Source organism: Streptomyces sp. NPDC058257, from assembly GCF_042881845.1.
In the GTDB taxonomy this organism is placed as follows: Bacteria; Actinomycetota; Actinomycetes; order Streptomycetales; family Streptomycetaceae; genus Streptomyces.
The window spans coordinates 115344-204213 of the sequence record NZ_JBHVXJ010000015.1 but is presented as its reverse complement, the minus strand read 5'-3'; the positions used below and the strand labels follow the sequence as shown (position 1 = coordinate 204213).

The window sequence follows — 88870 nt, the reverse complement described above, 5'->3', positions numbered from 1 at the left end:
CACATCCGGGTCGCGGACGGTGCAGGGCCGTACCCCCCGGTGCCACCGCCGGGGGACGGGGTGTGCCACAGCGCTGTACCAGGAGCGCGAGTTCTCCCGTACGCGGATGTTCAGGTGCCGAGCAGCCGGTCGTACTCGGCCCGCGTCACCGGCAGGACCGTGCCGTGCCGGGCACCCGCGGGCAGACCCGCGCCCTTCGTCCCGGTCCACTTGCCCGAAGCGAGGTCCGTCGTCTCGAAGAGGACATAGCCGCGCCCGCCGGACTCGTCGATGAGCATGTACCACTTGTCCCCGGTGTTCGACCTGAACACCGCGGGCCCCTCACCCCGGTCGATCACACCCCTTCCGACGCGGTCGGCCACGAAGTCGTACGACGTGTCCGTCAGGGATCAGGGACCTCGACTTCTCCGCGGTGATGAACTTCGAGCAGGGAGTGCCGGAGGCGGGATCGCGCTCGTCCTTGGTGAAGCGGTAGTAGTCGCGGCCGTCCTTGACCACCGTGGAGTCGATCACCGAGTAACCCGGGTCGTTCCAGACCTTGGGCTCGCTGAAGGCGCGGAAGTCCTTCGTCGTCGCGTACACCGGGGCGCGGCTCAGCGCGCCGAGAAGCTGTGCACCGTGCTCGACCGGTGGGTCCGGCCGGGCCGCAGCACCGTCGAGGGGAACTTCGGCTGGTTCGGGGAGTCCGGGAAGTGCTGCGTCTCCAGGCACAGACCGTCGCCCTGCCGGTAGGTGTGCCCCGAAGGCCCGGTGAGGGTGCCGTCAAGGAAGTTCCCGGAGTAGAACTGCACACCCGGCTCGGTCGTGGCGATCTTCAAGGTGCGCCCCGACTCCGGGTCCCGCAGCGTCGCGAAGTGCTCGGGACGCTGCGTGATGCCCTTGTCCAGGACCCAGTTGTGGTCGAAGCCCTTGGCGGTCACCAACTGCGGATGGGAGACACGGATGTCCTCGCCGACCGTCTTCGCGCGCCGGAAGTCGAAGGGCGTGCCCGCCACCTTCGCAAGCTCACCCGTAGGGATGAGACCGGCGTCGGTGGGGGTGAAACGGGCAGCGGCCAGGGCCAGTTCATGGTCAAGGATGTCGCCGCTGCCCTCGCCCGCGAGGTTGTAGTACGTGTGATTCGTCAGGTTCACCACGGTGGCCCTGTCCGTGGTCGCCGCGTAGTCGATGCGCCAGTCGCCCCGCGAGGTGAGCGTGTACGTCACGGTCACCCGCAGCGTTCCCGGATACCCCATCTCGCCGTCCACGCTGGTGTGGTGCAGACGCAGACCCACACCGGAGGAGTCCTTGAACGGCTCCACGTCCCACACTCGCGTGTTGAACCCCTTGGCCCCGCCGTGCAGGCTGTTCTCGCCGTCGTTCACGGAGAGCTGGTGGGTCTTTCCGTCCAGGGTGAAGCGGCCCTTGGCGATGCGGTTGCCGTAGCGGCCGATCGTCGCGCCGAAGAACGTGGTTCCGGCCACGTACGCCTCGATGCTGTCGTAGCCGAGGGAGACGTTGGTGTACCGGCCGTGCCGGTCCGGGAGTTCGAGGGACTGCACGATGCCGCCGTACGAAAGGACCTTCATACGGGTCCCGCCGTTGGCGAGCGACCAGCGGTGCACCTTGGTGCCGTCGGCCAGCTCGCCGAAGAGTTCCTTCACGGGCTTCCCGCCCTCCGGGACGCGGGAGGACTCCGCCGCGGACGAGGTGCCGGCGACGGCGGCGGTGAGGCCGACGGCGGCGGCCGAGGCCAGGACGGTGCGTCTGCTCGTTTCCATGTGCGGCTCCTGACAGAGGAGTTGAGGGGAGGACTAACGGCCGACCTTGCGCTTGTTCCAGACGTCGAACCCGACGGCGGCGAGCAGCACAAGCCCCTTGATGACCTGCTGGTAGTCGGTGCCGATGTTGACCAGGGACATGCCGTTGTTGAGCACGCCGAGCACCAGGCCACCGATCACGGCGCCCATCACCGTGCCGACGCCGCCGCTCATCGACGCGCCGCCGATGAACGAGGCCGCGATTGCCTCGAGTTCGAAGTTCAGGCCCGCCTGCGGCGTGCCCGCGTTGAGACGGGCGGCGTACACACAGCCCGCGAGCGCGGCGAGCACACCCATGTTGACGAAGATCAGGAAGGTGACGCGCTTGTCCTTGACGCCGGAGAGCTTCGCCGCCGCCTTGTTGCCGCCGAGGGCGTAGATGTGGCGTCCCACGACCGCGTTGCGCATCACATAGCCGAGCGCGATGAGCAGGCCGCACATGATGAGCAGCACCACGGGCACCCCGTGGAAGCTCGCGAGAGTCAGCGTGAAGGCGATGACGGCGGCGGAGATCGCCACCAGCTTGGCCGCCCACAGGCCCGTCGGCATCACGTCGAGGTCGTAGGCGAGCTGCTGCTTGCGGCTGCGCCATTCACGGAAGACCAGGAACGCGACCGTCACGAAACCGAGCACGAGCGTCGGGTTGTGGTACTGCGTGTACGGGCCCATCTCCGGGATGAAGCCCTTGGCGATGTTCTGGAAGCCCTCGGGGAAGGGCGAGAGCGACTGGCCCTCCAGGACGATCTGCGTCAGACCGCGGAAGAGCAGCATGCCGGCAAGGGTCACGATGAACGACGGGATGCCCACGTAGGCGATGAAGAAGCCCTGCCACGCCCCCGCGACCGCGCCGATGAGGAGCGAGAGGACGAGTGCGAGCACCCAGGGCATGTCGTGTTTGACCATCATCACCGCCGACATGGCGCCGACGAAGGCGACCAACGAGCCGACGGACAAATCGATATGACCGGCGATGATCACAATCATCATGCCGATGGCCAGAATGAGGATGTAGCCGTTCTGCTGGATCAGGTTGGAGACGTTGTTCGGCAGGAGCAGCGTGCCGTCGGTCCAGATCTGGAACAGGATGACGATGAAGGCCAGGGCGACGAGCATGCCGTACTGGCGCATGTTGGAGCGCACGCTCTGCAGCAGCAGAGCTCCGGTGGACTCCTTGGCGGACGGCGTGGACGACTTGTCACTGGGTGGCGTGGTCGTGGTGGTCATGGCGGATGCCTCAGCTTCTGTTCTTGGTCATGTGGCGCATCAGGAGTTCCTGGGTGGCGTCCGCGCGGTCGACCTCGCCGGTCAGCCTGCCCTCGGCCATCGTGTAGATCCGGTCGCACATCCCGAGCAGCTCGGGCAGTTCGGAGGAGATGAAGAGCACCGCCTTGCCCGAAGCCGCGAGCTTGTCGATGACGGTGTAGATCTCGAACTTGGCGCCGATGTCGATGCCGCGCGTCGGCTCGTCGAGGATCAGGACCTCGGGATCGGCGTGGATCCACTTGCTCAGGACGACCTTCTGCTGATTGCCGCCGGAGAGCCTGCCCACCTGCTCGAAGACGGTGGGTGCCTTGATGTTCATCGACTTGCGGTAGCGCTCGGAGACGGAGCGTTCCTGGTGCTCGTCGACGAATCCGTCCTTGCGCCGCATGCCCGGGAGCGAGGGCAGGGAGATGTTGCGGTTGATGTTGTCGATGAGGTTCAGGCCGTACTGCTTGCGGTCCTCGGTGACGTACGCGATCCCGGCGTCGACCGCGGCGGGCACGGTCTTCGTCACGACCTCGCGTCCGCCGACGGCGACCGTGCCGGCGACGTACGAGCCGTACGAACGCCCGAAGACGGACATCGCGAGCTCTGTGCGGCCCGCGCCCATCAGGCCCGCGATACCGACGATCTCGCCGCGCCGCACGGTCACCGACACATCGTCGACGACCTTGCGCTGGTGGTCGACCGGATGCCGCACCGTCCAGCCCTGTACGGACAGGGCGAGTGATCCCGCGTCCTGGCCCTCGTAGGGCGTGCGGTCGGGGAAGCGGTTGTCGAGGTCGCGGCCGACCATGCCGCGGATGATGCGGTCCTCCGACAACTGCGGTTCCGCGTTCGCGGACTCACGGACCGTCAGGGTCTCGATGGTCCGGCCGTCGCGCAGGATCGTCACCGAGTCGGTGATGGCCCGGATCTCGTTCAGCTTGTGCGAGATGATGATGCAGGCGATGCCCTGATCGCGCAGCTCCAGGATGAGGTCGAGGAGCCCCGCGCTGTCCTCGTCGTTGAGCGCGGCCGTCGGCTCGTCCAGGATGAGCAGCTTCACCTCCTTCGACAGGGCCTTGGCGATCTCCACGAGCTGCTGCTTGCCCACGCCGATGTCGGCCACCGGAGTCTGCGGCTTCTCGCTCAGACCGACCCGCTTGAGCAGCGCGCTCGCCCTGCGCAGCGTGTCGTTCCAGTCGATGATGCCCCGCTTGCTCTGTTCGTTGCCCAGGAAGATGTTCTCGGCGATGGACAGATACGGGACGAGCGCCAGTTCCTGATGGATGATCACGATGCCGTGGCGTTCGCTGGCGCGGATGTCCTTGAAGGCCATCTGCTGGCCCTCGAAGTGGATCTCGCCGTCGTAACTGCCGTGCTCATGGACGCCGCTGAGGACCTTCATCAGCGTCGACTTGCCCGCGCCGTTCTCGCCGCAGATCGCGTGGATCTCCCCGGCGCCCACGGTCAGATTCACATCGGAGAGCGCCGTGACGCCGGGGAACGTCTTGGTGATGTTGCGCATCTCCAGCACGGGCGCGCTCACTTGAGCTGCCCAGCCTTGAAGTAACCCTCGTCCACCAGGAGGTGGGTGTTCGACTTGTCGATACTGACCGGGTCGAGCAGGAAGGACGGGACGATCTTCTTGCCGTTGTCGTAGTCCTTGGTGTTGTTGACCTTCGGCTTCTTGTCGTTCAGGACCGCGTCGCCCATGGACACCGTCTGCGCCGCCAGCTTGCGGGTGTCCTTGAACACCGTCTGCGTCTGCTCGCCGCGGATGATGGACTTCACCGACGCGAGCTCCGCGTCCTGGCCCGTGATCACTGGCAGCGGGTCGCTCTTGGAGCCGTACCCCGCGCTCTTCAGCGCGGAGATGATCCCGATCGAGATTCCGTCGTACGGCGAGAGGACCGCGTCGACCTTCGCGGAGCCGTAGTTCTTGCTGATGAGGTCGTCCATGCGCTTCTGCGCGGTGCCGCCGTCCCAGCGCAGTGTGGTGGCCTGGTTCATCTTCGTCTGCTTGCTGCGGACGGTGAGCTGGCCGCTCTTGAAGTACGGTTCGAGCACCTTCATGGCGCCGGTCCAGAAGTACTTGGTGTTGTTGTCGTCGGGCGACCCGGCGAACAGCTCGATGTTCTTCGTTTCGCCGCCCTTCTCCGGCTTGCCGAGCTTCAGCTTCTCGACGATGTACTGGGCTTCGAGGCGGCCGACGCGCTCGTTGTCGAACGACGCGTAGTAGTCGACGTTCTCCGTGCCGAGGATGAGGCGGTCGTACGAGATCACGGGGATGCCCGCGTCGCTGGCGCGCTGCAGGACCTCGGTGAGCGCGGAGCCGTCGATGGCCGCGACCACAAGGAGACTGCGCCCCTTGGTGATCATGTTCTCCAGCTGGGCGATCTGGTTCTCGACCTTGTCGTCGCCGTACTGCAGATCGGTCTTGTACCCGGCCTTCTGGAACTGTTTGGCCATGTTGTTGCCGTCGGCGATCCACCGCTCGGAGGACTTGGTCGGCATCGCGAGGCCGATGGTGCTGCCCCTGCCCTCGTCCGGCTTGTAGCGGCTGCCGCCCTTGGCCTCCTGGCCGCAGGCCGCCAGCGAGCCGATCATGACGACGGTGGCCACAGCGGCGGTGAGTCGCATGCGGGATATGCGGGTTCTCATGGATCAGTCCCCTTCCGGGACGGGGAAGCGCTGGAGCTCGCCGGGCAGGCGTGCGCCGAGCGGCGACATCCCGCCGTCAGCGCCGTGCCGGGCGAGCAGATCGAGGGTGAGGCGTCCGCGGCGGACCCGCTCGCGGGCGGTGGCCAGGGTGTGGTCGCGCAGATGGGCGCCGTAGGGATAGATGCCGGGGGACTTGCTCAGGCCGAACTTGAGGTAGAGCGGGGCGCCGCGCCGGATCAGCTCGGCCGCCTCGTACGTCCGGATGTAGCCGCCGAGGTCGTCGGGCGCCTCGACATACAGGTCCATCGGGGCGCGGCTGGCCCGGCGGATCTCCGTGAGGTGGGCCAGGGTGAGGTCGGAGGGAATGTTGAGGGAGTCCGCGCCGAGCCGCTCGTAGACCGCGTACGAGGCCGGGTTGACCGGGCCGATCAGCGCCGACACCTTGAACGTGGTGTCGGCGGGGAGCACACCGGCGACGCGCAGCCGGTGCAGCGTCCACAGCACGCCCTCGTCGGCCACGAGCAGGCAGCGCACCCCCAGCTCCGTCGCGCGCACGGCGTCCTCGACGCAGCCGGCGAGCGCGTCATGACCGCGCGAGCGGAGCCCGCCGCCGCCGGAGTCCGTGCGGGTGGCGGCGCCGATGTCCCAGGTGCCGCGCGGCCCTGTGAACAGGCAGAGTTCGATGTCCCGCTCGGCGCAGGCCTCCACCATCTCGGTGATCTCGATGTCGGAGAGCATCCAGATGCCGCTGCCCTGGCTGATCCGGTGGATCGGCACATCGAGGCGCGAGCTCTCCTTGAGGACGACGGCCAGCGCTTCGGGACCCTCCACGGAGGGGATCTCGGTGCGCCAGGTGCCGCCGTCGGGGAACGCGTGCGGCGACGCGTCGGCCGGATCGATGGCGGGTACGGGGTGCCCGATGCGGGCTAGGGCGTCGACGCCGGGGCGGCGGGGGGCTGACGGGCTGGTCACGGGACTCCCATACGCAGTGAATTCAGCTGTGTTCGCTATGTCGTACGTTGGCCGGTTCATGATGTGTGTACGGCGGTGTGCCACCTCCGCCGTACGTCTCAGGGGCGCAGGAGCACCTTCCCGGTCTTCGGGTCTCCGCCGCCGACCAGCGCGACGGCCTCGCCGAAGCGCTCCAGCGGGAACTCGTGCGTGATGAGCGGGGCGGGGTCGAGCAGTCCGAGCCCGAACGCCCTGACCGCGTCCGACCAGGCACTGGACGGCGCGCCGAAGACGCTGCGCACCTCCAGCTGGCTCAGCGAGAGATGCACCGGATCGATGCCGACGGCGCCGGGCGTGAACATGCCGGTAAGGACCACCCGGCCGCCCCTGCGCGCGAGCAGGCAGGAGGAGGCGGCCGTGCTCGGCGCGCCCGCGGTCTCCACGACCAGGTCGAAACGGCCGTGGTGGGCCTCCGCGTCGGCGGGCGTCAGGCTCTCGCTCACCCCGAACTCCAGGGCCTGCCTGCCGCGTTCGGCCCGCGGGTCGATCACCACGAGCTCGCCGGGCGACGAGGCGGCGAGCAGCTGCACGGCGAGCATCCCGAGGGTGCCCGCGCCGACCACCGCGATCCGCTCGCCGGGCCGGGGCCGTCCCGTCCGCACCGCGCCCGCGATCACCGCGGCGGGTTCCAGGAGAGCGGCGGCGGCGAGGTCCGCGTCCGGGTGCAGGAGATGCAGCAGACGGGCGGGGACGACCACGTGGTCGGCGAAGGCGCCGGGCTCGGTGAACCCCGTCTCCGCGTACCCGCCGCCGCACAGGCTCGTCTCCCCGCACCGGCACCGCTCGCAGGTGCCGCAGGCGCGGAACCCCTCGGCGACGGTCTTGTGCCCGACGAGCGCCGGGTCGACGCCCTCACCGGTGGCCTCGACGGTGCCGGACCACTCGTGCCCGGGGATCACGGGATAGCGCACATACGCGGCGTCCCGGTGACCGTCGTACACCTCGCGGTCGCTCATGCAGATCCCGGCGGCGGCCACCCGGACCAGGACCTCGCCGGGCCCTGGCTCGGGCCGCTCGCCGACCGTGAGCCGGTGCGCGCCAGGACGGTCGATGACGATGGAGCGTGAGTCGCCGCTCACTTGCCGGCCGCCTTGGGGGCGCGCTTTTCCCAGCCCTCGGCCCACAGGTCGAACCGGGCCTGCTGCTGCGGGAACTCGGCCGCCGCGTCCGTGTCGAGCTCGACGCCGAGGCCCGGCTCGTGCGACACCTCGAAGTAGCCGTCGACCACCTGGGGCGCGCCCTTGACCACCTTCTTGATCTCCGCGTCCGCGAAGTCGTTGAAGTGCTCCAGGATCTTGAAGTTCGGGGTGCAGGCGGCCAGTTGCAGCGAGGCCGCGGTGAGCACGGAGCCGCCGACGTTGTGCGGGGCGATCAGCGTGTAGTGCGTCTCCGCGGTCGCGGCGAGCTTGCGGGTCTCCAGGATGCCGCCGATGTGGCCGAGGTCGGGCTGGATGATGTCGGCGGCCTGCGACTCGAACAGCTCGCGGAACTCGATGCGGTCGTGGATGCGCTCACCGGTGGCGATCGGCATGTCCACCTTGGCGGCGACCTTCTCCAGGGCCTTGAGGTTCTCCGGCGGCACCGGCTCCTCCAGCCAGGCGGGCTTGAACGGCGCCATCTCCCGCGCCAGGCGCACCGCCGTGGACGGGCTGAACCGCCCGTGCATCTCCAGCATCAGCTCGGCGTCCGGGCCTATCGCGTCCCGCACCGCCTCGATCAGCGAGACCGCGTAGTTCGTGCCCGCCTGGTCGAGCTCGAAGTGCCCGGTCCCGAACGGGTCGATCTTCAGGGCGCGGTAGCCCCGCTCGACGACGGCCGTGGCGGCCTTGTGGTACGCCTCCGGAGTGCGCTCGGTGGTGTACCAGCCGTTCGCGTAGGCCTTGACCCTGTCGGTCACCTTCCCGCCGAGCAGCTGCCAGACCGGCACGCCCAGGGCCTTGCCCTTGATGTCCCAGCAGGCCATCTCCACGCAGGCGATGCCCGACATGACGATCTCGCCCGCCCGGCCGTAGTCGCCGTACTTCATCTTCCGCACGAGGTCCTCGACCGCGAACGGGTCGGATCCCACGATGTGGTTGGCCGCCGCCTCTTGGAGGTAGCCGACCAGGGCGTCGGTGCGGCCGAGCATGCGGGTCTCACCGACGCCGGTGAGGCCTTCGTCGGTGTGGACCTGGACGTAGGTGAGATTGCGCCACGGCGTTCCCACCACGTGCGTGCTGATTCCCGTAATACGCAAGGCAGTTGCCCCTTGGTTGTTCGGTATTTCGTCACACGTTCGAAATGTTGGCGTGACCGTATTCACGCAGGCGGCAGGGTGTCAATGGGTCGAGCAAAACGGTCTTGAGTCCACAGCGGACCCTCAGGCCGTTGCGCGCGGAACGTCGCAGCGCCTAGCCTGTGTTCGTCATATCGATCGTTGACCGAAGTTTCGGACACAGCTTCGGACGCACGGGGTGGGAGGCCGACCATGGGACGACTGGTTCCTGCGGTGACCAGAGCACTGGACATACTGGAGCTGTTCCTGGAGGGCGACGGGACGCTGTCCGCCCCCGAGGTGACCCGCAGACTCCAGCTGCCGCGCACCACGGTGCACGAGCTGCTCACCACCCTTGCCGCCCGCTCGTACCTTGTCCAGATCCCGGATCAGACGGGCCGCTACCGCCTCGGAGTACGCGCCTATCAGCTCGGCAGCCGGTACGCGGAGCAGCTCGACCTGGCCGCGGAGGGGCAGCAAGTGGCCCGCGAGGTCGCGGAGACCTGCGACGAGACCGTCCATGTGGCGGTCCTCGAGGACGCGGACGTCATCTACATCGCCAAGGTGGACTCCACGCACGCGGTGCGCATGGTCTCCGCCGCGGGCCGCAAACTGCCCGCGCACTGCACGTCGGTCGGCAAGATGCTCCTCGCCTCGCTGCCCCCGGCCGAGCTCGAGAGCCGCCTCGCGGGGCGGGATCTCGTGGCGATGACCGAGAACAGCATCACGGAGCAGGACGTGCTGCTCGCCGCGCTCTGCGACATCCGGGAGCGCGGGGTCGCGGCCGAACACCGCGAGTCCAATCCGGACGTGAGCTGCGTGGCCGCGCCGGTCCGCGACAGCGCGGGCCAAGTCGTCGCGGCGCTCTCCATCTCCGTGCCGATGATCCGCTGGAGCGAGCAGCGCGAGAACGAACTCGCCGAGCTTGCCGCGAAGGGCGCGGGCGATCTCTCGGAGCGCCTGGGCCACCGGGGCGGGCGCTAGGGCGCTAGTCCGTCGGCCGGCGCTCCGGCTGGTTCCCCGACTCCAGGTCCAGGAGCCGCCGCTTGGCCTCCAGGCCGCCCGCGTATCCGGTCAGCGAGCCGTCGGCGCCGATGATCCGGTGGCAGGGGCGCACGACCAGCAGGGGGTTGCGTCCGATCGCCGTGCCCAGGGCGCGGACCGCGGCCCGCGAGAGGCCGAGCTGCGCGGCGAGCTTCCCGTACGAGGTGGTCGTGCCGTACGGGAGGGTGTCGACACCGTGCCAGACCCGCTGCTGGAAGTCGGTCCCGACGCCGCTGACGTACTCGATGTCGAAGTGCTGACGCGTCCCCTCGAAGTACGCGCGCAGCTGCCCGGCGATCACGGCGAAGGCCTCGTCGTCGCGCACCCACCCGTCCTGGACGACGGCGCCGCCCTTCTGCCCCGGCACGGACAGCGAGGCCAGTGCCGTGCCGCCGTTCGCGGTGGCCGACCCCTCGCCGACCAGCAGCAGCTCGCCCAGCGGGCTTTCGACGGTCGTGTAGACGGCCTTGGCCATGTCCTTGGTCATCAGATGCTCCCTGTTCTCCGGTCACTGATCCCCGGTGACACCCTTGAGTCTGCGGGCTGCGGGGGCGCGCGGCTGGCGGGATTCGGACGTGGCGCTCATGAGGGCGTCAGGGTCAGGGGGGCGCCGCTCGTGCGGTCGGACGAGGGTCCGGTCTCCAGGAGCAGCTCGCCGGGCTCCACGACGTACTCCAGAGCGCGGTCCAGCGAGGCCAGGGTATCCGCCTCCACGACGAAGACGACCTCGGCGTGTTCACCGGGGGCCAGACCGAGGCGGGCGAAGCCACGCAGCTCACGGACGCGCGGCCAGGAGCTCGACCCCGAGACCCGGCGCACGTAGAGCTGCACGGTCTCAAGGACGGCGCGCGCGCCCGTGTTCGTCACGGCGACCGTGCAGGTGAGCGTCGGATCCGAGACCGGAGCCCGGGAGCGGGAGAGCCGGGGCTCCCCGTACTCGACGGTCGTGTACGACAGACCGTGGCCGAAGGCGTGCGGGGCGGTCGCCGGCTGGTCCACGTACCCCCGGTAGCCGTGATCCTTGGCGTTGTAGAACACCGGGAGCTGGGCGGCGGAGCGCGGCACGGAGACGGGCAGCCGCCCCACGGGATCCGCCCGCCCGAAGAGCACATCGGCGACGGCCCGGCCTCCCCACGGCCCCGGATACCAGGCCGAGAGCACCGCACGGGCCCGCCCCGCCGGCTCCGGTACGGCGTGCGGTCGCCCTTGGACGAGGACCACGACGACAGGGGTGCCGGTGGCGGCCACGGCGTCGAGGAGCGCCAACTGCGCCTGCGGCAGACTCAGGTCGGCGAGGTCGACGCCCTCGCCGCACGTCATGCCCGCCGGGGCGCCCGAGGCCACGACGGCGGCCCCGTTGCTGTCGAAGCGGGTATCGGCCTCCCGTGCGCTCGACCCACCGAGCACGAGTACGGCGGTATCGGCACCGGCCGCAAGAGCCACGGCCTCCGCGATCCCGCCGCGGTCGCCGCCGACCAGCTCGCAGCCCCGCGCGTACGTCACTTCGCCGCCCGGCGGCGCCACCGCCCTGATGCCGTCCAGCACGGTGAGCCCGGTGCCGGGGCGCTGCGGCGCGGTGTAGTCGCCGAGCTGCTGGGGGAGCGAGTCGGCGTTGGGTCCTATGACGGCGACGCGGGACGGGCCCGTCAAGGGGAGCGTGGCCCCGTCATGGCTGAGCAGAACGACGGACTCGCGGGCCAGGCGCTCGCTCAGCTCTTCCAGGGCGGGGGAGTGCGCGGGGTCCTTGTCGGCGTAGGGCCGCTCGAAGAGCCCGAGGCGGAACTTCAGGGCGAGAACGCGGCCCACCGCCGCGTCCAGGGTGTGCTCGGCGACCAGGCCCCGCTCCACCGCCTCCGCGAGCCGGGGGAAAGAGGCGTCCCACAAGCTCAGATCCGTCCCCGCGCCCAGGGCGAGCGCGCCCGCCGCCACCGGGTCGCCGGCAAGACGCACGAGACGATCCAGTGCGCACCCGTCGGCCATGACCAGGCCGGTGAACCCCCAGCGCTCGCGGAGGAGGCCGGTGAGCAGCTCACGGTTGGCCGCGCACGGCAGACCGTCGTACTCGTTGTACGCCGCCATGACGCCCGCCGCTCCGGCGCGGACCCCGGCCCGCGCCGCCACCAGATGGATCTCGTGGAGTTCGCGCGGGCCGAGCTCCGTGGCCGCGCTGTTGCGGCCACCGATCGTCGCGCCCTGTCCGGCGAAGTGCTTGAGCACGACCGCCGCGCGGTCGGGGGCGAAGGCGGCGGCGCCGCCCTGCATGCCGCGCACCAGCGCACGGGTGAAGCGCGCCGCCAGATACGGGTCCTCGCCGAAGCACTCCTCCGCCCGTCCCCAGCGCGGATCCCGCACCAGATCGAGCGCCGAGACGAGGGCGACATGGCCACCCCGGGCGCGCAGTTGTGCCGCCGCGCCCGCCGCGGCGGCCTCGTACAGCTCCGGATCCCAGCTCGCGCCCACCGCGAGATTCACCGGAAGGACCGTGCCGTCCAGGGACTGATGGCCGTGCGGAACCTCCTCGACGAGCAGGACCGGAATGCCGAGCCGGGTGCTCGAAATGACGTGCCGCTGAACCGAGTTGGCGACCCGCGCCGCGTCCGCGGCGGTGATGCCGTCCGCGAACGTGACACCCGACCACGGGTCGGCGCGCTGCAGTCCATACAGCGCGCCCATGCCGTCGAACGCGGCGACCTCGGCACGGAAGGCGTCCGTCAGGCGGTGGCCGTCGGGCGTGCGCTCGTACGCGTGCCAGCCGTACATCCGCTGGTTGACCTGGCCCACCCTCTCGGCGAGCGTCATCCGCGAGAGCAGGTCGCGCACGCGGTCGGCGACGGGAGCGCCCGCCTCCCTGTACAGCGGCACGCTCATCGCTGTTCGAGGACGCGCACGCCGAACGGGACGAGCCGCACCTCCTCCACCGCCTCTCCCGTCACCAGGTCGTGCAGCGAACCGTCCACCGCCGGACGGACCGTCAGCTCCTCGTCCGCCTGGCTCACCAGCCACACGAACCGCCGCCCGTCCTCGTGCACCAGGACGTCCGCCGAGACGTAGGGGCTGTCGACCGTCACCGGCCTCCGCACGCCCGCGAGTTGGGCCAGGGCCGCGTACAGCCGGTGCGTCTGCTCCGGGTTGACGCGGGCCGTGCGCGCGGCCATGTGCTCCAGCGGGTAGGTGGCCAGGACCGTGCGGCCGCGGCCCGTCTCGTTGACGAGGAGCGCCGGGCGGCCGTGCGCGTCCTTCGCCACGACGCGCGCTCCGGTGGGGACGACCGGCAGATAGGCGCGGCTGTCCTCGTTCCCCGCGACGGGGAAGCACAGTGTCTCGCCCGCCGGGATGCCGCCGAACTCCTCGGTGAAGGTCAGCTCCAGGACGTCGTCCTCGATGGGTTCGGCCACCCCGTAGCTGAGCTGGAGTTCGACGCCGAAGAGCCCGTCCAGGTCGTCGAACCACGGGCCGCGCGTGCCGGGGTGCTCCCCGGAGCAGAACGACAGGTACACGGTGGCACCCTCGTGCGCCCGCCGCTCGAGCTCGCGCCGCGTCCGGGTCGTGAACTGCCGGGTGGACGGCAGGAGATACAGCGCCGCGTCCCCGGGAAGACCGTCCGCCTCCCGCGTGAGGGCCACCGGGAGATCGGCCCCGCGCGCGGCGACGTACCCCTGATGGAGGGACGTGAAGATCAGTGGACGGTCGGCAGGACGGCTGTAGGGGTAGCCGCGCTCCAGGAACGCGGGCACGACGAGCGCCGCGTCCGCGTCCGAGCGGCGGCAGCGCGCGAAGTCGACCTGCCCCAGGATCTCGGCGAACGCGGCTATCTCGACGAGCGGGGTCTTCGGCGCGCCGGTGCGGTCCGTGATGCCGAAGTGCATCTCGAAGGGATGGTGGTCGTAGGGCGACTGGTCCCACAGGTCGTCGTAGTCGGTGTTGTTCCAGGCCATCCAGCCCGTCGCACCGCCGAGGAGGGAGTTGTGGAGCGTCTGGCGGTAGTAGACACCCGCGTTCTGGGCCGACACGGTGTCCGTCGAGAGCCCGAACTCCTCCAGAATCACCGGCTGTTCGGTGACGCCCGCCAGCTCGCACTCGAACGCGGCGCGGTAGTGCTGACGTACGCGGTCCGTGTCGGAGCGGTAGACGTGCGGGCCCACGAAGTCGACGTACTGCGCCGTGTCCCGCAGCGAGAAGCCGTTGTCGCGGCCCGTCACCTCGATGCCCCAGGCGCCGTCGCCGAGCGACACCGGCTGCGTGCCGCCCGCCGCGCGCACCGCGTCGCACATGAACTGCGCCCAGGCGGTGACGACATCGCTCGACGGCGGATCCACCTGGTAGATGCGGCCGTAGCCCGGCATCTCATTGGTGATGAGCCATCCCGTCACCGCCGCGTGGTCCTTGAAGCGGCGCGTCATCTGCGAGACGAACCACGCCTGGCGGCCGACGAGCCACACGTCCTCGTAGAGGTCGCGGCCCCCGCGCCACGCCGGATCCCAGTTCTCGCCGGACATGTGCCCGACGATGAAGGTGGGCACCGTGCCCATCCCCAGTTCGGTGTGCGCGTCGAGGAAGTCACGGAAGCGCTCGCACAGCTCCTCGTCGACGCGGTGCGGCTCGGGGTGGAAGTCCGGCCAGTAGAAGAACGAGCGGGTCATCGTCAGACCGTGCTCACGCAGCACGGAGAGCTCCTCGCGGACCGTCTTCGGGTCGTAGTTCCGCCACATCAGCGGACCGCCGGTGCGGGACCAGAAGTTGGCGCCGATCCAGGGCAGGACGGCGGAGTCATGGGTGAGCTGGGCGCTGTGGCGTCGCATGGTGGTACTCAGGTCTTTCCGTACGGAGGTGGAGGGACTCAAAAGTGCGGGGAGCTCAGTCGGTGGGGCCCGTCGACTCGCGGACGACGAGCCGTGGCCGGTCCTCCAGGGTCAGGAGCGGCACGTCCTCGCCGCACTGCGCGAGCAGCGCACGCGCGGCGGCCGCGCCGACCCGCTGCACCTGCTGGTCGACGGTCGTCAGACGCGGGTGCAGCCAGCGGCCGATCGGGAGATTGTCGTAGCCGACGACGGACAGCTGGTCGGGGACGCGAAGGCCCGCGCGCTGGGCCGCGCCGATGCCGCACACCGCCATGGAGTCATTGGCGTACATGACGGCGGTGGGCCGCCGCGCCATGCCGAGCAGCTCCTCGGTCGCGGCGACGGCCGCCGCCTCGGAGAAGTCGGTGCTCAGCACGGCGGCGGGTTCAAGCCCCTTGAGCAGCAAGGTCTCTTCGAAGACCGCGCGGCGCAACCCCGTGTGGAGCAGTTCGCCGGGCCCCGACACATAGGCGATGCGCCGGTGGCCGAGTGCCATGAGGTGGTCGACGGCCTCGTGTATGCCCGCGCCCTGGTTGCCAAGGCCCACGGTGGGCACGGGCGCGTCCGGGTGGGGCGCGCCGAGCAGTACGGCGGGCAGACCCAGGCCGCGCAGGAGCGGCGGGCGCGGGTCGTCGGCGCGGGCGTCGGTCAGGACGGCGCCGTCGACGCGGCCCTCGGCGGCGAGGCGTTCGTACAGCGCGCTCTCCTCGGCCACGTCCGTGACCAGGTGGAGCAGCAGGCCGTAGCCGCGCGGCGCCAGTTCGCCCTCCAGACCTGTGATCAGCTCGCTGAAGTGCGGGTCGGCGCCGAGCACGTCCGTGGGGCGGCGCACCACGAGGGCGAGCGTGCGGGTGCGCGCGCTGCGCAGCGCCGTCGCCGTCGCGCTCGGCGACCAGCCGAGCTCGGCGGCGGCGTCCAGGATGCGGCGCCGGGTGGCCTCGGAGATGCGGCCCTTGGCGTTGAAGGCCTGCGAGACGGCGGCCGTGGAGACCCCGGCCGCCGCGGCGACCGCCTTGATCGTCGGACGCGCGCCACTGTCCCTGCCGTTGTCCCTGCGCGATGTCTCCGACCCGCTCACATCTTCACCGCCCCACTGACGAGGGCCTGCTGCATCCGCTTCTGCAACACCGTGTAGACGGCCCATACCGGTACGAGGGTCAGTACCGTACCGGCGGTCAGCACCCCGTAATCCGTCCCCGTCAGGGACTTGAGGGTGGGCAGGGCGACCTGCACGGTGCGCTGGGACGGGTCGGGGCCGATGATGACGAGCGAGTACAGGTACTCGTTCCAGAACGTCAGGAAGTTCAGGAGCAGCACCGTCGCGATCCCGGGCATGCACATCGGCGTATAGACGTGCCGAAGGACCGCGAACGTCGACGCGCCGTCGATGCGCGCCGCCTCCTCCATCTCCTTGGGGATGGTCCGCATGAACTGCACCAGGATGACGACGGAGAGCGGCATCGCGGTGGCGGGCAGGAAGAGCACCATGAACAGGCGCGTGTGGAACAGGCCCGTCGCCGCCGCGAGCAGGAACGTGGGGAAGAGCGCCGCGAACGTCGGGATGAGGAAGCCCAGCGAGAAGACCTTCTCCACGAAGGCCCCGAGCGGGCCCGTCGCGCGGGCGATCGCGAACGCCGCCGGAATAGCGAGTGCAAGCGTCAGCGCGAGCGAGAAGACCGTCACCAGAGCCGAGTTGACGACCGCGAGCCCCAGATCGGCGCTCTCGAAGGCCGTACCGAAGTTCCCGAAGGACAGTGAGGTGGGAAGGGAGAAGGGGCTCGCGAAGATCTGTTCGTTCGTCTTGAAGGCGGAGGCGAGCAGGTAGTAGAGGGGGACGACGAGCAGTGCCGCGTACGCCCACGCCAGGATGTGCGCGGGCAGCCAGGACTTTCCGTGCTTCAAGGTGACCGGCTCCAATCGGGGGTCGGGTCGTGCGGCGTCAGTAGTTCTGGCGGAACGCGCGGCGGATGGTGAGCAGGCCGACGAGGCCGACCAGGAAGAGGATCACGCCGACGGTCTGGCTGTAGCCGAGGTCGGCCGCGATGAACGCCTTCTGGTAGACGAGGAACGACAGCGTCGTCGACGAACTGCCGGGGCCGCCCTGCGTGAGCAGCAGGACATGCTGGGCGGAGCCGAAGAACGTCCAGAGGAACTGGAGCATCGTCACCACGCCCACGTAGTCGCGGATGACCGGGAAGTGCACGCCCCACATGGTTCGCCAGTGCCCGGCGCCGTCGAGCTGCGCCGCCTCGCCGATCTCCTCGGGCACACTGCCGAGCCGCGCGGCGAACAGGACGGCCGTGAAGCCGATGCCGCCCCAGATGTCGAGCACGATCAGACAGGCGAGCGCCGTCGAGGGAGAGGCCAGCCAGGCGTCGGTCACCGAGCCGAGCCCCACCGACTCCAGCGCGCCGTTGACCAGGCCGTCGGGGGAGAGCGCCGCGTAGAAGACCATCGCCTTGGCCGGGGTGGAGATCAGGCCCGGGATGAAGAGGAGATAGCGCAGGACCTTGTGACCCGGCGGCTTCTGCGCCACGTAGTAGCCCAGCATGTACGCGCAGACGATCATGATCGGCAGCGCGACGGCGAGCTGGACCGCCGTATTGCGCACGGCGTCCCAGAACACCGGATCATCGAAGACCGTACGGACGTTGTCCCACCCGGCGAACGAGACGGGCTGCAGCATGCCCGGCCAGTGCAGGGCCGCGATCACGAAGATCGCGATCATCGGGCCGACCATGAAGACCAGGTACCAGGCCAGGGCGGGGACGGCGAGGATCGTGCCGCCCTCGCGGCGGCGCTTGCGGACAGGTGGCTCGGAGGGTGCGGGGCGGACCTCGGTCCCGCCCGGCGGCACGTTCGTCGACATCGTCGGCGTCGTCATCTCGGGTGACTCCCAGAAGGCTCGGGCGGCTCGGGCGGGCGGCTCATGCGGTGCGGTACGCGGCTTCGAGCACGGAGCGCACCTTGGCGGGGCTCGTGCCACGGGTGAACGCCGTACTGGTCGCGGTGATCAGGGGCTGTGTCGCGGCAGGCGGGACGTAGATGTCGGGCAGCAGGGCCTGGCTGACGTCGTTGCCGAGCTTCTGCGCCTCGGCGACCAGCGGGAAGTCGGTGCTGAGGGTGTCCGAGCGCAGGGCCATGTCGCGCCCGCTCTCTTTGATGAAGCGCGCGACGGTGTCCGGCCGGTACATGAAGCGCAGGAACTTCTCGACGGAGTCAAGCTTCTTCGTGCCGTTCGGACTGATCCAGAAGCCGATGAGGGTGTACGTCCGCAGAATCGTCGGCTTGTCGTGTGCGGCGTCCGGCGGGAGCGGCCAGCCGCCGACCTCGGTGTGCCGGGCGATCTTCTCCGGGACCTTGGCGAGCGCCGACGACATGGCGGACTCGATGGCGGCGGCGCCCGTGTTGAACTGCGTCGTCATCGTGTCGGACGTCAGGCCCTGCGCCTTGTCGGCGAAGACACCCGCGTCACGCAGGGCCGCGAAGTACTCGATGCCCTCGCGGGCGCCCCTGCTACCGCTGAAGTCTCCACTGGTGAACACCTTCCGCGCCTCGTCGGGGGTGAGGAAGGTCTGGATGATCTGGGCGAGCAGCTTCTGGCCCGTCCAGTCGTTGCCGCCGACGGTCACCGGCGCGATGCCCTTGGCGCGGAGCCTGCGGGCGGCGGAGATCAGCTGGTCACCGGTGGTCGGGATCGCGCTGACACCGGCCTTGTCAAGGAGTGCGGTGTTGTAGGCGACGGGCCAGTTGGTGGCGAAGTACGGGAAGGCTCGCAGCCGCCCCTTGCCGTCGGTCCAGGCGTCGAGGGCGACGGGCAGGACGCGCTTTCGCAGCCCCCAGTCGTCCATGTACCCCAAGACGTCGACGGTCGCTCCGACATCGGTCCAGGCCAGCGTCTTGTCGTAGAGGTTGACCATGACGACGTCCGGCTCCTTGCGGGCGAGCCGCGAGGTCTCGTAGACCTGCGCGAGGTCGTCGCCGTTGACAAGGTTCTTCACCTTCAGGCCGGGGTTCTCGTCCCGGAAGGTCTTGAGGGCGGACAGATAGGTGGGCGAACCCGGGGCGGTGGTGCCGAGCTGGCTGTGCACCACGAGCGTGTCGGGATCGGAATCCGCCGACGCCAGCGTGGAACAGCCGGCGAGGGCGGGCAGGGTGGTGGCGGCGGCCAGGCCTGAACCTGCGGCGAGGAAGCCGCGCCGACTCATCGTTGAGCGCACAGCGGGATGTCTCCAACCAGGGCGGTTAATCGATATACCTGCGGGGGTGCCAGGAGCGTAGAAGTGCTTCGTTGAATGGTCAATCCCCTGTTGCGCACCGTGAATCTTCTGGCAAATCCGACAAAGGGCCCCACGTCGGGGCGGTCGAGGCGGCCGGGGGGCTTCATCTTTATGCAACTAGTTGCACAACAGGCGACGCGTCGTCTAGAACTGTCCTGACGACACATCCCGCATGGAGGGCCCGCATGAGCCGCTACCCGAACCTGCTGAACCCGCTCGACCTGGGCTTCACCACCCTGCCCAACCGGGTCCTGATGGGATCCATGCACGTGGGTCTGGAAGAGGCGCCGAACGGTTTCGAGCGGATGGCGGAGTTCTACGCGACCCGTGCGCGCGGCGGTGTCGGCCTCATCGTCACCGGAGGCATCGCCCCGAACGAGCTCGGCCGCCCCTGGGAGGGCGGTGCCAAGCTGACGACCGAGGCGGAGGCGCACAAGCACGCGGGCGTCACGGCCGCCGTGCACGCCGTGGGCGGCAGGATCGCCATGCAGATCCTGCACTTCGGGCGGTACGCCTACCACGAGGGTCTGGTCGCACCGAGCGCGATCAAGGCGCCGATCAGCCCCTTCGCGCCGCGCGCCCTTGCCGACGACGAGGTCGAGCAGACAGTCGAGGACTTCGTGCGCGCCGCCGAGTTGGCCAAGCTCGCGGGCTATGACGGCGTCGAAGTCATGGGATCCGAGGGCTACTTGATCAACGAGTTCATCGCGGCTCCCACCAATCACCGCGAGGACCGCTGGGGCGGCGCCTACGAGAACCGCATCCGCTTCCCCGTCGAGATCGTCCGGCGCACACGGGAGCGCGTCGGCGCGGACTTCATCATCATCTACCGCCTCTCCATGCTGGACCTCGTCCCCGGCGGCTCGACCCTCGAAGAGGTCGTCCACCTCGCCAAGGAGATCGAGGCCGCGGGCGCCACGATCATCAACACCGGCATCGGCTGGCACGAGGCGCGCATCCCCACCATCGCGACATCGGTGCCGCGCGGCGCGTACGCCTTCGCCACGAAGAAGGTCATGGGCGAGGTCTCCGTGCCGCTCGTCACCACCAACCGCATCAACACCCCCGAGATCGCCGAGCAGTTGCTCGCCGACGGCGCCGCCGACATGGTGTCCCTGGCCCGGCCGCTGCTCGCCGACCCGGACTTCGTGGCCAAGGCGCAAGCCGAGCGGTCCGATGCCATCAACACCTGCATCGGCTGCAACCAGGCCTGCCTCGACCACACCTTCAACCTGCAGATCACCTCCTGCCTGGTGAACCCGCGCGCCTGCCACGAGACGGAGCTGGTCCTCACGCCGACCCGTCACAAGAAGCGCGTCGCGGTCGTCGGCGCGGGCCCGGCCGGGCTCGCCTTCGCGGTGTCGGCGGCCGAGCGCGGCCATGACGTCACACTCGTCGACGCGGCGTCCGAGATCGGCGGACAGCTCAACGTCGCCCGCAAGGTCCCCGGCAAGGAGGAGTTCGACGAGACGCTGCGCTACTACCGCACCCAGCTCGAACTGCACGGCGTGGCAATTCAGTTGAACACCCGGGCCACCGCGGCGGAGCTGGCGAAGGCTTCGTACGACGACGTGGTCGTCGCCACCGGGGTCACGCCCCGCACCCCCGAGATCCCCGGCATCGACCATCCCAGCGTGGTCGGCTACCTCGACGTGCTGCGCGACAGTGCGCCCGTGGGGGAGCGGGTCGCGATCATCGGTGCCGGCGGCATCGGCTTCGACGTCGCCGAGTACCTCACCGACAGCGGCGAGAAGGCGAGCCTGGACCCGGCGACGTACTTCCGTCACTGGGGCGTCGACATGGACTACAAGGACCGCGGCGGCCTGACCGCGCCCGACCGCCCCGCCCCGCCGCGCTCCGTGCACCTCCTGCAGCGCAAGACGTCCAAGGTCGGCCAGGGCCTCGGCAAGACCACGGGCTGGATCCACCGCACGGAGCTGCGCCACCGCGGCGTCACCATGGTCGCCGGTGCGAGCTACGACCTCATCGACGACGCGGGCCTGCACATCACGGTCGACGGGCGGTCCACGGTCATCCCCGTCGACACGGTCGTCCTCTGCTCCGGCCAGGACCCGCGCCGCGACCTGTACGAGGAGCTGCTCGCCGCCGGACACAGCGCGCACCTCATCGGGGGCGCGGACGTGGCGGCCGAGCTGGACGCCAAGCGCGCCATCAAGCAGGGCACGGAGCTGGCCGCGGCGCTGTGACACCGGGCCCCCTGCGACACCGGGCCCCCGGTGTCGCAGGGCGCCGTACCTAGGATGGCCGCCATGTCACTGCCGCACGCGATCCTCACCGCCCTCCTTGAGAAGCCTTCGTCGGGGCTTGAGCTGACCCGCAGGTTCGACAAGTCGATCGGCTACTTCTGGTCGGCCACGCACCAGCAGATCTACCGCGAGCTGGGGAAAATGGAGCGGGAGGGCGCCATCCGCGCGCTTGAGCGGCAGCACGCCACCCGTGGGCAGAAGAAGGAGTACGAGGTGCTGCCCGCGGGCCGCGCCGAACTGGCCCGCTGGACGGCGGCGAGCCAGGACCCCAAGCCGCTGCGGGACACGCTGCTGCTGCGCCTGCGCGCGGCCGCGGTCGTCGGCACGGATGGCATCGAGGCGGACCTGCACCGTCATCTCGCCCTGCACCGGGAGCAGTTGGCCGAGTACGAGGAGATCGAGAAGCGGGACTTCCCGCCGGGCAGTGACACGGTCGAGGACCGGCTGAGGCATGTGGTGCTGCGGGCCGGAATCGATCTGGAGACGTTCTGGACGCAGTGGCTCGAGCGGACGTTGGAGGAGCTCGGGGCGCCGGAGGCCTGAACGCTCGTGCACGAGACGGCTGCCGCCGACCCGATGTGAGTCGGGACCGACGGCAGCCGCACTTTCCTCGTGGCTCTGGCTCTGGGCCCGCTCTGACTCAGAGCCGGTGCGGCATGCCGCGGCGACGCAGATACCAGGCGCCCCCACCGCCGGCGGCCAGGACCACGAGGGCCCCGCCCGCGACGAGGGTGAGCGTGCCCCGGTCCTCGCTGCCGCCGCCGAGCCCGCCCTGGACGCCGCGCGCGGGCGCCGTCGTGGACGAGGTGGTCGGCGCGGTCCCGACGGTGACCGTCCGAGAACCGGCCGCGGTGCCGTCCTCGCAGACCACGGCCACCGTATGGATGCCGGTGGTGACGTTCTGCCAGGAGGCGCTGCCGCCCGTCAGTTCCACTTGCCTTCCTTGGGCGAAGCTGGCCTGGCCGTTGCTCATCAGCGCGGCCTTGCCTCCGTCGGTGCAGGCCGCCGTGGTGACCTTGACCGTCGATCCCGTGGCGCTCACCGTGATCCCTCCGGCGGCGGACGCCGACGGAGCGGTCAGTGCGAGCGGTAGCGCGGCCGCCGCGGCGATGGTCAGGCCGGAGCGGACGAATATCCGAGTGGTACGCATGAGTCTGCCCTCCGGCGGCACGGGAGGCGGTACATCCCATGCGCCGCCGGGGGTCGGGGAGCGCCCGTGCTACCTGACGACGAGCCAACGTGCCATCTGCCGGGGCCGCATGCGGACGGCCACCGGGCAGGTGACGGAATCCTTCGTACGGCCGACAGCTGATCCGCCGTCATGGGTGCGGGATCGGCATGGTCGTCAGGTCGGCATCGGCGCCAGGTCAGCCCGTGGTGACCGTCCGCTCGGCGGAGTAGCCGCCCCACGTGCCGTCGGGGAGCTTGGCCCGAAGTCTCACGCGGTGGCTGTCACCCGGCTCTTTGCCCACGTAGAAGCTGTGCGTCGCCTTCTCCAGGGGTGCTGTACCGCCGAACACCAGCGAGGTGGCGGTCTTGCCGTCGAGGTGGATCTGATACTCCGCCACCGCGCCGCCGGTGTGCGGCGGCGTCCACGCCAGGTCGATGTAGTACGCCCCGTCGGCGTGCCGGGTCTTCGCGCGGAAGTCCGTCGGCGCCGTGGCCCGCCCGTCGTCCTGACCCTTCGCGGTGGTGAGGCGGACGGAACGGCTGGCGGGCGACGCGTTGTCGGCCGCGTCGAGCGCTTTGACGGTGAAGCGGTAGGCCGTGCCGGGACGCAGCCCCGTGACGAGGGTCTCGCGCTCGCCGCCGTCCACACTGTGGATCTTCGACGTGCCCTGATAGATCTCGTACGAGGCGACGCCCTGGTCGTCCTTCGAAGCGCCCCAGGACAGCTTCACCGCCCGGCTCCCCTCGGCCGCGCCCCGCGGAGAGCCGGGCCGTGAGGGCGGCTCTCGGTCGGCGGCGGCCGCCGCGGGCGTGGTCACCGTCAGCTTTTTGCTGGCCGGGCCGGTGTTCCCCTCGGCGTCGCGGGCGCGGACGGTGAAAGTGTAGGCCGTGGAGGGCTTCAGGCCGACGACGTCCACCATGTGCTTGCCGCCCGGCACGCGCTTGACCCTGGTGGCGCCCCGGTACACGTCGTAGCCGGTGACCGCGGTGTTGTCCGTGGCCTGGTTCCACATGACGTGGGCGGTGGTGGCGCTGCCCGCCTGGACGGTGACGCCCCGGGGGACGGTCGGGGGCTGTACGTCCTTCGCGTCCTGGTCGCCGCCCCAGGCGCAGGCGGTGAGGGCGCAGGCGGTGACGGTCAGGAGGACAGCCAGGTGGGGGGTCCGTCGCACGGTTCGTGCCTTCCGTTCGGGCGGCATTGGTCCGGACCTATTTGACACAGGTGTCGGGTGCACATCAAGGGGTGTGCGTGCGCCGTCCGGGCCCTGAGCGGCGGCCGAGGTGTACGACCCGAGACAGATTGGGATGTCTGGTCAGGTGCCACGGGCTGTCGGCCTCCGTTCAACCGACCGGCTGTCAGTTTCCACCCAGGAAAGGACCTTTCACGTGCGTACCAAGAACGCGGTGCTCGCCGTCGTCGCCGGAGCCGCCCTGATCGCCCCTGCGTCGCTGCCCGCTTCGGCATATCCGCAGGAGAGCGAACCGAACCATAAGCCGGCGGAGGGGGAGGGGAGTTCGGCCGTCCAGGAGGGATCCGTACGCGCTGACGCGCTCCTCGCCAAGGCCGGCTCCTGTAAACAGGTCTCGCGCGGCAGGTACCGCGCGGACGACGGCGCCCGCGCGGACATCCCCGTCTGCGGCAAGCGGGGCGCGGTGTTCTGGAAGGCCGACATGGACATCGACTGCGACGGCCGGCGGACCAAGGCCTGCAACCGGCGCACGGACCCGCTGTTCCTGAACGCCACGGCGTTCCAGGAATCCAACGGCCGTCAGCTGAGCGCGGAGCACCTGCCGTACATCGTGGTGCCGGGCGCGAGCCGCCGCTGGAACCACTCCGAGCACGGCATCACGGGCGGCTCGGTGGCCGCCGTGATCCACGAGGGCAAGGTTCTGTACGCCGTCGTCGGCGACACGGGCCCCACCGAACTCATCGGCGAGGCGTCGTACGCGGCGGCGAAGTCGCTCGGCATCAGCCCCGACCCCAGATCGGGCGGCACCGATGCGGACGTCACGTACATCGTCTTCGACGGCCCCAAGGCGTCCCCGATCGAGAGCCACCGGGCCGCGGTCACCCGAGGTGACGCGCTGGCCCGGCAGTTCCTCCGTCAGAACTGACCGGCGGGGTCTTGTCAGACCTTCCGGTAGGAGTACGCCTCCGCAGCCGCGGCCTCCACCGCGTCGACGTCGGCGCCCGCCGAAGCGGCCACCATCGCCGCGACCGCGCCCTCCACGAATGGGGCGTCCACCAGGCGGGCGCCGTCCGGGAGCTCGTCGCCATCGGCGAGCAGCGTCTTCACGGTGAGGACCGCGCTGCCCAGGTCGGTGAGGATCGCGACGCCCGCACCCCGGTCCACCTTCGCGGCGGCCTGGGCGATGAGCTCCGAGCTGGTGCCCAGGCCGCCGTCCTCGGTGCCGCCGGCCGGGGCCACGGGCGCGGTCGCCCCGCCACCCGCGAGCCCCGTGGCCAGTGCGGCGACGGATTCGGCGACGGCTCCGCTGTGCGAGACCAGGACGATGCCGACCAGCTTGTCGTCACTCATCGCCGGCCTCCGCGGTCTGCGCGAGCGCGTCGAAGAGGAGCGCGGAGGAGGTCGCCCCGGGATCCTGGTGCCCGATGCTTCGCTCGCCCAGGTAGCTCGCCCGCCCCTTGCGTGCCTGTAGGGGCGTCGTGGCGAGCGCGCCTTCGTTGGCGGCGTCGCGCGCCGCGCCGAAGGACTCCGTGAGCGCGTCGACCGCGGGGACCAGGGCGTCCAGCATGGTCTTGTCGCCGGGCGCGGCGCCGCCGAGCGCGCTGACCGCGTCGACGCCGGCCCGCAGCGCGTCGGCGAACTCCTGCTCGCTGACCTCGGCGGCGTCACCGAGGGCCTTGCCGGTACGCCGGAGCAACGTCCCGTAGAGCGGCCCCGACGCACCCCCGACGGTGGAGATCAACTGCCGTCCTGCCAGTGTCAGTACGGCCCCGGGAGTCGCGGGCGCCTCCTTCTCCAGAGTGGCCGCCACGGCGGTGAACCCACGCTGCAGGTTGCTGCCGTGGTCGGCGTCGCCGATCGGCGAGTCCAGCTCGGTGAGCCGCTGCGCCTCCCGGTCGACTAGTGCGGCGGCCGAGGCCAGCCACCGGCGGAAGAATGCGGAGTCGAGCACGGGAACTCCTTGCGCGATAGACGCGATAGAACAGGTGGGTACGGCTGCCACGAGCCGTATCCGATGACTCGTACGTGATAAGGCGTACGTGATGACTCGTACGTGATGACGGCCGGGGGATCAACTGCCCCAGCGAAGTCCGGCCGTACGCACCGGAGCGTTCCAGAGCCGCAGCAGCTCCTCGTCGACCTGACACAGAGTGACGGAGGCCCCGGCCATATCGAGCGAGGTCACGTAGTTGCCGACGAGCGTGTGCGCCACGACGACGCCGCGCTCGGCGAGGACGCGCTGGACCTCGGCATTGAAGCCGTACAGCTCAAGCAGGGGAGTGGCCCCCATGCCGTTGACGAGGACGAGCACGGGATTACGCGGGTTGAGATCCTGGAGTACGGCGTCCACGGCGTAGTCCGCGATCTCGCTCGACGTCATCATCGGGCGTCGCTCGCGCCCGGGCTCACCGTGAATGCCGACGCCGAGCTCCAGCTCGCCGCTGGGCAGATCGAAGGTGGGGCTGCCCTTGGAAGGCGTGGAACAAGCACTCAGGGCGACCCCGAAACTCCGCGCGTTCTCGTTCACCTGCCGCGCGATCGCCTCGACCCGCTCAAGGGGCATGCCCTCTTCGGCCGCCGCGCCCGCGATCTTCTCGACATGGAGAGTCGCCCCGGTGCCGCGCCGTCCGGCCGTGAACAGACTGTCGGTGACGGCGACGTCGTCATTGACGAGCACCTTGGCGACCTGAATGCCCTCGTCCTCGGCGAGCTCGGCGGCCATGTCGAAGTTGAGGACGTCCCCCGTGTAGTTCTTCACGACGAACAGCACCCCCGCCCCGCTGTCCACCGCGGCGGCGGCCCGCACCATCTGATCCGGCACGGGCGAGGTGAACACCTCACCGGGACAGGCGGCCGACAGCATCCCCGGACCCACGAACCCGCCGTGCAGCGGCTCATGCCCCGACCCTCCGCCGGAGACGAGGGCCACCTTCCCATCGACCGGGGCGTCCCTGCGTACGATCACGCGATTCTCGACGTCGATCGTCAGGTCGGGATGCGCGGCCGCCATACCTCGCAGCGCGTCCGCCACGACGGTCTCCGCGACGTTGATCAGCATCCTCATGGCTACCTCCTAGTGAGATTGACAGTTAAGCCTCTGGGCTGTCTCTTTGCAGGTCAAGCCAAGCGTGTCCCATTCTCGATCGTGGCCGTTCTCGGCGGTCCGGGGCGGTCCGGGGCGGTCCGGGGCGGTCCGGGGCGGTCCGGGGCGGGAACCGGCGGGGCTGACGCTGACCTACTGCTGACTTTCCTGATGGTGTACCGGGCTCCCCGGTGGTCGGCCTGGCGTTGCCGAGGCTTGCAAACCTGAGGTCATTATCGGGGGAACGACACCAAGCGGCGCGGGCCGCGGTCGAACTGTTCGGCTCTGAAGTCTCTCCGCTGTCCGCTGTCCGCTGTCCGCTGTCCGCGGTTCGCTGAGGAGCGGTGGGGTCGCGTAGGGGCGGCTGCTGGGGAGCGTCGCCATGACGCCCCGGTGTCGGGAGGCGGTCACGCATGCCCAAGGCCCCGGCGGTGGTCGGAGCCGACGGAGGCGAGGGTGGTCACCGCGTCGAGCCGGTCGCTGCGCAACTGCTGGGATCGCAGAAGGGCGGGCGCCCCGCCATCGTGCTGCCTACCTCGGCCTGTCGGCCTCGGCGTCCGCCACCGGTGCGAGGACGAGCGGCGCGGGGATCGTCATGTGGAAGTGCTCCCCGGCGAATCCGAAACGGCTTGTGGCCTTGCGTAGCCGCGGCAGCCTGTCCGGCCATTGGGTGGCGTGCAGTGTCGCGGAGGCCAGACGTGCCGTGCAGGCTGCCGTGAAGACAGTGCGTGCTCCGTCGAGCGATCCGAAACCGGTCAAGGGCAGCGGCAGCCGAGGTGTACGTGGGGTGCGGCGCGACCGGATGGCCAGCGTGGCGATGAGTCCTTCGCGGTCGGTGACGTGTGCCTGTGAGTCGCTCCAGTGGAACTCGGCGAGTCGCTTGGGAGCGCCCCAGATGCGGCGTCCGCCCCAGAGGGAGCGTTCGTCGTCGACCCAGATCCGGTGGACGTACAGACCGGCCCTGACGCCTCGGCGTACGAGCGAGCCGATGATGAACTCGTCGTAGCTGAGGGTCCCTTCGCGGTAGCGGATGAGGAGGACGGCAAGTGAGCGGGGAGCCAGGTGGGACAGATCGGCGGGCAGTGCGGGTGCCGACGCCGCGGCGAAGAAGCCGCCCCACAGCTGTCCCCGCATGTGCCACGGAGCGGGGGGATACCGCACCGGGCTGTCGCCCGCCCTCGTCTCTGTCATGTGAGTTCAGTTCCATGGGTGTAGTCGCCCTGGGCCCTGCCGCCCAGTGCCGTCAGTTTGCGGACCGATCCTGGGGCCAGTGCGTAGAGCCGGTACATGAGCGGCAGATAGCGGGGGACATCCACCCGGGCCCGCCGGTCGGTGATGGCCCGTACCGTGGCGTCGGCCACTGCCTTCGGGGTGGTGGCGGGTAGAAGATCCGCGATGCGTGGCATCCGCGTGGAGGGGACGTGCCGGCGGAAGAAGTCCGTGCCACGTACGACGCCGGGGCGGACCAGGGTCACGGCGACGCCGCTGTCCGCCAGTTCCATGCGCAGGATCTCGGTATAGGCCTCGATCGCGGCCTTCGTCGCGGCGTACGCGGCGGACGGGCCGGCGACGAACAGCCGGCCGACGGACGATCCGACGGCGACGACATGTCCGTGCCCCTGGGCGCGCATCAGCGGGAGCGCGGTGCTCACGAGGTGGACCAACGCGTCGTACCCGGTGCGCATGTGCAGCTCGGCTTCTTGTACGGGCATGCGCTCGACATCGGTCCAGCGCACGAACGCCGCGTTGTGTACAAGGACATCGATCTGTCCTTCGCTTTCGTGGACGTCCCTCACCCACTTCTCCAGGCCGAGCCGGTCGGTGACGTCAAGCAGGCTGAACCGCACCGAACAGGCGGCCAGCTGTGTGGAGATGTCGTGGTCGCGGACCGGTGAGAGGTCGCAGACATGTACCCGGGCTCCGGATTCGGCGAGGCCGCGTACGAGTTGCAGACCGATCCCGGAGGCTCCGCCCGTGACCAGGCAGACGCGTCCCCTCAGGGTGCCTGCGGTGGTGAGTCCGCCGCGCATGTGGTCGCTCCCTTCTGGTTGTGAGTCTGGTTGTGGGTCTGGTTGCGGGTCTAGTTGTGGGTTGCTCCGGGTGCGAGGGAGGGGCCGAGCCGATGCCGGAGGTGGCCCAGCGCAAGGAGCGCGAAGATGTCCGCGAGTACCGGGACGGTGAAGACGAACGGTCGCGGTCCGATCGAGTCGGGTACTGAACGGATCTCGCCTCGCTTGCGCTGCTGGGTGAGCAGGTACGTCACACCGCGGACGGCGGGTGCCGGGTCCTGTTGCCGGCACAGCGCGATCAGGGCGTACGAGGTGCTGATGGCGTCGCTGGGCTCACCGGGCTGCCGACCCCAACCGCCGTCGTCGTTCTGGGTGTCGTGGATGGTGCCCAGAGCGCGGGCGGTCATGCGCCGTACAGGGGGAGGGGGGTCCTCGCCGAGGGAGCCGCCGGCAAGGACGGACCGGAAGAGCGTGTGATGGCGGCTGGCACTCCAGTCAGGGGCGAAGCTTCCGTCCGCGTGCTGCTGTTCGGCGAGGAAGCCGAGCCCCTGGGCAATGGTGTCCCGGTGCCGCACGGCGTCGGTCGACAGGGCGTTGACGGCCGCGGCCGTCATACAGGGCTCAGGCGGAGCCCCTGCCAGGTAGGTGGGGAAGCCTCCGCCAAAGTCGCGGACGCCGAGCAGGGAGTCCGTGCCCTGGGCGATCTCGTCGGCGTACTTCCGCGGGTCGAGGGCATGCAGAAACTCCACGGTGACGGCGATGTCATCCGCGTCCGTCTGCTGGGCCCGGTCGGTGAAGGCCCAACCGCCGTTGGGCCGTTGCTGGGTTGTGAGGTGGCGGGCCATCCGCTCCAGGTCGCTTCCGCGTGCCCCGGCGGCGCGCAGTGCGACCCCCGCGGTGGCGGTGCACCAGGTGTCCGTATCGACGATGAACGGAAGGCTGCCGTCGGCGCGTTGGTGGGTGAGCGCCTTGCCGATTCCGTCGTGGACCGTGTCATGCGACCCGGCGTACGGGAGCAGCGCATGCAGGACGAAGAGATGGATCAGGATATTGCCCTCCCACACCCAGGCGGTGCGCTGGGTGGAGAGCAGTAGTTCGATGTCTCCCTCGCGTACGAGGTCCCGTCGTCCGGTGTCGGCGGCGAGGATCAGCTTGAGGGCGGTGACCTGAACCGCCGCCCAGGAGTGCAGGCCGACCGTGGTGAAGTCGCCGGGCCGCAGAGACCTGTTGGCGGGAGCCTGTGCGCCGAAGACGGTGAGCAGCGCGTCGATCAGCAGGCGTTTGCGTGGTGCGGTGAACTCCGGTACCTGGGAGAGGAAATGACCGGTGAGCCTCGGATCCGCGGCCGCGTGGTGGTCGAGTGAGGTGTCGACCAGGAGCCGGTCCAAAGGATCGGCCGCCTCGCGCCGGGACTCCAGGTATGTGGTGAGCGGGGTCTTGGCGGGGGAGGTGTACGCGGTACGTTCCATCAGCCTCAGGAGCAGCGCGGATTCGAGAACGCGGCCGTGGCACGGGTCGCGCAGCGCGCCTTGATGATCGACCTGATCCTGGACGTGGGCGCACAGGAGGTCGGTGGCTGCCGGTAGTTCCTCGGGGAACATGTCCGGGGACCAGGGCTTCCAGTCGGGGGGTAGTTCACGGACCCTCATCGGTGCGATGTCCTTCCTGTTCGAAGAAGTTCACTGAGCTGAGCCGCGATGTGCTCGCCGGAGCTGAGACTGCTGTTGGTCGTCGACTGGGCGAGGTAGTCGCCTCCGGCGAATCTCACGCGGGAGCCGGACCGCAAGCTGCGGGCGAACCGCGAGATCGCCCGGTACTCGCCGGGCCGCCGCATGACGGTGCATGGACTGACCCGGAAGACCTCGGCCATGGTGGCGTGCTGCTCCAGCTCGGGCAGGATGCCAAGGCGCCGGGCGCCTCCCAGTGCGTGGCGCACCACGGTCTCGTCGTCGAGTTCCCAGTGCGCCGCGGACCAACTTCCCCTGAAGTGCGCCATGACCAGGCCGGTGCCTGCCGGGACGCGGTCGGGGTGCTGGTTGTGTTCCAGCACGAATGCCGACAGTTCCGGGTGTTCGATGCGGGGGACCTGGAGAAGCAGGGAGGCTTCGGCTGTGGGCCGGTCCATGCCGAACGCGATGTGGACGCTCCGGGAGTAGGCGATGTCCTGGAGGTACGCCCTCTGTGAGTCGTCGAGCTGGGGGAACAGGCCCGGCAGCCCGGGCGGTGGTACGGCGATCACGCAGGCCGCCGCCGTCTCGGTGTGCTCCGGCTCACCGGGCCTGTTCCAGGTGACCGTGACCTCGTCGGCGTGCTCTTCCACCGAGGTGGCCCGCGCCAGGTACTCGACGGGCAGTACGGCGGCCAGGCCGCGTGGCAGGAAGCCGACGCCCTGGGGTGAGGTGAAGGTGCCGCCACTGGCGATCAGCGTGTTGAAGAAGAAGAACGCGCTGATGACGGCGGCCTGTTCGGGTTCCGCGAGGGCGGGGCCCGCGACGAACGGGGCCAGCAGGTACTCGAAGGTGGCGGGGTGCAGCCCGCGCCGCACGGTGTAGTCACGCACGGACTCGAAGTCCGCGGGCGCGGCCCGGGACATGTCGTGCCAGTCGAAGAGCGCCCTGGCGCGGGCGAAGTCGGCTGCCACCTTCAGCAGGTCGCGGGCGGGAAGTCCGCGTAGGAGCGGGCTGAGCGGCATGCGCAGGCGGTTTCCGCTGCTGATCCGCTGAATGGCACCGTCTCTGACGATTCCGAAGATGTCTCCGGCAGGGCGGATCTGCGGGGCGAGGCCGGCGTCGGAGGCCAGCTTGATCATCTCATGGTAGGAGGACAGCAGGAGGGTCGAGCCCACGTCGATGTGGAAGCCTTCGCGTTCGACGGTGCTCATCCGGCCGCCGATCAGTTCGGGCTCCGAGCGCTCCAGCACGCGGACCTCGAACCCGGCCTCCTGCAGACGGAAGGCGGCCGTCAGACCGGCGATACCTCCGCCGACGACGATGACCTTCTGCCGCTCTCCGTTCGTACGGTTGGTCATGCCCCCTCCGCCGGAACGGTGTTGTCGGCGTGCCCGTAGCGCCCGGTCTCATGGCTCCAGCTGAGGCTTCCGGTCATCAGCGCTTCTATGCCGGACGCGTAGCGGGCCAGGGCGCCGGGGTCGGTGAAGCCGCCGAACTGGGACAGCAGATCCGCACGTGCTCGGAGATAGTCGTCCACGCGCGTCCGGAGCCAGCGGTGGGTGATCCCGACGGCGGCGGGCAGGTCGCACTTGTCCCGGTGGCCGATGGCCAGGACGAGGTTGTGCCGTTCACCCGCGGCGGCTTCCTTGCGCAGGGAGAGCAGGTCGTTGATGGTGCAGGCCACATCTCCCGCGGTGGCGACCAGAGCACGGTGTGTCGTGCTGGAGCGGAGCGAGTCGGGGAACGTCGCACCGGCGTGCAGTTCCGCGAAGGCGGTGAGGATGTGCCAGCCGGACGTGCGATGGCGGGCGGCCAGGTACTCTTCCGGCTCTGGGGTCCGGCCCTGCGACCGTATGGCCACCTCGTTCCGCATGGCATCGGCGAAGCCGTCCAATTCGCGGGACACGTAAGCCCAGCGGTCTGTCCCGATCAGTGGCAGCAGTCGGTGGCGCAGCCACCAGACGCAGGCGGTCAGAGGGTCGTCGGGCGGGGTCGCGCAGCGACCGTCGAGTATGCGCCGCACCTGCAGCAGGGCCTGCTCGGCGTAGTGGGTGTCGTCGCCGGGACAGCCGGGGTCCAGGTGGTCGTCGTAGAGGAAGAGCCACAGCACCGCCTCGCCGGTCAGGCCCAGTAACGGCGGCCGTGCCGTGGGATACATCCGGCCCACCAGCCGCTCGAATCGGGCGGCACGCCAGGCGGGCAGGGCGGACGGGGGGAGCGCGGCCCACTCGGTCGCCCACTGGTCCAAGTGACGGGCGAGGTCTCCCGTATGCGGATTGAGGCGGGAGGGGAACGGCAGGTTGAGAGGCGGTATGACGGGATCGGAACCCATGCTGTTCCTTTCTCTTGGGTGGGGGTGAGCTTGTGGGTAGGGGTGAGCTTGAGGCCTCGTCGATGAAACTCTCGATGATCTTGTTTTCGGGGACGGAGGCGATGACTTCACCGCGCACGGGGATCTGCCCGTTGCCGTTGCGTTTGCCGTTGCAGTTGCCGCTGAGATGCCGAGGTCGGCTCACGGGGCGTCGCCAGGGCCGTTGACGACGCGTTCCGGGGCCGCACCGGTTCAGCGGCGGCTCGACGACCTCGATGGCCCGCTCCGCTCCCGCGCGCAATGATCGCGGTGCGGCAAGCGCCGTCTGACGCAGGCGGCGGCGCCGTCCCCAGGCAGCGGCCTCGGGCCCTCCGGCTGGCGGCAGCGGTGGGAGCACTCCGGCCGTGAAGCACAGGAGATGCCCCCTCAATGGTCGCGTTGGGTGAGGACATGAGCCAGCGCTGTCAGATCGCGCCGTCCCGCCGGAGTGGCGGCGGCCTCGCCCAACACCTCGAAAGCCAGGCTCAGTTCCCGCCGAACCGTCCTGCGGGCCGCCTGTACACCGCCCGCTTCGGTCACCAGGCCGGCGGCGTGTCGCAGCTCGGCCCCGGTCAGGTGGGTGTCGCTTGCATAGACCCGCGCCAGTGCGCGGGCCTGAGGCGTTGAGGAGGCCAGGGCCGCCAGAACGGGCAGGGTCTTCTTCCGCGCGGCGATGTCGCCGCCGACCGGCTTGCCCGTGGCGTCGGCATCGCCCAGGATGCCGAGCAGGTCGTCGACGATCTGGAAGGCCACTCCCAGGTGTCGGCCGAAAGCCCGCAGCAGCTCCGCCTGTTCAATGTCCGCGCCACCGGCCAGCGCGCCCAGCGCGCATGAACATCCCATCAGCGCGCCGGTCTTGGCCGCTGCCATGGCGGTGTACTCGGCCACGGTGACATCGGTGCGCTGCTCGAAGGAGACATCCATGGCCTCGCCCTCGACCAGTTCGAGCACCGCGTCGCAGAGCACCGACACCGCGCGGCCGGGCGGATCACCTGTGGGTTCGCTGAGTACCCGGAGCGCGAGGGCCAGCAGGGCGTCGCCGCTCAGCAGGGCTGAAGGAAGCCCGAAGACCGCCCATAGGGCACGGCGATGGCGGCGTAGCTCGTCGCGGTCGATGACGTCGTCGTGCACCAAGGAGAAGTTGTGCACCAGCTCCACTGCCACGGCCGGCCCCAGCCCGTCGGAGGCGGAGCCGCCCGCTGCCCTGGTAGAGGCGAGCGCCAGAGCGGGCCGTGCCGCCTTGCCCATCGAGCCCTGCGCCGGGCCGCCTCGCTCGTCCAGCCATCCGAGGTGGTAGCCCGCCAGGCCGGCCATTCGCGACGGCATGCGCTCGCACTGTGCCCGCATCTTCGGCCCGGTCGCTGCCTGTGCGCTTTCGAGCAGGTGCAGTCCGAGGCTTTCTCCGGAAGGGGTGAGGGGCAGGGGCGCGACGGGTGTGGGCATGGTCAATCCTCGGAGCAGGCGACAGGATTCGGGTGTTCCCCGTTCGGTCACGCCGGCTGCTGGGAGCCGGCGCTTCCTTCACGGGCTCCTGTTCATCGAATGCCCTGCGATCGGTCCCTGGGAAGCTCGCCGCTCTGTTCTTGGTGTGAACGCGTTGAACGCTCGTGCCTTTGTGAAATCCGGGCTCGGGCCTGCGGGGGCGGGCCTGGGCGGACGGCCTGCCCAGGCCCTTGGACGCGGGCACGGTCCAGCTGTCGGGCACGCGGGTCCAGATGGCGGAAGCTGAATGCTTTCTGCAGGTGCGGGGAAGCCGGGAATGCTGCATTCAGCAAGGCTGACGGTAAAGGTAGGGGGCATGGACGATCCCTTTGCCTTTGAGTCGCTGGACGTGAATGCCGTCGAGGGGGACGGGGCGGCCGGGGAGTTGTGCCACCCGACCGCTGACGAGGGGCAGTCCGTGGAGGGGACGGCCGGTCGCTGCCACACATCGGCGCGGTCGGAGGCGGGCGAAGGAGCCGCGGGCCAGGAGTAGTCGGGCGTAGTCGCCGGTTTCCGTCTCCGGGTCAGCCGCAGTGCCGGGACTGGCGTTCCAGGGTGCGGGCCCGGTGGAGCAGGCTGACGGCCCGGGCTTGTCGGGGAAAAGCCCCGGCGTTCTGGCGCAGTCGCGTCAGGGCCTCGTCGACCTGGGTGGAGCGCAGGGAGGGGTAGTGGTCGAGGAAGGTGTGCCAGTGGTCGCAGGCGGCTTCCAGCTGCCCCAGGTTCACCCGGGCCTCGGCGAGGCGAGCATGGGTGAGGGCCCATGCTTTGCCCTGGGCCGGGGCGCGATGGCGTGCGGCCTGGGACAGAGAGGTCAGCGCGTGGCCGGGCTCGCCGAGTGCGTTGAAGGTGCGGGCCGTGTGGTAGTCGAGCCCGGCCCGGGGGTAGGAAGTGAAGGGCCCGGGGGGACTGGAGGCCCGCTCGTGCTGTTGGTCGGCGGCTCGCAGGTCCTCGCGGGCGCGGCGCGGCTGGCGCACCGCGGCGAAGGTGAGGGCGCGCTGGGCCAGCAGGAAGGAACGGGTTGCCCCGTCGGCGGTGGGGCTGAGCGTGTCCAGGGCGGTCTCGGCCAGCGTGTGTGCCTGAGGCGGGTGTCCCAGACGCAGGGCTTGCAGGCTCATGGCCCGCAGCGTGACGGCGTAGGTGGCGCGGTCGTCGGCCTGGTGGGCCAGGTCCAGGGCCGTGCGGTAGTAGCGCTGAGCGAGGCCCGCGTATCCCGTGTCCTCGGTCATCACTGCCAGTAGATGCGTCAACTGGGCGGCAGCTGTGCACAGTTGGCTGTGTATCGCGGAGGTGGCCGGAGCGATCAGCATGCGCTCGGCGTCGTCCGTGAGGTAGGCGGCCAGCGCGGAACGGGCATGCCCCCCGCCATGGGCCGAGCCAAGAGCGGCGAACACCTCTGTCATCTCCCGCAGGATGCGCACATCCGATGAGGAGCTGGAGGCCGCACGCTGCCCTGAGTCCGGGGCGGTGGATTTCGGCCGGTGAGCCCAGTCGGACAGGGTGAGAGCTGTCAGCGTGTAGGCGCTGGCGGTCAGCGAGGGCCGACGGGCTGGGTCCGTGTCCTGTCGGCACAGCGAGGTGAGCCTGCGCAGTGGGTCGCTCTCATCGAGTGGATCGGGCCTGCGGGCCGCGTGGCCGTGCGGTGGCTGGGGCAGTCCGGTGTCCTCGGGAGCGACTACGCGCCCGCTGCGGCGGCTCAGCGCCCTGGCGGCGAGATCGGGAACGGGAGCCTGGGGCCGCGAACCGGAGAGCCAATGTGCCACTGAGGTGCGGTCGTAGCTCAACGTCAACCCCACGGCTTTGCCTAAGGAGTTGACCGCTCTGGCCAGGTCCCCGGCGCTCCAGCCGACCTCAGCGAGCAAGGTGGACAATTGGCGGTTCGGGGCACGGCGTGACACTGGAATCTCCTGTCAGTCGAAATGATCTCGCTTCCCGGAGATTGTGTGAAGGGCGAAGGCGGTGCTGCTCTGCGCACAGCACCGACCGTGCCGCTCGCGTCTTCCCGCGGGGACAGTGCGTATGGATCCCAGTACCCACACCTCAAACAGACATGGGGGCGTGCAGGTGCACGCGAGGACTCCCGTGCGCCCCCTGGTAGCTGGTGCGCGGCGTGGAAAGGGCGCCGACGATCCGATCGTCTCCGTGTGCCCCCCCGCCGAGGGTCAACTCGAAGGATGATTACCGCCCTTCGGGCAAGGCCGTGAGATCGCCGCCAAGGTCCACGCGCTCACTGGGGCAGGGTGTTTCTGACCGTTGGGGGCGATGAACCCCTGTCCGCCACGGCCGTGCCCCCGGCAGAACGTACGACATGGCACCCAAGGCTCACCCGCCGGCGGGTCGTCCCGCTCAGCGGGCCGGGACTTCGGGCGTTCAACGCGTTCACGCCTGGACCACGGTGCTGGCGGGATACGACTGAACGCGAGGGTACTTGATGGATGCGTACCTTCTGGCGGATTGGCCGGCCAGGTGTGGCGTTCGACGTATCCCCGCTCCCTCCTGTGTTTTCGGCCAGCGGCTTCCGTGGTGTCGGCAGCGCCGTTCACGACGGACATCTCTGGTCGGGGGCCACTGCGTCGGGGCAGATGCCCGGACGGTCATACGGCACCGAACGCGCCAGGTGCCGCTCCTATGCGGCGCTGTTGACTTCGGCGGCCGGCCTGACGCCTGTTGCGTCTCGCATGTCAGAGGTGCCTCATGCCGCAACGTATCGGAGTGTCCAGTGGACGAGAAGCGGGAGTTTCAAGGGGCAACGGTCGCGGCTTCGGGCCGGTCGACGAGCGCCGGTTCCCGGATCGACGGACTGGGCGCGTACCGGCCCGTGACCGTGGTGGGCAACGAGGAGTCAGCCACGACGGCGGGCGTCAGCGCCGACTGGATCTCGAAGCGGATGGGGGTTGAGGAACGACGCCGTGCCACGGTGACGGAGACGGTCGTGACGATGGCCGTCGCAGCGGGCAAGGAGGCGCTGGCCGACTGCGGTGCCACCGCCGATGACGTCGACGTCGTGCTCCTTGCCACCTGTTCCATGCCGTCTCCCATGCCCAACGGGGCTGCGTCAGTGGCTGCCGCCATCGGCTGTACGGCATCGGCCGGGTTCGATCTCAATGCCGCGTGTTCGGGGTTCTGCCACGGCTTGGCGGTTGCTGATGCTCTGGTGCGGGCCGGAACCGCCCGGAGCGTGCTGGTGATCGGTTCGGAGCGGATGACGGACTGGGTGGCGCCCGAGGACCGCAATACTGGCCCGATCTTCGCAGATGGCGCGGCCGCGGCCTTTGTGGTGCCGTCGTCCGTGCCCACCATCTTTCCTGTCGCGTGGGGCAGTGACGGCGCGCAGTCGGACCTGATCAAGATCCCTGGCGAGACGGGCCGGATGGAGATGGCGGGTCCCAAGGTCTTTCGCTGGACCACTTCCGAGCTGGCCGCTGTCATGCAAGTCGCCTGCGAGCGGGCGGGCTTGGACCCTGCCGACCTGCGGGCGTTCGTGCCGCATCAGGCGAACTTGCGCATCATCGATGCCCTGAGGCAGAGCATGGATACGTCTGATCTGGTGACCGCCACTGACGTGATCAAAGCGGGCAACACCTCGGCCGCGTCCGTCCCGCTCGCTCTGCACGCGCTGCGCCGGAGGGGCGATGTCAGTCCAGGCGATCCCGTTCTCCTCCTCGGGTTCGGTGCGGGCCTTTCCTATGCGGCGCAAGTCGTGCTGTGCCCGTGACGACCTAGTCCATTTCAACGATCCGACCCTCTCGATCAAGGAGAAAACCGTGTCCGTCGATCAAGGCACTCTGGTTCAGGTGCAAAACATCGTTGCCTTCCTCAGCGAGCGGCCCGCGGATGACGTCAGGCCGGACCACAGGCTCCTTGAGGATCTCGGTCTTGACTCCCTCAAGATTACGGAGCTGGCGCAGAAGCTCGAGAACACGTTGGGCAAGCCCATCGACGACGACTTGCTCAACGCGGACGGCACCACCGTCGCCCACTGCGCCGAGATCGCCCAGAACGTCTGAGGCGCCGCCGCGGCAGGTATGGGTCTCGCGCGGCCTTCGCCCGCGGGGCCAGCGCGCGGTTCAGCCCCACTGGATCGGATTTCCTGCCTGCCTGCTGCGGTGACGTGCAGCAACCAGCCCTCGCGTTGCCGGAGCGACAGACCTGGCCCGGGCATGGCACTGGGTTGACGACAGAAAGGACGACGAGCATGAGCGCAACACCAACCGGCCGGGCAGACGCCAGCGGTATTGACAGCATTCTCACCTGCTCCGAGATCACTCTGAAGATTTTCCTGGCCACCAGGCCCGTTCGCCGTCGTGACGCAGCACTGACACGGCAGTGGCTGTCCAGCCGGCCGATGCACGGCCGGGATGGGAGGCGGTGAGCGGTCATGGCGCGGAACACGAGTAATGCCGGACAGAAGAGGAACTCGCCAGCACCGGTCCAGGCCGGCCGGGACGCCGGACCGCCCCGCACGGGCACCGGCGTAGCACACGGGAAAGTCATCCTGCTGGGTGAGCACGCCGCGGTCTACGGGGCACCCACCGTGGCGGTGCCGGTGCCGGGGCTGGGCTGTCGAGCCCGCGTGGTGCGCAGTGACCGGGGTGGGGATCGGCCGTCGGCGTTCCAACTGGTTCAGACGCCCCCGGGTGTGCCGCGCGGACCCGTACCAGCTGCGCTCCACACCACGGAGAGTCTCGTGCCGGAAGGGTTGCGGAAACTCACCGAGGCCATGCTGCGCCAGGTGCACCGACGGGGGACATCGGGCGTGGATGTGCTGGTGGAGAGCGGGGTGCCGCCTGCGCGTGGCCTTGGCGCCAGTGCGGCGTGCGCCCGCGCTGTGGCCCTGGCGCTGAACGCCCTTCTCGGGCTGCGTCTGAGCGCCGACGCCGTCTTTCACTATGTGCAGGTGTCCGAGAAGGCGGCGCATGGCAGGGCCAGCGGCATCGATGCCCTGGCCACCGGCAGCCACCGGCCGGTGCTGCTGGCCGACGGGCGGATCAGTAACCCGCCGGTGGGTGCGGACGGTTGGATCGTGGTGGCGGACAGCGGCAGCGGCGCCGCCACGAAGGAGGCCGTCACGATGTTGCGGGAGGGCTTCGCCAAGCATCCCGGCAGCCGTGAGGTGTTCCTCGGCCACTCGGCGGCACTGACCCGTGCCGGGCTGTGCGACCTGGAACGGGGCCATCTGGCGGCGCTGGGGCGGCGGCTCACTGACTGCCACGGCCTGCTCGCCGGACTCAAGCTGACCACCGACCGGACCAACCGCCTGGTGGAAGCCGCGCTCCAGGCCGGCGCACTGGGCGCGAAGATGAGTGGCGGGGGACTCGGCGGCTGCGTGGTAGCCCTGACGGCCACCGAGATCACGGCCGACGCGCTGGCAGCAGCGCTCGCGCGAGAGCCCGGTGTGCGCTGTTGGACGGCTCCGCTGACGAGGGGTGAGGGCCATGCCGGGATCTGACGGCTCCTTCGCGGTGGCCCATCCCAACATCGCGCTGGTCAAGTACTGGGGAAAGCGTGATGAAGACCTCGTCCTGCCGTGCGCCGACAGCCTCTCGATGACGCTGGATGTCTTTCCCACCACTACCCAGGTCCGACTCGCCGACTGCCTCGCACACGATGTCGTGATCGTGGACGGTGCCGTGGACCGGGGCGAGACGGCCCGGCGCGTCACCGGATTTCTGGATCTCGTCCGTGAACGGGCCGGAAGGACCGAACGCGCCATGGTGGTGACCCGCAACACCGTGCCGGTGGGCGCCGGTCTGGCCTCATCGGCCAGCGCGTTCGCCGCCCTCGCGCTCGCTGCGGCCTCCACCTACGGCCTGTCCGTCGAACCGGTGGAGTTGTCCCGACTGGCCCGCCACGGCTCCGGATCCGCTGCACGGTCCGTCTTCGGCGGCTTTGTCATCTGGCATGCCGGCGGGCCCGACCACCCGGACCCCGACCTTGCCTCCTACGCCGAGCCGCTGGTGAACGCACGTCTGGACCTCGCCCTGGTCGCCGTCCTGCTGGATACCGGACCCAAGCCGGTCTCCAGCCGTGAGGCCATGCGGCGCACGGTGAAGACCTCGCCACTCTTCCCCGGCTGGCTCGCCGCGGCCCGTGGCGACCTGACGGCTATGCGCGAGGCACTGACCCGGGGCGATATCGCCACCGTGGGTGAGATCGCGGAGCGCAACGCCCTCGGCATGCACCAGACCATGGAGAGCGCGGTGCCGCCCGTGCACTACCGCACGCCTGCCTCGTACCGGGTACTCGAGGAGGTGCGCCGCATGCGCGCATGCGGCGCACAGGCCTGGGCGACGATGGATGCCGGGCCCAACGTCAAAGTGCTGTGCGCCGGGGACAACGCGGAGCGTGTGGCCCGCGAACTGCGTCAGCTGTCCGGCTGCGTGGCGGTGGTGGCCCGCAGCGGGCCCGGCGCGACACTCGACAGGGCGGTGCGCTGATGCCGTCGACAGTCACGCGCAGCGCGCCGGGCAAGCTTCTCATCGCAGGGGAGTACGCCGTCCTGGAGCCCGGGCAGCCGTCGATCGTGGCGGCTGTGGACCGCTTCATCACCGTCGAGGCCTCGCCGCCGCACAGCGGCCAGGTGGTGCTTGCCACCGATCTGCTGCCACACGAAGTGAAGATGCTCCGCACACGGACAGGACTGTGGCCCACCGACCCGGCGGAAGCCCGTCATCTCGGCGGGTCCCTCGCACATCTGGTCTCCGTCGTCGAGGTCGTTGACCAGCTGCGATCCGAGCTCGGGTTGAGGCCGGTGCCGGTGCGACTGTCGGTCCGCAGCGCACTGCACGAGCGTGGCACCAAAATCGGATTGGGGTCGAGCGGCGCGGTGACGGTCGCGGCTGTCACCGCTCTGACGGCCTTCTGCGGTATGCCGATGTCACCGGAACTGCGCTTCCGCCTGGCCCTGCTGGCGAGCATCCGCGTGGATCCCGGCCCTTCCGGCGCGGATCTGGCCGCCAGCACGTGGGGCGGCTGGATCCACTATCGCGCACCGGACCGCGCCCGTCTGCTGCAACTCCTGAAGCGGGACGGTGTCGCGGAAACGCTGCAGGCCACCTGGCCCGGCCTGACAGCACGCGTTCTGCCATCGCCGGCCACACTGCACCTGTACGTCGGCTGGAGCGGCAGCCCGGCCTCCACCACCACGCATGTCAGCCAGCTGTCCCGCACTTCGTGGTGGCACAGCACGGGCCGCAGCCGGTTTCTGGCGCGCAGCGCGAACTGTGCGACGACAGCGGCGCACGCGCTCGAGCAGCAGGAGCCGGCGACGTTTCTCGCCGCCATCCGCAACGCGCGTCGCCTCTTGGCCGGCCTCGACCATGCGACGGCACTCGGCATCTTCACACCGAAGCTCACTGAGCTGTGCGCCATCGCCGAGGCGTGCGGCGGTGCGGGCAAGCCGTCCGGTGCCGGCGGTGGTGACTGCGGCATCGCACTGCTACCGAAGACCGCCGACGCGCTCGCTCTGCGCACGCGCTGGGCAGCAGCAGGGATCACCGCGCTGCCGCTGCGGGTCACAGACGCGCTGGCCGCTGCCGATGGCGGATCACGCGCGATGGGCCCGGACGTCATACAGGGGCCGATCCTCCAACCTCCCGTCATCTTCGACTGAGGACTATCTCCATGAGCGGATCACGCAAAGACGACCATGTGCGGCTCGCGGTCGCCCAGCACGAGACAGACGGCGAAACCCCAGCCGACCCAACGGCACACCCGCCCAGCCAGTTCGACGAAGTGCACTTCGTCCACCACGCTCTGGCCGGCACCGACCGGGACCGCGTCTCACTGCGCACCCGGTTCGGCGGACTGGACTGGCCCGTGCCCCTCTACATCAACGCCATGACCGGGGGCAGCTCGAAGACCGGGGAGATCAACCGCGACTTGGCAATCGCCGCCCACGAGACCGGGGTGCCCATCGCCGCCGGTTCCATGAGCCCCTATCTCAAAGACGCCTCCACAGCCGGCACCTTCACCCCACTGCGCGAACACAACCCGCAAGGCTTCGTGATGGCGAACGTCAACGCCACCGCCACGCCGGAACAGGCGCGCCGAGCCGTCGCCCTGTTGGACGCCGACGCCTTGCAGATCCACCTCAACACCGTCCAGGAAACCGTCATGCCCGAAGGAGACCGCTCCTTCGGCCACTGGCCCGCGGGCATCGAGAGCATCACCACGGCCGTCGACGTTCCGGTCGTTGTCAAGGAGGTCGGCTTCGGCCTCAGCGGCCAGACCGTCTCTCAACTGGTCGACCTGGGCGTCCACATCGCCGACGTGGCCGGACGCGGTGGCACCAACTTTGCCCGGATAGAGAACGGGCGCCGCCCTCAGGCCGACTACACCTACTTGGAAGCCTGGGGACTGAGCACGCCGGCCGCCCTGCTCGACGCGCGCGGCCACGGCCTGCCGCTGCTCGCTTCCGGTGGTGTCCGCCACCCCCTCGACGTCGCCCGGGCGCTTGCCCTGGGAGCCCACGCAGCGGGCGCCTCCGGAGGCTTTCTCACCACCCTCCTCTCCGGCGGGGTCAGCGCCCTCATCCAGCAGATCACCCACTGGCTCGAACAGCTCACGGCCCTCATGACGCTCCTGGGAGCCCACAGTCCAGCAGCTCTCACCGACTGCGACGTACTCGTGACCGGTTCCCTGCGTCACTTCTGCGACCAACGCCACATCGAAAGCCCCAGCCCCCACGGAGAGCGCCGATGAACAGCCAACCCACCCTGACCAAGCCTGCCGCAGCGCACATCCCTACGCGCTGGGTCGGCCCGCTGCGCGTGTCCGGAAACGTGGCCACCACTGAAATCGAGGTGCCCCTGGCCACCTATGAGTCGCCGCTGTGGCCGGCCGTCGGCCGCGGCGCGCAGGTTTCCAGGATGGTCGAGAGCGGCATCACCGCCACCCTCGTGGACGAGCGCATGACCCGCTCCGTCCTCGTCGAAGCGGACACCGCCGAAATCGCCCACACCGCTGCCCGCGCCGTACACGGTCGGCTCGATGAACTGCGCGTCATCACACGCGCCACCAGCCGGTTCGCCGAACTGCTGAGCGTGCGCGAGGAGATCGCCGGCTCCCTGCTCTTCCTACGCTTCGAGTTCAGCACGGGAGACGCCTCCGGTCACAACATGACCACCCTCGCCGCGGACGCCCTGCTTGGCCACCTCCTCGAGTATGTGCCCGGCATCCGCTACGGATCGATCTCCGCCAACTACTGCACCGACAAGAAGGCCACCGCCATCAACGGCATCCTGGGCCGCGGCAAGAACGTGATCACGGAAATCCTCATCCCCGAGCGGATCGTGACCGGGCGTCTGCACACCACGGCCGCCCGGATCGCCAAACTCAATACCGACAAGAACCTGGTGGGCACGCTTCTGGCCGGCGGCATCCGCTCCGCCAACGCCCACTACGCGAACATGCTCCTCGCCTTCTACCTCGCCACTGGCCAGGACGCCGCCAACATCGTGGAAGGCTCCCAGGGAGTCACCCTCGCCGAGGACCGCGACGGCGACCTCTACTTCTCCTGCACCCTGCCCAACCTGATCGTCGGCACCGTCGGCAACGGCAAAGGCCTCGACTTCATCGAGGAAACACTCACCGCCCTCGGTTGCCGAGAGGAGCGCACCGCAGGCGACAACGCACGCCGCCTCGCCGTACTGGCCGCGGCCACCGTGCTCTGCGGTGAGCTGTCACTGCTCGCCGCCCAGACCAATCCGGGCGAACTCATGAAGGCCCATACCCGTCTCGAACGCCTCGCTGGAGGGCACCATGCCCACTGACCGCGCCGTAGGCATCCACGACCTCTCCTTTCGCACCGGCAGCCTCGTCCTCACCCACGCCGAACTCAGCAAGCACACCGGCGCCAGCGTGGCCAAATACCACAAGGGCATCGGCCAGCAGGCCATGAGCCTGCCCGCCGCCGACGAAGACATCGTCACCATGGCCGCCGACGCGGCGGCGCCGGTCATCGAACGCCACGGCACCGACCGCATCCGCACGCTCCTCTTCGCCACCGAGACATCCATCGACCAGTCCAAAGCAGCCGGCGTGTACGTCCACTCGCTACTCGGCCTCCCCTCACACATCAGGGTCGTCGAGCTCAAGCAAGCTTGCTACGGAGCAACCGCGGCCCTCCAGTTCGCGGCAGCCCTGGTCCAACGCGAGCCCGAGCAGCAGGTCCTGGTCCTTGCCAGTGACGTCGCCCGCTACGACCTCGACAGCCCGGGAGAGGCCACCCAAGGAGCCGCCGCGGCAGCCATGCTGGTCTCAGCCGACCCTTCCCTCGTGGAGATCAACACCCCATCCGGCCTGTACACACACGACGTCATGGACTTCTGGCGCCCCAACTACCGCGACACCGCTCTCGTCGACGGGAAGAAGTCAATGGTCGCCTACCTGGCGGCAGTCGATGGCGCACGGCGCGACTACCAGGCACGCGAGGGTCTTCCGATCGAGAAGATCCGCACCGTCTGCTACCACCAGCCCTTCACCCGCATGGCGTTCAAAGCCCATCGGCACCTCCTGGACGGAGCCGGTGTCGAGGCCGACACCGCAGCGATCGATGACGCCATCGCACCCACCACCCGCTACAACGAAATCATCGGCAACAGCTACACCGCGTCCCTCTACCTCGCCCTCGCGGCCCTGCTGGACGGAGACGACGAACTCGACGCGGCGACACTCGGCTTCTTCAGCTACGGCTCCGGAAGCGTCGCCGAGTTCTTCACCGGCCGAGTCGTTCCCGGCTACCGCGCCCGGCTCCGCACCAGCGCGCACCTCAAGGCGATTTCACGACGCCGCCCCATCGACTACAACACCTACCGCCGCTTGCGCACTCACCCCCTGCCCGACGACGGAGCCCAGCACCGTCTGCCTCACCAGACCTCGGGATCATTCCGTCTCTCGGGAATCGAAGACCACCAGCGCGTCTACGAGACAGTCCACGCGTCCGCCGACATCGCGTAGCCCAAGGGCACGCTGCCCGGCTCCCACCGCTCAACAAGAACCCGCAGTCTCAACCCGGATGTCGGCCCGGCCGCGTGGGACAGCACCACGAGAACCCCACGCGCCAAAGCGGCGATCCGGCCGAGAGGAAACCATCGAAGCCGGCACAACCGGGACTCACCCAACCGGGTTGCGCCCACTAACGACCAACGAGGAGGAGTCTGCCATGCGCTCGAGCCAAGCGGCCCCAGGAGCTGGAACGATCCAGCCGCCGGAGGGGCCGGCCAACACCGGCATGACATCACAACACCCCAATGTCACCACCCTGCGCGCCGTCTACACCGATCTGCGCGCCATCGGACGCTACTGTGCCCCGACCATCGCTCTCCATCCGGCACATCACACCCGATGCGACACCGGAACCCTCCTGGGGCTCGACGCCGCGACCGCACACGAGCAAGCCCTGTTCAGCCTGACCCACGACACCGTGGTGATGGAACTGGAGTACGTCGCCGCCAACGACCACTACGGTGTGGCCATCGGCCTGATGCACGCGGAAGAACCCACCCCCGTCCAGGTCCCGTTCTGCGGGGTATGGCAGTTCGACGACCAGGGACGACTGGTCGAGCACTGGGAGCATGACACCGAACCCACCGCATTCACAGCCCTCACACCCGATATCTGATCCACCGGGTCCGCGAGTACGAAGAAGCGCGCGAAGCCTACTGCGCGAAGTTCGAGCAGGCCGCCAGGTCTGCCGCACCAATCAAGGCTTAGAGGAACGGTCGATACCAATCAAGGCTTAGAGGAACGGTCGATCGCTCGGCTCTTCGGCCGCCGCCGCCTCACCGTCCGATACGAACGGGAAGGCTCGCACTCCCTGGCCTTCCTGGGCCCGGCCGCCGCCCTGACCTGCTACAAGAAGCTCGCGAAACGGCCAGGTGGGTTTGTTCCGTACGATGCCTCGCGTCACGCGCTGTTGCGGCCCTGACGGCGCTGCTCGGCGACCGGGCCGGGGGACCACGAGCAGCGGCCGGGGCCCCGCGTGTCGCGGGACCCCGGCCGGTCTGACGGGAACGTCCGGCTCAGGCGCGGGCGGGTGCCTGCTCGGTCGGCGCCGTTTCCTCGGACGTGGCGTCGTCGCTGCCGCGCAGAGCGGGGATGAGGCTCGCGACGGCGGCCGATACGAGTGCCACACCGCAGCCGATCAGGAGGCCCGTGCGGAAACCGCCCTCGGAAGCGAGTGTGTGGCCGCCCAGGGTCATCGTCATCTGCGCGAGGACGACACCGATCACTGCCGACCCGATGGTGGTGCCGAGCGAACGCATCAGCGTGTTGAAGCCGTTGGCCGCGGCGGTCTCGGAGACGGGGACCGCGCTCATGATCAGAGCGGGCATGGAGCCGTAGGCGAGGGCGACGCCGCTGTTGATGACGATGCCGACGATCATCAGGCCCCAGGCGGTGCCCATGAGCGGCAGTGCGATGCCGTACCCGACCGCTATCACGAGGGCGCCGCAGATCAGGGCGAACTTGGGGCCGCGTGAATTGATGAGCTTGCCGCCGAGCGGGGAGATGAGCATCATCATCACGCCGCCGGGCGCCATCCACAGGCCTGCCGCCAGCATCGACTGGCCCAGGCCGTAACCGGTGGCCTCGGGGAACTGGAGCAGCTGTGGCGCGATCAGCATGAAGGCGTACATGCCGACACCGATGAGGATCGAGGCGGCGTTGGTGAACAGCACGCGGGGGCGGGCGGTGGTCCGCAGGTCGACCAGGGGTTCACGGGTACGCAGTTCGTAGAATCCCCACGCGATGAGCGAGACGACCGCGAGGGCCAGCAGGCCGAGCGTGCTGCCCGAGGCCCAGCCCCAGTCGCCGCCCTTGCTGATGCCGAGGAGCAGCGAGACCAGGCCGATGGCGAGGCCGATGGCGCCCGGCGCGTCGAAACGCTGGCCCTTGGCACCGGCGGGGACGTCAGGGACGACGAAGAAGATCAGGGCGCCGATCATCACGGCGAGACCGGCGGCACCCCAGAACAGCACCCTCCAGTCCGCGTACTGGGCCACGGCCGCGGCCAGGGGCAGGCCGATGGCGCCGCCGATGCCCATGGACGCACTGACCAGGGCGATGGAGCCGCTCAGCTTCTCCGCCGGGACGACGTCGCGCAGCAACGCGATGCCGAGGGGCACCATTCCCATTCCCATGCCCTGCAGACCGCGCCCGACGATCATCGGCACGACGGACGAGGCGAGCGCACAGACGACCGATCCGATGACGAGGGGAACGGCGCAGACGAGCAGCATGCGCCGCTTGCCGAACAGGTCGCCGAGGCGCCCGGAGACCGGCACGCACACACCGGCGACGAGCAGGGTGACGGTGACCACCCAGGCCGCGTTCGACGCGCTGGTGCCCAGGATCTGTGGCATCTCCGCGATCAACGGGGTCACCAGCGTCTGCATGACCGCGGCGACAGTGCCCGCCAGGGCGAGCGTGGCGACGACTGCGCCTGATCGAGCGGTCGGCTGGGGACCGTCCATGTTGGAGCTCCTCTACGAAACATCTCTGCGAAACATCGGCAAGGTCCATATGCGCCAAGAGGCGCGATGTGCATAGTACATACTACATGTCACAACCACATTAAGTGGTTGGTGCATATAGTGGGGCGGGGGGATGTGCGGGAGCCACGACGCGGAGGGATGACACGTGAGCAGGGCGGAGCAGGCGGCGGACCGGGTGGAGTTCGAGCAGATGCTGATGGGCCGCTACATGCATCTGCACAAGAGCAAAGGGCGCCGGGCCGGCGGTGTCCTTGACCGTAGCGCCTACATCCTGCTCAGCCGCATCCGCACGCAGGGCCCGATGTCGATCGGCCAGCTCGGCGACGCCTTCGGCCTCGACGTCTCCACGCTCAACCGGCAGACCGCGTCCGCCATGCGCGCGGGCCTCGTCGAGCGCATCCCCGACCCCGAGGGCGGCATGGCCCGCAAGTTCCGCATCACCGAGGAGGGCGAACACCGCCTCGACGAGGAGCGTGCGTACATCGTCGCGAGCCTGGGCCGCATCATGACCGACTGGCCGCAGGAGGACATCGCGGCGTTCGCCGACTACCTCCAGCGCTTCAACGCGGGCATCGAGCGGCTGTACGGCATGCCCTGGCCGCGTCCGCGGAAGGAGTCCTCGTCGGTGGACCACTGACGAGGACTCCTTCTGTGGACGCCTTGGCCTTAAGAACCCGTCACATCGGACGCCCTCCAGCGCTGGTTGGCGCCGGAGTTCGGTGTCCACGTCGTGACGGCGGCTCCGTCGTGCGTGGCCTGGCCGCCGACCTCCAGGAGTCGGCCCGTGGCCGCGTTGACGAGGGTCCAGGTGCCGTCACCGGTCGTGGACATGATCCACTGGGCGGCCTTGCCGCGCGGGCCGGTATCGGGCTCGACCACCGGGGCGCCCTCACGTACGGCGAGGCGCTTCCCCTCCGCCCGGTCGGTGAACACGTACCGGCGCTCGTTGCCGGGGTCACCGCTGATCTGCCGCAGCCGCCACTGCTGCCCTGCCGTGTCCGCGGCGGCCTTGACGACCAGGCCGGTGCCGTCGTCGGCGACGGTGAGCTCCTTGCCGCTCTGGGCTCCGGTCAGCCTGTACGTGTGGCCCTTCATCAACAGGGCGGCGTCCTTCGCGACCCCCGAGACACCCTCGACGAGGAACGAGGTCACCGACTGGGCGGGCACCTCGAAGGTGGCCTTCCTGCCGCTGACGGCGAGCGGAGCGCGCCGTTCGAGCTTGCCCTCCGAGCTGGTCACGACGGGCGTGACGGTGGCCGAGCCGCGCACGCGGTCGAACTTGGAGAGGTCGACCGTGACCGTACGCGCGGCGGTCGTGCTGTTGACGTGGACGACCGTCGCCGCGTCGCCCTTCCGGGACACGGCGGCGGCGCTGGAGGTGTCGTCGACCTTGACGAGACGGTCGCCGGGCTTGATGAAGTGGGTGAAGTTGCGGGCCGTGTCGAACTTGGTGTTGGTCCGGACGGGGCAGGTCTCCAGCGTGTCCTTGGAGGTGCAGCTGAACGGCAGCTGGATGCTGCCCCAGTTGCCGCCCTTGGCGGACTCGCCGCCCGGCTTCATGTTGTCGTAGTCCTCCACCGGCTGCCAGAACACCCAGGCCTTCGGCTCCAGTTCACGCAGGTCGTCGACCATCCGCTGGGCCATGCCGAGGCCCGGCCGCATGTCGTCGAAGTCCTGCCCGTCGCCCCAGTCGCCCTCGACCTCGCTCATCCACAGCGGCTTGTCCGCCGCCTTGGCCAGGTCGCGCACGCTGGTGCGGCCATCGGTGCCGTAGGTGTGGACGTTCATCTGGCCTACGGCGTCCCTCACCTCCTGCGGGTAGGTGTTCCAGTTCCGCGTGAAGGTGGTGGGGTTGGTCTCGTCCATCGCGGAGATCTCCGCACCGGTCCTGGATTTCGCGAGTGCCGGGTCGAGCGCCTTGATCACCTTCTGCTGGAGCCCGGGGCCGATGTGCGCCCCTTCCTGGCGGCCGCCGACCGGCTCGCCGTCCTCGCCGAGGCGAGTGCCCCAGTAGTCGGTGTTCGGTTCGTTGAACGGGTCGAGGGTGTCGACCTTGATGCCGTGGGCCTTTTCGAGCCGCTCGGTCGCGCCCACCAGGTAGGAGGCGAAAGCGTCGACGGAACCGGCCTTGAGCTGGTCGGTGCCCGCGTCGAAGTTGCCCGAGACATAACCGCTCTCGGTCATGAACCAGGGCGGCGAGTTGCTGAACGTCTCCCAGTGGTCGACGTCCTTCTTGATCCGGTCGACCCACCAGCGCTGGGTGGCGTCGGCCTTCGGGTTCCAGTCGGCCTTGTCCGCGGCGCTCCACCAGTCGGTGTCCTCGCGGGTGGTGCCCGCGGGGGCCTTCCACCAGCCCTCCACCGCGCCGCCTGGGCGCAGATAGTCCTTGACGTCGGGGGCGTTGCCGCCGCCTATGTTGTAGCGGGCGATGTTCAGGGCGAGGCCGTCGTCGCCGAAGAGGAGCCGGGCCAGCTTCTCGCGAATCTCCTCGGGGTAGCCGCCGGTGGCGTTGGCGAACCAGACCAGGCTCGTGCCCCAGCCCTCGAACTTCTCGTGCTGGTAGGAGGGGTCGGGCCGGACGGTGACGGCGGCGGAGGCCGCGGCGGCCGGCTGCGGCGGTGCGGTGAGCAGCGCCGCCCCGGTGGCCAGGGCGGTGATACCGACGATGCCCATGAGTCGTCTGTTGCGGGTACGAGGTGCCAACGTGTGCTCCCAGCGTAGGTGCGCTTCGAGGCCGTGCCGTCCCGCACGCGAGCAGGACGGCACGGCCCTTTGACGGGGCGGCGCTGTACAGGAGGGGGTGGTGTCGGGGGTTGGTGTCAGAGGCTGGTGTTCGGCTGTCGCAGGACGGCGACTTCCCTGGGCGGCAGGACGAGAGCGCCGTCGGCGGCGTCCCGGGCGCCGCCGATCAGGACGTCTCCGGTCAGTCCTGGCAGCGGCACGGTGTCGTCCGTCCGGTTGACCAGGAACAGGTAGCGGCTCTCGGCGTCGCGGCGTACGGTGAGCTCGACATGTCCGCGTGCGGGGGCGGGCAGTTCGCTGTCCACACCGGCCGGGGCGAGGAGCCGCGGCAGCAGAGTGGTCAGGCCGTCCCTGCCGAGCCGGGTGGAGACGTACGCCGCCGAACCCCGCCCCGCCACACGGCGGGTGACGGCGGGCCGCTCGGCGTAGGCACCGGTGCTGTACCGCGCGAGCACCTCCACCTCCGCTCCTGTGACGTCGATCCGGTCGGTCCACACCGTGCCCGTGGTGGCGTTGTCCAGTGCGACCGTGTCGTTGTCGAGCAGCGGGCCGAACTCCTCGACGCGGATGCCGAGCAGGTCGCGCAGCGCTCCGGGATAACCGCCGAGCCAGATGTGGTCGTTCTCGTCGACGATGCCCGAGAAGTAGGTGGTGACCAGATGGCCGCCGCCCTCGACGTACCGCGTGAGGTCCTTCGCGAGAGCCTCCGGGACCACGTGCAGCACGGGCGCGATCAGGACGTCGTACGGGGCCAGGTCGTTCCGCGTGGTCACGACGTCGGCGCGGATGCCGAGGGCCAGGAGCGCGGAGTACCAGTCGAGGGCCTCCTGGTGGTAGTCGAGGCGTGAGGTGGGATGCGAGTCCTGCTCGCTGGCCCACCACGAGTCCCAGTCGAACAGGACGGCCACCCGCGCCGCCTCGCGCCCGGCCCCCGCGACGGGCGCCAGTTCCTTCAGGGTCCGCCCCAGACCGGTCACCGCACGGAACAACTCGCTGTCGGCTCCGGCGTGCGGCACCATCGCCGAGTGGTACTTCTCGGCACCGGCCGCCGACTGACGCCACTGGAAGAAACACACGGCGTCGGCGCCGTGCGCGACGTGCAGCAACGAGTCACGGGCGAGGTCGCCCACGCGCTTGGCGAGGTTGACCGGCTGCCAGTTGACCGCGCTGGTGGAGTGCTCCATGAGGAACCACGGGCGGTGGCCCGCGAGGGAGCTGGTGAGGTTGGCGGAGAAGGACAGCTCGTCACGGGCCTGCGGCCCGGGCACGACGTAGTGGTCGTTCGAGACGAAGTCGACCTCGCCCGCCCAGTCCGCGTAGTCCATGCCCTTGGTGCCGCCCATCACCATGAAGTTCGTGGTGACGGGCACCTCCGGGGTGAGCTCGCGCAGCACGTCACGCTCCGCCCGCAGATACTCCTTCAGCGCGTTGGACGAGAACCGCTTGAAGTCCAGCTGCTGGGTGGGGTTGGGGTGCGACGCGGCGAGCCGCGGCGGCAGGATCTGCTCCCAGTCGCTGTAGCGCTGCGCCCAGAATGCCGTGCCCCAGGCGTGGTTGAGCCCGTCGAGGGTGGTGTAGCGGGTGCGCAGCCAGCCGCGGAAGGCACGGGCCGCGTCGTCGGAGTAGTCGTAGATGTTGTGGCAGCCGAGCTCGTTCGAGACGTGCCAGGCCACGAGCGCCGGGTGGTCGGCGTAGCGCAGGGCCATCTCGCGCACCAGGCGCAGCGCGTGCTCCCTGAAGACGGGGGAGGTGGGCCGCCAGTGCTGCCGCGCCCCCGGCCACACCGTCTCACCGGACGCGGTCACCGGAAGGATCTCCGGGTGCGCGGCGGTGAGCCAGGGCGGCGGGGACGCGGTGGCGGTGGCCAGGTCGACCCCGATGCCGCCCGCGTGCAGGAGGTCCATGACCTCGTCGAGCCATGCGAAGTCCCAGGCATCCGCGGCCGGTTGGATGCGGGCCCAGGAGAAGATCCCCACGGAGACGATGTTGACGCCGGCCTCGCGCATCAGCCGGACGTCCTCCTCCCAGACCGTGCGCGGCCACTGCTCGGGGTTGTAGTCGGCGCCGTACGCCAGCCTGGGCGCGACGTCACCGTCCGGTCCGCGAAGCAGCCGGGACGGGAGGGTGGGGGGCATGGTGGTCCTTCCGGTGTGCTGCTCGGATTACTGGGGATGCGCGGGGGCGCGGCCGGGAAGGCCTCGTCACTTCTGGACGCTGAAGCCCTGCTCGTTGCCGTACTTGACGGAGGCGTCCTGCCAGGACTTCAGGGCCTTCGACAGGGGAGTGCCGGAGACGTAGGCCTTGCCCGCGGTGTCGTTGAAGATCGAGTTGGCGTACACCTGGTAGGGCAGGTACTTCCAGTCGTCGGCGACGTTCGCCGCGGACCGGGCGAAGACCTTGTTGGCCTTCTGGCCGCCGAAGTACGGGAACTCGGTGTTCTGGAACGCCTTGGACCGAAGGTCCTTGGTGGTCGCCGGGAAGGCGCCCTCCGAGATGCGGGTCTGCACGCCCTTGCCGGAATTGGCGTACTCGACGAACGCGTAGGCGAGTTCTTTGTTCCTGCCGAGCTCGGGCAGGGCGAGCGAGCTGCCGCCGTTCTCGGCGCTCGCCTTGTCGCCCGCGGTCCACTGCGGCAGCGGCGCGGCGCGCCAGTCGCCGGAGGCCTCCTTCACGCCGGAGGCGAAGTTGGCGGGCATCCAGGCGCCGGAGGGCAGAGTCGCGATGGTGCCGTCACCGAAGGCCTTGTACCACTCGTCGGTCCACGGGTTGATCGGAGCGATCAGCTTCTCGTCGATGAGCTTCTGCCAGGTCTCGGTGTAGGCGCTGGCACCCTTGTCGGAGAAGTCGATGCCCACCTTGGTGCCGTCGACCTTGTACGGGCGCGCACCGGCCTGCCACAACAGGCTGGTCGTGAGGCCCGCCTCGCCCGTGTCGCTGGTGATGTACGCCTTCGGGTCGGCCTTGTGCAGCTTGCGGGCGGCCTGGAGGTACGCGTCCCAGGTCGTCGGCACCTTGATCTTGTGCTTGTCGAAGACCTTCTTGTTGTAGAAGAGGGCCATGGGGCCGGAGTCCATCGGCAGGGCGTAGACGCCCTCACCGGACTTCACCGCGTTCCAGGGACCCGGGGAGTACGAGTCCTTCAGCTTGTCCGCGCCGAAGGGGGCCAGGTCGGTGATGGACTTGGTCAGGGCGTACTGGCTCAGGGCGTAGTACTCGACCTGCGCGACGTCGGGGACGCCCTTCTTCGCCGAGATGGCGTTCTGCAGGGCCGTGTACTGATCCTTGTTGGTACCGGCGTTCACCAACTCGACGTCGACGGCGGGGTGCTCCTCCTCGAAGTCGGCGACGACCTTCTTGAGGGTGGGCTCCCACGCCCACACCTTGACCTTGCCGCCCTTCTTCAGGGCCGCCTCGATGTCCGCGGCCGAGACCTGCTTCTGGCCGGAGCTGTCGTCGTCGGAGCCGCCGCAGGCGGTCGCCCCCAGGGCGAGGGCGCAGACGAGTCCTGTGCCGCGCAGCAGGCGGCGGGTGTTCTGGGGCATGGAGATGCTTCCACTTCTTCGTGGGCCACGAGGGGATCTGCGGGACAAGAGGGGATCTGTGAGGGGCGGGGCCGACCGGCCGGCGGGCGCTACTCCTTGACGCTTCCGGCGGCGAGCCCGGACTGCCAGTACTTCTGGAGCAGCAGGAACGCGGCGATGAGCGGCAGGACGGTGATCAGCGAACCGGTGATCACCAGGTGGAAGACGGGATCGCCGCCCGCTGTCGCCGCTTGGGCGTTCCAGCTGTTCAGGCCCAGGGTCAGCGGATACCAGTCCGGGTCCTTGAGCATGATCAGCGGCAGGAAGTAGTTGTTCCAGGTCGCGACCATGGTGAACAGCAGGACGGTCACGGTGCCGGGCGCGAGCAAGGGCAGAGCGACCTGGAAGAAGGTGCGCAGCTCGCTCGCCCCGTCGATGCGGGCGGCCTCCATCAGCTCGGTGGGGATGGCCTCGGTGGCGAAGACCCACATCAGATAGAGGCCGAAGGGCGAGATGAGCGAGGGGATGATGACCGCCCAGGGGGTGTCCGTCAGGCCCATCTTGCTGAACATCAGGAAGGTGGGCACCGCCAGGGCCGTACCGGGCACGGCGACGGCGCCGATGACGACGGCGAACACGGCGCGCTTGCCGAGGAAGTCGAACTTCGCGAGGGCGTAGCCGCCCAGAACCGCGAGGAAGGTGGCGCCCCCGGCCCCGACGACCACGTACAGAAGGGTGTTGAGGAGCCAGCGGGTGAAGACGCCGTCGTGGTACGTGAAGGTCGTGCTGATGTTGTCCCACAGGGCGAAGTCCCCGCCGAACCACAGCCCGAACGAACCGGCGAGCCCCTCCTGGGTCTTGGTCGCGCTGATGACCAGCCACAGCAGCGGTACCAGGCTGTAGAGCAGGACGAGGCCGGTCAGCACGGTGAGCAGCACGCTGCGCCGGGGGCGGCCCGCGCCGTGCCGGCGGGACGCGCGGACACGGGGTGTCCGCAGCCGGGGTGCGGCGCCCGGAGCGCGGGCGGGCGCGGGAACGGTTCGGGAGGCGGTGGTGACGGGGCTGCTCGGTCCGGTCATCGGGTCACGCTCCCTTGCGCATGCCGCGCAGCTGGACGGCGTAGGCGATGACCATGGTGATCAGGCCCATGACGATGGCGACCGTCGCGGAGTAGTTCTGCTGCTGGCCCGCGAAGGACAGCGAGTACGTGTAGAGGTTCGGGGTGTAGTCGGTGGTGATGGAGTTGCGCGCCAGGTTCTGCAGGATGCTCGGCTCGTTGAAGAGCTGGAAGCTGCCGATGATCGAGAAGATCGTCGCGATGACCATGGCGCCGCGGATCGCGGGGAGTTTGATGGCCGTGATGACGCGGATCTGACCGGCGCCGTCGATCTCCGCCGCCTCGTACAGGGAGTGCGGGATGACGCGCAGCGCGGAGTAGAAGATCAGCATGTTGTAGCCCACGAACTCCCAGGTGACGATGTTGCCGATCGACGCGAGGACCAGCGAGGGCGAGAGCGGATCGGGCAGCGAGACGCCCAGGACGTCGTTGATGTCGCCCACGAGCCCGAAGCGTGTGCCGTACATGAAGCCCCACATCAGCGAGGCCACCACGGCGGGCACGGCATAGGGCAGGAAGACCGAGATCCGGAAGAAGTCCTTGCCGTACAGCCGGCCGCTGTCCAGGGCGAGTGCCACGAGCAGGGCGATGCCCAGCATGATCGGGACCTGGACGGCGAGGAACAGCGAGACCCGCCCGAGAGACGCCCAGAACTGGCTGTCGCTCAGCGCCTGTTGGTAGTTGTCGAGGCCCACGAACGTGGTGCCGCCGATGAGTTGGTCACGGAAGAGGCTGAGGTAGACCGAGTAGGCGAGGGGAGCCAGGAAGACCAGGGCGAAGACCGCCACGAAGGGGCCGATGAACCCCCAGCCCGTCCAGGAGCGACGGCTCCGTGATGCCGGTGGTCGGGAGGCACGCCGCTCCGCGGCTCCCTGCAGGTGAAGCGTCGTCATGTCGTTCCTCGCTCGTCCATCTCGGAACCGGCGTCACATGTCGCGATGTTTGCGTAAACACGCGTCAACACAGCGGTGTGACAAGGGCGTGTACCGAGCGCCGCAGGGTGTTATGTTTACGTAAACATTCAGTGGCGGAATGTCTACACTGCCTCGATGGCGACGGTCAAGGGTCGGCCGAGAAGCCGAGAAGGCTCCACACACACCCGGCGAGGGAGACAGTGCAAGCAGCAGACAGCACCCCGGCGAACGGCGCCCCCGGTGAACGGGCCGCGCGCCGCGGGCAGAGCACGTCCATGGCCGACGTGGCCGCCCTCGCGGGCGTCTCCTCGCAGACCGTCTCCCGTGTCTCCAACGGCTATTCGGGCGTCACCGAGGAAACCCGGCAGCAGGTGCTCGCCGCGATGAAGGAGCTCGGCTACCGGCCCAACAGCGCGGCCCGTGCCCTCAAACGCGGCGAGTTCCGCACCATCGGCCTGATCACCTTCACCCTCTCCACCACGGGCAACGTACGCACCATCGACGCCATCGCCACCTCCGCGGCACAGGAGGGGTACGCCGTCACGCTGCTCCCCGTCGCCGTCCCCACGCAGGACGAGGTGCGGGGCGCCTTCTCCCGCCTCGGGGAGCTCGCCGTCGACGCCGTCATCGTCATCATGGAAGTGCACCTGCTCGACGCGGCGGCCCTCTCCCTGCCCCCTCATGTCCAGGTCGTCGTGGCCGACTCGGACGCGGGGGACCGCTACACCGTGGTCGACACCGATCAGGCGGGAGGCACCCGCGACGCCGTACGGCACCTGCTGGACCTCGGACACCGGACCGTGTGGCACCTCGCGGGGCCCGAGGACTCCTATGCCGCGCAACGCCGCGCCGACGCCTGGCGGGCGACGCTCGTGGATGCCGGGTGCGACCCGCCGCCGCTCGTACGCGGCGACTGGTCGGCGCAGTCCGGATACCGGGCCGGGCTCGACATCGCGGACCAGGAGGAGTGCACGGCGGTGTTCGCCGCCAACGACCAGATGGCCCTCGGCCTGCTGCGCGCCCTGCACGAGCGCGGCCGCAGGGTGCCGGACGACGTCAGTGTCATCGGCTTCGACGACATCCCCGAGTCCGGCTCCTTCCTGCCGCCCCTGACGACCGTCCACCAGGACTTCGCCGAAGTGGGGCGCCGCTGCGTCGAGGGGGTCCTGCGGCAGATGCGGCAGAGCACGCCGGAGCGCGGCACCACGCTGGTGCCCACGCGGCTCGTACAGCGGCAGAGCACCGCACCGCCGCCTTCGCGCTGACCCTCTTTCGCCTCCGCTGATCGCGCGCTACGGACCACAACCGGGAGAAGGTGGGAAGGCGAGAACATCGTTCGAGGCCAAAGAGGTGCCCATGGACAGCGGCGAAGACGCGCAGGGGCTGCGCTGCCTGGTGACCGGGGCGACCGGTTACATCGGAGGGCGCCTCGTTCCCGAGCTGCTCGACGCGGGGCACCGGGTGCGCTGCCTAGCCCGCACGCCGAGCAAGCTGCGCGACTACCCGTGGGCCGGGCGGGCCGAGGTGGTGCGGGGCGACGCGTCCGACGCCGGTTCGGTCGGCGCGGCCATGCGGGACATCGACGTGGCGTACTACCTCATCCACGCGCTCGGCACCGGATCCGGCTTCGAGGAGACGGACCGCGAGACGGCCCGGATCTTCGCCGAGCAGGCCCGCGCCGCGGGCGTCCGGCGCATCGTGTACCTGGGCGGTCTCACCCCGCAGGGCGTCCCGGAACAGGAGCTCTCGCCGCATCTGCGCTCACGGGCCGAAGTGGGCCGGATCCTCCTGGAGTCCGGCGTGCCGACCACCATGCTCCGCGCCGCCGTGATCATCGGATCCGGCTCCGCGTCCTTCGAGATGCTGCGCTACCTCACCGAGCGCCTGCCGGTCATGGTCACGCCGAGCTGGGTGCGCACCCGGATCCAGCCGATCGCCGTGCGCGACGTCCTGCGCTACCTCGTGGGCGGCGCCACCATGCCCGACGAGGTCAACCGGGCCTTCGACATCGGCGGCCCCGACGTCGTCACGTACCGCGACATGATGACCCGGTACGCGACCGTGGCGAAGCTGCCCCACCGCCTCATCCTGCCGGTTCCCATGCTGAGTCCGGGCCTCTCCAGCCACTGGGTCGGCCTGATCACCCCCGTACCGGCCTCGATCGCCCGGCCGCTGGCGGAATCGCTGCGGTACGAGGTCGTCTGCCACGAGCGCGACATCGCTCGGTACGTTCCCGACGCACCCGGCGTCCCGATCAGCTTCGACAAGGCGCTCGCACTGGCCCTCGAACGCGTGAAGGACGCCCAGGTGAGCACCCGGTGGTCGTCCGCCTCGCTGCCCGGCGCCCCCAGCGACCCGCTGCCCACCGACCCGGACTGGGCCGGCGGCAGCCTCTACACCGACCGTCGGGAAGAGACCGTGGACGCCTCGCCTCAGGAGCTGTGGCGGGTGGTGGAAGGCGTGGGGGGCGACAACGGCTGGTACTCCTTCCCGCTCGCCTGGGCCGTGCGCGGCTGGCTGGACCGGCTCGTCGGCGGAGTCGGGCTCAGACGGGGCCGCCGGGACGCCCAGCGGCTGCGGGTGGGGGACTCGCTGGACTTCTGGCGGGTCGAGGAGATCGAACCGGGGCGGCTGCTGCGGCTGCGCGCCGAGATGCGCCTTCCGGGCCTCGCCTGGCTGGAGATGTACGCGGACCAGGACGAGAAGGGGCGCACCCGCTACCGGCAGCGGGCGCTCTTCCACCCGCGCGGCCTGCTCGGGCACGCGTACTGGTGGAGCGTCTCGCCGTTCCACGCGCTCGTCTTCGGCGGCATGGCGCGCAACATCACACGTACGGCCGAACAGCGCACCGCCAAATCCGCGCAGAAAACGTGACCCACCGGCAATCCGATGACGCACCGGCTCCGAATCACCTCTGAAGGCGGCCAGCGTCCAGGAGGATCACCGGGTGAACGAAGTGGTGCACATCAGCGGGGCCCCCTCGGCGGGCCCCGATCTGGCCGAGCTGTTGGGCCGGGTGGCCCGCGGCGACCAGCAGGCATTCGCCTCGCTGTACGACGGGGTGTGCTCTCCGGTCCTGGGTGTCGTGCGCACGGTGCTGCGCGATCCTGCCCAGTCCGAAGAGGTCGCCCAGGAGGTGTTGGTGGAGGTGTGGCGCTCCGCCGCGCGCTACCGGCCGGACCGGGGGAGTGTCATGAACTGGGTGCTTACGATGGCGCACCGCAGAGCGGTGGACCGCGTGCGTTCCGTCCAGGCGTCGGCCGAGCGCGACCACAAGGCGGCGCTGCTCGAACGCACACCGGCCTTCGACGAGGTGAGCGAGCAGGTGGAGTCCCGCCTGGAGCGCGAGCAGGTGCGCCGCTGTCTGCGCAATCTGACCGAACTGCAACGGCAGTCGGTGACCCTCGCCTACTACCGGGGGCTGACCTACCGGGAGGTCGGCGAGCTTCTCTCCGTACCCCTGGGGACGGTCAAGACCCGGCTGCGCGACGGCCTCATCCGCCTGCGCGACTGCCTGGGGGTGAACGCGTGAGCGCCGCCGATCTGCACACGATGACGGGCGCGTACGTCCTGCATGCGCTCGCGGACGAGGAGCGCACGGAGTTCGAGCGGCATCTGGAGGTCTGCGAGGCCTGCACCCAGGAGGTACGTGAATTGGCAGCCACAGCCGGGCGCCTTGCCCGTGCCGTGTCGGTCGCACCTCCGGCCCATATGAAGGCCGAGGTGCTGCGGCGGGCCGCCACGGTACGCCAACTGCCGCCGCACACGCCCGCGCCGGGGAAGAGCGCCGGTGGCAGCGCCCGTGGACGGCGGCTGTCCCGCTTCGCCCTCGCCGCGTGCCTGGCCGCCGCCGCGGGGTTCGGCGGGATCGCCGTGTGGCAGTACCAGCGGGCCGACGAGGCGGGGACGCGGGCGCAGGACGCTCAGCAGCGGTCCGAGAAGCTGGCCCGGGTGCTCGCGGCGCCGGACGCCAAGGCCTCCACCGGGCGGCTCTCCGACGGTGCGACCGGCACGGTCGTGGTGGCCAAGAGCCTCAACCAAGCCGCCTTCGTGGCGGCCAAGATGCCCGAGCCGCCGTCGGGCAAGGTCTACCAGCTGTGGTTCAACGACGACGGGACGATGCGGTCGGCCGGTCTCATGGATCCGGCCCGCAGCACCGAAGCCGTGCTCCTGGCAGGACCGGTGGACAAGGCCTCCGGCATCGGCATCACCGTGGAACCGGCGGGTGGCTCCGACAAGCCGACGTCCGACCCCCTGGCCCTGATGAACTTCCCCTCGGTGTGAGCAGTCGCAGCCGCAGCATGAGCAGTCGCGGCAACAGCATGAGGAGCCCCGGAAACAGCATGAGGACCCCCAGCAACAGCATGAGGAGCCGCAGAAAGTGACCGTATCGATCGTCCTGTTCACATCCGACCTGCGCCTGCACGACAATCCGGTCCTGCGTGCCGCGATGCGCGACGCGGAGCGCGTCGTCCCGCTGTTCGTGTACGACGACGGGGTGCGGGCCGCGGGGTTCGACGTGCCCAACCGGCGTGCCTTTCTCGCCGACTGCCTTCAGGACCTGGACTCGGGGTTGCGGGGGCGCGGCGGTCGGCTCGTGATCCGCAGCGGTGACGTCGTCGACCAGGTCTGCCGGGTGGTGCAGGAGATCGGGGCGCAGGGGGTGCACGTCGCGGGCGGGGTGAGCCGGTACGCGACGCGGCGCGAGGAGCGGCTGCGGACCGCGCTTGAGGACACCGGCTGCCGCCTCGTCGTGCACGACGCGGTCATCACCGCTGTCGCGCCGGGGGAGTTGCTCCCGGCGGGCAAGGACCACTACGCCGTGTTCACGCCGTACCACCGGCGCTGGTCGGCAGCGGGCGTACGGGACGTCGTGGCCCCTCCGCGCAAGGTGCGGGTGCCCGACGTGGCGTCGGAGAGCGTGTTGCCGCGTGCGGAGATCACCGGCGTCTCGCCGGGACTCGACGCAGGCGGCGAGAGCGCCGGACGCCGGCGGCTGCGAGCATGGCTGTCCGGTGACATCACGCAGTACGAGGACGGTCAGGACGACGTCGCGGGCGACGCCACCTCACGGCTCTCCCCCCACCTGCACTTCGGCACCCTGTCGGCGGCCGAAGTCATCCACCGGGCGTCCCGCGAGGGCTCGTCCGGGGCGCAGGCGTTCGTACGGCAGCTGGCCTGGCGGGACTTCCACCACCAGGTCCTCGCCGCCCGCCCGGACGCCGCGGCTCAGAACTACCGCCCGCGCGGTGACCGATGGCGTACGGACAAGAAGGAGATCGCGGCCTGGGCCGAGGGGCGCACGGGCTACCCCTTCGTGGACGCGGCGATGCGACAGCTGAGCCATGAGGGCTGGATGCACAACAGGGCGCGGTTGGTGGTGGCGAGCTTCCTCACCAAGACGCTCTACGTCGACTGGCGGGTGGGCGCCCAGCACTTCCTGAGCCTCCTGGTGGACGGCGACGTCGCCAACAACCAGATGAACTGGCAGTGGGCGGCGGGCACCGGGACCGACACCAGACCCAACCGTGTCCTCAACCCCGTGATCCAGGGCAAGCGTTTCGACCCGCGCGGCAGCTACGTACGCCGCTGGCTGCCCGAACTCGCCGATGTCCCGAACCGGTACATCCACGAGCCGTGGAAGCTCCAGGGCCAGGACCGGGCGGACGCGGACATCGACTATCCCGACCCGATCATCGACCTGGCCGAGGGCCGGGCCCGCTTCGAGCGGGCCCGCGACGTCTGAGAGCCGGGGACGCCCGTCAGCAGGAGGGGCGGGTGTGCCGGATCGGGTGAAGGTGGATCCGAGACCAACCCCGGTGCGCCCCGCGACGGATTCCCGTCCCGTGAACGAAGAGCGGGCGACGCGGGGACGGCGCGCACGGCAGGTGCGCCCGGGGGCTCGGGGCCGGGCCCCGGGCCGAGGCCGCTTTCGACGGCGCGGCTGTCGGGTGCTCGGCGGTGTCTCCACCACCTGCCGAAGAGCTGACGGACACCGCCGGATGCCTCCGCCGACCCGTCCAGAGGGACGCGGAGGCTTTCGGCGGTCACAGGGGTCAGTGCGCTCAGCGGGGTCAGTGCGCTCAGCGGGGTCAGGCCAAGGAGAGGAACAGCTTCTCCAGACGGGCCCGCATCAGGTCCCGGTCACCCGCCGCCCGCTCACCCTCGGCCATGCAGTGCTGGAGGCCCGTCGCGATGATCGCGAACCCGGCCCTGTCAAGGGCCCGGGAGACCGCGGCCAGCTGCGTGATCACGTCCTCGCAGTCCCTGCCATCCTCGATCATCTTGATGATGCCGGCGATCTGGCCCTGCGCCCGGCGCAGGCGGTTGAGCACCGACTTCAGCTCGTCGGCCGCCATCTCCAGCTCCACGCTGCCACCTCCATGAATACCCCTGGGGGTATTGTAGCCTGCGGGAGTGAGAGCCTTGTTTCAACGAAAGGAAAGCTCCACATGACTCCCCCCACCGATCTGACCCCCACGGACCTGGCCCCCGCCCAGGCAGCCGACCGCCTTGACCGCTACACCGTTATCGACGTCCGCACCCCGGGCGAGTACGCCTCGGGCCACCTCCCCGGAGCCCACAACATCCCCCTCGACCACCTGCACACGGCGCTGCCCGAGCTGAAGGCCGCCGCCGCCCGCGGTGAGCTCCTGATGGTCTGCTCCTCCGGAAACCGCTCCGCCACCGCGGGCGCCGAGCTGGCCGACGCCGACATCCCGGCCGCCACCCTCGCCGGCGGCACCACCGCCTGGGTCGCGCAGGGCCACCCGCTGCAACCCTCCGAAGGTGCGCCGAGGGCCTGGGCGATGGAGCGCCAGGTCCGTCTCGCCGCCGGTTCCCTGGTCGTCCTGGGTCTCGCCGCCGGAACCCGCTTCAGGCCCGCGCGCTGGCTCGCCGCCGGTATCGGCGCGGGCCTCGTCTTCTCCGCGGCCACCGACACCTGCGGCATGGCCGCCGTACTCGCCAGGCTTCCCCACAACCGTCCTCGCGCCACGGACCTGCGCGACACGCTGGACGCCCTGCAGTCCTGAGGGCGCCCGGCGGACACTCAGTGGATGCGGCGCGTGCGGTGCGGCCGGGTGGTGAGGCGCACGTCCGCCTCCAGGACGCGGGGCTCCGCCGCCGCCCGCGCCTCGGCGACGCTGCCCCGGGCGACCTCGCGCAGCACCCCTTCCGGTGAGGCGTCGGGGTCCAGGACCAGCGTGACGCGGGCCCGCAGCCGACGGGGACGCCCGAGGAGACGTACGTGCGCGCGGGCCACGCCGTCGACGGCCTGGGCCCGTTCGGCCATCGCCGCGGCCAGAGCCGTCGCCGAGAGCGTGACGCCCGCGTGCCCGAGCGGGAGTTCACGCAGCCGTCCGGTGCGGACCTGCGCGACGGTCCAGCAGAGGAACAGGACGACCCCGACGGCAAGGGCGGCGATCACGACGGGCGGCCACCACCCGTGATCACGCCAGCGGCCGAGCATCCCCTGGTCCAGCCACACCCGGTCGGCGCCGATACGGGGCAGGGCCGACGGCATCCGCGCGCGGACGGGAGCGGCCGCGGTGGCGAGGGCGGCTCCCGCGACCAGGAGAACTGCCGCCACACAGAACAGAGTCGAGCGGTTCGTGCTGCTACGGAGTCGGCTCATCAGGGGGTGCTCCTCTCCGCCGTCCCGGGCTCAGGGTCAGGTGCCGCCGGGGCGCGCCAGGTGGGGGTCGTTCTCATCCGAACGCGCAGCCGCAGCGGCCTGGCGAGGCCGAGCTCGGCGGCCGACGCCCCGGCCGCCTCGGTCACCGCCCGCCGCGCACCGTCCACGTCACCGAACTCGAGACCGGCGCGCACCCGTGCCGTACGGCGGCCGACCTCGACCCGGACCCGGCCGACGCCGGGCACGTCGGTCACGGCGTCCCGCAGGAACACCGCGACCGCCCGCCGTTCCAGGACCGCGCGCACGCCCGGCTCCGGCGGCTTCATCGGGAGACGACCGCGTCGGCCCGGCGTGACGGCGAGGACAAGGAGCCACACGCCGAGTGCGAACACGGCGATCGCCGCGAGGACGCCCGAGGCCGTGGCGCTGTCCGGACCATGCGTGGCAAGCCACTCCATCGCCTGGACCCGCCAGCGCGCGGGAGCGTTCCCGGCCGCGTGCACGGACTCCACGTCGTACAGCAGCACTCCGCAGGCCACGGCGGCGGCGAGCGCGAGCACCGCGACCGGCAGCCGGCGCCCGGACCACGGACGACGCGTACGCCCCCCGGCCGCCCCCGCGGCCTCGGTGGCCGCCACCGGTGGTGCGAGCTGCCCGGCGGACCGCGCCCGGGGGGACAGACCCCTCACGCGGATCCGCGCCGATGGCACGGTCAGGCCGGTGAGCCGGGCGGTGCGCTCGGCGACATGCGACCGTACGCGCTCGCCCGCCTCGTCGAGCACGGCGGGATAGGGCAGGGTCACGGTGACACCGACCCGGGCCCGGCGACCGCGTACGGCCGCCGACCCCCGGCTCACCTCGACCGCGCCGGGTGCCAGCGCTTCCGTCGCGGCGCGTTCCGCGATGCGGCGCACCACGCGGTCCGCGACGGTCGTCGTGCCGCGCTCCGCCGGGGGCGTGGTCATCGCCGCTCCCGGTCACGCCCGCCGAGGAAGGCGCGGATGTCCGTGCCTTCGTCGACGAGGCGGCCGACGACGAAGCCGACCGCGCCGAGCGCCGCGACCAGAAGGAACGCGCCGAACCCGCCGAACCACCCGGCGAATCCCAGGGCCATGCCCGCCATCAGACCGACCAGAGCTGTGCTCACCACTCACCTCACACCACAGACAGAAGAGGAGACGTCTTACGGAGACGTCTTACGGAGACGTCCTACGGGGATGTCCTACGAGGGGACGGCGCGCTACTCGACGCGCGTCTCGCCGCCGGCGTCCGCGGTGTCGTCCTCGGGCAGGTGGACGTCGTTGACGGCGACGTTCACCTCGACGACCTCGAGGCCGGTGATGCGCTCCACCGCCGAGATGACGTTCTCGCGCACGTCGTGGGCGACGTCCGTGATGGGCACGCCGTACTCGACGACGATGTCGAGGTCGATGGCCGTCTGCCGCTCGCCGACCTCGACCTTCACCCCGCGGCCGACGTTCGGGCGTCCGCCGGGGACACGGTCGCGTACGGCGCCGATGGTGCGGGACAGGCCGCCCCCCATGTCGAACACGCCGGGAATCTCGCGGGCCGCCATTCCGGCGATCTTCACGACCACGACATCGGCGATGGTCGTCTTGCCGCGCGTCGCCGCCGGCTCGCCCGCGCCCGTAGCGCCCGCGACGGTGGTGGCTCCGAGGGCGCTCTTGTGCGCCCCGCCGGTGAGGTCCTTCTCGGTGCCGCCGGATACGGCTGCGTTCGAAGTGAGGTCCTGCGTCGTCATGGTGGCATCTCCTGGTCGTCTGGTCGTCGTCTGGTCGTCGTCGGGGATTTCGCTCTTCTCCCGCTCTGACCCGGGTGCCGTAGGTCTGTTACGCGCCTCGCGAGAATTTCCGCCTCCGGCATGTAGCGTTCCCGGGCCGCGTAACGCGGCGGGCTTTTCGTGTGTCGTACGAGCACGACTGAAGTGAGAGGAGCCGCGTGTGCCGGGCGACCGGGGCGCAACACCCGAGGAAGCGGACGCGCCGTCGAGACGTGAGGACGGGCTGCTCGCGGTGCGGGCCGCTGAGGGCGACGAGGAGGCCTTCGAAGCTCTCGTGCACCGCCACGCGCCCATAGCGCTGCGCCTCGCCACCCGCCTGCTCGGGAGCCGTCCGGAGGCGGAGGACGCCGTGCAGGACTCCTTCGTCAGCGCCTGGCGCAAGCTGCCCGAGTTCCGCGGAGACGCGCAGTTCAGTACGTGGATCTACCGCATCGTCACCAACCGCTGCCTGAACGTGCTGCGTTCACGGCGGCCTGTCGTGCCGCTGGACGGCCTGCCCGAACCGCCCGCGCCGGAGCACGAGTTCTCGCCCGCGCGGGCGGCCGAGGCGCACGCCGCCGTGCAGGACCTGGCGCGGGCGATGGAAGGGCTCTCGCCGGAACAGCGGGTGTGCTGGGTGCTGCGTGAGCTGGACGGGGCGCCGTACGAATCCATCGCCGAGACGGTCGGTATCAGTCCGGAGGCGGTCCGCGGCCGGGTCTTTAGAGCGCGGCGCTATCTGACGGAGGCGATGGCCGCATGGCGATGAACGGGGAATCCGTACCGGGCAACGAGGTACCGGACAACGAGGCGCCGGACGACGAGGTACTGGACTACGAGGTACTGGACAACGAGCGGGAGGCGGGCTTCGGAGTGCCGTCGGAGGACGAACTGCTGCCCTGCGGCCGGGAGTTGTCGTACGTATGGGAACTGTGGGAAGCGGGCGTGCCCGATTCCCACGCCGAGAGCTGCCCGCACTGCGCGCAGGCCGTGGACGCCCTGCGTCGTCTTGAGGGGATCGTCACGGAGGCACGCGACACGGCGACTCGGGAGCCGGACACCTCCGCGCTCACCGGCCGCGTCATGGACGTGGTGCGGCTGGAACTGCGGCCGGGCCGGACGCTGCCGCTCGGCGACGAGGACGAGGACGCGTGGATCGTGGAGGCCGCTGCCGCCAGAACGGTCCGGGCGGCGGCCGAGTCGCTGCCCGGCGTGCGCGCGGGCAGCTGCCGTATCGATCCGCTGGAGGACGACCCCGCGTCCCCCGCGTCCCCCGCGTCCCCGGCGCCCGCGGGGCGCCTGGCGCGAGGACCGGTCACGATCCGCGTCGAGGTGCAGGTCCCGCTCACGTGGAACCTGCCGGAGGCCGCGGACCGGGTGCGAAGCAAGGTCCTTGCGGCGGCGGACGGCGATCTTGGCATGCGGATCGCGGCCGTGGACGTGACGATCACCGATGTCATCGACGACGCAGGCGACGACGGCGTGGAAGGGTGGCGGCAGTGAACGAATCGGATGTTTCCCGCGTGCTGGCGGAAGCCGTCATAGAAGCGGTCCTCGACACCCCGGGGGTGGCCTTCCTGCGGCCGGGGCTCGTGGATCTCCTGCGCTCTTCGGCCTTGTGGAGGCGGGGGCTCCCCAGTACTCCGGCGGGCTCCGCCGGAGTACAGGTGCGGCGGCGGAAGGACACCCAGGACTGGAGCGTGGAGGTGTACGTCGTCCTGCACCGGGGACGGCGGGCCCTGGACGTGACACGAGAGGTGCGCTCGGCCGCCGCGAAGGCCGTCGAGCGGGTGACGGGGGAGCGGGTGACGGGGGAGCGGGCCGCCCCGGCGCAGATCGCCGTCACGGTCACCGGACTCGTCTGAGATGGGACGCCCAGACCCGAGCGCGCCCGAAACCCGGGTACCCGCTCCGCTCATGTCTGGGTGAACAGCCGCCCCTCCACGGCCAGCGCCAGCACGGCGCGCGGGTCCGCCTCCGCGCCACGACGGAACGCCTGCTCGAAGGTCTGGCTTCCGACGGCCGTGCGGGCGCGGTCCACGGACGCCTCGCGGACGTCGCGCAGTTCGGGTGTGCCGCGCTGGCCGTGCCCCACGGAACGCCAGTAGGTCTGGCCCGTTCCCGACAGCATGGCGGAGGTCTCCCCCCGGCCGAGGGCGGCCGCCGCCGCGGCGAGCACGTCCATGCCAAGGGCGATGCCGAAGCTGTCGCCCAGGCGGCGCTTGCCGTCCAGCATCGCGCGGGCGTGCTCGGCGGCCCGTGCGGGATCGTCCTGGGCCAGCGCGATCAGGGCGAGCTGGTAGTCGGTGTAGGCGCGGGTCCAGCACTCGTCCCTCGCGGCGCAGGCCTCCCGGAGCGAGGTGGCTCGCGCCGCCGCTTCGTCGAGGCGCCCGAGTCCGGTGAGGGCGAAGATCCGTACCAGGTGACAGCGGAGCACCGACGGTGAGGCGAAGGCCGGGCCCGCGCTCTGCCGGAGCGCGGAATCGGCCTCGTCCAGGGCCGCGTGGGGTGCACCGGACAGCAGGTGGGTGATGCCGAGGAGGTATGCCGCGGCGATCCGCCCCTCCACGTCGTCGTCACGAGCCGCGGTCCGCGCGCACTCCTCGCCGAGCTCGGCCGCCTGGGCGTGACTGCCCTGCAGCAGGACGACCACGCCGAGCGCCCAGCGGCCCCTCGCGCGCGCCGGGCTTTCGGTGTCGCACAGCAGGAGTGCCTGCCCCAAGTAGCTCCGGGCCTCGCGCAGATGGCCGCAGCAGCTCCAGAAGAAGGCGACCCGGCCGATGAGTTCGAGGGCACGCTCGGGTTCGGCCGCGGCGAGATGGTCGAGCGCGGCGCACAGGTCGGTGTGCGACGTGGCGACGCGCCGGTACCACGTGACCTGTTCCGTACCCAGCCAGCCCTCGTCGGCCAGGCGGGCAAGACGGAGGAAGTGGTCCGCGTGCCGGGCGGCGGCAGCGTCCTGCTCCCGCAGCTCGGCCAGCCACATCGCCCCGTACTCGCGCACGGTGTCGAGCAGGCGGTAGCGGCCGCTCGCGTCCTGACCGACCACGGACTTGGCGACCAGGCCCGCGAGCGCGCCGGGGATGGTGTCGGGTCCGAGCGGGCCTCCCGTGCAGACGCCCTGCACGGAGCCGTCGTCGAAGGAGCCGCGGAAGACCGAGAGCCTCGCCCAGAGCAGCCGCTCCAGCGGCTCGCACAGCTCGTGGCTCCAGCCGATGGCCGTACGCAGAGTCCGGTGCCGCCGCGGCCAGATGGGCGCCGCCGCCTGCAACTCGCCCTGGTGCGAGCGGAGCCGGGCGGCGAGCTGGCGCGGGGAGTGATGCGCCAGTTGGGCGGAGGCGAGTTCGAGCGCGAGCGGAAGTCCGTCGAGGAGCCTGCAGATCTCCGCCGCGTCCTCCCGCTGCCCCGGCTGCTCCGTGGGGGCCCCGGGCGCGACGGCCGCGGCGCGTTCGAAGAGCAGGGTGAGCGCGTCGCTGTGGCACGGCAGCGGCTCCAGGCCCAGAAGCGTCTCGCCGCGCACGTCGAGCGGTTGCCTGCTGGTGATCAGGACGGTGAGCCGCGGACACGCGGTGAGCAGGTCGGTCACCAGACTCCGGCAGGCTTCGACGAGGTGTTCGCAGGAGTCGAGCACGAGCAGCCGGGGCCTGTCGGACAACCAGTCGCAGAGGGCGTCGATCGGCATGCCCGGCGTGTGGTCGGCCAGGCCGACGGCGTCGGCCACGGTCGGGATCAGCGACCGGTCGTCCGGCAGCGCACCGAGGTCGGCCCAGCACACGTCGCCGAGCACCGCGATGTCCCCGTCGGCCAGGGAGTGCAGGGTGTGCACGGCCAGACGCGTCTTGCCCACCCCGCCCGTGCCGGTGAGCGTGGTCAGCCGATGCGTCACGAGGGTTGAGGCCAGAGTCTGCCGTTCGACGGCCCGCCCCACGAAACGGTCCGTCTCCTGCGGAACATTGCCCACCATCAGGACAGTCTCCACCAGTCGCGGAGACGTGGAGGACCAGGTGCACGAAAGGGGCGCCTCCGCGATCGGCGTGTGCGACACCCCCGCAACGGGGGGAGGCGGGGGCTGACATTCATGCTACTGATGAGTAAGGTCGCGGGTCGAGGATCGGAGTTGTCATGACCCGCACGTTCACAGTGTCCCGAAGCATTCTGGTCGAGGCGTCGCCGCAGTCGGTGTACGAGCAGGTCAGCCAGCCCGCTCTGATGGGGCGCTGGAGTCCCGAGAACCTCGGGGCGACCGTGCCCGGAGACCAAGCGCCCGCCGGTGTCGGCCTGGTCTTCGAGGGGCACAACAAGCGCGGCCCGTTCCGCTGGACCACGCGCTGCACGGTGACCGAGGCCGATCCGGGCAAGCGCTTCGCCTTCCGGGTTCACGCGATCGGGCTGAAGCGCCCCCGGCTGCGGGCCCCGATCGCCACCTGGGAGTACCGGTTCCAGGACAGTGACGGTGCGACCAAGGTGACCGAGACCTGGACGGACGACAGGCGCTCGTGGCCGACCTTCGTGGCCAACGTCTTCGACCGCCTCGCCACGGGGGGTAAGACCTTCGCGGTCTTCCAGGTCGGCAACATCGACAGGACCCTGAAGAACCTCAAGCGGGAGTTCGAGACGGCGCGTTGACCGCGTCGCCGTTCGGCGGCCCCGTGATCGGAGCGATCGGTGTATCGGCCGCCCGTACCCAGCGTGGCCCCTTTGGCCCGTACACCGCGCGCGGCTCCGGGAAGGCCGCGAGCAGGGCGAGGTAGACGACCGCCGCGACGGCCGCTCCCAGCGGGAGGCTGATGTCGGTGCCGTTCGCGAGGTCGCCGAGCGGCCCGACGAACTGTCCGGGAATGTTGGTGAGAAGCACGCCGGTCACCGCGCCGGTCCACCAGGCCGCCATGCCGCGCCAGTTCCAGCCGCGGGCGAACCAGTACCGCCCGCCGTGCTGCCGGCGCGTGAAGACCTGCAGCGCCTCGGGGTCGTACCAGCCGCGCCGGGTGACGTAGCCGAGCATCATGACGATCATCCACGGCACCGTGCAGGTGATGATCATCGTGGCGAAGGTGGAGATCGCCTGGACCAGGTTGAAGCCGAATCGGCCCACGAAGATGAACGTGATGGACAGGACGCCGATCAGGACGGTGGCCTGGACACGGCCGAGCCGCGGGAAGACCGAGGAGAAGTCGAGGCCGGTGCCGTACAGCGCGGTGGTCCCGGTCGACATGCCGCCGATCAGGGCGATCAGGCAGACCGGCAGGAAGTACCAGCCGGGCGCGATCGCGAGCAGACCGCCGACGAAGTTGGGGGCGGCGGGGTCCATGTACTTGGGTGCCCGCTCGGCGATGATCGCCGCGGTCGCCAGGCCGAAGCCGAACGGAAGGACCGTGGCGAGCTGCGAGAGGAAGGCCGCTCCCATCACCTTGCCGCGAGGCGTCTCGGCGGGGATGTAGCGGGCCCAGTCGCCCAGGAAGGCGCCGAAGGAGACCGGGTTGGAGAGGACGATCAGCGCGGCGCCGATGAAGGACGGCCAGAACAGGTCCTGGGTGGCCTGGTCGGCGCCCGAAGTGAAGATCCCGGCGTACGAGGGATCGAAGTCCCCCGCGAAGGCGACGAGGCCGAGGACGAACAGCAGGGTCGCCGCCACGACAGCGATCTTGTTGACGAGCAGCATGAAGCGGAATCCGTAGACGCACACGGCAAGGACGAGCGCGGCGAACACGGCGTACGCGCAGCCGTAGGCCACATCACTCTCCGGCACGCCCAGGAGCCGGTGCGCCCCGCCGATGAGCGCGTCTCCCGAGCTCCACACCGACAGGGAGAAGAACGCCACGGCGGTGAGCAGGGAGAGGAAGGAGCCGACGATCCTGCCGTGCACGCCCAGGTGCGCCGACGACGAGACGGCGTTGTTCGTGCCGTTGCGCGGGCCGAACACCGCCATCGGGGCGAGGAGCAGGGAGCCGATGAGCAGTCCGAGGAGCATCGCCGCGAGCCCCTGCCAGAAGGAGAGGCCGAAGAGGATCGGGAACGCGCCGAGCACGCAGGTGGCGAACGTGTTGGCGCCGCCGAACGCGAGCCGGAACAGGTCGAGCGGCCCGGCCGAGCGGTCCGCGTCCGGGATGCGTTCGACTCCGTGCGTCTCGACCTCGGTGACGGACGGCGATGACTCCTTGGGCACAGGCAACTCCCTGGGGGGACGGCACCACGACGTGCGAGGTGCCGTGGCGTAACGAATGGCAGGGACCGTAAACGCCGTGCGCCCTACCGCGCCAGTGCCCGATTCGCACTGCGCGCGCTGATGTGATGGATGAATCGCACATTCGCTGCCGTAAATATCCTTACAGCGCGTCGAGTTCGCGGATCACCGTCATGTCGTCGAAGGCGATGAACTGATCACCGACGATCTGGTGCGGCTCGCTGCCCTTGCCCGCGACGAGCACGATGTCGCCCCGCCGCGCGGCGGACAGCGCGTGCGAGATCGCGGCACGGCGGTCGGCCACCCGGTGGAAGGGCGTACCGGTGGACGTCAGACCGGGAACGATCTGGTCCAGGATGATCTCGGGGTCTTCGTTGCGCGGGTTGTCCGAGGTGAGGACGCACAGATCGGAGTGGCGGCCGGCGATCTCGCCCATCAGAGGGCGCTTGGTGATGTCCCGGTCGCCGCCGCAGCCGAAGACCGTGATCAGTGACCCGGTCACGAAGCCGCGGATCGTGGCGAGGACCTTCTCCAGCGAGTCCGGCGAGTGCGCGTAGTCGACGACCACGCAGACACCCCGCGCCGTGGTGAAGCGTTCGAGCCGGCCCGGCGTGGGTGGCATCCGGTCCAGTGCCTCGACGAGGGCCGGCAGCTCATGCCCGAGCAGATGGCAGGCCGCGAGGGTGGCCAGCGCGTTGGACACCGAGAAGCGGCCCGGTATCGGGATCGCGGCAGGGTACTTGCGGCCGTCGTGGTGGAGCGTGAAGCGGGTGCCCGAGGCGTCCACGACCAGGTCGCTCGCCCGGTAGTCGGCCGGTGTGTCCAGGCCGTACGTGGTCACCGCGCCCGGCATCAGGGCCTGGATCTCGGCGCTGACGGGGTCGTCGGCGTTGACCACCGCGCGGTCGCAGAGCCCTTGGAAGAGGCGCAGCTTGGCGTTCTTGTAGTGCTCCATGGTCCCGTGGTCGTCCAGGTGGTCCTGGGTGAGATTGGTGAAGACACCGATGGCGACCGGCACATGGTCCAGACGGCGCTCCAGCAGACCCATCGACGTGGCTTCGAGCACCACGCTGCTCGTGCCCCGGTCACGCATGTGGCTGAGAAGGTAGTGCAGATCCGGTGACTCGGGGGTGCTCAGCACCGACCGTGGCATCGGTATCCGCTCCGTGCCGATCCGGCTTCCCGAGGTGCCGATCACCCCCACCTTCGCGCCCTCGGCCATCCTGAGCACCGACTCGACCATGTACGAGACGGACGTCTTGCCGTTCGTGCCCGTGATCGCCAGGACGTCCATCGCCCGGCCGGGGTCGCCGTAGTACCGGGAGGCGACGAGTGAGGCGGCGGCCCGTGCGTCGGTGACCCGCACCACGCATACCCGCCCGGTGGGCGCCGTGGCCGGTGGCATGCCCTCCTCGGCGAGGACCGCCACGGCTCCCCGTTCCAGTGCCCGGTCGATGCCGCCGGGCCCGCCCTCCTCATGGCCGGGGACGGCGACGTACAGCGATCCGGGCGTCACTTGCCCGGCATCGAAGGTCATTCCCGCGGTGACCGGGACTCCCGGGTCACCGTGCAGAACGTGGTGGTCGTGCCCGTCGAGCAGTGCGCTGAGCTTCACAAAAGTCCCCTCGAAGGCGGTTCACGCACACCGCGCACGCCCGGCCTGAGAGGCGAGGGCGACGACGTGCCGGAATCCGCGGTGTACGCGTAAGGCGAGCGGGGCCCCACAGGGGGGATATCTGCGTGCGGGCCGAAGGGCCAAGACGGCCGAGGAACGCTACCCGTGCGCCGCACGACTGGTCGCAGAGGACCGGATCCGGGTCGTGGAGGGCTGAACACAGGTGGTCGGGCGGAGCAGGAACCTGCCCGACACCGCTTCAGTGTACGTCCGCGAAGGATCACGGCAGACGTGTCGGAAACTCGCTGGCCGCGCGGCGCGTGCCGTTCCTAGGATCAGGTCCGGTTCGTCCGTGGCTGCCGCACCCCCTTGCCGCATGAGGGACGTACGAGGGAAAGGACCTCGGTGACTCAGACCGCCGACACCGTTCACCTGGTGCGGGAGACGCTCGGCGCGGACGTCGTCGGCATCTACCTGTACGGCTCCGCCTCGCTGGGCGGTTTGCGGCCGTACAGCGACATCGACGTGTTCGCCGTGGTGGAACGGCCTGTGACGGCCGGGCGGCGGAGGCGGCTCGTCGAGGGGCTGCTCGACCTCTCCGCCTGGCCGCCCCGGGGAGACGGGGTGCGCCCCGTCGAGCTGACGATCGTCGTCCGGCACGAGGTCGTGCCCTGGACCTACCCGCCGCGCTGTGAGTTCCAGTACGGGGAGTGGCTGCGGCAGGAGTACGAGCGGGGGCAGTCGCCGTCGCCGGTGCCGAGCCCCGATCTCGCCCCTTTGATCACCATGGTGCTGCTCGCGGACACACCGCTGGCCGGGCCGCCACCGGGGGAGGTCCTTGTTCCCGTACCCCCGCGGGACCTCGCGCGCGCGATCGTCGCCGGGGTGCCGGATCTCCGGGCGGAGCTCGCGTCGGACACGCGCAACGTCGTCCTGACGCTGGCCCGGATCTGGATGACTCTGGCGACCGGGGCCATGACGTCCAAGGACGCGGCGGCCGACTGGGCCCTGGCCCGGCTCCCGGCGGTCCACCGGCCCGTGCTCGCCCACGCGCGCGCCGTGTACGTCGCGGGGGAGGAGGAACGCTGGGGAGAACTGCGGCCCTTGGTTGGTCCGTATGTCGCGTATGTCGTCGGCGCGATCGAGGTCCTGGGCGGGGAGAGTACGGCCTGACGCGGTTCTGGGCGGGATCGAACACAGCCTGAGGGGCCCGGCGACCCCTCTCAACTGCCCTTATGTGACGACCTCTTGACGTGAAGGCGTCACTCGGTATGGTCTAGTCCAACGGCGGAAGGCGTTCCGGAAAGCCGTAGCTCCGGCGTGCCGGTGCGCTCCCTGACCGCGCATCCCCCACCGCACCCCCCCCACCGCACCCCCCACCACCCGGCGGTCGGTCGCGCACGCGCCGGCGGCCCAAGGAGTGATCCCCCATGCGTCCTCGTGTACTCGCCGCGCTGACCGCGACCGCCTCCGTCGCCGCCCTCACCCTCCTGACCCTCGCGCCCAACGCCTCCGCCGAGAAGGCGCCGAAGGCAGAGCCGGGGAAGCGGGCGGCGGCGGAATTCGTCGTCAGTGAGGCTCAGTTCAACCAGATGTTCCCGAACCGGAACTCCTTCTACACCTACAGCGGGTTGAAGGATGCGCTCAGCGCCTATCCCGAATTCACCGGGACCGGCAGCGACACCGTACGCAAGCAGGAGGCGGCGGCCTTCCTGGCGAACGTGAGTCACGAGACGGGCGGCCTGGTCCACGTCGTCGAGCAGAACACCGCGAACTACCCGCACTACTGCGACAGTTCCCAGCCGTACGGCTGCCCGGCGGGCAACGACAAGTACTACGGACGCGGCCCGATCCAGCTCAGCTGGAACTTCAACTACAAGGCGGCGGGCGACGCCCTGAAGATCGACCTCCTGAACAACCCCGACCTCGTCCAGAACGATGCGGCCGTGGCGTGGAAGACCGGCCTCTGGTACTGGAACACGCAGAACGGTCCGGGAACGATGACGCCGCACAACGCGATGGTCAACAGCGCGGGATTCGGCGAGACGATCCGCAGCATCAACGGCAGTCTGGAATGCGACGGGAAGAACCCTGAGCAGGTGCAGAGCCGGATCAACAACTACACCCAGTTCACCGGGATCCTCGGCGTCGCCACGGGAGACAAGCTCAGCTGCTGAGGCCACCCCGGCGACCAGGTGTCGCTGCTCCCCCTCGCCCCGCCGTCTTCGACACGGCGGGGCGAGGGGTGATTTTCAGCCAACATTAGTGCAGCGCTCAACGATCCGGTGGGAGGGGCTGGTTGGCTCAGGAGGCGATCAATAGCCTGGTGAGCGTTGTTTGATTTCTGCCCTAGGAGCTCAATGTCCACCGCGCAGCAGGTCCCCGACATCCTCTCGCCCGAGTTCGCCAAGGACCCGTACCCCGCGTATCAGCTGATGCGGGAGAACGCGCCGCTCTTCTGGCACGAGCCGACCCAGAGCTGGATCGTCTCGCGGTACGAGGACGTCGAGCGCGTGTTCAAGGACAAGAGCTCGCAGTTCACCACCGACAACTACGACTGGCAGATCGAGCCCGTCCACGGCAAGACGATCCTCCAGCTCAGCGGCCGGGAGCACTCCGTTCGCCGCGCTCTCGTCGCACCGGCGTTCCGCGGCAGCGACCTCCAGGAGAAATTCCTGCCGGTCATCGAGCGCAACTCCCGTGAACTCATCGACACCTTCCGGCACACCGGCAGCGTGGACCTGGTCGAGGGCTACGCCACCCGCTTCCCCGTCAACGTGATCGCCGACATGCTCGGCCTCGACAAGTCCGATCACGCGCGCTTCCACGGCTGGTACACCACCGTCATCGCCTTCCTCGGCAACCTGGCGGGCGACGCCGAGGTCGCGGCGGCCGGCGAACGCACCCGGGTGGAGTTCGCCGACTACATGATCCCGATCATCCGGCAGCGCCGCGACAACCTCGGAGACGACCTGCTCTCCACGTTGTGCGCCGCCGAGGTGGACGGCGTACGGATGAGTGACGAGGACATCAAGGCCTTCTGCAGCCTGTTGCTCGCCGCGGGCGGCGAGACCACCGACAAGGCGATCGCCAGCATATTCGCCAACCTCCTGACGCACCCCGAGCAGCTCGAAGCCGTCCGGCAGGACCGCACCCTGATAGCCCGCGCCTTCGCCGAGACCCTGCGCCACACACCGCCGGTCCACATGATCATGCGGCAGTCGGCGACCGACGTGGAGGTCAGCGGTGGCACCATCCCCGCCGGTGCCACCGTCACCTGCCTGATCGGCTCGGCCAACCGCGACGAGAAGCGCTACCGCGAGCCGGACCGCTTCGACATCTTCCGGGACGACCTGACCACGACGACCGCGTTCTCCGCCGCCGCCGACCATCTCTCCTTCGCCCTCGGCCGGCACTTCTGCGTCGGTGCCCTCCTTGCCAAGGCCGAGGTGGAGATCGGCGTCGACCAGCTCCTCGACGCGATGCCCGACGTTCGGCTCGCCGACGGCTTCGACCCCGTCGAGCAGGGCGTGTTCACCCGCGGACCGCAGTCACTGCCGGTGCGGTTCACTCCCGTCACCGCCTGAAGCCACCGGGGCGCCGCCCGAAGGCGGCGCCCCGGCTCCTGTTCAGTGAGCCACCGGCGTGAACTGCACCGGGAGCGACGTCAGACCGCGCATCCAGATGGACGGGCGCCAGGTCAGCTCGTGCGGCTCCACCGCGAGGACGAGGTCGGGCAGTCGCTCCAGGAGCGTCTCGACCGCGGTCCTCGCGATGACGTCGGCGAGCAGCGGAGCCGGGTAGGGGCAGCGGTGCTCGCCGTGGCTGAAGGAGAGGTGCGCGGAGTTCTCCGGGCCGACATGCGACTCCGGCCAGATCTGCGGGTCGGTGTTGGCCGCGGCGAGGCCGAGCACCAGACAGTCGCCCGCCCGGATCTGCCGCCCGCCGAGCTGGGTGTCGCGCACCGCCCAGCGGCCGATGAAGTTCTGGGTCGGGGTGTCGAGCCACAACACCTCGTTGAGCGCCTCGCCCACACTCAGCCGCCCACCGGACACGTTCAGCGCGAACCGCTCGTCGGTCAGCATCAACCGCAGCGTGTTGCAGATCCAGTTGGCCGTCGGCTGCTGCGCCGCGGCGATGACGGAGATCAGGTCCTGGACGATCTCCTCGTCGGTGAGGCCCGCCGCATGCCGCAGCATCCGCGAGGTGATGTCGGCGCCCGGCCTCTCCCGCTTCTCCTTGACCAGGAGCTGGATGCGCTCCCCGACGCGCGTGTACGCCGCCACGGGGTCGTCGCCCTCGTGCGCGTCGAGCGAGATCCGCAGATCCTCCACGAGCCGCTGCGTGTCCGTGCCCTCGTGCGGCATGCCGCACATCTGCACCGCGGCCCGCATGGGCAGCGCGTGCGCGAACGCGCTCATCAGCTCCGCCTGGCCGCTGCCGGCGAACGAGGCGATGAGCCGGTCGGCGATCCGCGCGCTGTCCCGGGCGAGTTCGAACTGGTCGACCCCCTCCAGGGCCTCAGTGATCACCCCGGCCCGCCGCTGGTGCTCCTCGCCCTCGGTGAACAGGACCGACGGCTGGTAGCCGACGAAGGGGAGCAGCGGCCAGTCGGCGGGAATGTTCTCCCACTGGTTCCAGCGGCGTGAGTCACGGGCGAACAGCTCGTCGTGTCCCGTCACATAGCTGACCTCGGAGTAGCCGAGCACCAGCCAGGCGGGCACGTCCCCGTCGAGGAGCACCGGCGCGACAGGGCCGTGCTCCCTGCGCAGGCTGCGGTAGAGCTGCGAGGGCGTCTGCTGGTACTCAAGACCGCCCAGGCGCACCGAGCCCGCGTTCCCGCTCCCGCCCGCGTGGGCGGGGCATCCCGGCGGAGCGCTCTGCTCGAAAGGGGATCCGGTCGGCTCGGTCACGGTGTCATCTCCTGGGCCATGGCCAGCGCGTACAGGTGGTCCACGAGGGTGATCAGGACGTCCTTGCCCGACGACCTCACCCGTGCGTCGCAGTCGATCAGGGGCACATGGCCGGGCAGCGCGAGGGCCTGGCGGATCTCATCGAGCGAGTGGGCGGCGCCGTCGTCGTCGAACCGGTTGACGGCCACCACGAACGGCGTCTTGTGGTGCTCAAGACGGTCGATGGCGTACCAGGAGTCGTCCATCCGCCGCGTGTCGACCAGGACGACCGCGCCGAGCGTGCCGGAGAAGAGCCGGTCCCACAGGAACCAGAAGCGCTCCTGCCCCGGCGCGCCGAACAGATAGAGCACCACACGCTCGTTGAGGCTGATCCGGCCGAAGTCGAACGCCACCGTCGTCGTGGTCTTGGCGGCCACGTCGGACGTCTCGTCGACGCCTATGCCGGCCTGCGTCATCACCTCTTCGGTGTTCAGCGGCCGGATCTCGCTGACCGACCGGACCAGCGTGGTCTTGCCGACCCCGAAGCCACCGACGACGACTATCTTCAGGCCGGTCTCGGCAGTATCGGACAGGGGTGTACGGGAGGGCAGCTCAGATGTTGCGGAGCCCATGGAGCACCTCCTTGAGAAGGGCGGAATCGGGGATCGAGGCGGCCGAAGAGGCCGCGCGGGGATGGCGGGCGGTGATCCGGCTCATGGCGAGCAGGTCACCCAGCAGGATCCGCACCACCGTGATCGGCAGCTTCATCTCCGCGGCGATCTCCACCACGGCCGTCGGATGCCGGCAGATTTCGAGGATCCGTACGTGCTCCGACTGCATCCCCGCGGTGGGCTCGCACTCGCTCACCACCAGAGTGACCAGATCGAACGAATCGTCGTCGGCGCGGCTGCGGCCACCGGTGACCGTGTAGAGGCGGTCGGGGTCACCGATGTCCACCGGCTTGCGCGGCGTCACGAGGAGCCGCTTGTCTCGGTCTGACCACGCGGTTCGGCGCGCAGGTGCTCGCCGATCTGCTCGACGAGTTCGGTCATCTGATGGCCCACCACACCGGGGTCCGCGCCGTCTTCCGCCACGACCGCCAGGTGCGCCCCTTGGCCGGCTTCGACGATGAAGAGCAGTCCGCCGTGGAATTCGGTCATGGAGTGCCGGACGCCGCCGGTTCCGTCACCGAACTCCATGGAGGCACCTTGGGCCAGTGCCTGGATGCCGGAGCAGATCGCCGCCAGCTGGTCAGCCTGGTCGAGCGTCAGATGCTCGCTCCAGCACAGCTTCAGGCCGTCCCGCGAGAGCACCAAGGCGTGCCGCGTACCGGGGGTGCGCTTCAGGAGGCTCTGCAGGAGCCAGGTCAGGCTGTTGTCAGTGGTCTGCATGGTAGGTGGGGCGAGATGCGCCGGGTCTCCGGTCACCTGCCCGTCCCTCCAATCTCACGATCTCGAGCGGGGAAGGGGGCGCCAGAGCCCGGGCGCCATGCGGGAGGCTTCGGTCTACTCGGCGGGCGGCGGCCCGGAATCGGCGGGGAAATCGGGTTCCGCGGGGGAGCCGGGCACGTCGCCCGATGCCCGCCGCGCACGGTGGAAGGCACCGAAGCGGGAACCGGCGTCACGCGGCGGCAGCCCCGCCTCGCCGGAGAGCGTCCCGGCCCCCGCCGATGTGGCGGCATCCGAAGCCGCCCTGCGCTGCTGCCGCTCACGCTCCGCCTCGGCCATGGTGCGGCCCGGGGCGCGCACGGGCAGGCCGTTGGTCGTGGCGGCGGGGTTGGCGTGCGCCTGGCGGGGGACGGCGTCCATACCGGCCGCGGGCGGCAGGGGAGCCGCGGGTGGCAGCGGGGCGGCGGGCGGCTCCGGAGCGGCGGGGAACTCCGGGGCGGGCTGGGCAGCCGGGGTCTCAGTGGCCACCGGTGCGGGCGCTTCCGGGGCCGCCGGGGGCGTCGGCTCGACGCTCCGGGGGGCGAACTGCTGCGGTGCGGGGTCGCGCTGCTGGGCCAGGAGCTGAATGGGCAGGAGCACCACGACACCCGTGCCGCCGCGCGACGACGGACGGAAGTTGATGCTCATGCCGTACTTGGCGGCCAGACGCCCGACCACGGCGAGGCCGAGGCGGGTGCCCTGCAGCGAGGCCAGGTCCGTCATCTGTCCGGAGACCGACTCCTCCGCGCGGCGCATCGCCGCGTCGGCCATCTTCAGGCCGCTGTCCTCGATCGTCACGACGATCCCGGCGCTGCGCTCCTCGACATAGACGTGCACCTCGTCGATGGGCGGTGAGAAGTTCGCCGCGTTGTCCATGAGCTCGGCGAGCACGTGCATGACGCCTTCCGCCGCGAACCCGGCGATCGCCACGGTCGTCGAGCAGTGCAGCCGTACACGCTGGTACGCGGAGATCCGGCCCACCGCACCCCGCAGGATGCTCTCCATGACGATCGGTTTGTTCCAGGCGCGGCTGGAGCGGCCGCCCATCAGCAGGGCCAGACGGTCGGTCATGAGACCCAGCTGGGAGGTGCTGTGGTCAAGGCGGAGCAGGTCGCCGAAGACCTCGACGCCGTGCCGCTCCTGCATGTCCCGCAGGTCGGCCAGCATGCCCACGGACTTGGCCTGCACCCGGCTCAGCGCCTTGGCGGAGGCGGCCTGCGCGGCCGCGGCGCGCCGCTCGCTGTAGGCGATCTCCCGTACGAACGACTCGGCGGGCAGCCGCAGCAGGGGATTGCGCGGCCAGTCAAGGCCGGCGAGGACCGTGTCCGCGGACGAGCCCTCGCGCAGCCGCTCGATCGCGGTGGGCAGCGTCACCGTCGTCAGCTGCTCCAACTCCGCGGCGGCCTGAGCCATTTGACCCTGGGCCTGATCGCGTCCGGACTCGGCGGATGCGGCGTGCCGTACCGTTTCTTCCACCACGGACGCGAACACGTGAACCACCTGGCGCAGTTGCGGGTCCGACGGCGGCGCCGTCTGCGCCAGGGTCTCGGCCGCGCCGGACCCGTCGCGCAGCCGCTTCACGACGGTCGGCAGCGTGACGTTCACCAGATGCGCGGACTCGGCGCCCTGGCGGGCCAACTGGGCCTTGAGGGCACCGGCCTCGGCGTGGTCCGCGGCGGCGCTCGCGCGTACCCGCCTGACGAGCAGCGAACCGGTCACGAGGGCGATCGCCAGACAGAGCCAGCCGGTCACGACCGAAGCCACGGTCCAGAGGCGGGCGTTGTCCGGTGCCATGACACCGGCGGCCGTGCCGGCCGCGGCGGTCACCACGAGGACGATCAGGGGTGCGGCCGACGCGCGCTGCCGCGCCTTCGCTATTCGGTGCGGGCTGGGAGGAGCAGGCACGGGCATTCAGCGGTTCCTCGGTCCTTTGAGTGCAGGTAAGCAACGAGCCGACCGACTACGCGTCGGCCGCAGGCCCGGCGGAAACACCAAAGAGGACGGCGATCTTCCGGACCACGCTTCGCGCCATGCTAGTCATCCCGCGAGGCGCGGAGGACAGGGAACCGGAATAGTCCCCTCATGAGAGGACTCCGTCGCGTTCTCGCCCCTCGAACATGACTCCGTGGTAGTGGAGTTCGACCCTACGACCATGATCATACGGCGGATCAGACGGTCGCCGGCCTGTTGGTGACCTGTCAGTTCCTACCAGAGGCGGGCCGTCGCCGGTTGAGGCGGGCAGGGCGGGGCACCCGGACAGCCGCCGGGTGGTCGGCCCAGACGCCCACCCTCCATGGCCGACGGCAGCGGACAGATGAGGAACCCCATGGCTGTAAAGAAGACCACCGTTCTCGTTCTGGACTGTGCGCAGCCCGAGGAGCTCGCGGAGTTCTACGCGGGGTTGCTCGGAGGCACGGCGGGCCTGAGCAGCGATCCCGACTACGTCGAGGTCTCCGACGGGCAGGGCATCCGCCTGGCGGTCCACCGGGACTACGGATACGCGCCTCCGAGCTGGCCCAAGCCGGAGGACTCGCAGCAGGCGCACCTGAGGATCCTGGTGGCCCGCGGCGACATGGACGAGGCGGAGCGCGAGGCCGTAGGCCTGGGCGCCCGGCCCGTGGACGCCAAGGACAACTCAGGGCCCCGGGACACCCGGACCTACAGCGACCCGGCGGGACACTCGTTCACCCTGGCGGTGTCGGCCGACTGATCGCGGCTGATCGCCGACTGGTCGATGCCCCGCGGAGCCGCAGGCGGCCTCGCCGCCCCGGCGACTTCCGCTCAGCAGGGCTCAGCCTGCTCAGCGGGGCTCAGTCGGCGGGCTCGTCCGGCACCGGCTGGTCCTGGCGCACGCCACCCGTGTGCGGTGCGCCGCGTCGGCCGGTGCCCGCCTCGTCCGTGTCCGGTACGTCGTCGTCGGCGTCCGGGGCGTTGCCGGTGGTGGCCGATTCGTCGTCCGGCTCCCAGTGGTCCTGCTCGTCCGTCGCCTGCTGATCGGGCGGATCCCTGGGAACGGGCGTCTCGTCCTCGCCCCGGGTCTCGGGCTGTTCCTCGCTCACGGTGTTCCTCCCGTGTCTCGTCACTTCGTTCCGCGCGTACGCACGGCGGATTCCGGGCGCGGTGGCCCGGTTACCCGCCGACGTCGCGCCAACACCTCGTACGGGTTCACGGTGGACCGCGGACGTCGTCTCGGCCACACGAGCGGGCCGAGGCGGTCAGGGCGGCGGCGGTCATCGCCGCAAGCAGAGCCCAGACCGGTACGAAACTGTCGGCGAGGTCCTTGAGCAGGCCGAGCGCGGGCGGCATCACCACGATGGCGACCTGATTGACGGACATGGCCAGGCCCAGAGCGAACCCCACCCTGTCCGGCGGCGCCGATTCGGTCACGTGGGTGACCCAGGGGCCGTACCAGCCGAACCCGAAGAAGCCGAGCCAGACGAGCGTGCAGCAGGCGACCGCCGGCGAGCGGCCAAGGGGCGTCATCAGCACGGCCATGCCCACGAGCACGGCCGCCATACAGAGGACGAGTGAGCCCCGCCGCCCCGAACCGCCGCGGTCGCTCCAGGCCGCCAGGGCGATCCGGCCGACGACGCCCGCACCCTGAACCGCCACCAGGACAAGGGCCGCCGGGCCTGCTCCGAGGGACGCCGTCTCGTGCAGATACAGCACCGTCAGAATGCCCACGCCGCACTGCACCGAGATGAGACTCGTCCCGGAGAGCATGATCTGCGCCATGTACGGCTCGCGGACCATCCGCAGCCGCCCGCCGAGCCGCGACCTGAGCGAGGCACGTTCCCCGCCCTCGCGGGGAGCGGCGGTGACGGGCGGCCTCCGGTAGAAGCCCATGAAGGCGGCGGCCCCGAGGAGCGCGACGAGCCCACCGGCCACGAGCGTCGCCCGCCAGCCGAAAGCCTCCGCGACGAAAGGCAGCGCGGCCGAGGCGAGTGCGGCGCCCAGCGGCAGCCCCGCCTGGCGGACGCCCATCGCGAATCCCCGCTGGGAGGCGTCGAACCAGGCCGCCACCGACTTGCTGCCGCCGGGCTGCACGGCGCTGTATCCCGCACCGACGAGCAGCAGTACGAGAAGCAGGGACACATATCCCGGCGCCGCGCTTGCGACGAGCAGGCCCACGGCGACCGCACCTGCGCCCGCCCCGACGACCCAGCGCTCGTCGCAGCGGTCGAGCAGTTCCCCGGCCACGAGCAGCCCGACCAGGGGAACCAGCTGGGCCGCGGAGACCAGCAGACCCAACTGGGCCGTGCTCAGGTGAAGGTCGCGCTGCAGATGGATGCCGATCGCCCCGATGCCCTGCACGAAGAAGCCGGAAGCGGCCTGGGTGAAGGTGGCGATGCCGAGGACGACCCACCGGTACCGCCACGCGCTGTGCGCCGGGCTGTCGACGGCCGTCATGGGCGCCAGTACAGGGCGGGATCGGGATGGTCGACGAAGCCGAGGTCTCGATAGAGCGGATCGCCCTCGGCGGAGGCGTACAAGTCCACCCGGGCCGCCTCGCGCTCCCGGAACCAGTCGAGCAGGCCCCGCATGAGCGAGCGGCTGTGCCCGCGCCGCCGGTGCGCCGGGTCGGTGACCACGCCGATCACGAGCCCGACCCGGCCATTGCGAAGGTGCGGCCCCGGCAGCCGTTGCTCGACCGAGCCGATGGCGCACGCGGCAAGACCCTTGTCCGCGTCCACGACGAGGATCCGCATGTCCGCCGTGTCCACCTGGCCCTTGAGGACCACGGCCAGGGCGTCCTGCCAGCTGCTGTCTCCCGATCCCCTTGACTCCTCCGGCCCCTCCGGCTCCCTCGATCCTCCCGATGACGGGTTGAAGTATTCGCCGCCGAGAGTCTCGAACAGCAGCGCCCGCAGGCGTACGAGCTCCGCGATGTCGGCCTGCGTCGCCTGCCGTATGTCGGTGTGGTCACCGGTGCGTTGTGGCATGCCGGTCAGCCTGATGTAATGGTCTTATGCATCTCAACCCTTACGGCGAGGAGGTGGTGAACCTGGCCGCCGACCTCGCGAACCGGCGCCCGGAGAGCGCCGCTGAACTCGCGGACCGCTGCCGCGCCGCCGGACTCGTCCTGGAACGGCCCGTCACGCCGGAGGACCTCGACCGTGCCCAGGACGCGCTGGAGGCGTGGGAGAAGGTCGTCGACGCGGAAGGCGAGGACGAGCGCGCCGAGCTGCTCAACCGGATGCTGGCGGCATCCGCCGCCTATCCGCGCCTCACCGACCACGCGGGCTCGGGCTGGCACCTGCACTACCGCGACGACCGGCAGCCGCTGGGCGCCCTGCTGTTCCAGCTGATCTCCGTCGGCACGGCCCTGCACCTGGCGGGCCGGGGCATGCACCGGCTCCGGCGGTGCGCCGTGACCGAATGCGCCACGATCTTCGCCGACACCTCCCGCACCGGGCGGCAGCGCTACTGCTCCCAGCGGTGCGCCAACCGCGACGCGGTCCGTCGCCACCGCGCGCGCTCCACCGGCCAGGAGGAGGGCCGGGGGGAGGGGCGAGGGGGCTGAATCCGGCCCCGAACGAGGGGGCCGGACCCTGTTTTCCGGCCGGACTTCTGGTATTCACTCCTGGGATCGATCGCCGTCCGCGCGCTCGCGTTCGCTGCGGTGTACCAACGCGACCTAGGAGTTCCCGTGGCCCTCGCACGCCGTCCGTTCAGAGCCGCAGTGAAGGTGTCGGCCGTCGCCGTCGCCGCGACGGGTCTTCTCGCCCCCGGCGTCGTCGTCGACCGCTACGGCGACACCGCGGCCGCCGCGTCTCCAACCGCCGCTGTTCCCTGGCTTATCGCCGACTGGCCACGCGACCGCCTCGCCGCCGGGGCCGACTTGTACCAGGGGAGCCTCTCGGGCCGTCCCGGCAGCGATCACTGGACGGTCACGGTGCGCGCGAACGGCGCTCACCTCGCCACCGGCAAGGACGCGGATGCGCTGGCGCGGCGGGTGCGGGGCGCCGGGTTCAGCCCGCGCGTCGAGCCGGTCGCGTGGCCGCGGGGCTCCGATCGGCACGGGGTGATCGGGGTGCGGGTCCGGGTGGGGGAGTACGACGCGCAGACCGATGCCGACGCCGGGCGCAAGGCCCTGACCGCCGCCGGGTTCGACGCGGTGAGCGAGTGGACCGGCGCCGATGGCGTGCCCGGCACCGGAGTCGCCCGGGTCAAGGTGGCGATCGTCGACCCCGGGCGCTACCGCGGTGCGCTGAAGGGAACGTACGGAAAGGGCGTCGCGGGCCGTGAGACGGTGAGTGGGATGGCCGCTCGCGACGACGCCCTGCTCGGTGTCAACGCGGGCTTCTTCGTCATGGAGGGCAAGGACGGTGTGCCGGGCGCGGCGGCCGGTATCGCCGCGTACGACGGGGAACTGCAGAGCGCGGCGACCGGCGGCCGGATCGCGGCGGTGCTGCGCGGCGACGGCCTGCGTCCGCGGTTGGAGAAGCTCAGCACGGAGCTCCGGGTCCGCGCGGGCGGCGCGTCCGAGGTCGTGGACGGCGTCAACCGCGTTCCGGGCCTGGTGCGCAACTGCGGCGGTGTCGGCGGCGACGCCCCGACCCAGCGGCCGCAGCACGATGTGACCTGCACCGACGCGGACGAGATCGTGAGGTTCACCGACGAACTCGGCGCGGACACCCCGGCGGGCGACGGGGTGGAGGCGGTCCTCGACGCGAGTGGACACGTACGGGAGGTGCGTCCGCGCGGCGGCGCCGTGCCGGAGGGCGGCAGCGTCCTGGCGGGTATCGGCTCCGGTGCCTCCTGGCTGCGTACGCACGCGAAGCCGGGCGGCGCCGTGAAGGTGTCGCAGCGGATCCTGGACGAGCGCGGCCGGGAGCTGGGACTGGGCCCGCACGACGACGTCGTCAACGGCGGCCCCGAGCTGGTGCGCGGCGGCAAGGTCGCGGTGAACTACGCCGCCGACGGCATCGAGCGTGCCGGCGACCCGTCCTTCGCGTACACCTGGGGCATCAAGCGCAACCCGCGCATGCTCCTGGGCGTCGACCGGCAGGGCCGCGTGCTTCTGGTCGGCGCGGACGGCAGGCAGCCCGGATACAGCGACGGGTTCGGCCTCAGTGAAGCGGCGGAGCTGATGAAGTCGCTCGGCGCGGTGCGCGCCATGGCCCTGGACGGCGGCGGTTCCGTCACCATGGCGGTGAACGGCAAGGTGATCAACTCGCCGTCGGACGGTAGTGAGCGCGCGGTGGGCGACGCGCTGCTGCTCACGCGCTGAGGGCGCCGCTCGCACGCTCCGCTACGCAGCGTGATGGCCGCTACGGTCTGTGACGTACGGAATCGGGGCCGCTTCGTGCGACGAGGCGGTCACGAGATATCTTGATGTCGAGCAATGTTGCAGACGTGGAGCGGAGCACCCGGTGACTGACTCGACCATCATCTACACCCAGACTGACGAGGCCCCGGCCCTCGCGACGTATTCGCTCTTGCCGGTGGTCAGGGCCTACGCCTCGACGGCGGGGGTCACTGTGGAGAGCCGTGACATCTCCCTGGCGGGGCGCATCATCGCGCTCTTCCCCGAGTTCCTCGAGGAGAGCCAGCGCATCGACGACGCTCTCGCCGAGCTCGGCGAGCTGGCCAAGACGCCCGGCGCGAACATCATCAAGCTGCCGAACATCTCGGCCTCCATCCCGCAGCTGAAGGCGGCCATCGCCGAGCTCCAGTCGCAGGGCTACGCACTGCCGAACTACCCGGACGACCCGAAGACCGACGCCGAGAAGGACATCGGCGCCCGTTACGACAAGGTCAAGGGCAGCGCCGTCAACCCGGTCCTGCGCGAGGGCAACTCCGACCGCCGCGCCCCCGCCTCGGTGAAGAACTACGCCAAGGCGCACCCGCACCGCATGGGCGCCTGGACGTCCGACTCGAAGACGAACGTCGCCACCATGGGCGTCGACGACTTCCGCTCCACGGAGAAGTCCACGGTCCTCTCCGAGGACGCCACGCTGCGCATCGAGTTCACGGGCGAGGACGGCGGCACCACCGTGCTGCGCGAGTCCGTACCGGTTCTCGCGGGCGAGGTCGTCGACGCCTCCGTGCTGCGCGTCGGGCCGCTGCGTGAGTTCCTCACCGCGCAGATCGCGAAGGCCAAGGCCGACGGTGTGCTGTTCTCGGTGCACCTGAAGGCCACGATGATGAAGGTCTCCGACCCGATCATCTTCGGCCACGTCGTGCGCGCCTTCTTCCCGAAGACGTTCGCCGCGTACGGCGAGACGCTCGCCGCCGCGGGCCTGACCCCGAACGACGGTCTCGGCGGGATCCTCAACGGTCTCGACGCGCTGCCCGAGGGCGCGCAGATCAAGGCGTCCTTCGAGGCCGAGCTGGCCGAGGGCCCCGAGCTCGCGATGGTCGACTCCGACAAGGGCATCACGAACCTGCACGTGCCGTCGGACGTCATCGTCGACGCCTCCATGCCCGCGATGATCCGTACGTCCGGCCACATGTGGGGCCCGGACGGCGGGGAGCACGACACCCTCGCTGTCCTTCCCGACTCCAGCTACTCCGGCGTGTACCAGGCCGTCATCGACGACTGCCGTGCCAACGGCGCCTTCGACCCGGCGACGATGGGCTCGGTGCCCAACGTCGGCCTCATGGCGCAGAAGGCCGAGGAGTACGGCAGCCACGACAAGACCTTCGAGATCGCCGCGCCCGGTACGGTGCGCGTCCTCGACGCGGCCGGCGGCGTCGTCCTGGAGCAGACCGTCGCCACCGGCGACATCTTCCGGATGTGCCAGGCCAAGGACGCCCCGATCCGCGACTGGGTCAAGCTGGCCGTCAACCGTGCCCGCGCGACCGGCTCGCCCGCCGTGTTCTGGCTCGACGAGACCCGCGCGCACGACGCGCAGCTCATCGAGAAGGTCAAGGCGTACCTGCCCGAGCACGACACCGAGGGCCTGCAGATCGAGATCCTGTCGCCGGTGGACGCGACGGCGTTCTCCCTGGAGCGCATCCGCCGCGGCGAGGACACCATCTCGGTCACCGGCAACGTGCTGCGTGACTACCTGACGGACCTGTTCCCGATCCTCGAGCTCGGCACCAGCGCCAAGATGCTCTCCATCGTCCCGCTCATGAACGGCGGCGGCCTCTTCGAGACGGGCGCGGGCGGCTCCGCCCCCAAGCACGTCCAGCAGCTGGTCCGTGAGAACTACCTGCGCTGGGACAGCCTGGGCGAGTTCCTCGCC

Annotated in this window: 80 protein-coding genes and 1 pseudogene (1 of these 81 running past the window's edge); 32 read left to right on the top strand and 49 right to left on the bottom strand. The window is 70.2% G+C overall.

Annotated features, from left to right (window positions below; genetic code table 11):
* Positions 1–119 precede the first annotated feature (119 nt).
* From ACFVXC_RS30540 to ACFVXC_RS30505, 8 genes and pseudogenes are all read right to left on the bottom strand, one after another.
* Positions 120–582, bottom strand: a pseudogene (locus ACFVXC_RS30540) (1,4-beta-xylanase); the annotation flags it as partial.
* Between the two features lie 11 nt (positions 583–593).
* Complete coding sequence (locus ACFVXC_RS30535; RefSeq protein WP_389911598.1) at positions 594–1760, bottom strand: aldose epimerase family protein; 1167 nt, start codon at positions 1758–1760, stop codon at positions 594–596.
* A gap of 33 nt (positions 1761–1793) precedes the next feature.
* The gene (mmsB, locus tag ACFVXC_RS30530; protein WP_389911596.1) at positions 1794–3023 is read right to left on the bottom strand and encodes a multiple monosaccharide ABC transporter permease; all 1230 of its coding nucleotides are present in this window, start codon (positions 3021–3023) and stop codon (positions 1794–1796) included.
* Positions 3024–3033: 10 nt separating this feature from the next.
* Positions 3034–4572, bottom strand: coding sequence for a multiple monosaccharide ABC transporter ATP-binding protein (gene mmsA / locus ACFVXC_RS30525; RefSeq protein ID WP_389911635.1), 1539 nt, complete (start codon positions 4570–4572; stop codon positions 3034–3036).
* 17 nt (positions 4573–4589) lie between these two features.
* Positions 4590–5687: a multiple monosaccharide ABC transporter substrate-binding protein gene (gene chvE / locus ACFVXC_RS30520; protein WP_389911633.1), complete on the bottom strand. Its 1098-nt coding sequence runs from the start codon at positions 5685–5687 to the stop codon at positions 4590–4592.
* A 24-nt stretch (positions 5688–5711) separates the two neighbouring features.
* Positions 5712–6680, bottom strand: coding sequence for a hypothetical protein (locus tag ACFVXC_RS30515; protein WP_389911593.1), 969 nt, complete (start codon positions 6678–6680; stop codon positions 5712–5714).
* A 98-nt stretch (positions 6681–6778) separates the two neighbouring features.
* Positions 6779–7798 carry a zinc-binding dehydrogenase gene (locus ACFVXC_RS30510; RefSeq protein ID WP_389911590.1) on the bottom strand — a complete coding sequence of 340 codons (1020 nt, stop codon included), beginning with the start codon at positions 7796–7798 and terminating at the stop codon, positions 6779–6781.
* The gene (locus ACFVXC_RS30505; RefSeq protein WP_389911583.1) at positions 7795–8955 is read right to left on the bottom strand and encodes a mandelate racemase/muconate lactonizing enzyme family protein; all 1161 of its coding nucleotides are present in this window, start codon (positions 8953–8955) and stop codon (positions 7795–7797) included. Before ACFVXC_RS30505 ends, ACFVXC_RS30510 begins: the two co-directional genes overlap by 4 nt.
* A gap of 231 nt (positions 8956–9186) precedes the next feature.
* Between ACFVXC_RS30505 and ACFVXC_RS30500 the strand changes: the two genes are divergently transcribed.
* On the top strand, positions 9187–9957 hold the full coding sequence (locus tag ACFVXC_RS30500) for an IclR family transcriptional regulator (RefSeq protein ID WP_389911580.1): 771 nt from the start codon (positions 9187–9189) through the stop codon (positions 9955–9957).
* 4 nt (positions 9958–9961) lie between these two features.
* Here the strand turns inward: ACFVXC_RS30500 and ACFVXC_RS30495 are convergent, their stop codons facing one another.
* The 7 genes from ACFVXC_RS30495 to ACFVXC_RS30465 all read right to left on the bottom strand — a co-directional run bounded on the left by ACFVXC_RS30495 (position 9962) and on the right by ACFVXC_RS30465 (position 19075).
* A complete protein-coding gene (locus ACFVXC_RS30495) occupies positions 9962–10504 on the bottom strand; it encodes a methylated-DNA--[protein]-cysteine S-methyltransferase (RefSeq protein ID WP_389911577.1) in 543 nt (180 codons plus the stop codon).
* Between the two features lie 95 nt (positions 10505–10599).
* On the bottom strand, positions 10600–12885 hold the full coding sequence (locus ACFVXC_RS30490) for a glycoside hydrolase family 3 N-terminal domain-containing protein (protein WP_389911574.1): 2286 nt from the start codon (positions 12883–12885) through the stop codon (positions 10600–10602).
* On the bottom strand, positions 12882–14816 hold the full coding sequence (locus ACFVXC_RS30485) for a cellulase family glycosylhydrolase (protein WP_389911572.1): 1935 nt from the start codon (positions 14814–14816) through the stop codon (positions 12882–12884). Before ACFVXC_RS30485 ends, ACFVXC_RS30490 begins: the two co-directional genes overlap by 4 nt.
* Before the next feature lie 55 nt (positions 14817–14871).
* A complete protein-coding gene (locus ACFVXC_RS30480) occupies positions 14872–15873 on the bottom strand; it encodes a LacI family DNA-binding transcriptional regulator (RefSeq protein WP_389911631.1) in 1002 nt (333 codons plus the stop codon).
* 56 nt (positions 15874–15929) lie between these two features.
* Complete coding sequence (locus ACFVXC_RS30475) at positions 15930–16757, bottom strand: carbohydrate ABC transporter permease (protein WP_389911569.1); 828 nt, start codon at positions 16755–16757, stop codon at positions 15930–15932.
* Positions 16758–16794: 37 nt separating this feature from the next.
* Positions 16795–17739 (bottom strand): carbohydrate ABC transporter permease, encoded by a 945-nt coding sequence (locus tag ACFVXC_RS30470; protein ID WP_389911566.1) that lies wholly within the window; start codon positions 17737–17739, stop codon positions 16795–16797.
* A gap of 43 nt (positions 17740–17782) precedes the next feature.
* The gene (locus ACFVXC_RS30465; protein ID WP_389911564.1) at positions 17783–19075 is read right to left on the bottom strand and encodes an ABC transporter substrate-binding protein; all 1293 of its coding nucleotides are present in this window, start codon (positions 19073–19075) and stop codon (positions 17783–17785) included.
* A 245-nt stretch (positions 19076–19320) separates the two neighbouring features.
* Here ACFVXC_RS30465 and ACFVXC_RS30460 point away from each other — a divergent pair, with 245 nt between their 5' ends.
* Together ACFVXC_RS30460 and ACFVXC_RS30455 are read left to right on the top strand one after the other, a co-directional pair.
* Entirely contained in the window at positions 19321–21342 is a 2022-nt protein-coding gene (locus ACFVXC_RS30460; RefSeq protein WP_389911561.1) for an FAD-dependent oxidoreductase, read from the top strand.
* A gap of 63 nt (positions 21343–21405) precedes the next feature.
* Positions 21406–21945 (top strand): PadR family transcriptional regulator, encoded by a 540-nt coding sequence (locus tag ACFVXC_RS30455; protein WP_389911559.1) that lies wholly within the window; start codon positions 21406–21408, stop codon positions 21943–21945.
* 97 nt (positions 21946–22042) lie between these two features.
* Here ACFVXC_RS30455 and ACFVXC_RS30450 read toward each other — a convergent pair whose 3' ends face one another.
* Both ACFVXC_RS30450 and ACFVXC_RS30445 read right to left on the bottom strand, forming a co-directional pair.
* Positions 22043–22552: a hypothetical protein gene (locus ACFVXC_RS30450; protein ID WP_389911556.1), complete on the bottom strand. Its 510-nt coding sequence runs from the start codon at positions 22550–22552 to the stop codon at positions 22043–22045.
* A 217-nt stretch (positions 22553–22769) separates the two neighbouring features.
* Positions 22770–23771 (bottom strand): fibronectin type III domain-containing protein, encoded by a 1002-nt coding sequence (locus ACFVXC_RS30445; RefSeq protein ID WP_389911553.1) that lies wholly within the window; start codon positions 23769–23771, stop codon positions 22770–22772.
* Positions 23772–23958: 187 nt separating this feature from the next.
* Here ACFVXC_RS30445 and ACFVXC_RS30440 point away from each other — a divergent pair, with 187 nt between their 5' ends.
* Positions 23959–24687, top strand: a complete 729-nt coding sequence (locus tag ACFVXC_RS30440) for a glycoside hydrolase family 75 protein (RefSeq protein WP_389911551.1) — start codon at positions 23959–23961, stop codon at positions 24685–24687.
* A 14-nt stretch (positions 24688–24701) separates the two neighbouring features.
* Here ACFVXC_RS30440 and ACFVXC_RS30435 read toward each other — a convergent pair whose 3' ends face one another.
* The 9 genes from ACFVXC_RS30435 to ACFVXC_RS30395 all read right to left on the bottom strand — a co-directional run bounded on the left by ACFVXC_RS30435 (position 24702) and on the right by ACFVXC_RS30395 (position 34316).
* Entirely contained in the window at positions 24702–25112 is a 411-nt protein-coding gene (locus ACFVXC_RS30435; RefSeq protein WP_389911548.1) for a PTS-dependent dihydroxyacetone kinase phosphotransferase subunit DhaM, read from the bottom strand.
* Entirely contained in the window at positions 25105–25713 is a 609-nt protein-coding gene (gene dhaL, locus ACFVXC_RS30430; protein ID WP_389911545.1) for a dihydroxyacetone kinase subunit DhaL, read from the bottom strand. Before dhaL ends, ACFVXC_RS30435 begins: the two co-directional genes overlap by 8 nt.
* A 120-nt stretch (positions 25714–25833) precedes the next feature.
* A complete protein-coding gene (gene dhaK / locus ACFVXC_RS30425; protein WP_389911542.1) occupies positions 25834–26826 on the bottom strand; it encodes a dihydroxyacetone kinase subunit DhaK in 993 nt (330 codons plus the stop codon).
* Positions 26827–27375: 549 nt separating this feature from the next.
* Positions 27376–28035, bottom strand: coding sequence for an acetoacetate decarboxylase family protein (locus tag ACFVXC_RS30420; protein ID WP_389911540.1), 660 nt, complete (start codon positions 28033–28035; stop codon positions 27376–27378).
* Positions 28032–28874 carry an SDR family NAD(P)-dependent oxidoreductase gene (locus tag ACFVXC_RS30415; protein ID WP_389911537.1) on the bottom strand — a complete coding sequence of 281 codons (843 nt, stop codon included), beginning with the start codon at positions 28872–28874 and terminating at the stop codon, positions 28032–28034. The genes ACFVXC_RS30420 and ACFVXC_RS30415 overlap by 4 nt, the downstream gene beginning before the upstream one ends.
* A 50-nt stretch (positions 28875–28924) precedes the next feature.
* Complete coding sequence (locus ACFVXC_RS30410; RefSeq protein ID WP_389911535.1) at positions 28925–30502, bottom strand: prenyltransferase/squalene oxidase repeat-containing protein; 1578 nt, start codon at positions 30500–30502, stop codon at positions 28925–28927.
* Positions 30499–31881, bottom strand: coding sequence for a protoporphyrinogen/coproporphyrinogen oxidase (locus ACFVXC_RS30405; RefSeq protein ID WP_389911533.1), 1383 nt, complete (start codon positions 31879–31881; stop codon positions 30499–30501). Before ACFVXC_RS30405 ends, ACFVXC_RS30410 begins: the two co-directional genes overlap by 4 nt.
* Positions 31878–32855 (bottom strand): hypothetical protein, encoded by a 978-nt coding sequence (locus ACFVXC_RS30400; protein ID WP_389911530.1) that lies wholly within the window; start codon positions 32853–32855, stop codon positions 31878–31880. Before ACFVXC_RS30400 ends, ACFVXC_RS30405 begins: the two co-directional genes overlap by 4 nt.
* A gap of 405 nt (positions 32856–33260) precedes the next feature.
* Positions 33261–34316, bottom strand: coding sequence for a polyprenyl synthetase family protein (locus ACFVXC_RS30395; RefSeq protein WP_389911527.1), 1056 nt, complete (start codon positions 34314–34316; stop codon positions 33261–33263).
* Positions 34317–34671: 355 nt separating this feature from the next.
* Here ACFVXC_RS30395 and ACFVXC_RS30390 point away from each other — a divergent pair, with 355 nt between their 5' ends.
* Complete coding sequence (locus ACFVXC_RS30390; RefSeq protein ID WP_389911524.1) at positions 34672–34848, top strand: hypothetical protein; 177 nt, start codon at positions 34672–34674, stop codon at positions 34846–34848.
* Between the two features lie 31 nt (positions 34849–34879).
* Here the strand turns inward: ACFVXC_RS30390 and ACFVXC_RS30385 are convergent, their stop codons facing one another.
* Positions 34880–36250: a hypothetical protein gene (locus tag ACFVXC_RS30385; protein ID WP_389911522.1), complete on the bottom strand. Its 1371-nt coding sequence runs from the start codon at positions 36248–36250 to the stop codon at positions 34880–34882.
* Between the two features lie 821 nt (positions 36251–37071).
* Between ACFVXC_RS30385 and ACFVXC_RS30380 the strand changes: the two genes are divergently transcribed.
* The 9 genes from ACFVXC_RS30380 (at position 37072) to ACFVXC_RS30340 (ending at position 45975) form a co-directional block, all read left to right on the top strand.
* Positions 37072–38067 (top strand): beta-ketoacyl-ACP synthase 3, encoded by a 996-nt coding sequence (locus ACFVXC_RS30380; protein WP_389911519.1) that lies wholly within the window; start codon positions 37072–37074, stop codon positions 38065–38067.
* Positions 38068–38116: 49 nt separating this feature from the next.
* On the top strand, positions 38117–38359 hold the full coding sequence (locus ACFVXC_RS30375; protein WP_389911516.1) for an acyl carrier protein: 243 nt from the start codon (positions 38117–38119) through the stop codon (positions 38357–38359).
* Between the two features lie 371 nt (positions 38360–38730).
* A complete protein-coding gene (gene mvk, locus ACFVXC_RS30370) occupies positions 38731–39801 on the top strand; it encodes a mevalonate kinase (protein ID WP_389911513.1) in 1071 nt (356 codons plus the stop codon).
* Positions 39788–40789, top strand: coding sequence for a diphosphomevalonate decarboxylase (gene mvaD / locus ACFVXC_RS30365; RefSeq protein WP_389911510.1), 1002 nt, complete (start codon positions 39788–39790; stop codon positions 40787–40789). Before mvk ends, mvaD begins: the two co-directional genes overlap by 14 nt.
* Entirely contained in the window at positions 40789–41964 is a 1176-nt protein-coding gene (locus ACFVXC_RS30360; protein WP_389911508.1) for a phosphomevalonate kinase, read from the top strand. Before mvaD ends, ACFVXC_RS30360 begins: the two co-directional genes overlap by 1 nt.
* 11 nt (positions 41965–41975) lie before the next feature.
* Positions 41976–43055 carry a type 2 isopentenyl-diphosphate Delta-isomerase gene (gene fni, locus ACFVXC_RS30355; protein ID WP_389911506.1) on the top strand — a complete coding sequence of 360 codons (1080 nt, stop codon included), beginning with the start codon at positions 41976–41978 and terminating at the stop codon, positions 43053–43055.
* On the top strand, positions 43052–44125 hold the full coding sequence (locus ACFVXC_RS30350) for a hydroxymethylglutaryl-CoA reductase (protein ID WP_389911503.1): 1074 nt from the start codon (positions 43052–43054) through the stop codon (positions 44123–44125). The genes fni and ACFVXC_RS30350 overlap by 4 nt, the downstream gene beginning before the upstream one ends.
* On the top strand, positions 44115–45311 hold the full coding sequence (locus ACFVXC_RS30345) for a hydroxymethylglutaryl-CoA synthase (protein WP_389911500.1): 1197 nt from the start codon (positions 44115–44117) through the stop codon (positions 45309–45311). The genes ACFVXC_RS30350 and ACFVXC_RS30345 overlap by 11 nt, the downstream gene beginning before the upstream one ends.
* A gap of 205 nt (positions 45312–45516) precedes the next feature.
* Complete coding sequence (locus ACFVXC_RS30340) at positions 45517–45975, top strand: nuclear transport factor 2 family protein (protein WP_389911497.1); 459 nt, start codon at positions 45517–45519, stop codon at positions 45973–45975.
* 400 nt (positions 45976–46375) lie between these two features.
* Here ACFVXC_RS30340 and ACFVXC_RS30335 read toward each other — a convergent pair whose 3' ends face one another.
* Complete coding sequence (locus ACFVXC_RS30335) at positions 46376–47827, bottom strand: MFS transporter (RefSeq protein WP_389911494.1); 1452 nt, start codon at positions 47825–47827, stop codon at positions 46376–46378.
* A gap of 211 nt (positions 47828–48038) precedes the next feature.
* On the opposite strand from ACFVXC_RS30335, the gene ACFVXC_RS30330 reads away from it, so the two are divergent.
* Positions 48039–48485, top strand: coding sequence for a MarR family winged helix-turn-helix transcriptional regulator (locus ACFVXC_RS30330; RefSeq protein ID WP_389911628.1), 447 nt, complete (start codon positions 48039–48041; stop codon positions 48483–48485).
* 29 nt (positions 48486–48514) lie between these two features.
* Here ACFVXC_RS30330 and ACFVXC_RS30325 read toward each other — a convergent pair whose 3' ends face one another.
* The 5 genes from ACFVXC_RS30325 to ACFVXC_RS30305 form a co-directional block, all read right to left on the bottom strand.
* A complete protein-coding gene (locus ACFVXC_RS30325) occupies positions 48515–50521 on the bottom strand; it encodes an RICIN domain-containing protein (protein ID WP_389911492.1) in 2007 nt (668 codons plus the stop codon).
* Between the two features lie 146 nt (positions 50522–50667).
* On the bottom strand, positions 50668–52725 hold the full coding sequence (locus ACFVXC_RS30320; RefSeq protein ID WP_389911490.1) for a beta-galactosidase: 2058 nt from the start codon (positions 52723–52725) through the stop codon (positions 50668–50670).
* Positions 52726–52791: 66 nt separating this feature from the next.
* Positions 52792–54132 carry an ABC transporter substrate-binding protein gene (locus tag ACFVXC_RS30315; RefSeq protein WP_389911488.1) on the bottom strand — a complete coding sequence of 447 codons (1341 nt, stop codon included), beginning with the start codon at positions 54130–54132 and terminating at the stop codon, positions 52792–52794.
* A gap of 89 nt (positions 54133–54221) precedes the next feature.
* Positions 54222–55190: a carbohydrate ABC transporter permease gene (locus tag ACFVXC_RS30310; protein WP_389911485.1), complete on the bottom strand. Its 969-nt coding sequence runs from the start codon at positions 55188–55190 to the stop codon at positions 54222–54224.
* A 4-nt stretch (positions 55191–55194) separates the two neighbouring features.
* Entirely contained in the window at positions 55195–56121 is a 927-nt protein-coding gene (locus ACFVXC_RS30305) for a carbohydrate ABC transporter permease (protein WP_389911482.1), read from the bottom strand.
* Between the two features lie 296 nt (positions 56122–56417).
* On the opposite strand from ACFVXC_RS30305, the gene ACFVXC_RS30300 reads away from it, so the two are divergent.
* The 5 genes from ACFVXC_RS30300 to ACFVXC_RS30280 all read left to right on the top strand — a co-directional run bounded on the left by ACFVXC_RS30300 (position 56418) and on the right by ACFVXC_RS30280 (position 61888).
* Entirely contained in the window at positions 56418–57407 is a 990-nt protein-coding gene (locus tag ACFVXC_RS30300) for a LacI family DNA-binding transcriptional regulator (protein ID WP_389911625.1), read from the top strand.
* A gap of 91 nt (positions 57408–57498) precedes the next feature.
* The gene (locus ACFVXC_RS30295; protein ID WP_389911479.1) at positions 57499–59016 is read left to right on the top strand and encodes an SDR family oxidoreductase; all 1518 of its coding nucleotides are present in this window, start codon (positions 57499–57501) and stop codon (positions 59014–59016) included.
* 73 nt (positions 59017–59089) lie between these two features.
* Complete coding sequence (locus ACFVXC_RS30290; RefSeq protein ID WP_389911476.1) at positions 59090–59674, top strand: sigma-70 family RNA polymerase sigma factor; 585 nt, start codon at positions 59090–59092, stop codon at positions 59672–59674.
* Complete coding sequence (locus tag ACFVXC_RS30285) at positions 59671–60426, top strand: anti-sigma factor domain-containing protein (protein ID WP_389911473.1); 756 nt, start codon at positions 59671–59673, stop codon at positions 60424–60426. Before ACFVXC_RS30290 ends, ACFVXC_RS30285 begins: the two co-directional genes overlap by 4 nt.
* Before the next feature lie 97 nt (positions 60427–60523).
* The gene (locus ACFVXC_RS30280; protein WP_389911470.1) at positions 60524–61888 is read left to right on the top strand and encodes a cryptochrome/photolyase family protein; all 1365 of its coding nucleotides are present in this window, start codon (positions 60524–60526) and stop codon (positions 61886–61888) included.
* A 346-nt stretch (positions 61889–62234) separates the two neighbouring features.
* Here the strand turns inward: ACFVXC_RS30280 and ACFVXC_RS30275 are convergent, their stop codons facing one another.
* The gene (locus ACFVXC_RS30275; RefSeq protein ID WP_389911468.1) at positions 62235–62513 is read right to left on the bottom strand and encodes a metal-sensitive transcriptional regulator; all 279 of its coding nucleotides are present in this window, start codon (positions 62511–62513) and stop codon (positions 62235–62237) included.
* An 81-nt stretch (positions 62514–62594) separates the two neighbouring features.
* On the opposite strand from ACFVXC_RS30275, the gene ACFVXC_RS30270 reads away from it, so the two are divergent.
* A complete protein-coding gene (locus ACFVXC_RS30270; RefSeq protein ID WP_389911466.1) occupies positions 62595–63176 on the top strand; it encodes a rhodanese-like domain-containing protein in 582 nt (193 codons plus the stop codon).
* 17 nt (positions 63177–63193) lie between these two features.
* Here the strand turns inward: ACFVXC_RS30270 and ACFVXC_RS30265 are convergent, their stop codons facing one another.
* From ACFVXC_RS30265 to ACFVXC_RS30250, 4 genes are all read right to left on the bottom strand, one after another.
* Positions 63194–63778, bottom strand: coding sequence for an alkaline shock response membrane anchor protein AmaP (locus ACFVXC_RS30265; protein ID WP_389911463.1), 585 nt, complete (start codon positions 63776–63778; stop codon positions 63194–63196).
* The gene (locus tag ACFVXC_RS30260; protein ID WP_389911460.1) at positions 63778–64743 is read right to left on the bottom strand and encodes a DUF6286 domain-containing Asp23/Gls24 family envelope stress response protein; all 966 of its coding nucleotides are present in this window, start codon (positions 64741–64743) and stop codon (positions 63778–63780) included. Before ACFVXC_RS30260 ends, ACFVXC_RS30265 begins: the two co-directional genes overlap by 1 nt.
* Positions 64740–64925, bottom strand: coding sequence for a hypothetical protein (locus ACFVXC_RS30255; RefSeq protein ID WP_389911458.1), 186 nt, complete (start codon positions 64923–64925; stop codon positions 64740–64742). The genes ACFVXC_RS30260 and ACFVXC_RS30255 overlap by 4 nt, the downstream gene beginning before the upstream one ends.
* 93 nt (positions 64926–65018) lie before the next feature.
* Positions 65019–65540 (bottom strand): Asp23/Gls24 family envelope stress response protein, encoded by a 522-nt coding sequence (locus ACFVXC_RS30250; protein WP_389911456.1) that lies wholly within the window; start codon positions 65538–65540, stop codon positions 65019–65021.
* Between the two features lie 262 nt (positions 65541–65802).
* On the opposite strand from ACFVXC_RS30250, the gene ACFVXC_RS30245 reads away from it, so the two are divergent.
* From ACFVXC_RS30245 to ACFVXC_RS30235, 3 genes are read left to right on the top strand one after another with little or no spacing between them, the layout of a single operon-like run.
* Complete coding sequence (locus ACFVXC_RS30245) at positions 65803–66327, top strand: RNA polymerase sigma factor (RefSeq protein WP_389911622.1); 525 nt, start codon at positions 65803–65805, stop codon at positions 66325–66327.
* On the top strand, positions 66318–67061 hold the full coding sequence (locus ACFVXC_RS30240; RefSeq protein WP_389911453.1) for a hypothetical protein: 744 nt from the start codon (positions 66318–66320) through the stop codon (positions 67059–67061). The genes ACFVXC_RS30245 and ACFVXC_RS30240 overlap by 10 nt, the downstream gene beginning before the upstream one ends.
* A complete protein-coding gene (locus ACFVXC_RS30235; protein WP_389911450.1) occupies positions 67058–67423 on the top strand; it encodes an Asp23/Gls24 family envelope stress response protein in 366 nt (121 codons plus the stop codon). The genes ACFVXC_RS30240 and ACFVXC_RS30235 overlap by 4 nt, the downstream gene beginning before the upstream one ends.
* Positions 67424–67473: 50 nt before the next feature.
* Here ACFVXC_RS30235 and ACFVXC_RS30230 read toward each other — a convergent pair whose 3' ends face one another.
* The gene (locus ACFVXC_RS30230) at positions 67474–69522 is read right to left on the bottom strand and encodes an ATP-binding protein (protein ID WP_389911448.1); all 2049 of its coding nucleotides are present in this window, start codon (positions 69520–69522) and stop codon (positions 67474–67476) included.
* Between the two features lie 158 nt (positions 69523–69680).
* Here ACFVXC_RS30230 and ACFVXC_RS30225 point away from each other — a divergent pair, with 158 nt between their 5' ends.
* A complete protein-coding gene (locus tag ACFVXC_RS30225; protein WP_389911445.1) occupies positions 69681–70184 on the top strand; it encodes an SRPBCC family protein in 504 nt (167 codons plus the stop codon).
* Here ACFVXC_RS30225 and ACFVXC_RS30220 read toward each other — a convergent pair.
* Together ACFVXC_RS30220 and ACFVXC_RS30215 are read right to left on the bottom strand one after the other, a co-directional pair.
* Entirely contained in the window at positions 70156–71721 is a 1566-nt protein-coding gene (locus ACFVXC_RS30220) for a purine-cytosine permease family protein (protein WP_389911443.1), read from the bottom strand. The two genes, ACFVXC_RS30225 and ACFVXC_RS30220, sit on opposite strands and share 29 nt — an antisense overlap.
* A gap of 160 nt (positions 71722–71881) precedes the next feature.
* The gene (locus ACFVXC_RS30215; protein WP_389911440.1) at positions 71882–73354 is read right to left on the bottom strand and encodes a UDP-N-acetylmuramoyl-L-alanyl-D-glutamate--2,6-diaminopimelate ligase; all 1473 of its coding nucleotides are present in this window, start codon (positions 73352–73354) and stop codon (positions 71882–71884) included.
* Positions 73355–73759: 405 nt separating this feature from the next.
* Between ACFVXC_RS30215 and ACFVXC_RS30210 the strand changes: the two genes are divergently transcribed.
* From ACFVXC_RS30210 to ACFVXC_RS30200, 3 genes are all read left to right on the top strand, one after another.
* Positions 73760–74527, top strand: a complete 768-nt coding sequence (locus ACFVXC_RS30210; RefSeq protein ID WP_389911438.1) for an aminoglycoside adenylyltransferase family protein — start codon at positions 73760–73762, stop codon at positions 74525–74527.
* Between the two features lie 257 nt (positions 74528–74784).
* Positions 74785–75531 (top strand): chitinase, encoded by a 747-nt coding sequence (locus ACFVXC_RS30205; protein ID WP_389911435.1) that lies wholly within the window; start codon positions 74785–74787, stop codon positions 75529–75531.
* 183 nt (positions 75532–75714) lie between these two features.
* A complete protein-coding gene (locus ACFVXC_RS30200) occupies positions 75715–76941 on the top strand; it encodes a cytochrome P450 (protein ID WP_389911433.1) in 1227 nt (408 codons plus the stop codon).
* Between the two features lie 42 nt (positions 76942–76983).
* On the opposite strand, the gene ACFVXC_RS30195 is transcribed toward ACFVXC_RS30200, so the two are convergent.
* From ACFVXC_RS30195 to ACFVXC_RS30175, 5 genes are all read right to left on the bottom strand, one after another.
* The gene (locus ACFVXC_RS30195) at positions 76984–78267 is read right to left on the bottom strand and encodes a cytochrome P450 (RefSeq protein WP_389911430.1); all 1284 of its coding nucleotides are present in this window, start codon (positions 78265–78267) and stop codon (positions 76984–76986) included.
* A complete protein-coding gene (locus ACFVXC_RS30190) occupies positions 78264–78878 on the bottom strand; it encodes an ATP/GTP-binding protein (RefSeq protein WP_389911428.1) in 615 nt (204 codons plus the stop codon). The genes ACFVXC_RS30195 and ACFVXC_RS30190 overlap by 4 nt, the downstream gene beginning before the upstream one ends.
* Positions 78859–79221 carry a DUF742 domain-containing protein gene (locus ACFVXC_RS30185; RefSeq protein WP_389911425.1) on the bottom strand — a complete coding sequence of 121 codons (363 nt, stop codon included), beginning with the start codon at positions 79219–79221 and terminating at the stop codon, positions 78859–78861. The genes ACFVXC_RS30190 and ACFVXC_RS30185 overlap by 20 nt, the downstream gene beginning before the upstream one ends.
* A complete protein-coding gene (locus ACFVXC_RS30180) occupies positions 79218–79637 on the bottom strand; it encodes a roadblock/LC7 domain-containing protein (RefSeq protein ID WP_389911422.1) in 420 nt (139 codons plus the stop codon). Before ACFVXC_RS30180 ends, ACFVXC_RS30185 begins: the two co-directional genes overlap by 4 nt.
* A 114-nt stretch (positions 79638–79751) precedes the next feature.
* Positions 79752–81584 carry a sensor histidine kinase gene (locus ACFVXC_RS30175; protein ID WP_389911419.1) on the bottom strand — a complete coding sequence of 611 codons (1833 nt, stop codon included), beginning with the start codon at positions 81582–81584 and terminating at the stop codon, positions 79752–79754.
* A 415-nt stretch (positions 81585–81999) separates the two neighbouring features.
* On the opposite strand from ACFVXC_RS30175, the gene ACFVXC_RS30170 reads away from it, so the two are divergent.
* Entirely contained in the window at positions 82000–82383 is a 384-nt protein-coding gene (locus tag ACFVXC_RS30170) for a VOC family protein (RefSeq protein WP_389911416.1), read from the top strand.
* A 100-nt stretch (positions 82384–82483) separates the two neighbouring features.
* On the opposite strand, the gene ACFVXC_RS30165 is transcribed toward ACFVXC_RS30170, so the two are convergent.
* From ACFVXC_RS30165 to ACFVXC_RS30155, 3 genes are all read right to left on the bottom strand, one after another.
* Positions 82484–82732 carry a hypothetical protein gene (locus ACFVXC_RS30165; protein WP_389911413.1) on the bottom strand — a complete coding sequence of 83 codons (249 nt, stop codon included), beginning with the start codon at positions 82730–82732 and terminating at the stop codon, positions 82484–82486.
* Positions 82733–82838: 106 nt separating this feature from the next.
* On the bottom strand, positions 82839–84083 hold the full coding sequence (locus ACFVXC_RS30160; RefSeq protein WP_389911410.1) for an MFS transporter: 1245 nt from the start codon (positions 84081–84083) through the stop codon (positions 82839–82841).
* Positions 84080–84616 carry a GNAT family N-acetyltransferase gene (locus ACFVXC_RS30155; RefSeq protein WP_389911408.1) on the bottom strand — a complete coding sequence of 179 codons (537 nt, stop codon included), beginning with the start codon at positions 84614–84616 and terminating at the stop codon, positions 84080–84082. The genes ACFVXC_RS30160 and ACFVXC_RS30155 overlap by 4 nt, the downstream gene beginning before the upstream one ends.
* A gap of 26 nt (positions 84617–84642) precedes the next feature.
* Here ACFVXC_RS30155 and ACFVXC_RS30150 point away from each other — a divergent pair, with 26 nt between their 5' ends.
* From ACFVXC_RS30150 to ACFVXC_RS30140, 3 genes are all read left to right on the top strand, one after another.
* Positions 84643–85197 carry a CGNR zinc finger domain-containing protein gene (locus tag ACFVXC_RS30150; protein ID WP_389911405.1) on the top strand — a complete coding sequence of 185 codons (555 nt, stop codon included), beginning with the start codon at positions 84643–84645 and terminating at the stop codon, positions 85195–85197.
* Between the two features lie 126 nt (positions 85198–85323).
* Positions 85324–86907 carry a phosphodiester glycosidase family protein gene (locus ACFVXC_RS30145; protein WP_389911403.1) on the top strand — a complete coding sequence of 528 codons (1584 nt, stop codon included), beginning with the start codon at positions 85324–85326 and terminating at the stop codon, positions 86905–86907.
* Positions 86908–87049: 142 nt separating this feature from the next.
* Positions 87050–88870: the 5' portion of an NADP-dependent isocitrate dehydrogenase gene (locus tag ACFVXC_RS30140; RefSeq protein WP_389911400.1), read on the top strand. The gene runs 399 nt beyond the window's last position; 1821 of the gene's 2220 nt are visible here — the first part of the coding sequence; it begins with the start codon at positions 87050–87052; its stop codon lies beyond the right edge, outside the window.

Bases quoted from the DNA above. Each gene is read 5' to 3' on its own strand.
- ACFVXC_RS30535 (WP_389911598.1), bottom strand. From the start codon at position 1,760: ATGGAAACGAGCAGACGCACCGTCCTGGCCTCGGCCGCCGCCGTCGGC.
- mmsB (WP_389911596.1), bottom strand. From the start codon at position 3,023: ATGACCACCACGACCACGCCACCCAGTGACAAGTCGTCCACGCCGTCC.
- mmsA (WP_389911635.1), bottom strand. From the start codon at position 4,572: ATGCGCAACATCACCAAGACGTTCCCCGGCGTCACGGCGCTCTCCGAT.
- chvE (WP_389911633.1), bottom strand. From the start codon at position 5,687: ATGCGACTCACCGCCGCTGTGGCCACCGTCGTCATGATCGGCTCGCTG.
- ACFVXC_RS30500 (WP_389911580.1), top strand. From the start codon at position 9,187: ATGGGACGACTGGTTCCTGCGGTGACCAGAGCACTGGACATACTGGAG.
- ACFVXC_RS30495 (WP_389911577.1), bottom strand. From the start codon at position 10,504: ATGACCAAGGACATGGCCAAGGCCGTCTACACGACCGTCGAAAGCCCG.
- ACFVXC_RS30490 (WP_389911574.1), bottom strand. From the start codon at position 12,885: ATGAGCGTGCCGCTGTACAGGGAGGCGGGCGCTCCCGTCGCCGACCGC.
- ACFVXC_RS30485 (WP_389911572.1), bottom strand. From the start codon at position 14,816: ATGCGACGCCACAGCGCCCAGCTCACCCATGACTCCGCCGTCCTGCCC.
- ACFVXC_RS30470 (WP_389911566.1), bottom strand. From the start codon at position 17,739: ATGACGACGCCGACGATGTCGACGAACGTGCCGCCGGGCGGGACCGAG.
- ACFVXC_RS30460 (WP_389911561.1), top strand. From the start codon at position 19,321: ATGAGCCGCTACCCGAACCTGCTGAACCCGCTCGACCTGGGCTTCACC.
- ACFVXC_RS30455 (WP_389911559.1), top strand. From the start codon at position 21,406: ATGTCACTGCCGCACGCGATCCTCACCGCCCTCCTTGAGAAGCCTTCG.
- ACFVXC_RS30450 (WP_389911556.1), bottom strand. From the start codon at position 22,552: ATGCGTACCACTCGGATATTCGTCCGCTCCGGCCTGACCATCGCCGCG.
- ACFVXC_RS30445 (WP_389911553.1), bottom strand. From the start codon at position 23,771: ATGCCGCCCGAACGGAAGGCACGAACCGTGCGACGGACCCCCCACCTG.
- ACFVXC_RS30435 (WP_389911548.1), bottom strand. From the start codon at position 25,112: ATGAGTGACGACAAGCTGGTCGGCATCGTCCTGGTCTCGCACAGCGGA.
- dhaK (WP_389911542.1), bottom strand. From the start codon at position 26,826: ATGAGGATGCTGATCAACGTCGCGGAGACCGTCGTGGCGGACGCGCTG.
- ACFVXC_RS30420 (WP_389911540.1), bottom strand. From the start codon at position 28,035: ATGACAGAGACGAGGGCGGGCGACAGCCCGGTGCGGTATCCCCCCGCT.
- ACFVXC_RS30415 (WP_389911537.1), bottom strand. From the start codon at position 28,874: ATGCGCGGCGGACTCACCACCGCAGGCACCCTGAGGGGACGCGTCTGC.
- ACFVXC_RS30410 (WP_389911535.1), bottom strand. From the start codon at position 30,502: ATGAGGGTCCGTGAACTACCCCCCGACTGGAAGCCCTGGTCCCCGGAC.
- ACFVXC_RS30405 (WP_389911533.1), bottom strand. From the start codon at position 31,881: ATGACCAACCGTACGAACGGAGAGCGGCAGAAGGTCATCGTCGTCGGC.
- ACFVXC_RS30400 (WP_389911530.1), bottom strand. From the start codon at position 32,855: ATGGGTTCCGATCCCGTCATACCGCCTCTCAACCTGCCGTTCCCCTCC.
- ACFVXC_RS30395 (WP_389911527.1), bottom strand. From the start codon at position 34,316: ATGCCCACACCCGTCGCGCCCCTGCCCCTCACCCCTTCCGGAGAAAGC.
- ACFVXC_RS30390 (WP_389911524.1), top strand. From the start codon at position 34,672: ATGGACGATCCCTTTGCCTTTGAGTCGCTGGACGTGAATGCCGTCGAG.
- mvk (WP_389911513.1), top strand. From the start codon at position 38,731: ATGGCGCGGAACACGAGTAATGCCGGACAGAAGAGGAACTCGCCAGCA.
- mvaD (WP_389911510.1), top strand. From the start codon at position 39,788: ATGCCGGGATCTGACGGCTCCTTCGCGGTGGCCCATCCCAACATCGCG.
- ACFVXC_RS30360 (WP_389911508.1), top strand. From the start codon at position 40,789: ATGCCGTCGACAGTCACGCGCAGCGCGCCGGGCAAGCTTCTCATCGCA.
- fni (WP_389911506.1), top strand. From the start codon at position 41,976: ATGAGCGGATCACGCAAAGACGACCATGTGCGGCTCGCGGTCGCCCAG.
- ACFVXC_RS30350 (WP_389911503.1), top strand. From the start codon at position 43,052: ATGAACAGCCAACCCACCCTGACCAAGCCTGCCGCAGCGCACATCCCT.
- ACFVXC_RS30345 (WP_389911500.1), top strand. From the start codon at position 44,115: ATGCCCACTGACCGCGCCGTAGGCATCCACGACCTCTCCTTTCGCACC.
- ACFVXC_RS30340 (WP_389911497.1), top strand. From the start codon at position 45,517: ATGCGCTCGAGCCAAGCGGCCCCAGGAGCTGGAACGATCCAGCCGCCG.
- ACFVXC_RS30335 (WP_389911494.1), bottom strand. From the start codon at position 47,827: ATGGACGGTCCCCAGCCGACCGCTCGATCAGGCGCAGTCGTCGCCACG.
- ACFVXC_RS30330 (WP_389911628.1), top strand. From the start codon at position 48,039: ATGCTGATGGGCCGCTACATGCATCTGCACAAGAGCAAAGGGCGCCGG.
- ACFVXC_RS30325 (WP_389911492.1), bottom strand. From the start codon at position 50,521: ATGGGCATCGTCGGTATCACCGCCCTGGCCACCGGGGCGGCGCTGCTC.
- ACFVXC_RS30320 (WP_389911490.1), bottom strand. From the start codon at position 52,725: ATGCCCCCCACCCTCCCGTCCCGGCTGCTTCGCGGACCGGACGGTGAC.
- ACFVXC_RS30315 (WP_389911488.1), bottom strand. From the start codon at position 54,132: ATGCCCCAGAACACCCGCCGCCTGCTGCGCGGCACAGGACTCGTCTGC.
- ACFVXC_RS30310 (WP_389911485.1), bottom strand. From the start codon at position 55,190: ATGACCGGACCGAGCAGCCCCGTCACCACCGCCTCCCGAACCGTTCCC.
- ACFVXC_RS30305 (WP_389911482.1), bottom strand. From the start codon at position 56,121: ATGACGACGCTTCACCTGCAGGGAGCCGCGGAGCGGCGTGCCTCCCGA.
- ACFVXC_RS30300 (WP_389911625.1), top strand. From the start codon at position 56,418: ATGGCCGACGTGGCCGCCCTCGCGGGCGTCTCCTCGCAGACCGTCTCC.
- ACFVXC_RS30295 (WP_389911479.1), top strand. From the start codon at position 57,499: ATGGACAGCGGCGAAGACGCGCAGGGGCTGCGCTGCCTGGTGACCGGG.
- ACFVXC_RS30270 (WP_389911466.1), top strand. From the start codon at position 62,595: ATGACTCCCCCCACCGATCTGACCCCCACGGACCTGGCCCCCGCCCAG.
- ACFVXC_RS30265 (WP_389911463.1), bottom strand. From the start codon at position 63,778: ATGAGCCGACTCCGTAGCAGCACGAACCGCTCGACTCTGTTCTGTGTG.
- ACFVXC_RS30260 (WP_389911460.1), bottom strand. From the start codon at position 64,743: ATGACCACGCCCCCGGCGGAGCGCGGCACGACGACCGTCGCGGACCGC.
- ACFVXC_RS30250 (WP_389911456.1), bottom strand. From the start codon at position 65,540: ATGACGACGCAGGACCTCACTTCGAACGCAGCCGTATCCGGCGGCACC.
- ACFVXC_RS30240 (WP_389911453.1), top strand. From the start codon at position 66,318: ATGGCGATGAACGGGGAATCCGTACCGGGCAACGAGGTACCGGACAAC.
- ACFVXC_RS30230 (WP_389911448.1), bottom strand. From the start codon at position 69,522: ATGGTGGGCAATGTTCCGCAGGAGACGGACCGTTTCGTGGGGCGGGCC.
- ACFVXC_RS30225 (WP_389911445.1), top strand. From the start codon at position 69,681: ATGACCCGCACGTTCACAGTGTCCCGAAGCATTCTGGTCGAGGCGTCG.
- ACFVXC_RS30205 (WP_389911435.1), top strand. From the start codon at position 74,785: ATGCGTCCTCGTGTACTCGCCGCGCTGACCGCGACCGCCTCCGTCGCC.
- ACFVXC_RS30200 (WP_389911433.1), top strand. From the start codon at position 75,715: ATGTCCACCGCGCAGCAGGTCCCCGACATCCTCTCGCCCGAGTTCGCC.
- ACFVXC_RS30190 (WP_389911428.1), bottom strand. From the start codon at position 78,878: ATGGGCTCCGCAACATCTGAGCTGCCCTCCCGTACACCCCTGTCCGAT.
- ACFVXC_RS30180 (WP_389911422.1), bottom strand. From the start codon at position 79,637: ATGCAGACCACTGACAACAGCCTGACCTGGCTCCTGCAGAGCCTCCTG.
- ACFVXC_RS30175 (WP_389911419.1), bottom strand. From the start codon at position 81,584: ATGCCCGTGCCTGCTCCTCCCAGCCCGCACCGAATAGCGAAGGCGCGG.
- ACFVXC_RS30170 (WP_389911416.1), top strand. From the start codon at position 82,000: ATGGCTGTAAAGAAGACCACCGTTCTCGTTCTGGACTGTGCGCAGCCC.
- ACFVXC_RS30160 (WP_389911410.1), bottom strand. From the start codon at position 84,083: ATGACGGCCGTCGACAGCCCGGCGCACAGCGCGTGGCGGTACCGGTGG.
- ACFVXC_RS30155 (WP_389911408.1), bottom strand. From the start codon at position 84,616: ATGCCACAACGCACCGGTGACCACACCGACATACGGCAGGCGACGCAG.
- ACFVXC_RS30150 (WP_389911405.1), top strand. From the start codon at position 84,643: ATGCATCTCAACCCTTACGGCGAGGAGGTGGTGAACCTGGCCGCCGAC.